Raw genomic sequence first — 111,213 nt, 5'->3', positions numbered from 1 at the left:
GGGGCGACCAAGTGACATCCGTTCCCCTGCCCCGGCACTCGCCTGCTGTTTGCTGAATGGGGATAAATCCCGGCGTAGACCTTCGCACTCGGCTTACATCCGGCGCCCTAGACTGAGCCGCATTTTCGATTCCGCCCCGTTGGAGATCGTGTGGGTTCCGGTAGTGACAGACAGCGACTGCGTGGCGTGACGCCGACGCAGCCAGGACAAGTGCGGGCGCCGGGAAAGCGCGCCGGGAACCTTGGTGCATGCAGCCCGGCCGGGATGGCCGGCCGTGCCGACTGCGCGGAGTAGGCGGCAATGGAGGTGCAGACCATCCATGCGGAAGCAGATACGTCCCGGCTTGATGCCGGCTGGACGCTGCTGCCGGCCGAATCGCCGTTGCAGATGCCCGAGCAGACCCTGCGCGAAGGCCAACTGAAGGTTCGCCGCCACCGCACCTCGCCGCGGCTGATCGGCCTGCGCCGGTTCTATATCTTCGGCGGCACGCTGGCGATGACCGCCATCGCTACCCGGATGATGTGGCGGGTGCTGTCGGCCAATGGCATCAGCGTGCTCGAGGCCTGCCTGCTGGTGCTGTTTGTCGGCCTGTTCGCCTGGATCGCGCTGTCTTTCGCCAGCGCCGTGGCCGGCTTCCTGACTGCCGTGTTCGACCGGGGGTATCGCCTCGGCATCGACCCGGACAAGCCACTGCCGACCGTGCACAGTCGCACCGCGCTGCTGATGCCGACCTACAACGAAGATCCGCGCCGGCTGCTGGCCGGCCTGCAGGCGATCTACGAGTCGGTGGCCGCCACCGGCCAGCTCGACCGGTTCGACTTCTTCGTGCTCAGTGATACCCGGCGCGAAGACATCGCGCGGGCCGAGGAGCAGGTGTTCGCCGAACTGCGCGAGCGCGTGCCCGATGGCCAGGCGCGGCTGTTCTACCGCCGCCGTGGCGACAACAGCGGGCGCAAGGCCGGCAACATCGCCGACTGGGTCCGCCGCTTCGGCGGTGCCTACCCGCAGATGCTGATCCTGGACGCCGACAGCCTGATGACCGGCGACAGTATCGTGCGCCTGGTCGCGGGCATGGAGCACAACGCCGACGTCGGCCTGATCCAGACCCTGCCGTCGGTGATCGGCGGGCGCACCCTGTTCGCGCGCATGCAGCAGTTCGGCGGCCGTGTGTACGGTCCGGTGATCGCCCGTGGCGTGGCCTGGTGGCACGGTGCCGAGAGCAATTACTGGGGCCACAACGCCATCATCCGCACCCGCGCCTTCGCCGATCAGGCCGGGCTGCCGGCGCTGCCGGGGCGCAAGCCGTTCGGTGGCCACGTGCTCAGCCATGACTTCGTCGAAGCGGCGCTGATGCGTCGTGGCGGCTGGGCCGCGCACATGGTGCCGTACCTGGGCGGCAGCTATGAAGAAGGTCCGCCGACCCTGACCGACCTGCTGGTGCGCGACCGCCGCTGGTGCCAGGGCAACCTGCAGCACGGCAAGGTGGTCGGCAGCCGTGGCCTGCACTGGATCAGCCGCATGCACATGCTGATCGGCATCGGTCATTACTTCACCGCGCCGATGTGGGCGATGCTGATGCTGATCGGCATCGCCATCCCGCTGTTCCAGGAAGGCATCGATTTCAACGCGCTGCTGCACCTGTCGCCCAGCGTGTACTGGCGGGCCCAGGACGAGGAACAGGTGGTGCGCCTGTTCGCGGCGACCATGGCGGTGCTGCTGCTGCCCAAGGTGCTGGGTTACCTGGCGATGCTGCTGGACCCGGTCGACCGCCGCGGGTGTGGCGGTGCCCTGCGCGCGTTCGTCTCGATGCTGGTGGAAACCGTATTGGCCGCGCTGATGGCGCCGGTGGTGATGTACGTGCAGTCGCGCGGCGTGGCCGAAGTGCTGTCCGGCCGCGATTCGGGGTGGGACGCGCAGCAGCGTGACGATGGTGGCATTTCGTGGCTGGCGCTGATCCGTGGCTACGGTGGGCTGGGGGTGTTCGGCGCCTTCATGGGCATGCTGGCCTGGGCGGTGTCGCCATCGCTGGCCGCGTGGATGGCGCCGGTGGTGATCGGCATGGTGCTGGCGGTACCGGTGGTGGCACTGACGTCTTCGCGTGGCCCCGGCGCCTTCCTGCACCGTCTTGGCCTGCTTGATATCCCCGAGGAGAACATCCCGCCGCCGGTGCTGGTACGCGCCGCGCAGCTGCGCCGGGAAGCGGCCGAACAACCGCCGCTGTACTGATCGTCCCGCGGCAGCGGCATAATGCGGCTCGAACTTGAAGGAGCCGCATCATGCTGCAAACGGTGGAACAGGAGACCGGCGCCTCGCCGCAGTGGTCGGTGATCTGGCTGCACGGCCTCGGTGCCGATGGCCACGACTTCGCGCCGATCGTGCCGGAGCTGGTGCGTCCGCATTGGCCGGCGCTGCGCTTCGTGTTCCCGCATGCACCGGTGCGGCCGATCACGATCAACAACGGCGTGCCGATGCGCGGCTGGTACGACATCGTCGGCATGGATTTCCGTTCGCGCGCCGACATGGTGGGCGTGCAGGAATCGGTGGTACAGCTGGATGCGCTGATCGCGCGCGAGATCGAGCGTGGCATCGCGCCGGAGAAGATCTTCCTGGCCGGTTTCTCGCAGGGGGGCGCGATCATCCTGACCGCCGCGCTGTCACGCACTGCGCCGCTGGCCGGCCTGATCGCGCTGTCCACCTACCTGCCCGAAGCCGACGGCGCAAAGCGCGCTGAAGGCGCCGTGCAGGTGCCGGTGTTCATGGCCCATGGCAGCAGCGATCCGGTGATTCCGCAGGCGGTGGCCGCACACAGTGCGCAGGCACTGCAGGCGCTGGGCCTGGAGGTGGAATGGCACAGTTACCCGATGGCCCACCAGGTCTGCGCCGAAGAGATCCAGGCGCTGGGTGACTGGTTGCAGGAACGCCTGGGCGCTGCCTGACCCATGCCGCCGGCCAGCGCCCCGCCCTGGATGCCGGAACTGTGCCGCCTGCCGCGGCTGGCGGCGATGCTCGGCCTGGCCGAACTGGTGGTGGTGGTGCTGGCCCTGGCTCCGGATGGCAGCCGCCACTGGACTGTGGGCGAACTGCTGTCGGCCAGTGGTTTCGCGTTGTGGCTGGCGCTGGCTGTAACGGCCAGCCTGTGCCTGCTGCGGAACGCGTTGTCGAGGTTGCCACAGGTTCTGGGGGCGGTCTCGGCCATCGCACTGGCGACGCTGATCGCGGTGGTCTGCGCGGGCATCGTGCATGCCCTGTACGCGGTGCTTGGCGACAGCTTCGCCCGCGGCATCAGCTTCTGGCGCTTCACGCTGGGCAGCGCGGCGACGACGGCGCTGATCACTGCCTTGGCTCTGCGCTACTTCTATGTGAGTGATCGCTGGGCCGCGCAGGTACAGGCCAACGCACGCGCACAGGCCGATGCCCTGCAGGCGCGGATCCGCCCGCATTTCCTGTTCAACAGCATGAACCTGATCGCCAGCCTGCTGCATCGCGACCCGGTCGTGGCCGAGCGTGCGGTGCTGGACCTGTCCGATCTGTTCCGTGCCGCGCTGGGGGCGGGCGAGGGTGATTCCACCCTGCGTGACGAATGCGAGCTGGCCGAGCGCTACCTGTCGATCGAATCACTGCGCCTGGGCGAGCGCCTGCAGGTGCGCTGGCAGCGCGACGAACCGCTGCCCTGGGATCTTCCCCTGCCTCGCCTGGTACTGCAGCCGCTGGTGGAGAACGCCGTGCTGCATGGCATCTCGCGGCTGCCCGAGGGTGGCACCATCGAGCTGCAGCTGATGCGCGAGGGTAATGAACTGCAGATCTGCGTGCGCAATCCGGCGCCCGACCCGCAGGCCCCCGGGCTGGCCCTGGCGCGCGGTGCCGGCCATGCCCAGCACAGCATCGGCCATCGGCTGGCCTGGCGCTTCGGCAGCGCCGCGCGGATGACGGCTGGCTGGAGCGAGGGCTACTATGCCTGCCAGGTGACAGTGCCGATCCAGTGAGGGAGCGATCGTGAGGGTAGTCATCGCCGATGACGAACCGCTGGCGCGTGAGCGCCTGCGCAGCCTGTTGGCCGCGCAGGACGGCGTGGATGTGGTGGCCGAGGCCGGCAACGGCGAGCAGGCCCTGCACGCGTGCGCGGAGCTGCAGCCGGACCTGGTCCTGCTGGATATCGCCATGCCCGGGCTGGATGGCCTGGAAGCCGCCCGCCACCTGGCCAGCTTCGAGCCACGGCCGGCGGTGGTGTTCTGCACCGCTTACGATGCGCATGCGCTGTCGGCGTTCGAGGCGGCCGCGATTGATTACCTGATGAAGCCGGTACGCGCCGAGCGTCTGGCCGCGGCCATCGCGCGCGCGCGCACGTTCCTGGCCGGCCGCGATGGCCAGCCACAGGACCACCGCGGGCAGCAGGCGCGCAGCATGCTGTGCGCGCGCCTGCGCGGCAGCCTGCGCTTGATTCCGCTGGACGACATCCATTACCTGCAGGCCGAAGAGAAGTACGTGGTGGTGCACCACGCGCGCGGCGAGGACCTGATCGAGGAATCGTTGAAGTCGCTGGAAGAAGAGTTCGCCAGCCGCTTCATCCGCATCCATCGCAACTGCCTGGTGGCGCGCCATGAACTGGTCGAGCTGCGCCGTGGCACGGGTGGGCAGGTGCAGGCGATGTTGCGCCATGGCAAGCAACCGCTGGAAGTCAGCCGCCGCTGCGTGGCGACGCTGAAGCAGGAGTTGCGGCACCTGTGAGGTGTCCGCGCGGCCTGCGGCCGCGACTGCTTACGAGCAACGTCTGAAGCAACAGCAACAGCAACAGCAACAGCGGGTCATGGCTCGGTGTTTCTACGTGCTGGGTGAGGCGGGATGGGCGGGCGGGACACGCCGTGAACCCATCCATGGGGTCTCGATGGCGCCATCCATGGCGCCAACGGTCCCGCCCGCCCTTCCCGCCTCACCCTCGCGAATTTCCCGGTGACGGACGGCAAAGGCATTGTTGTTATCGGGTGGGGGAAGAAGGGTCAGATCCCTTTTCCTGCGGAAAAGGGATCTGACCCTGGAAGCAATCGGCTGTTGCCTTTGCTTCTGCTTTTTCCTTTTTTTGATCTTCCGTGGCTGGCGCGCACGGAAACTTTCAGAGGTCGGGCGGGGTGGGCTGCGCAGGGGCGTGAGCCGCATGGATGCGGCGACCGAGCTTACATGGACGTACTTGCAGCGTCCCCTGCGTGGCCCACCCCGCCCGGCCACGCGCGGCTGTTGCTTTCATGACCCCTCCACCAGCCACGAGGGGCTCCGCCGTTGGCCGTATCCGCGCCGAAGGCGCGATAATGACCGGATGGAAACCGTCCGCATCGCCACCCGCAAGAGCCCGCTCGCCCTCTGGCAGAGCGAACACGTCGCCGATCGCCTGCGCCAGGCCCACCCCGGCCTGCATGTGGAACTGGTGCCGATGAGCACCCGCGGTGACGAGGTGCTGGACCGCTCGCTGGCCGCCATCGGTGGCAAGGGCCTGTTCCTGAAGGAACTGGAGCTGGCCATGCTGCGTGGCGAGGCCGACTGCGCCGTGCATTCGCTGAAGGATGTGCCGATGGAACTGGATGAACCCTTCGCGCTGCCGGCGATGCTGACCCGCCACGATCCGGCCGATGGTTTCGTCTCCAACCTGTACGCCTCGCTGGATGCGCTGCCGATCGGTGCGCGGGTTGGCACCTCGTCGCTGCGCCGCCAAGCCCAGCTGCGCGCGCTGCGCCCGGACCTGGAACTGCTGGACCTGCGCGGCAACGTCAACACCCGCCTGGCCAAGCTCGACAACGGTGGCTACGACGCCATCGTGCTGGCCGTGGCCGGCCTGGAGCGTCTGGGCCTGGGCGCGCGCATCGTCGCGCGCCTGCAACCGCCGCAATGGCTGCCGGCCCCGGCGCAGGGCGCGGTGGCGGTGGAGTGCGACGGTGGCAATGCGCGCCTGATGGCGCTGTTCGCGGGCCTGGATGACGCGGAAACCCGTGCCTGCGTGGAAGCCGAGCGAGCGATGAACCGTGCGTTGCATGGCAGCTGCCACGTGCCGGTGGCGGCGATCGCGCAGTGGCAGGGCACCGACCTGCACCTGCAGGGCCTGGTCGGCAGTGCCAGTGATGGCCAGGCGGTGCGTGCCGAAGCGATCGGCCCGGCCAGTGACCCGGAAGTACTGGGCCAGCGCGTGGCGAAGATGCTGCTGGATGCCGGTGCCGGCGAACTGCTGAACGTCTGAGCCATCGCAGCTAGTGCCGGCCGCTGGCCGGCAACCTCGTGCTCCGATTGAATGCAGTTGCCGGCCAGCGGCCGGCACTGCCGAAAGAAGAACGGGCGCCTTTGGCGCCCGTTTCTTATTTGAATTTGTAGACCACGTTCATCGTGGTCAGCGTATCGGTCTTGCGCTTGTCCTCGGCCACGTCACTGTTGTAACGCGCCTGCCAGCCGGCCTTCAGCGCCAGATGTTCGTTCATGCTCACCGAAACACCGAAGTCGTTCTGGCCGAAGGTGTTGTAGGAACCCGACTCGACCAGCAGGGTGTTGACCAGGTCGGTGTTGTCGGTCAGCGAGTACTTCATGTCGAACAGGCCGCGGCCGATCATGCCGGTGCGGGTGCGGTCGTCCTCGGTGCTGTGGGTGCGGCGCACACCGGGGCCGATCTGCGCGTCGAACGAGAAACGCTCGGTGTTCCACAGGCGGGTGCCGTAACCCAGACCGAACGAGCTCTGGCGGTCGTAGGTGGCGAAGTCATCGCGCTCGGTACGCACCGTGGCCGTCAGCTGGCGGTGCTCGCCCAGCTGCAGCGCGCTGCCGGCACTGCCGGTGTAACGGTTGGCGGTGGTGTTGTTGCGGCGGCTGGTGGAGCCGTCGTCGCGGGTCTCGATCACCTTGGAGCTGGAACGCAGGCCAGCCAGATCCATGCTGTGCACCCAGTCACCATCGGTGTAGCGCAGGCGCAGGCGGCCGTTGAAGCTCTCGGTGCTGCTGTTGCCGCGTGCCGAAGCGAAACCGAGCTCGCCGCCACTGCCGCTCCACGGCGAGGACATCGCCGCCAGTTCGGAGGCATCCTGCGCATACGCGAGCGGTGCGCACAGCAGCAGGGGGATCAGCAGGGACACGCGCAGGGACATCGGGGCTTCTCCGAAGCGGTTGACAGCCGGTGATGATACTGGAAGCGTGATGGCGGTCCGAATCGATCCAAACGGTTTCTTCAGCAGACGTTGCCGCGATCGCCTATTCAGGGCAGATCGACGCGCAATGCCGGGTCGTTGAAGCGCGAATAGCGCAGGCGCAGCTGGAAGCTGCGGCCATTGCTGCTGCCGCTGCGTACGATCTGCCGCGGCAGGCCCTGCGCGTCCACCCAGTACTCCAGGCGTTCGCCGGGCTGCGCACCGCGCAGGCGGTAGTGACGCGTCTCGACCCCGTCCAGCGACTGGCTGCCCAGGTCTTCGGCCTGCAGATCGGCGGGCAGGGCATCGGCCGGCAGCGGGTTGCGCCATTGCTCGAGCAGGCCCGGCGGGGTCGGCACCTGCCGGATCGCGTCGTCGGCCTGCAGGAACATGGTGTCGCCGATGATCGTCTGCGGACCGGCCGGGGTCTGCACCCGGAAGCGGTCGGGGGCGACGAAGTCCATGGCGCTGCGCACCGGCTGGGGCGCGCCCAGCACCTCCAGTTCGGCGTGGAAGCTGCGCAGGGCCGAGAAGCGCTGGCTGGCGCCCAGCACCGCCTGCGCCGGATCCGCCGCAGGCACGGGCGCTTCGGTGCTGGCCGGCGCGGGCGCGCGATCACAGGCGGCCAGCAGCAGGCAGGCCAGCAGGGACAGGGCAGGCAACCGGCGCATCGGGTGTTCCAGAGGGGGGGGGGCGACCACGATAGCCCAAACGTCCCACACAAGACCCGCGACTCGGACATAATCGGGGGTATGGACCGATACGAACGCATCACCGCCCTGCATCGTCTGCTCAAGTCCGCACGCTATCCGGTGACGGTGGCGACCCTGCAGGACAAGCTCGGTTGCTCCCGTGCCACCGTCTACCGCGATCTGGCCTTCCTGCGCGATGCGCTGATGGCACCGATCGAGGGCGACGGCGAAGCCGGCTTCCGTTACCAGGCCGACGAGAGCGACCGCTTCGAGCTGCCCGGCCTGTGGCTGAGCTCGGAGGAGCTGCATGCCCTGCTGGCCTCGCAGCACCTGCTGGCGCGGACCGGCGGCGGCGTGCTGTCCTCGGTGCTGGCACCGCTGCAGCAGCGCATCGAGAGCCTGCTGGCGGCCCAGGCTGGCGTTTCCAGCTGGCCGGTGGACCGGGTGCGGGTGATTCCGCACCGTGGCCGCAAGTTCGATGAAGGCAGCTTCCGCAGCGTGGCTTCGGCGGTGCTGGAGCGCCGCCAGCTGGCGTTCGAGTACCGCGCCCGTTCCACCGACGAGCCGACCAAGCGCACCGTTTCGCCGCAGCGCCTGACCCACTATCGCGACAACTGGTACCTGGATGCCTGGGACCATGACCGCGAGGCGCTGCGCAGCTTTGCCGTGGATCGCATCCACAAGGCGCGGGTGATCGACAGCACCGCCCGCGACGTGGCCGACAGCGAGCTGGACGAGCAGCTCGGGGCCAGCTACGGCATCTTCTCCGGTGCGCCGAAGGGCTGGGCGACCATCCTGTTCAGCGCCAAGGCCGCGCGCTGGGTGGCCGACGAGCACTGGCATTCCAAGCAGCAGGGCCGCTTCCTGGCCGATGGCCGCTATGAACTGAAGGTGCCGTACAGCGTCTCGCGCGAGCTGCTGATGGACGTGCTGCACTACGGCTCGGATGCCGAGATCGTCGAACCGGTGATGCTGCGCGAGCAGGCCAAGGCGCTGCTTGAGCTCGCCCTGAGCAACTACGACAACTCCTGACACTCCCCCCCGAGAACCCTTCCGCCCATGAAGAAGACCCTGTTGCTGCCCCTGCTCGCCGCTGCGCTGGCCCTGACCGCCTGCGGCAAGTCCGGCGAGCCCTCGCAGAAGCTGGTGGTGGCCGCCACGGCCGTGCCGCATGCCGAGATCCTTGAAGTGGTCAAGCCCATCCTCAAGCAGGAAGGCGTGGACCTGGACGTGCGCGTGTTCAACGACTACGTGCAGCCCAACGACCAGCTGGTGCAGAAGCAGGTGGACGCCAACTACTTCCAGACCGAGCCGTATCTGGATGCCTACAACCGCGATCGCAAGACCGATCTGGTGAAGGTGATCGGCGTGCACATCGAGCCGTTCGGTGCGTACTCGCGCAAGATCAAGTCGCTGGCCGAGCTGCGCGAAGGTGCCGACGTGGTGATCCCGAACGACCCGAGCAACAACAGCCGCGCGCTGATCCTGCTGCACAAGGCCGGTGTGATCGAGCTGAAGGATCCGACCAACGCGCTGTCGACCCAGCGCGACATCACTGCAAACCCGAAGAACCTGAAGTTCCGCGAGCTGGACTCGGCGATGCTGCCGCGCGTGCTGGACCAGGTCGACCTGGCCCTGATCAACACCAACTACGCACTGGACGCTGGCCTCAACCCGACCAAGGATGCACTGGCGATCGAGAGCAAGGACTCGCCGTACGTGAACTTCCTGGTCGCACGCCCGGACAACAAGGACGACGCCCGCGTGCAGAAGCTGGCCAAGGCCCTGACCAGCCCGCAGGTGAAGGCCTTCATCGAGACCAAGTACAAGGGCGCGGTGCTGCCGGCGTTCTGACGGCCGCTGGCCATGTGGTAGTGCCGGCCGCTGGCCGGCAATCTGCAGACGCCGCCAAGGATCATGGGGTTGCCGGCCAGCGGCCGGCACTACCGTCAGTCGACGTGGAAGGCGAGGGTGGCCGCCACGGCCTGCTGCCATCCCGCATACAGTTTCTCGCGCCGCGCCACCTCCATCTGTGGCTCGAAGCGCCGGTCCAGGCCCCATTGCGCGGCGATCTGTTCGCGGCTGGACCAGAACCCCACCGCCAGCCCGGCCAGGTAGGCCGCGCCCAGTGCGGTGGTTTCGGTCAGCCGCGGCCGCAGCAGTGGCACGCCAAGGATGTCGGCCTGGAATCCGGCCAGGAAGTCGTTGCTGATCGCACCGCCATCGGCGCGCAGCTCGGTCAGCGCGATACCGGCATCGGACTGCATCGCATCGAGCACGTCGCGGGTCTGGTAGGCCATCGCCTCCAGCGCGGCACGCACGAAGTGCGCTTTGCGGGTGCCACGGGTCAGGCCGAACATCGCGCCGCGCACATCACTTCGCCAATAGGGCGCACCGAGGCCGACAAATGCTGGTACCAGGTAAGCACCGCCACTGTCGGGCACCTGGGCGGCCAGCGCCTGGCTGTCGCTGGCGCGTTCGATCATGCGCAGCCCATCGCGCAGCCACTGCACCACCGAGCCGGCGATGAAGATCGAGCCTTCCAGCGCATATTCCACGCGCCCGTCCAGGCCCCAGGCGATGGTGGTCAGCAGTCCATTGCGCGAACGCACCGCCTGCGTTCCGGTGTGCATCAGCATGAAACAGCCGGTGCCATAGGTGTTCTTGACCATGCCCGGCTGGAAGCAGGCCTGGCCGAACAGCGCCGCCTGCTGGTCACCGGCGATGCCGGCGATCGGGATCGGGTGATCGAAGAAGAACTGCGGCCGGGTATGCGCGTACACCGCGCTGGAATCGCGCACCTGCGGCAGCATCGCGCGCGGGATGTCCAGCAGCGCCAGCAGGTCGTCATCCCAGTCCAGCGTGTGGATGTTGAACAGCAGCGTGCGCGCCGCGTTGCTGTAGTCGGTCACATGTGCCTGGCCACCACTGAGGTTCCAGACCAGCCAGCTGTCGATGGTGCCGAACAGCAGCTCGCCGCGCTCGGCACGCTGCTGCGCGCCCTCCACGTGGTCGAGGATCCAGCGCACCTTGGTGGCGGAGAAATAGGCATCGATCAGCAGGCCGGTGCGCTCGCGGATCAGCGCCTCATGCCCTTCGGACTTCAGCCGCTCGCAGATGGCGTGGCTCTGCCGCGACTGCCAGACGATGGCGTTGTGGATCGGCTGTCCGGTGGCACGGTCCCAGACCACGGTGGTTTCGCGCTGGTTGGTGATGCCCAGTGCGGCGATGTGGCGCGGGTCGATCTGCCCGCGGCTGAGCAGTTCGGTCAGCGTGGCATAGACGCTGGTGAGAATCTCGCGCGGGTCATGCTCGACCCAACCCGGCTGCGGGAAGATCTGCGCGAATTCGCGCTGCGCGCTGCCGACGATGTCGCCGGTGCGGTCGAACAGGATCGCGCGCGAACTGGTGGTGCCCTGGTCGATGGCCAGCACGTAGCGGGGCGTCATGCAGCGTCTCCGGTAGCGATGGTGTTGGTAGAGTCGAGCCTGCTCGACTGCTTTTCATGTCAGTCGAGCAAGCTCGACTCTACCGTCTATCGATCCACGCCTGCAGCCGCGCCACCTGCGCAGCATCCAGCCGCAACCCCAGCTTGCTCCGCCGCCACAGCACGTCCTCGGCGTCCCAGGCCCATTCGTGGTCGCGCAGGAAAGCCACTTCCCGCGCATGCAGGCCGCCGCCGAAGTCCTCTCCAAGATCGTCCATGCCCCGTGCACCCTGCAGAAGGGCGGCGCTGCGGCTGCCGTAGGCTTCGGCCCAACGCCGTGCGATCTCCACGGGCAACCACGGTGCCAGCGCCTGCAGACGGGAGCGCGCCTGCGCGGCGTCGCCCCAGTCGCTGCCCGGCAGCGGGTCTCCGCCTGCGGTCCAGGCCGGCCCCATCTGTGGCAGGGCAGGGCGCAGCAGGTCCAGCGCTTCCTCGGCCAGCACGCGGTAGGTGGTCAGCTTGCCGCCCAGCACATGCAGCGCCGGCGCCGGGTTGGACTGCAGCTGAAGGCGGTAGTCGCGGCTCAGCGTTGCCGCACGCGGGTCCGGGTCGGCCAGCAGGGGACGTACACCGGCGAACTGCCAGACCACGTCTTCCGGAGTGATCGGCTCACGCAGATAGCGGCTGGCGGCCGCGCACAGGTAGCTCACCTCGGAAGGCAGCACGCTGCAGCGCGCCGGGTCACCGCGATAGTCGGTGTCGGTGGTGCCAATCAGCAGATGATCGTGGGCGAACGGCAGCAGGAACACCACGCGGCCATCGGGCTGCTGCAGCAGGCAGGCACTGTCATCGGGCCAGGGGCGGCGCATCACGATGTGGCTGCCCTGTACCAGCCGCAGCGCGGGGCCGCCGCTGCGGGCCTCCATCTGCTCAAGCAGGCCACCGGCCCATGGGCCAGCCGCATTGGCGACGGCGCGCGCGGTCACATGCTGCTGGCCATCGGCGGATTCCAGCACGGCCAGCCAACGGCCCTGCACAGGGCGCAGCTCGATGCAGCGGCTGCGCACATGTACCTGTGCGCCACGCCAGGCAGCATCCAGGGCATTGAGCAGTACCAGACGCGCGTCATCGACCTGCGCGTCGGCGTAGCTGAAGGCCTGCCGCAGATCCGGGGAGAGCCAGGGGCCGAGCGGATCATGCTGAAGGTCCAGGGCGCGCGAGGCGGGAAATGCCGGGCTGCGTGGGCCCAGGTGGTCGTACAGCCACAGTCCCACGCGCAGCATCCAGCGTGGGCGCAGGTGCGGTTCCCACGGCAGCACGAAACGCAGCGGGCGGACCAGATAGGGTGCCTGCCGGCGTACCACCTCGCGTTCGCCCAAGGCCTTGCGTACCAGACCGAACTCGCGCTGTTCCAGGTAGCGCAGGCCACCGTGGATCAGCTTGCTGCTGGCGCTGGATGTATGCGCAGCGAGGTCGTGCTGCTCGCACAACAGCACGCGCAGGCCGCGGCCGCTGGCATCACGGGCGATGCCGGCACCGTTGATACCGCCACCGATCACCAGCAGGTCGACGTCGTGCATCGCGCCTCCGCATCCTGTGTGTGTAGAGTCGACTGTCAGTCGACTGCTCTTGCAAAAGTCGAGCAAGCTCGACTCTACGAAAGGCAGTCGAGCAAGCTCGACTCTACAGAACGCGGGTGACGGAAACGACGACGGGCCCCGAAGGGCCCGTCGCGTTACATCAGTGAAGCAGGTGCAGCCTGGATCAGAAGCGGGCGCCGATGCCGAAGCCGACGGTCCACGGATCCATCTTGGCTTCGCCGATCTTCTCGCCGCCAACCTTCACGTCCGGGCGGGCGCGCATGTAGCGGGCGTCAGCACGGGCGAACCAGGTGGAGTTGATGTTCATGTCCACGCCGACGGTGCCGATCACGCCCTTGGCATCCTTGAAGCGGATGTCGGTGTCAGCGCCGTTGCCCAGCTTCTCGTTGCTGAAGCTCGACTGGTAGTAGCCCACGCCCACGAACGGACGGAACACGTTGTCAGCCTGGCCGAAGTGGTACTGGCCGCTCAGCGCGATCGGCTGCTGCTCGACCGAGCCCAGGCGGGCGTTGTTCGGGCCCTTGAACTTGTTGTCGAACTTGTCGGCAGCGCCCCACAGTTCAACGGCCCAGTTGTCGTTGATGTAGTAGCTGAAGCTGACGGTCGGCGCCGGGCCACCATCGGTCTTCTTGACGCCGGTGATCGGATCGTTCTTCGGTTCCAGCAGCGAGATGCCGCCAACAACGGCAAAATGCTTGCCCGAAGCGGTGTCGGTGCTGCTGTCCTGGGCGAAAGCGGCCGGCGCGAAGGCGGCGGAGGTCAGCAGGGCGAGACTCAGGATACGGATGGAGCGCATGGGGGTATCTCCTAATGTTTCTTGTTTTGGGCCCCCGGTTGCGGGGCGAGCACACCGTAGTCGCCCCAACATGAATCGAATCCGACGCACGTTAAAAAATAGTTTCCCTTGTTCAGCGACTGGAGCGAAAAGCCTGTTTTCATGGGCTTTTCGGCCTTCGGCGACATTCATGCAGTTGGAGACGATGTGAGCGAAGCAACGGTGTGCATCGGCCTGCAAGCGCAGGTGAAGGCGGATTGCAGGGTGCTGCTGCTGGGTTCGATGCCCGGCGTTGCGTCATTGCAGGAGCAGCGCTACTACGCGCATCCGCGCAATCGCTTCTGGCCTGTGCTGGCCGATATCTGTGGCTTCGATGTGGCCCTGGCGTACCCGCAACGGCTGCGCGCACTGCAGGCAGCCGGTGTGGGTCTGTGGGATGTGATCGGTCAGTGCGAGCGGCGTGGCAGCCTGGATGCCGACATCGTGCGTGGCACGGAAGTACCCAATGCGCTGCCGGCATTGATCGCTTCGCTTCCTGAGCTGGAGCTGATCGGCTGCAACGGTGCGGCATCGCTGAAGGCATTCCAGCGTTGGGTGCTGCCCGGCCTGGAGGCGCCGCCAAGGCTGCTGGCGCTGCCGTCCACCAGCCCGGCCAACGCGGCCTGGTCACTGCCGCGGCTGCGCCAGGCCTGGCAGCCGGTAGCCGACGCACTGGCGACATGAAGCGGACATCGTCCGGACAATACGCTACCGACTGGTCGCGGCCGCAACCCATGAGCAACAGCGTGTCCCGGCTGCGTGAGTACTGAAAACACCTGTAACGGTTGGCGCTGGCCCCCGCTGGCCGCACAATAGACGTTTCCCTACACCAGATTGCCGGAGTTATCCCCATGGCCGAAATCAAGGAAGCACTTGTCCCCGATATCGGTGACTACAGCGATATCCCGGTAATCGAGGTGCTTGTCGCCGTCGGCGACACGGTCAAGAAGGACCAGGGCCTGGTGACGCTGGAAAGCGACAAGGCGACCATGGAAGTGCCGTCGGCCGTCGCCGGCGTGGTCAAGGAGATCAAGGTCAAGGTCGGTGACACCCTGTCCGAGGGCAAGGTCGTGGCGCTGATCGAAGTGGCTGAAGGCGAGGCGGCCAAACCGGCCGCTGCCGCCCCGGCACCGGCCAAGGCCGCAGCGCCGGCCGCTGCCACCCAGAGCACGCCGGCCCCGGCCGCAGCTGCGCCGGCCGCTCCGGCTGCCAGCGGTGGTGCGGTTGAAGCGCTGGTGCCGGATATCGGCGACTATTCCGGCATTCCGGTCATCGAAGTGCTGGTCGCCGTCGGCGACACGGTCAAGAAGGACCAGGGCCTGGTCACGCTGGAAAGCGACAAGGCCACCATGGAAGTGCCGTCGTCGGTGGCTGGCGTGGTCAAGGAACTGAAGGTCAAGGTCGGCGACACTCTGTCGCAGGGCAATGTGGTCGCCATCATCGAGGCCGAGGGCGCTGCCGCGCCGGCGCCGACCAAGGCAGCCGCTGCTGCCGCTCCGGCTGCCGCCGAGACCGCCACCAAGGTCGAGCCGGTCGCTGTGCCGGCGCAGCCGGACAAGCTGGCGGCCCGCGAGGTCGCCTCGGCCGGTACCCCGTCCAGCCCGCCGGTGCAGTTCAACGCCGATGGCGTGCTGCCGGCCAAGGTGCCGTATGCCACCCCGGCGGTGCGTGTGTTCGCCCGCGAACTGGGCGTGGACCTGCTGCAGATCAACGGCACCGAGAAGGGTGGCCGCATCACCAAGGGTGACGTGCAGAAGTTCGTCAAGGCCGCACTCAGCGGTGGCGTGCCGGCTGCCGGCGGTGCTGCTGTTGCTGCCGGTGGTGGCCTGAACCTGCTGCCGTGGCCGAAGGTCGACTTCAGCAAGTTCGGCGAGACCGAAGTCCAGCCGCTGTCGCGCATCAAGAAGATCTCCGGTGCGAACCTGGCCCGCAACTGGGCCATGATCCCGCACGTCACCCAGTTCGAACAGGCCGACATTACCGACCTGGAAGGCCTGCGCGTGGCGCTGAACAAGGAAAACGAGAAGGCCGGCATCAAGCTGACCATGCTCGCCTTCCTGATCAAGGCCAGCGCCGCGGCGCTGAAGAAGTTCCCGGAGTTCAACGCCTCGCTCGATGCCAGCGGTGAAAACCTGACCCTGAAGAAGTACTTCCACATCGGCTTTGCAGCCGACACGCCGAACGGCCTGGTCGTGCCGGTCATCCGCGACGTGGACAAGAAGGGCGTGGTGCAGATCGCGCAGGAAACCGGCGAACTGGCCAAGAAGGCGCGCGACGGTAAGCTGGGCCCGGCCGACATGAGTGGTGGTTGCTTCTCGATCAGCTCGCTGGGCGGCATCGGCGGCACCGCGTTCACCCCGATCGTCAATGCACCGGAAGTGGCCATCCTCGGCGTCTCCAAGTCGTCCATCCAGCCGGTCTGGAACGGCAAGGAGTTCGCACCGAAGCTGATGCTGCCGCTGTCGCTGAGCTACGACCACCGCGTCATCGATGGCGCGCTGGCCGCGCGCTTCACCACGTACCTGTCGCAGGTACTGGCCGACATGCGCCGCGTGCTGCTGTAAGGCACCGCTTCGCCCCCACCGTGCGGCCGCCGCCCCTGGCGCGGCCGCGTGAACAGATGCAGTGACAGCCCGCCGGCACCGCCGGGCGGGCACGAGGAAAACCCACCATGGCCACGATTGAAGTCAAGGTTCCCGACATCGGCGATTACAGCGATGTGCCGGTGATCGAAGTGTTGGTCGCCGTCGGCGACACGGTGAAGAAGGATCAGGGTCTGGTGACCCTGGAATCGGACAAGGCCACCCTGGAAGTGCCGTCCTCGGCTGCCGGCGTGGTCAAGGAAATCAAGGTCAAGCTGGGCGACACCCTGTCCGAAGGCGCCGTGGTCGTGGTGCTGGACGCCGAAGGTGCCGCCGAAGTCCCGGCCAAGGCCGCCGCGCCGGCCCCGGCAGCGGCCGCTCCGGCCAGCAAGCCGCCGGTGACCCCGTCGCACCGCGCCCCGGCTGAACCGGCTGCGCCGAAGCCGGCGCTGTCCAGCGGCAAGCCAGCCGACATCGAATGCGAAATGGTCGTGCTGGGCTCCGGCCCGGGCGGCTACACCGCCGCTTTCCGCGCTGCCGACGTCGGCCTGGATACGGTGCTGGTCGAGCGCTACGCCAGCCTAGGCGGCGTCTGCCTCAACGTGGGCTGCATTCCGTCCAAGGCGCTGCTGCACGCTGCAGCGGTCATCGACGAAGTGGCCCACGCCGGTGATTTCGGCGTCGAGTTCGGCAAGCCGACCATTACCCTGGACAAGCTGCGCGAGTACAAGGAAAAGGTCGTCAACCAGCTGACCAAGGGCCTGGCCGGCATGGCCAAGCAGCGCAAGGTCCGCAGCGTGCAGGGCGTCGGCAAATTCGTTTCGGCCAACGAGCTGGAAATCACCGCCGCTGATGGCAGCACCCAGCTGCTGCGCTTCCAGAAGTGCATCATCGCCGCCGGTTCGCAGGCGGTGAAGCTGCCGAACTTCCCGTGGGACGACAAGCGCGTGATGGACTCCACCGACGCGCTGGAGCTGGCCGAAGTGCCGGGCTCGCTGCTGGTCGTCGGCGGCGGCATCATCGGCCTGGAAATGGCCACCGTGTACAGCGCGCTGGGCAGCAAGGTCACCGTGGTCGAGTTCATGGACCAGCTGATGCCGGGCGCCGACAAGGACCTGGTCAAGCCGCTGGCCGACCGCCTGAAGAAGCAGGGCATCGACGTGCACCTGAAGACCAAGGCCTCCGGCGTCACCGCCGATGCCAAGGGCATCACCGTGACCTTCGACGCCGCCGAGGAAGGCCAGGCGCCTGCGCTGGCGCAGGGCACCTTCGATCGCGTGCTGGTGGCCGTGGGTCGCTCGCCGAACGGCAAGAAGATCGATGCCGAAAAGGCCGGCGTGCAGGTCACCGACCGTGGCTTCATCCCGGTCGATCGCCAGATGCGCACCAACGTGCCGCACATCTTTGCCATCGGCGACATCGTCGGCAACCCGATGCTGGCCCACAAGGCCACGCACGAGGGCAAGCTGGCTGCCGAAGTGGCCGCCGGCCACAAGAAGGAATGGGTGGCCCGCGTGATCCCGTCGGTGGCCTATACCAACCCGGAAATCGCCTGGGTCGGCGTGACCGAGACCGAAGCCAAGGCCAAGGGCCTGAAGGTCGGCGTGGCCAAGTTCCCGTGGGCCGCCAGTGGCCGCGCGATCGGCATCGGTCGCACCGAGGGCTTCACCAAGCTGATCTTCGACGAAGAGACCCATCGCATCATCGGTGGTGCCATCGTCGGCGTGCACGCCGGTGACCTGCTGGCCGAGATCGGCCTGGCCATCGAGATGGGTGCGGAAGCCGAGGACATCGGCCACACCATCCACGCTCACCCGACGCTGAGCGAATCGGTGGCGATGGCCTCGGAAATCTACGACGGCACGATCACCGATCTGTACATGCCGAAGAAGAAGTAAGGCGCCCGCGCCTTCGCGAACGAGAAGCCCCGGCATCTGCTGGGGTTTTTTGTTTCTCCGCTCCGGATTTTTGCGAGCGGTGGGGCCGCTGCGCGGGTGGCAGGCGTTTGGACAAATGTCCCCCGTCGTCCGCCTGCGGCGGTCGCCTCCTCCTTTGCTTTGTCCAAACGCCTGCCACCCGCGCAGCGGCTCGGCTTGCGGATAGTCGAGAGCCACAGCTTGGCCCGCCTGGATGCCTGACACGCGGGGGAAGAGGGACTTGCGTGCGAAGTAAAGGAGGAGGTGACGGCCGCAGGCCGGTGCCGGGGGACATTCGCACGCAAGCCCCTCTTCCCCCAGCGCTCGACCAACCTGCTTCTCTGCTCGACGATGCAAAGAAAAAGCGCGGCCCCGATGTTCCGGAGGCCGCGCCAGGAGAGAGAGTGTCGTGGAAGGGGCGTGGGATCAGAACACGAAGCTGACGCCGGCCACCGGGCCCTTGAATTCCTGCTTCAGGCCGATGGTGCCGTCGCTGCCCTTCTTGTCCGCGTCGAGCTTGAACCAGTCGTAGCCAGCGAACACACCGAAGTTCTTCGTGAAGCGGTAATCCACGATGGCGTTGGCGCGGCTCAGGTCGCCCTTGTAGTCATCGAAGCTGCCCCAGCGCGTGTTGAGATACTGGCCCTGCAGCGTGATCATCCACTTTTCCGACGGGGTGAAGCTCAGGCGCGCACCGACCACCGGCGCCACGCCGTCGGTCTTCTCATTGAGGAACTGGCCTTCGTAGACAGTGCCCAGATCGGCGTAGGCCTTGGTGCTGACCTTGGCGTACTCGGCACCCAGCTGCAGGCCGAGGTCGAAGGTATCGGTGTCCACCACCGAGTAGTCATAGACCAGGCTGGCGACCTGGTACTTCAGTTCACCCTTGACGAAGCTGCCGGACGGCACGTTGACGTCACCGAAGGAGATGTCCTGGCCAAGGGTCTCGCGGCGGTCCTTGTCGTACTTGAAGTAGTTGAACAGCAGGCGCTGGCGGTTGCTGATGCGGAACATGCCGTCAATGCGCGGTTCCCACTCCTTGCCACCCAGCTTGAAGTCCTCGGAGAAGCCGATGTCCTGGCCGGCGACGTTGGTCTTGCCGCGAAGGGTGTTGTCCGAGTCGATGTTCATCGCACCCAAGCGCAGGGCGAAGCGGTCGTCGCCTTCAGCGGCGTGGGCGGCAGTGGCGAACGAAGCGCCAGCGGCGAGCAGGGAGAGGGCGAGCAGGGTGGGTACGGGGCGCATCGAAGAGTCCTTGCAGTGGTTCATCAGAATGAAGACCACTGTGCCGGACAGGCCCGTCCACCATCCGTGAACGTATGGTCCACGAAGTGTGCACGGTTCAGCGCTGTCGCGACGATGCAAAAAGATGGCCCCGGAGCCGGGCTTCGGGGCCATCGTGGGACCTGCGGGGCGGAGCGTCGACGAGGTTGCTGCAGGCAGGTCGAAAGATCGGACCGGCGCATTCGGTGAAAGTTCCGCGGCCTGCGACCAAAGTTCAATACTGCGCTGCAACATCATACGGACGTCATTGTCCCCTGGGTGGCACGCAAAAATGTAACCGTTACCGCAACTTGCGGCCTCCCGGGATGAACAGGGAGCGGTTGTCTCGCAAATTGTCCCATTGCTATAATTTGGCGGCTCGATGAGGCCCCCCTGCTGTAGTCGCCTCAGCCCTCCACTTGCAACCACGCGGGACGTCCTGTGCTGAACTCCGTTGATGCGGGTCGGCGACTGATGCTGCGCGCCGCGGTCTACCCGCTGGCCGCAGTGGCTGTCCTGGCCCTGGCCTTCCTGCTGGTAGGTCCGAAATATGCCCTCGGCGCGCTGGCGTCCGGTGTGGCCATTTCGGCCGGTGGCTGGGTGGCGGCACGGATGGCCCTGGGCGGTGGGGCACTGGCCGCAGGTTCGGCGATGGCTCGCCTGATCATTGCGATCGTGGCCAAGTGGGTGGTGGTTTTCGGCGTCCTGCTGGTGGGGTTTCTGGTCTTCAAGCTGCCTGCATTGGCGCTGTTGGCCGGTATCGCCGTCGGCTTGATGTTCCAGGTCCTGGCGATGGCCAGGCGTTGACAGAATTCAATTAACTGAAGGTTCCGGACACATGGCGGGCGAGGCTCTAACCCCTACCAGCTACATCCAGCATCACCTGCACAACCTGACCGCGCCGGTCGGCAAGGGTGAGGGTATGTTCTGGCATATCCACGTCGATACCTTCCTCACCGCTGTCCTGATGGGCCTGGTGATCGTTGTCGCGTTCTGGCTGGGCACCCGCAAGGCCACCGCCGGCGTGCCGGGCAAGTGGCAGGCCTTCGTCGAGATCTGCCTGGAGTTCGTCGACCGCCAGGCCAAGGACACCTACCACGGCAAGAGCAAGCTGGTCACGCCGATCGCCATCACGATCTTCTTCTGGATCCTGTTGATGAATCTGCTGAAGATGATCCCGGCCGATTTCATCGCCAAGCCGCTGGAATGGGTGGGCGTGCACTACTGGAAGCCGGTCCCGACCGCTGACGTCAATGCCACCCTGGGCATGGCCATCAGCGTGTTCTTCCTGATGCTGTTCTTCGCGCTCAAGTCCAAGGGCCTGGGCGGCTTCATCAAGGAATTCCTGACGGCGCCGTTCGGCAAGTGGATGATGCCGTTCAACCTGATCCTCAACATCGTCGAGTGGCTGAGCAAGCCGATCTCGCTGGCGATGCGACTGTTCGGCAACATGTTCGGCGGCGAAATCGTGTTCCTGCTGATCTGGGTGCTGGGTGGTGCCGGTTTCTTCGGTGCCATTGCCGGTGGTGTGTTCGGCCTCGGCTGGATGCTGTTCCACCTGCTGGTGATCCCGCTGCAGGCCTTCATCTTCATGATGCTGTCGATCGTGTACCTGAGCCTGTCGGAAGACGCTCACTGAGTTTCAAGCTTCAACGCGTTTCAACCTTCATCCGTTTCATCACCCTTAGCAACTTAAGTTCCTGGAGATAACCATGTACTTCGCCGTCCTGACCAACTTCGCGCAGATTCAGAGCTCCACCGCCCTTGCCGTCGGCATCATGATCGGCCTGGCCGCGCTGGGCGCCGGTCTGGGTCTGGCCATCATGGCTGGTAAGTTCCTGGAGTCGGCCGCCCGCCAGCCGGAACTGATCCCGGTCCTGCAGGTCCGCATGTTCATCACCGCCGGCCTGATCGACGCCGCGTTCATCATCTCGGTCGCCGTTGGCCTGCTGCTGGCCTTCGCCAACCCGCTGTCGGCTGCCTTCGCTGGCGCCGTCACCAAGGCTCTGGCCGGCTGATACAGCGGTTTGAGACGACCGGGTGCTGATGCACCCGGTTTCGGATGAAGGCCGGATGTGCCGCTACGGCGGCGCGTCCACCCCGAAACCAGCGATCGAGCTAACCATGAATATCAATTTCACCCTTCTTGCGCAGGCGCTGGCCTTCGCTGGTCTGATCTGGATCATCGCGACCAAGATCTGGCCGCCGCTGATGAACGCGATCGAAGAGCGCCAGCAGAAGATTGCTGAAGGCCTCGCTGCTGCCGACCGCAGCCAGAAAGATCTGGCCCAGGCGCAGGAGAAGGTCAACGAAGCGCTGAAGGAAGCACGCACCAAGGCCAACGAGATCATCGATCAGGCTCACGCGCGTGCCAACCAGATCGTTGATGCTGCCCGTAACGAAGCGATCACCGAAGCCACCCGTCAGAAGGAACTGGCCCAGGCTGAAATCGACGCCGCCGCCAACCGTGCCCGTGAAGATCTGCGCAAGCAGGTGTCCGCGCTGGCCGTGACCGGTGCCGAAAAGCTGCTCAAGCGCGAAATCGACGCCAACGCCCACAAGGCGCTGCTCGACGAGCTGGCCTCGGAGATCTAAGGATGAGCCAGGCCCTCACGCTTGCCCGCCCGTACGCCCGCGCCGCGTTCGCGACCGCGCGCGACGAAGGCGCGTTCGCGCCGTGGTCGGACGCCCTGGCGTTCTCCGCCCACGTCGCCGCCGACCCGCGCGTGGCGGCCCTGCTCGCCAACCCGGAGCTGGGTCGTGACGACGCCGTCGCCCTGCTGGCGCCGGTGTCCCACGGCGAGACCTACTCGCGCTTCCTGGCCATCCTGGCCGAATCGCATCGTCTGCCGCTGCTGCCGGAGATTTCCGGCATGTTCGACGCCCTGCGCGCCGAAGCCGAGCACGTGGTCAAGGCCACCGTCACCTCGGCCGCCGAACTGTCGGCCGGTGAGCTGGACGCGATCAAGGTCGCGCTGCGCAAGCGCTTCAACCGCGAGGTCGACGTGACCACCGCGGTCGATGCCTCGCTGATCGGCGGCGCCGTGATCGACGCCGGCGACGTGGTCATCGATGGTTCGCTGAAGGGCAAGCTGGCCCGTCTGCAGACCGCGCTCGCTAACTGAATTCATTTAACGTCCGGCCCCGCTGCCGGCACTAGGACTTGACGATGGCAACCACGCTCAACCCCTCCGAAATCAGCGAACTGATCAAGAACCGCATCGAGAAGGTCAAGCTGGCCGCGGAATCGCGCAACGAAGGCACCGTGACCAGCGTGTCCGACGGCATCGTGCGCATCTTCGGTCTGGCCGACGTGATGCAGGGCGAAATGATCGAACTGCCGAACAACACCTTCGCCCTCGCCCTGAACCTGGAGCGCGACTCGGTCGGCGCCGTGGTGCTGGGTGACTACGAGCACCTGCGCGAAGGCGACGTCGCCAAGACCACCGGCCGCATCCTGGAAGTGCCGGTCGGTCCGGAACTGCTGGGCCGCGTCGTGAACGCGCTGGGCGAGCCGATCGACGGCAAGGGCCCGCTGGGCACCGACCTGACCGCTCCGGTGGAGCGCGTTGCGCCGGGCGTGATCTGGCGCAAGTCGGTCGACCAGCCGGTGCAGACCGGCTACAAGTCGGTCGACTCGATGATCCCGATCGGCCGTGGCCAGCGCGAGCTGATCATCGGTGACCGCCAGACCGGCAAGACCGCGATGGCGATCGATGCGGTGATCAACCAGAAGGGCACCGGCATCAAGTGCGTGTACGTTGCGATCGGCCAGAAGGCTTCGACCATCGCCAACATCGTGCGCAAGCTGGAAGAGAACGGCGCGCTGGCCCACACCATCGTGGTGGCCGCGACTGCTTCCGAATCGGCTGCCATGCAGTACATCAGCGCCTACTCGGGCTGCACCATGGGTGAGTACTTCATGGACCGCGGCGAAGACGCGCTGATCGTGTACGACGATCTGTCCAAGCAGGCCGTCGCCTACCGCCAGATCTCGCTGCTGCTGAAGCGCCCGCCGGGCCGTGAAGCCTACCCGGGTGACGTGTTCTACCTGCACTCCCGTCTGCTCGAGCGCGCTGCCCGCGTGTCCGAGGAATACGTCGAAAAGTTCACCGAAGGCAAGGTCACCGGCAAGACCGGTTCGCTGACCGCGCTGCCGATCATCGAAACCCAGGCCGGCGACGTGTCCGCCTTCGTTCCGACCAACGTGATCTCGATCACCGACGGCCAGATCTTCCTGGAAACCGACCTGTTCAACGCCGGCATCCGCCCGGCCGTGAACGCCGGTATCTCGGTGTCGCGCGTCGGTGGCTCGGCCCAGACCAAGATCATCAAGAAGCTGTCGGGCGGCATCCGTATCTCGCTGGCCCAGTACCGCGAGCTGGCTGCGTTCGCGCAGTTCGCCTCGGACCTGGACGAAGCCACCCGCAAGCAGCTGGAGCGTGGCCAGCGCGTCACCGAGCTGATGAAGCAGAAGCAGTACGCGCCGATGTCGATCGCCAACCAGGCGCTGTCGATCTACGCCGTCAACGAGGGTTACCTCGACGACGTGCCGGTCAACAAGCTGCTGGCGTTCGAAGAAGGCCTGCACGCCCACTTCGCCAACACCCAGGGCGAGCTGGTCAGCAAGGTCAACGCCACCGGCGGTTGGGACAACGACATCGAAGGTGCCTTCAAGAAGGGCATCGCCGAGTTCAAGACCACCGGCAGCTGGTAATCGCGGTCCTGTAGAGCGGAGCCGCTGGCTCCGCTGGACCAGATGACAAACGGTTGAACAACGCGGGGCAGCAGCCCCGCGCCACGGGAAACAAGAGATGGCAAGCGGACGCGAAATCAAAACCAAGATCAAGAGCGTGCAGAACACCCGCAAGGTGACGCGCGCCCTGGAAATGGTCTCGGCCTCCAAGATCCGCAAGGCGCAGGATCGGATGAAGACCTCGCGTCCGTACGCGCAGGCGATGAAGCAGGTGATCGGTCACCTGGCCCAGGCCAGCACCGACTACCAGCATCCGTTCCTGGTCGAGCGTGAGCAGGTCAAGCGGGTCGGCTTCATCGTGATCTCCTCCGATCGCGGCCTGGCCGGCGGCCTGAACAACAACCTGTTCCGCAAGATGCTGGGCGAAGCCAAGGCATGGCAGGACAAGGGTGCGGAAGTGGACTTGGTGACCATCGGCCAGAAGGCTTCGACCTTCTTCCGCCGCGTGAAGGTCAACATGGTCGGCAGCGTGACCCACATCGGCGACGTGCCGAAGCTGGAATCGCTGATCGGTGTGATCAAGGTCATGCTCGACGCCTTCACCGAAGGCAAGATCGACCGCGTGTACCTGGTCTACAACCGCTTCGTGAACACCATGGTGCAGAAGGCCAGCTTCGATCAGCTGCTGCCGCTGCCGCCGGCTGAGAAGCAGGTCGCTCACCACGACTGGGATTACCTGTACGAACCCGATGCCGCGACCGTGCTCGAGCACGTGATGACGCGTTACATCGAGTCGCTGGTGTACCAGGCACTGCTGGAAAACGTCGCCTCCGAGCATGCGGCACGCATGGTTGCGATGAAGGCGGCGAGCGACAACGCCAACAAGCTGATCGGCACCCTGCAGCTCGTCTACAACAAGGCGCGCCAGGCAGCGATCACCCAGGAAATCTCCGAAATCGTCGGCGGCGCGGCAGCAGTCTGACCGCGTTCGTTCAAAGCACACATTAGAGGATGCAGCAATGAGTCAGGGCAAGATCGTTCAGATCATCGGCGCGGTCGTCGACGTCGAATTCCCGCGTGAATCGGTGCCGAAGGTGTACGACGCACTGAAGGTGGAAAACACCGAGATCACCCTCGAAGTCCAGCAGCAGCTGGGCGACGGCGTGGTGCGTACCATCGCCCTCGGTTCCACCGACGGCCTGAAGCGCAACCTGGTTGCCGTCAACACCGGCCGTGGCATCTCGGTGCCGGTCGGCGCTGGCACCCTGGGCCGCATCATGGACGTGCTCGGCCGTCCGATCGACGAAGCCGGCCCGGTGGCCGCCAGCGACAGCTGGGAAATCCACCGTGCGGCCCCGTCGTACGAAGACCAGTCCCCGGCCACCGAACTGCTGGAAACCGGCATCAAGGTCATCGACCTGATGTGCCCGTTCGCCAAGGGCGGCAAGGTCGGCCTGTTCGGCGGCGCCGGCGTCGGCAAGACCGTCAACATGATGGAGCTGATCAACAACATCGCCAAGGCGCACAGCGGACTGTCCGTGTTCGCCGGCGTGGGTGAGCGTACCCGTGAGGGCAACGACTTCTACCACGAAATGAAGGACTCCAACGTCCTCGACAAGGTGGCGATGGTGTACGGCCAGATGAACGAGCCGCCGGGCAACCGTCTGCGCGTCGCCCTGACCGGCCTGACCATGGCCGAGTACTTCCGCGACGAGAAGGACGAAAACGGCAAGGGCAAGGACGTCCTGCTGTTCGTCGACAACATCTACCGTTACACCCTGGCCGGTACCGAAGTGTCGGCACTGCTGGGCCGTATGCCGTCCGCCGTGGGTTACCAGCCGACCCTGGCCGAGGAAATGGGCGTCCTGCAGGAGCGCATCACCTCGACCAAGAACGGTTCGATCACCTCGATCCAGGCCGTCTACGTTCCCGCGGACGACCTGACCGACCCGTCGCCGGCGACCACCTTCGCCCACCTGGACTCGACCGTCACCCTGTCGCGTTCGATCGCCTCGCTGGGTATCTACCCGGCCGTCGATCCGCTGGATTCCACCAGCCGCCAGATGGACCCGCTGGTCATCGGCCACGAGCACTACGACACCGCCCAGCGCGTCCAGCAGACCCTGCAGAAGTACAAGGAACTGAAGGACATCATCGCGATCCTGGGCATGGACGAGCTGTCCGAAGAGGACAAGCAGGCCGTGTCGCGCGCCCGTAAGATTGAGCGCTTCTTCAGCCAGCCGTTCCACGTGGCCGAAGTGTTCACCGGTTCGCCGGGCAAGTACGTGCCGCTGAAGGACACCATCCGTGGCTTCAAGGCCATCGTCGATGGCGAGTACGACCACCTGCCGGAGCAGGCGTTCTACATGGTCGGCGGCATCGAAGAAGCGGTCGAGAAGGCCAAGAAGATGGCCGAGAAGGCCTGATCCGGGACGGGCGGGAGCGATCCTGCCCGACCTGACGCCGGCGCCGGGCAACCGCCCGCGCCGGTGGACTCCCACGGTGGCATTGCGCCGCCGCGAACAGCGAAGAGATTTGCATGAGCACGATCCGTTGCGACATCGTCAGCGCCGAGCAGGAAATCTTCCGTGGCGAAGCGACCCTGGTCGTGGCCACCGGTGAGCTGGGCGAACTGGGCATCGCGCCCAAGCACGCGCCGCTGATCACCCGCCTGAAGCCGGGCAAGGTGGTGGTGACCACGCCGAACGGCGAGCAGCTGGATTTCGCCATTTCCGGCGGCATCCTGGAAGTGCAGCCGCAGGTGGTGACCGTGCTGGCCGACACCGCGATCCGCGCGCAGGACATCGACGAAGCCTCTGTCCGCAAGGCCAAGGAAGAAGCCGAGCGCATCCTGGCCAACCGCGGCGAGGCGATGGAAGTGGCTGAAGCCCAGCAGAAGCTGGCCGAAGCCGTCGTCCAGCTGCAGGCGCTGGAGCGCCTGCGCAAGAACCTCAAGCACTGAGGTTTCTCGCGCTGCATCCACGAGAACGCCGGCCCTGTGCCGGCGTTTTTGTTTGTGCGGGGTAGAGTGTCGGCTGGGTAGAGTCGACTATCGCGCGCAGCGCGGGATTTCCGCATTCTGATGGAAGAGCAGTCGACCAACAGTCGACTCTACCGATCCCGATCCCGATCCCGATCCCAGCGCCGTATCAGCGGTAGACCACGCAGCGCATCAGCAGGAAGGAAACGCACGCCAGCCCGCCTTCCACCAGCGGCTTGGCCAGCCAGGTGTACTGCAGGCCCAGCGCGTGGTCGACCAGGCTCACCAGCAACGTGCTTGTCGCGGTCAGCAGCAGCCACAGCCCGAAGAAGCGTGAAAATCGACGCCAGCCAAGGCGCGCATCACCTGCATTGGCAAAGGTGTAACGGCCGTTGAGCCAGAAGCCCAGCAGCATCCCGGCCAGGCGACCGGCAATGTTGGCAGGCACCACCGGCAGGCCCAGCGCGGTCGCGGTGACGAACACCAGCCAGTCGAGCAGCAGCTGCACGAGCCCGATGATGAGATAGGTGCTTCCCTGGCGGACGAGGCCCATCAGTGCGGTGAAGGAGGTGGGATGCACATGTTAACGGCCCACGCTCTAGAATCATCGGCAACGAACCACGGACTGCCGTTTCCATGACCCAACCCCTGCACGTCATCATCCTCGCCGCTGGCGCGGGCAAGCGCATGAAGTCGGTGCTGCCGAAGGTGCTGCAGCCGATCGCCGGCCAGCCGATGCTGGCACACGTGATCGCGGCCGCCCGCGAACTGGAACCGGCGGCGATCCACGTGGTCTACGGCCATGGTGGTGAAGCGGTGCGCCAGTACTTCGCCGACCAGCCCGACCTGCAATGGGCTGAACAGGCACGGCAGCTGGGCACCGGCCATGCGGTGGCCCAGGCGATGCCGCAGGTGCCTGACGCCGCGCAGGTGCTGGTGCTGTACGGCGACGTGCCGCTGATCCGCGCGCAGACCCTGCGCGACCTGCTGGCGCAGCCGGGTCGCCTGGCGGTGCTGGTCGCCGATGTCGATGACCCGACCGGTTACGGCCGCGTGCTGCGCGATGCCGAAGGCAAGGTGGGCTCCATTGTCGAGCAGAAGGACGCTACCGATGACCAGCTGCGTGTGCGCACGATCAACACCGGCATCATTGCCGCCGAGTCGACCGCGCTGCGGCGCTGGCTGTCGCAGTTGTCCAACAGCAACGCGCAGGGCGAGTACTACCTGACCGACGTGTTCGCCTTTGCCGCGCACGAGTACACCCCGGCCGAAATGGCACTGGTGGCCGACGCGCAGGAAGCCGAAGGGGCAAACGATCCCTGGCAGCTTTCGCAGCTGGAGCGTGCCTGGCAGCGCCGCGCGGTACGGGCCCTGTGCGCGCAGGGCGCGCGCGTACGCGATCCGGCACGTCTCGATATCCGTGGCACTGTCACCGTGGGCAGTGACGTGCTGATCGATGTCGATGTCGTTCTCGAAGGCAATATCGTGCTGGGCGATGGCGTGACCATCGGTCCATTCAACCGCCTGAAGGACGTTGCTCTCGGTCCGGGCACCGAAGTACGTGCGCACTGTGATCTGGAAGGCGTGGTCACCGAAGGCGCAGCACTGGTCGGTCCGTTCGCGCGCCTGCGCCCGGGTACCGTGCTGGCCGATGGCGTGCACGTCGGCAACTTCGTCGAGACCAAGAAGGTCACCCTCGGTGTTGGCAGCAAGGCCAACCATCTGACCTACCTGGGCGATGCGGTGATCGGCAGCAGGGTAAACATCGGTGCCGGCACCATCACCTGCAACTACGACGGCGTGAACAAGTCGACCACCACCATCGGCGACAACGCCTTCATTGGTTCCAACAGTTCGCTGGTAGCACCGGTGACCATTGGCGACAGTGCGACGATTGCCGCCGGTTCGGTCATCACCCGCGACGCCCCGGATGGCAAGCTGACACTGGCACGTGCACGACAGGAAACCATCGATGGCTGGAAGCGCCCGCTCAAGAAGTCCTGAGCCACGCATCCCGCATGCCGACGAACTCGGCATGCTGCCGGCAATTGAACAACGTGCCGGTGAACTGCTGAAGGGTCACCAGGCCTACCCGGTGTTTGCCGGGCATGGTCTGGACCTGCCGACGCTGCAGGATGGCCTTCAACGTGGCCAGTTGTGGGTGGTGGATGCGGCTGACGGTGGTATCGCGGGTTACCTGCTGGCCGGTGAACTCTGCGGTGAATTCCATGTGCTGCAGATGGACGTGGATCCCGCACACGCGCGGCGTGGCCACGGCCGCGCTTTGCTGCGCCATTCCTTGGCGCAGGCGAGGGCGGGAGGCTACGCGGCCGCGGTGCTGACCACGCTGTCCGATGTGCCGTGGAATGCGGCCTTCTATGCCAGCGAAGGATTCAACGTAGTGCCCGAGGCGCAGTGGAACGATGGCCTGCGCGCGGTGATGGCCGAAGAGGCTGCGCTCGGGTTCCCGATGCACCTGCGGGTGGCGATGCGGCAGGTTTGGTAGGTGCCGACCTTGGTCGACACATCCGCGCATGGCGTGGACCTACCCGCTCAACCCACCGGCAACAGGATCGACACGCACAACCCGCCATCGCCGCGATTCTGCAGTGATACCCGGCCGCCATGCGCTTCCACGATCTCGCGGGTCAAGGCCAAGCCCAGCCCGGTGCCATTGCGCTTGGTCGAATAGAACGGCATCAGCGCATTCTGCAGCACCTGCTCGTTCATGCCCTTGCCGCGATCCAGTACGTCCAGGCGCAGCCACTGCGGCAGCCGCGTGAGTTGCACCTGTACGTCGTCGTTGGGCGGTTCTGCTTCGGCGCAGGCTTCGTGCGCGTTCTTCAACAGGTTCAGCAGTGCCTGCCCGAACTGGGCGATGTCGATGCGGCTGCTCAGTTCCTCGTCCGGCTCACGTTCCATGCCGAATGGGATCTGCTGGCGCAGGCTGGACAGGAAGGGGGCCCAGTGCACGGTCTGCAACTGCGGTTGCGGCAGCTTGGCAAAGCGCGCATAGCCACGGATGAAGCCTTCCAGGTGGCGTGCGCGATCCTCGATGGTGGTGAAGATCTCCGGCAGCCGGTCAAAGCGCTCACGCTGCACCAGCACACCGCCGGAATGGGCGAGCGATGCGATCGGCGCCAGCGAGTTGTTGAGCTCGTGGCTGATCACCCGGATCACCTTCTTCCAGGTCTGCACTTCCTGGCGCCGCAGCTCGGCGGTCAGCAGACGCACCAGCAGCAGGTCATGCGGTCGGCCGTTGAGCTGGAAGGCGCGCCGCGACAGGTGGTAGACCTGCTCGTCGTCCTCGTCGCCATCCTCTCCCTCGGCATGCACCGCGAACAGGCTGTCGCCACCGCGGGCGATGGCATCGCGCAGCTCCACCGGCACCTGTTCCAGCACGTCCTCCAGGCGCTGGCCTTCCAGCTTCCAGCCGCCATGCAGCAGCTTGCGCGCAGCCAGATTGGAGAACACCACGCGGGCGATGCCATCACCGCCCGAGGCGATCAGCAGCATCGCCACCGGCGTGTTCTGCACCATCGTGTCCAGCAGAAGTTCGCGTTGCACCAGGCCCTGCCGCTGTGCACGCAGCACATCGCCCAGTTCGCGGTGTGCCTGCACCAGGTCGCCGAGCTCGTCATTGCCGGGCCAGTGCACGCCGAAGTTGTATTCGCCGTCGCGATAGCTGCTGGTGGTGCCCGCCAGGGCCCGCATCAGTGACCGCACCGGGGCGGTAGCGCGACGCAGGGTCCACCACATCAGCGACAGCAGGATCAACGCCGACACCGTGGTCACCACCCAGCCATGGTCCATCCAGTAGGCCAGCAGCCACGGCAACGCGGCGGCCAGCGCCAGCACCGGCAGCAGGCGCAGGAACAGGCGGAAAGTGAACGAGCGCCGTTTCATTCGCGCGGGATACCGTGGCGGTCCATGCGCCGGTACAGCGCCTGGCGGCTCAGGCCGAGTTCGGCGGCGGCCTGGGCGATGACGCCATGGTTGCGCGCCAGTACCTCCTCGATGCGCGCGCGGTCGGGGTCATTGCCCGCACTGGGGGCCGGGCGCGGAGCGGCGGCTGCGCGCGGCAGGTTGAGATCGGCCACTTCGATGCGGTTGCCGGTGGCCAGCAGTTCGGCGCGCTGGATCACGTTGCGCAGTTCGCGCACGTTGCCTGGCCACGGGTGCCGCTGCAGGGCGGCGGTGGCGGCGCTGGACAGGGGCTTGCCAGCTGTCAGGAAGCGCTCGGCCAGCGGCACGATGTCGCCCGGGCGATCGGCCAGCGGTGGCAGCACCAGTTCCACCGTGTTGAGGCGGTAATAGAGGTCTTCGCGGAAGGTGCCGTCGCGGATCATCGCCGGCAGGTCGGCATTGGTCGCGCTGACCACGCGGACCTTGACCTGGCGTTCGCGGTTGGAGCCCAGGCGCTCGAAGCGGCCGGTTTCCAGCACACGCAGCAGCTTCATCTGCCCGCCCAGCGACAGGTTGCCGATCTCATCCAGGAACAGGGTGCCACCATCGGCGGCCTCGAACTTGCCTTCGCGCGCCTTGTTGGCGCCGGTATACGCACCGGCCTCGGCACCGAACAGTTCGGCCTCGATCAGTTCCGAAGGCAGCGCGCCACAGTTGACCGCCACGAATGGACCCTTGGCCACCAGGGAATTGGCCTGGATGATCTGCGCGATCTTCTCCTTGCCGGCACCGTTCGCGCCGGTGATCAGTACCGGCAGTTCCGAGCGTGCGACCTGGCAGGCGAGAGCGATGACGCGCTCGCTGGCGGGGTCGGCGAAGACCGCGCCGCACAGGTCGTACTTCTCTTCCAGCGCATTGCGCTGGCGCAGTTCACGGCTGCGGCGCCGGTCCAGTTCGCGGCGCGCCTCGGACAGTTCCAGCAGGTTGTTGACCGTGGTCATCAGCTTGCGGTCGTCCCAGGGCTTGGCCAGGTAGTCGGCCGCACCGGCCTTGACCAGATCCACCGCGCTGCTGAGGTGGGTCCAGGCCGTCAGCAGGATCACCGGCAGATCGGGATGGCGCGCGCGGATCTGCGCGAACAGGGCCTCGCCTTCTTCGCCGGAGGTGGTGTCCTCGCTGAAGTTCATGTCCTGGATCACCAGGTCGACCGGCTGCGACTCCAGCAGGGCCAGCCCTTCGGACGGGCTCTGCGCCTGCAGGGTGTCGATGTCGTGCAGGGAGAACAGCACGTCCAGCGCGGTACCCACGCTGGCGTTGTCGTCGATGATCAGGATCGCAGGCATCAAGCGGTTCTGCAGAAAGGGATGGGCGGCGCCGTTGGAGCCGTTCGTGTCCACGCACCGGGAGAGCCCGGCGCCACCCATCAAGCATAGCCAAACCCGTGGCTGTGCAGGAGCGGCCCTCGCTCAGCGCCGGGGAGGCACCGGGGGCCGTGGCGGCGCGGGTGGCGGCGGCACCTCCAGCGCCTGGCGCCAGGCTGCGGCGTCGACCGCCACCGTCAGTTCGCGCTTGTCGCGGCGCAGCAACAGATAGGCGGTGGCTGCGTTGGAATGACGCAGGGCCTCGGCAAGGTGTTCGACCCGGCGCACCGCCGTGTCGTCCACGCGCAGGATGCGATCGCCACTGCGCACGCCGAAGCGCATTTCCGGGCTGGCGGCCTCCACGCGCACCTGGCCCTCCGTTGAGCGCAAGGACAACCGCGCGGCATCCTGGCGCCACTCCAGTGTCTGCGCACTGCCACCGCCGGCCAGCGCCGGCAATGGCAGGAGCAGCATCAGGCACATCGCGCGGGCACGCATCTCACGCGCCCCGCGTGGCGACCGCAGGCGGCACCGCTGCCGCACGTCGCGCCGGCCCGAACACGGCGATCTGGCCCAGCACCCACAGCAGCAGTGCACCCAGCGGCAGGTAGTACAGCGGCATGCGCGGCAGCTCGTACAGGTTCATCAGCGCCAGGTTGATGGCGTAGGCCGCCAGCATGCCCAGCACGATGCCCAGCGTGGCCAGCAGGAAGTTCTCGGTCTGGAAGTAGCGCAGGATCTGCCCGCGGGTCGCGCCCAGCGCACGGCGGATGCCGATCTGCTTGCTGCGCTGCTGCACCCAGAAGCTGGCCAGGCCGATGATGCCCAGCGCGGTGACCACCAGCAGCGAGATGCTGACGGTGATCAGCAGGCCGACCATCGCGCGGTCGTTCTTGAAGAAGTCCTTGCGCTGGTCTTCATAGGTCAGCTTGTCGCGCATCAGCCGGTTGGGGTCGTTGCGTTCCAGCGCGGCGGCACCGGCATCGAGTACTTCCTTGCGGCGTTCCGGCGAAGTGCGCAGCACATACGTGCCACCTTCGTCGAAGGTGCGCCGCATGGGCAGCAGCATCGAGTTGGTCCAGTTGTCATTCCAGCCGTTGGGCGTGCTGAGCGTGTCGACGATGCCGACCACATGCAGCGGCTGCTTGCCCATGTAGTAGGTCTTGCCCAGCGCACTGCCATTGGGTTCCATCTTGGCGGCGGTGGCCTGGGTGAGGATGACCGGGATCGCGTTCTCCTTTGCGCCGCCCTTGCTGGCGTCTTCGAAGTTCTGGTACTCGTCGGGCAGGAAATCGCGGCCTGCGATCAGGTTGATGCCCATCGTGGCCAGCCCGTTCTCGGACAGGGTGTACATCGAGGCGTTGGTGGTCGGCCGTTCCTGGTCGATCACACGCGAAATGCTGCTGCTGGAGGAGCCGTTGCGGAAGGGGACCTGGTTGATGATGGTGACGTTGCTGACGCCGGGAATCGCGCGCAGCGATGCCAGGTCCTCGCGGGTGCGGGCCATGGCGTCGGTCTGCTTGCCGATGCCGCTGACGCGCAGCATGACCAGTTCGCTCTCGGCGATGCCGCTGGGCATGCTGATCTTCTCCACGCGCTGGCTGACCAGGAACAGCGCGTTGCAGACGATGGCGCAGGTCAGTGCGACTTCCAGCACGATCAGGGCAGCGGCGGTCTTGTGCCGGCGCAGCGTGCTGAGGATGGGGCGGATGTCCATGGGAGTCCTCGTTCGGGTGCTTACTGCGACTTGAGCTGGATGGCCGGGGTGACCTGCATGGCGCGCCAGGCGGGCAGGAACCCGGCGGCAAGACTGGCGAGCAGGGTCAGGCCCAGCGCGAGCAGCAGCATGTTGCCGTCCAGGTGGGCCAGCTTTGCGTATTCCACCGGTTGCTGGCGCACCGCGAACAGGCCAAGCAGGGCCAGGCCGATACCCAGCACGCCACCGACCACGCCGACCGCACCGGCTTCCACCAGGCACTGCAGGAAGATCTGGCGACGGCTGGCACCGAGGGCGCGGCGCACGCCGATCTCACCACTGCGGCGCAGGAACTTGGCCAGCAGCAGGCCCACCGTGTTGACCAGGCAGACACCCAGGAAGCCCAGCGCCAGCCACAGCTGCAGGCGCACATCGCTGGGGACTGCGCCATTGAAGTCCAGCCATTCCATCACGGTGCGCAGGCGCACGTTCGGCGGATGTTTGAAGCGGCCGGCCTCGCGCTGCTGGGTCGAATAGTTCTCCAGGTAGCGGCGGTAGTCGGCGGCCTTGGCCGGGTCCATCTCCACCCAGTACTGCAGCCACGCGCACGGTGCGTTGAGCGAGTAGCTGTTGCCATCGGGATTCTCGCCGAAGCAGTTCATGTTGCCGTTGTTGCCCAGCTTCAGGTCGAAGGAGGTGGAGATCGGCAGCAGCAGGTCCTCGTTTTTGCCGTAGCTGCCCGTGGTCAGGTCGTAGAAGTGCGGCTCCGGACTCCATTCCTTCATCACGCCGACGATGCGGTAGCTCTGCCCTTCCATGCGCAGGTCGCGGCCCACGCTGTTGGCGCCCTGGTACAGCTTGTCATTGAGCGCCTTGGAGATGACCACCACGCGTGCACGGCCTTCATCGTCCTCGCGCGTCCAGGGGCGGCCGTACTGCATGGGCACCTCGAACATCGGGAAGAAGTCGGCCGAGGTCCAGCGGGTGTCGATGCTGAAGGGCTTGAGAGTGCTGTTGTCCGGTTCGATGGTACCGCCGCCGCCGCTCATCAGTGCCTGGCGCTCGCCTTTGGCCTCGCGCAGCAGGGCTTCACCGTCGAAGCGGGTCAGCTGGGTTTCCGGTTCCTCGCCAGCGACATAGGCGCCGGTCGCGGCATCAAGCTGCACATAGAACAGGCGGTCACTCTTGCCGGGGATCGGGTCACCGGACAGCACATGGAACACCGTCAGCGTGGTCATCGAGGCGCCGATGCCTAGCGCGATAGCAATCACCATCAACGCGGTCAGTACCTTGTTGCGGCGGAAGCTGCGCACCGCCAATCGGGCGTAGTAGGCGAACATGGTCGGGCCCTCACTCGTTGACGGCGACGATGTGGCGCGGCGGGGTGGCCAGCACCGGCTCGCGCACCAGGTCGGTCACCTGGCCATCGACGATGTGCACGTTGCGCTGCGCGCGCGCGGCCAGTTCCGGATCGTGGGTGACCATCACGATGGTGGTGCCGGCAGCGTTGATCTCCTCCAGCAGTTCCATCACGCCGCGGGCCATCTGTGTGTCCAGGTTGCCGGTCGGTTCGTCGGCCAGCAGCAGGCGCGGGCTGCCGGCCAGCGCACGCGCGATGGCCGCGCGCTGCTGCTGGCCACCCGACAGTTCATTCGGATAATGCTTCATGCGCGAGCCGAGGCCGACCTGGCTCAGCGCCTTCTCGATACGTTCGCGGCGCTCGTTGGCGCTCATCTTCCGATAGCGCAGCGGCACGTCGACGTTGTCGAACAGGTTCAGGTCGGGGATCAGGTTGAAGCCCTGGAAGATGAAACCGATCTTCTGGTTGCGCAGGCGGCTGCGGGCATCATCGCCCAGCGTGCTCACGTCCTGGCCGTCAAGCATGTAGGTGCCGCTGGTGAAGGTTTCCAGCAGGCCGGCGATATTGAGGAAGGTGGTCTTGCCGGAGCCTGACGGGCCGGTGACGGCGACGAACTCACCTTCCTTGACCTGCAGTTCCAGCGAGCGCAGTGCGTGGGTTTCCACCTGTTCGGTGCGGAAGACCTTGGCGACCGAACGCATTTCGAGCATGTACATGGGGTGTCCTCTCTCCAGGATTCAGGTATCAGGTATCAGTTGACGGAGACGCGTTCGGCGTCCTTGAACAGGTCGCTGCCAGAGACCACGATGCGGTCGCCCGGCTGCACACCCGACTTGATTTCCACTTCGCCCAGGCTGCTGACGCCCAGTTCCACCGGACGCCGCACTGCGGTGCGGCCATCCATCACGTAGGCGATGCCGTTGCCCTGTTCGACGAACGGGCCGCGCTCGACCTTCAGCACGTCCTTGCGGGTGTCGAGCAGCACGCGCACCGACATCCGCTGGCTCTGGCGCAGGCCTTCCGGCTGCGCGCTGGCGAAGCGCACGCGGGCGTTGACCTCGCCGTTGACCACTTCCGGCGACACCGCACTGATCTCGCCCGGGAACGGCTTGCCGTTGCCGCCGGTCAGCTGCGCCGGCATGCCGATCGCCAGGTCGCGAGCGAAGCTCTCCGGCACCTTGATCTCGACCTCGAACTTGGACAGGTCGACCACGCCCAGCACGGGCGCATTGGCGGCCAGGTTGGTGGACTGGACGGCCTGCACCTGGCCGACCTGGCCGTCGAACGGTGCGCGCAGGGTCAGCGCGTCCACCTGGCGCTGCACCTCGGCCACCACCGCCTTCTGGCGGTCGGCCAGCAGGCGCTTGTTGCGGGCGTCCAGGTCCGCGCCCTGGCTCTGCAGGCGGGCATCGGTGGTGGCGTTGGCCAGGGTGATATCGGCCTTCTTCAGCGAGTCCTTGGCCTTGGCCAGATCGATCTGCGGTACTGCACCGCCGTCGTAACCGCGCTGGTAGCGCTGCAGGTCGCGGTCGGCGGCCTGGCGCTCGATGGTGGCCTGGTCGGTTTCCTTGCGCGACTTGGCGCGGGCCAGGGTGGCGTCCAGCGCGGCGCGGCTGGCCTCGGCTTCCAGGCCGGCCAGGGTGGCCTGCTCCTGGGCCAGCTTGCTGCGCAGTTCCGGGCTGTCGATGACCGCCAGCTCCTGGTCCTTCTTGACCACGTCACCGGCAACGACTTTCAGGTCCACGGTACCGGCCGAGATGGCGTACAGGATCGGGCTGTTGGCGGCGATCACGCGGCCGTCGGCGGCGATGTCGCGGACCAGGTCACCGCGCTTCACTTCGGCGATGCGCACGCGGCTGCTGTCGTAGGAGCGGCTGGCGTTGGACCAGGCGTACACGGCCCAGCCGATGCCGGCCAGCAGCGCGATGGCGCCCAGTGCCGGCCAGCGGTAACGCTGCCAGTTGGCTCGGGTGGTGCCGGCCGGGGCGGAGGAAACGATCTGGTCCTGTGCGGAGGTGTCGCGGATCATCGGGTGCGTGCCTGACGGTGGTAGTGGGTACCAAGCACGTAGCGTGCCAACTTTATTTCCTTGTGGGTCAATGGGTTGGGAGGCACCCTGAAGTGTCCGGGTGTCCGCGGACACCTTTCCGGACACTTTCATTAAGCGGACAGGAGGGGGAGCGCGGGCCCGCAGGCTAGAATGCGGCGATCGTCTTCAAGGAAACGCGTGACATGTGTGGAATCGTGGGTGCGATCGCTGATCGCGACGTAGTGCCGGTGCTGATCGAAGGCCTGAAGCGCCTTGAGTACCGTGGTTACGATTCCTCGGGCATCGCGGTGATCGACCATGCCGAACGGCCGGATGTGCGCCGCGTGCGTCGTACCGGCCGTGTGTCGGAAATGGCCACTGCGGCCGAGGCCGAGGGCTTCAATGCAGTGCTGGGCATCGGCCACACCCGCTGGGCCACCCACGGTGGTGTCACCGAGGCCAACGCGCATCCGCACATCAGCCACGGCGTGGCACTGGTGCACAACGGCATCATTGAAAATCACGAGGAGCAGCGCGAGAAGCTGCGTGCCCTGGGTTACACCTTCGAGTCGCAGACCGACACCGAAGTCATCGCGCACCTGATCCATCACCACCTGAAGGACGGCGACGACCTGCTGGTGGCGCTGCAGCACACGGTGAAGGAGCTGACCGGCGCCTACGCGCTGGCCGTGGTCAGCCGCGCCGAGCCGGAACGCTTCGTGTGCGCGCGCATGGGCTGCCCGCTGCTGATCGGCCTGGGTGAGGGCGAGAACTTCGTGGCGTCCGACGTTTCGGCGGTGATCTCGGCCACCCGCAAGGTGATCTTCCTGGAAGAGGGCGACACCGCCGAAATCCGCCGCGACGGCGTGCGCATCTTCGATGAGCATGACCAGCCGATCGAGCGCGAGGTGCACCTGTCCGACGTATCGCTGGCATCGCTGGAGCTGGGCCCGTACCGCCACTTCATGCAGAAGGAAATCCACGAGCAGCCGCGCGCGCTGGGCGACACCATCGAGGCAGCGATCGACGCCGGTGGTTTCCCGGCCGAACTGTTCGGCAAGAATGCCGAGGCCGTGCTGTCAGGCATCGAAGGCGTGCAGATCATCGCCTGCGGCACCAGCTATTACGCCGGCCTGACCGCGCGCTACTGGATCGAAGCCATTGCCGGCCTGCCGTGCAGCGTGGAGATTGCCAGCGAGTACCGCTACCGCGCCGCCTATGCCAACCCGAAGCACCTGATCGTCACCATCTCCCAGTCCGGCGAAACGCTGGATACGATGGAAGCGCTGAAGTACGCCAAGTCGCTGGGCCACAAGCACACGCTGTCGATCTGCAACGTGCCGGAAAGCGCGATTCCGCGCGCCAGCGAGCTTGTCTGCTACACCCGTGCCGGCGCCGAGATCGGCGTGGCGTCGACCAAGGCCTTCACCACCCAGCTGGCCGCACTGTTCCAGCTGACCGTGGTGCTGGGCAAGCTGCATGGCCGCATCGACGCGGCGCAGGAAGCGGACTACCTGGAGCAGCTGCGCTTCCTGCCGGGCAGCGTGCAGCACGCGCTGAACATGGAGCCGCAGATCGCCGCCTGGGCCGAGCGTTTCGCGCGCAAGAGCAGTGCGCTGTTCCTGGGTCGTGGCCTGCATTACCCGATCGCGCTGGAAGGCGCGCTCAAGCTCAAGGAAATCTCCTACATCCACGCCGAGGCCTATCCGGCGGGCGAGCTGAAGCATGGCCCGCTGGCGCTGGTGGACGAGGACATGCCGGTAGTGGTGATCGCGCCCAACGACAGCCTGCTGGAGAAGGTGAAGTCGAATATGCAGGAAGTGCGCGCGCGCGGCGGCGAGCTGTTCGTGTTCGCCGACCATGACAGCAACTTCAACGAGTCCGAAGGCGTGCATGTGATCCGCACGCCGCGCCATGCCGGCGTGCTCAGCCCGATCGTGCACACCATCCCGGTGCAGCTGCTGGCGTACCACACCGCACTGGCACGTGGCACCGACGTGGACAAGCCACGCAACCTGGCCAAGAGCGTGACGGTGGAGTAACTCCGCCGGAACCGCTGGAAGCTGCATGCGAAAGGGGCCCCACGTGGGCCCCTTTCGTTTGCGCCGGTGGTCGTGCCAAGTGGGACAGCCGCCGGGTGTTCTGTCCGCTGTCGGCAGCAGGCAATCAATCTTTAATGCGCGACATCGCCTGTATTCAGCGGCGGTTTCAGCCGCGGTGCCATCCTCTGGATCGTCAGTTGGTTCCTACGACGAACTGTCCTATCGATGCCGGTAGTGACCGATGGTCGCAGTCGTAGAATCGATTTGACCGAGGGCCGGGTTGAGCGGTTGAACCCACCTCGTTCGCGTTGCAGCACGTCGTCTGCCGATCCATTTCCACCGGCAGCCGGGTGCGCCAGACGTGCGCTGAAAGGTCTGTTCCCGGGGAGGGGGCGTATCGGAAGAGCACACTTTTTGACTTAGTGACCTGCACCAGGAAACAAGAATGAACGTCCGCGAACTCCTGCAATCCAAGAAAGAAGCTGTCATCACCATCGACGCCGAAGACACCATCGGTGCCGCCGCCCACAAGATGAGCGCGAACAAGATCGCTGCGCTGGTGGTGATGAAGGACGATGCCCCGGTCGGCATCATTTCCGAGAAGGACATCGTGCGCACCCTGGCCGACGACGGCCCGCAGGCCGGCCGCCGGGTGATTTCCAGCCTGCCGTCCACCGGCCTGGAAGGCATTGCGCCGGAAGCGACCCTGAAGCAGGCCATGTCGCTGATGACATACTCGCGGCGCCGTCATCTGATGGTCACCGAAGGCACCCTGCTGGTGGGCATCCTCAGCCTGGGCGACATCGTGAAGAACCTGCTGGGCGAGCTGGAGCTGGAAAAGGCCGTGCTGCAGGACATCTACATGGCCGCCCACTGAGGGCTGGACCCTTGGATGCAGAGAAGCCGGGCATTGCCCGGCTTCTTCGTTCACGGCTTCGGTGATATCAGAAAGTGACCTTCACCGAATCGGCGCTGTAGTTCGCCGGACCGTGATAGACCACTTCGATGTTGTTGCCATCCGGATCGAGCACAAAGGCGCCGTAGTAGCCGGGATGGTAGGGGCGCTCGCCGGGTGCGCCGTTGTCCTTGCCTCCGGCGGCGATGGCCGCAGTGTGGAAGGCATCGACGGTGGCGCTGTCGCGTGCCTGGAACGCCAGATGGTGGCGCCCGGTGAGCTGGCCGGCGGCGGCCTCGCTGGTGGCGCTGGAAATGAACAGCTCATCGGCCCAGAAGTAATCCTCGCCTTCGCCGGCGATCGGGATGCCGATCGTGTCGAACACCGCCTGGTAGAAGCGGCGGCTGGCGGTGAGGTCGCGTACGACCAGCTGGATGTGGTCGATCAGTCGTCCGCGGTGCAGTTCCATCGTTTCCATACGAACCTCGCAAAAAAGGGGACGGAGGGGATTAAGTCACTTCCAGCCAATAGTGCCAGAAACGACTTAATCCCCTCCGTCCCCTTTTGTCAGTTGGCGATGATCTCGACCCAGTAGCCGTCCGGGTCCTTGATGAAGGCCAGGTTCTTCATGCGGCCGTCGGTCAGGCGCTTCTGGAAGGTCACGCCCAGGTCCTCGAAGCGCTGGCAGGCGGCTTCGATGTCCGGCACGGACACGCAGATGTGGCCGAAGCCGCGCGGGTCGCTGTTGCCGTCGTGGTAGACCGCGCCGTCCTGGGCCTCGGTGCCATGGTTGTGGGTCAGTTCCAGCACGCCCGGCAGGCCGGCCATCCACACGCGGCGCTGGCTGTCGTCTTCCGGCACCACCGCGCCGGCCGGTACGTAGGCCAGGAAGTACAGGCTGAACTGGGCTTCGGCGAAGTCGCGCTTGTCGATCAGCTGGTAGCCCAGCACGCGGGTGTAGAAGTCCAGCGAGGCGGTGATGTCCTTCACCCGCAGCATGGTGTGGTTGAACACGAAGCCGGTGGTCTCGGCCGGAGCCTGGGCGGCGACGCCGGGGACATCGCGCAGGGCGGGGATGGTCATGGGGGAGGTCCTTCAGACAGGGCCGTTGCCGGCCGGATGTGGCCATTCTACCGGCTCTGAATTTGGCTATTTGCGACATACAATGGCCAGATAGCACCGTTCCGTCCTGATGACCATTGCCCGCCATGTCGCAGCGTGAATGGGTGGCCGCCGCCATCCGCAAGATCGAAGCCGATTTCAACCGTTCCGCCGATACCCACCTGATCCCGTTGGCGCTGGCCGGGTTCGCGGGCATCGATGTGTACCTGAAGGATGAATCGAGCCATCCCACCGGCAGCCTCAAGCACCGGCTGGCGCGCTCGCTGTTCCTGTATGCGTTGACCAACGGCTGGCTGCGCGAAGGGCGGCCGGTGATCGAGGCTTCCAGCGGGTCGACGGCAGTGTCCGAGGCCTATTTCGCGCGCCTGCTGGGGGTGCCGTTCATCGCGGTGATTCCGGCCACGACCTCGCCGGAGAAGATTGCCGCCATCGAATTCCACGGGGGCCGCTGCCACCTGGTCGAGCGCGCCTGCGAACTCAACGGTGAATCGGAGAAGCTGGCCCGCGAAACCGGTGGCCACTTCATGGACCAGTTCACCTATGCCGAGCGGGCGACCGACTGGCGCGCCAACAACAACATTGCCGAGTCCATCTTCAAGCAGATGGCCGAGGAGCCCAGCCCGGTTCCGGAATGGATCGTGTGCAGCCCCGGTACCGGCGGTACCGCAGCGACGCTGGGCCGCTATGTCAGCTACCGCCGGCATGACACCCGCATCCTTTGCGCGGACCCGGAAGTGTCGGTGTTCTTCGATGGCTATCAGGCTGCCGTGGCCGGCCAGCAGGACTGGCGCGGCCTGACCTGCAGCGGCGGTTCGCGCGTGGAAGGCATCGGCCGGCCGCGGGTGGAGCCGAGCTTCATCCCGACCAGCGTCGATGCGATGGTGAAGGTGCCCGACGCGCTGAGCCTGGCCGCGATGCGCCATGTCAGCCGCCAGCTCGGTCGACGCGTGGGTGGCTCCACCGGCACCAACTTCATCGGTGTGCTGCGGGCGGCGCAGTGGATGCGTGAGGCAGGCCACCAGGGCAGCATTGTCAGCATCCTGTGCGACAGTGGCGAGCGCTACGCGCAGAGCTACTACGACCCGGCGTGGTACGCGCGGCAGGGCATCGATGTCGACGGCGCCGATGCACAGCTGGCAGCGGCAGTGGCCGGGCAGGGGCTGCCGGAACTGCCGTGGTGCAGCCTGGAAGCGTTGTAGCCGGCCGGCATTTCCGCCGGGCGATGCCCGACGAGCGCAGCGGTGTGTCGTACCCCGATCAATACCCCGCCGCGGTGAACGCGTCCAGCACTGCATCTCGCAGCGCATCGGGCAAGGCCTCGATGTCCATCGCGCGATCATCCAGATGCAGGCTCGGGTCCAGGATGCTGGCACGGCCCTGGGCCAGCGCCTGCAGCCACAGCAGCACGCAGATCACGAACTCGCGCTCATGGCCCAGCCGCAGCTGGCTGGCGCCACGTTCGATCACCTCGAACGGGTACCACTCCTGGGCATCGTTGAACGTGCCGCCCTGCTGCAGCACTGCCTGCAGTTGATGCAGGTGACGCGGGGCGTCGTCGCCGGCATCGCACAATGCGGCGATCCAGGTCAGTTCGGCCGGGCTGGCGGACAATGCCAGTGACCGGGCCGGTGAGGCGGATGCAACTGCAGCCAGACCTTCCATGTAGGGCCTCGTTCGGTGCGTACCGCTGCGGACTCCCCCGCAGCCAGAGCTTCAGCGCGGGACCGTAAGGCCGACGTGAATGCCGGGCCGTGCCCCCTTGTCAGCCCCGCCTGCCAGCGCCATATCCTGCATGCTGCCCGCCCGCCGGGCCCGTACCCTGGAGATCTGCCGTGACCGTTGCCAACCCCCTGCTCGATTTTTCCGGCCTGCCGCGCTTCGAGGCCATCCGCCCCGAGCACGTGGCGCCGGCGCTGGACGTGCTGCTGGCCGAGGCCGAAGCCGCCGTCAGCACGGCCGAGCAGGTGCAGCCGGTGCGCTGGGAGACCTTCGTTGCCCCGCTGGACGATGCCACCGAGCGGCTGTGGCGCGCCTGGGGCCTGGTCGGCCACCTGCAGGGCGTGGTCAACACCCCGGAACTGCGTGAGGCCTACAACAGCAACCTGCCGCGGGTGACCCGCTTCGCCAGTGCGCTCAGCCAGAACCTGGCGTTGTACCGGCAGTACCAGACACTGGCCGCCAGCACCGAGGCGGCGCGCTTCGACGAGGCCCAGCGCAAGGTGCTGGACAACACGCTGCGTGACTTCCGCCTCGGCGGCGCCGAGCTGGCGCCGGAGGCGCAGCAGCGCTTCGCGGCGATCAAGGAAGAACTGTCGGCGCTGTCGGCGAAGTTCTCGCAGAACGTTCTTGACGCTACCGATGCCTGGTCGCTGATCGTCGAGGACGAAGCGCGATTGAAGGGCCTGCCGGAAGACGTGAAGGCCGCCGCGCATGCCGCAGCACAGAAGGACGGCAAGTCTGGCTGGAAACTGACCCTGCAGATGCCGTGCTACCTGCCGGTGCAGACCTGGGGTGAGGACCGCGACCTGCGCGAGATCCTGTACCGTGCCAGCGCACAGCGTGCGTCCGAATTCGGCGATGACACGCTGGACAACAGCGGCAACATCGACCGCATCCTCGCCCTGCGCGCGGAACTCGCCGCACTGCTCGGCTTCGGTTCGTATGGTGATTATTCGGTGGCGACCAAGATGGCGCAGGACCCGGCCGAGGTGCTCGGTTTCCTGCGTGACCTGGCCTCGCGCGCCAAGCCGTTCGCGGCCAAGGACCGCGCCGAACTGGAGCAGTTCGCACGCGAGCAACTCGGCATCGACAGCCTGCAGGCCTGGGACCTGGCATTCGCCGCCGACCGCCTGAAGCAGGCGCGTTACAGCTATTCCGAACAGGAAGTGAAGCAGTACTTCACCGAACCGAAGGTGCTGGGCGGCCTGTTCTCGGTAATCGAGCAGCTGTACGGCCTGCGCGTGCAGGAGGACAGCGCGCCGGTGTGGCACGAGGATGTGCGCTTCTTCCGCCTGGTCGATGCGCAGGGCGGGCTGGTGGGCCAGTTCTACCTGGACCTGTACGCGCGCGAAGGCAAGCGCGGTGGCGCGTGGATGGATGATTGCCGTAACCGCCGCGAGCGTGCCGACGGCAGCGTGCAGACGCCGCTGGTCTACCTGGTGTGCAACTTCGGCCGAGGTGCCAATGGCAAGCCGGCCACCTTCAGCCACAATGAAGTGACCACCCTGTTCCATGAAATGGGCCACGGCCTGCATCAGCTGCTGACCCGCATCGGCGAACTGGGCGTGGCCGGCATCAACGGCGTGGAATGGGACGCGGTGGAGCTGCCCAGCCAGTTCATGGAGAACTTCTGCTGGGAATGGGAGCACCTGCAGGCGATGACCGCACATGTGGACAGTGGCGAGCCGCTGCCGCGCGCGCTGTACGAGCGCATGCTGGCTGCACGCAACTTCCACAGCGGCATGGCCACGGTGCGCCAGCTGGAGTTCGGCCTGTTCGACATGCTGCTGCACAGCCAGTTCGAACCGGCGCAGGACAGCGTGCTGGCACTGCTCGACCGCGTGCGTGCGGAAGTGGCGGTGAACCACCCGCCGGTCTGGAACCGCTTCCCGCATCAGTTCAGCCACATCTTCGCCGGCGGCTACGCAGCCGGTTACTACAGCTACAAGTGGGCCGAGGTGCTGAGCGCCGATGCCTATGCGGCGTTCGAGGAGGCGCCGCAGGCGCTGGCTGAAACCGGCGCGCGCTTCCGCGAAGAGATCCTGTCGCGCGGTGGCAGCCGCCCGGCGGCGGAGAACTTCAAGGCCTTCCGCGGCCGCGCGCCTCAGATCGACGCGCTGCTGCGCCACTCGGGCATGGCGTAAGGTGTTTGGTAGGTGCCAACCTTGGTTGGCACGTTACCGCTATCCACGCATGGCGTGGATCTACCGGAATGTTCGGACATGGCGTAACGCCTTGGTAGGCGCCAACCTTGGTTGGCGAAAAGCCCAGGCCAACCAAGGTTGGCCTCTACCGGGCGTCGCGCCTTGGGGTCATTCGGCGTAGATCATCTTCCGGGTCATGCCGCCGTCCACGATGAAGTCCTGGCCGGTGGTGAAACCGGACAGCGACGACAGCAGGTACACCGCCAGTGCACCGATGTCTTCGGGGCGGCCGACCCGGCCGACCGGGTGTTGCGCATGGTCGATGGCTGAGTATTCCGGCGCGTGGCGCCGTGAGGGGGCCTGCCACGCAGTGGTGCCGATCCAGCCGGGGCTGATGCTGTTCACACGCACCGCCGGACCGGCGCTGATCGCAAGTGCATGGGTGAAGGCCACCAGCCCACCCTTGGCTGCCGCATAGGCTTCGCTGTGTGCTTCGGATTGCCAGGCCCGGGTGGAGGCGATGTTGATGATCGCACCGGCGGCGCTGGCGGTCAGTGCTGGCAACGTGTGCTTGCTGCACAGGAATGCACCGTGCAGTGACGACAGCCGGCGCTGCCACTCGTCCCAGTCCATATCCTGCAACCCTGTGCCGTGTGGACCGGCGATGCCCGCGTTGTTCACCAGTCCGTCGATACGGCCGAAACGCTGCAGGGCCACGGCGATGAAGTCGCGCACGCTGGCTTCGTCGGTGATGTCCAGGCGCTGGAACGCGGCATCCTCGCCGCGCTGCCATTCCGCCAGACACGCTTCTCCGGCCTCCACGTCCAGGTCGCCGATCAGCACGCGTCCACCGGCACCAAGTACGGCCTGGGCAATACCACGGCCGATGCCGTTGGCACCGCCGGTGACCAGCACAACCTTGCCCGACAGTGGCGCGGCCGGCCATGCGGCGATCGGCGGCACCGTGCTCACGTCAGGTCTTCGCCGCGCAGGCGGCGATGCCAGCCGTCCACACCGATGCGGTCCAGGGTCTGGATGTTGCGCTCGACGATCACGTCCGGGTCCGGATAGACATCCACCGCGCGTGCCACGCTGTCTTCGCGCAGCAGGTGCAGGGTGGGGAAGGGTGCGCGGTTGGTGTAGTTGCTGGCGTCGTCCGCGGCCACGCCATCGAACTGGTAGTCCGGGTGGAAGCTGGCCACCTGCAGGATGCCCTGCAGGTCCAGTGCCTCGATCGCCGCATCGGCGTTGTCGAGGAAATCGTTGTAGTCGAGGAAATCGGTCAGCACCTGCGGATGCACGATCAGCGTCGTGTCGATCTGCTCGGCCGGCGTATCGCGCAGCAGCACCAGCTCCTCGGCCAGCTGTTCAACCAGCGCTTCCGGCGTGGTCGCATCGCTGAGCACGATGCGGACCTGGTCCTTCACGTACACCGCCTTGGCGAACGGGCACAGGTTCAGGCCGATGACGATGCGCTCCAGCCACAGGCGGGTGGCGGCGATCGGGTCATCGGTGGGCAGGTGTGAATCGGTCATGGCGGGCACGTGGGCTGGCGGGGCCGCCATTGTAGGCAGTGTGCCGGTGCTGCGCTGTCCACTGTGCAGGAACTGGACAGTGGCGAAGCTGGAAATTCCTGAAGATTCAAACCGTTGCGCGCTACCGATGGATGGCCGATTGCCAGTCCGGGGCGACGGGCGTGGAATGGATGCACGAAACAGGAGGACACCCATGACTGCATCTTCCCCGTGGCTGCCGGACGCCCTCTGGGCCGGCGCCTTCTTTGATGGCCACTGGCAGGCTGCCCCGCAACGGCACCCGGTGATTGAACCGGCCACTGGCCGGGAGCTGGGCGAGATCGGCCTGGCCGATCCGGCGCAGATCGCGCGTTCGGCGGCTGCCGCGGCACAGGCGCAACAGGCTTGGGCGGCGGCGCCCTACGAACAGCGTGCCGACGTGCTGCGCAAGGCCGCGCGTCTGGCCGAAGAGAACATCGACACCCTGGTCGAGTGGCTGGTGCGCGAAAGCGGCTCGACCCGCCTGAAGGCCGGCTTCGAGGCCAAGGTGACGATCAAGGCGCTGCACGAGGCCGCCGCACTGCCGTCGCGCAGCACGGGTGAGATCCTGCCCTCCGAGCCGGGCAAGCTGAATCTGGCGCGGCGCCGCCCGCTGGGTGTGGTCGGGGTCATTTCGCCGTTCAACTTCCCGCTCTACCTGGCGATGCGTGCGGTGGCCCCGGCGATCGCGCTGGGCAACGCTGTGGTTCTCAAGCCGGACCCGCGTACGGCAGTGTGTGGTGGCGCGGTGATCGCGCGCCTGTTCGAGCAGGCGGGCCTGCCGGCAGGCGTGCTGCACATGCTGCCCGGCGATGGCGCGGCCGGGGCCGCGCTGACCAGTGACCCGCACGTGGCGATGATCCAGTTCACCGGTTCCACCGCCGCCGGGCGCAAGGTCGGCGAAGCGGCGGGCAAGCACCTGAAAAAGGTTTCGCTGGAGTTGGGTGGCAAGAATTCGTTGATCATCCTGGACGATGCGGACCTGGACCTGGCGGTGGCCAACACCGCGTGGGGCGTCTACCTGCACCAGGGCCAGATCTGCATGGCGACCGGCCGCGTGCTGGTGCACCGGAAGATCCATGACACGTTCCTGCAGAAACTGGTGGCCAAGGCCAACGCGCTGAAGGTAGGCGACCCGGCACGTGAGGACGTGGCGATCGGCCCGCTGATCAATGCCGGCCAGCGCGACCATGCTGCACGCGTGGTCGAGCAGGCGGTGCAGGCCGGTGCCACGCTGGAAGCGGGTGGCACGCACCGGGAGCTGTTCTTCGCACCCACCGTGCTCGGCAACGTTGCGGCCGACAATCCGGCCTTCAGCGAGGAAATCTTCGCGCCGGTAGCGGTGGTGGTGCCGTTCGACGATGACGACGAAGCCGTGCGCCTGGCCAACGACAGCGAGTACGGGCTGTCGATGGCGATCGTGTCCAGCAACGTCGGCCGCGCGCTGAAGATCGGCGAGCGCCTGCGTACCGGTCTGCTGCACATCAACGACCAGACCGTGAATGACGAGGTGATCAACCCCTTCGGCGGCGTCGGCGCGTCCGGCAACGGCACCAGCATCGGTGGCCCGGCCAACGGCGAGGAGTTCACCCAGTGGCAGTGGTTGACCGTCAAGGGCGAAGCGCCCGCATACCCGATCTGATCGAAGGAGCCATCACGATGAACGACAACAACGCAACGCGTGAGATCACCGCCGCCGTGGTACGCGGCAAGGAGCAGCCCTTCGTCATCGAGCAGGCGACGCTGCGCGGTCCGCAGGACGACGAGGTGCTGGTGAAGGTGGTGGCCACCGGCCTGTGCCATACCGACCTGATCGTGCGCGATCAGTACTATCCGGTGCCGCTGCCGGCGGTGCTGGGCCATGAGGGGGCGGGCATCGTCGAAGCGGTTGGCCCGAACGTGCGCGACCTCAAGGCGGGGGATCACGTGGTGCTGACCTACGGCGCCTGTGGTCACTGCAATCCCTGCCGGGGTGGACACGGTGCTTACTGCAGGGATTTCTTCGCCCTGAACTTCGGTGGCGATGATGGCCACGGCCATACCGCGATCACCGATGCGCAGGGCCAGCCGCTGCACGATCATTTCTTCGCCCAGTCCTCGTTTGCCACCTACGCGCTGGCCCGCGAGATCAATGCGATCAAGGTGCCTGATGACGCACCACTGGAACTGCTGGGCCCGTTGGGGTGCGGCATCCAGACCGGTGCCGGTGCGGTGCTCAACTCGCTGCAGGTGCGGTCGGGCAGCAGCTTTGCAAGCTATGGTGCCGGTGCGGTGGGCCTGAGCGCGGTGATGGCGGCCAGGGTGGCCGGGGCCACCACCATCATTGCCATCGACGTGGTGCCTTCGCGCCTGGAGCTTGCTCTGGAGCTGGGGGCCACCCACGTGGTCAACAGCCGGGAGACCGATGTGGTCGAGGCGGTGCGTGCGATCACGGGTGGGGGTGCTGACTTCGCGCTGGAATCGACCGGTCGTCCGGACGTGCTGTCCGCTGGCGTCGAGGCGCTGGGTGGGCTGGGCATGATGGGCGTGGTCGGTGCGCCGAAGCTGGGCACCACCGCCAGTTTCGATGTGAACAACCTGCTGCTCGGCGGTCGCAGCATCCGCGGCATCGTCGAGGGCGACAGTGTGCCGCAGGTGTTCATTCCGCAGCTGGTGACCCTGTTCCAGCAGGGACGCTTTCCGTTCGACAAACTGGTGAAGTTCTATCCGCTGGACCAGATCAACCAGGCCGCCGAAGACAGTACCCGTGGCATTACCCTGAAGCCGGTGCTGCGCATCGCGGCGTAGTTTCCCTTGTTGGTAGTGCCGGCCGCCGGCCGGCCCGGGGGGCAGATCCGTTTTCCAGAAGATAACGGCTCTGCCCCTTTGTTTGAACGCGTCTTGAAACGGAAACGCTCCGTTGCCGAGACGTAACATGGCGTTGCCACTGGCGGGTGTACGCTGCGTCCATGATGGCCACGACAGTCGGGCAGCAACAACTGGTGGCGGCACGCGCCGCTTTCGCCGACGGCGATGCGCGCTCATTGGGCGTGTTGCCGCTGCCGCTGCAGCAGTCATGGCTGCGTTCGCGCGCGGCGGGCCTGCAGCCGGGGCAGGAGCCGGACTATCGGCCGCTGCTGGGCGATGGCCGCCATCTGTCCCATCCCGATGACCGGCGCCTGGCGCGTTGCGTGCAGCCGGAGCTGGAACAGCTCTGGGCGGCCTTCGGTGGGCGTGGCTGGACGATGTTCTGCGCCAACCGCGACGGCATGGTGATCGCGCAGCAGGCCCACGGGCTGGAAGATGCTCCCTTGCTGCGGCCGATCCAGGTCGGGCGACAGCTGGGCGAGACCGAGATCGGCACCACCGCGCCAGCGGTCAGCCTGGCCGACGATGTGCCGGCACTGGTGCGCGGCAACGAACACTACCTGCAGCGGTTCGCGCCGGTGTTCTGCCTGAGCGAGCCACTGCACGATCTCGACGGTCGGGTCTGCGGAGTGATCGACATCACCGGTCTTGGCGAGCGCGATCCCGCGCTGCTGCAGGGCTATTTCCGGCAGGCTGCGCTGGCCAGCGAAAATCGCTTGTTCCACAGCCTCACTGACGTGCACCTGCTGGCCGTGCAACATGATCCGCGCTGGCTGGCGTCACCGCTGCAGGGGCTGCTGGCGGTGCAGGAGGATGGCCAGCTGCGTGCAGCCAACCGCGTTGCACGGCGCCTGCTGGGCCTGCCACGGCGCGGGCCGTTGCCGCTGCTGGGTCTGGAAGCGCTGTTTGCCGGTGCCAGTGCGGCGCAACGGCGTCGGCTGCTGCAACCGGGCGCAGCGCATCGGGTCCGGCTGGGCGAGGGCAGTGCGGTCTACCTGCAGCGTCTGCAGGGGCCGCGGGGCGCGACGCACCGGTCTACTGTGCGAAGCACCCCGGCAGATCCAGGCGCGCCGCTGCTGCGTGACCAGCAGCGTGAGGCCGCGCGTCGCGCGGCCCTGGCCGCTGACGGCAACCTCAGCCTGGCCGCACGCCAGTTGGGAATCTCGCGTACCACGCTGTACAAGCTGCTGCGCGATTGACCGCGTAGTCCACCGGGCAGGGCCCGGCGGGGGCATCAGTCGCGGAAGTTGTTGAACTGCAGCGGCAGCTCGAACTTGCCGGCCTTGAGTACGGCGATGGCATCCTGCAGATCGTCGCGCTTCTTGCCCTGCACGCGCAGCTTGTCGCCGTTGATCTGGCTTTCCACCTTCAGCTTGGCGTCCTTCAGTGCCGCCGCGATCTTCTTGGCGATCTTCTGCTCGATGCCCTGCTTGACGGTGATCTTCTGCCGGGCCTGGGCCAGGTTGGTTTCGATGTCGCCGAACTCCAGGCTGAGCACGTCGATGCCGCGCGCGGCCAGGCGTGCGCGCAGGATGTCGTTCATCTGCTTGAGCTGGAACTCGGTCGGCGCAGTCTGGTTGATGACATCGCCATCGCGTTCGAACTTGGCGTCCACGCCCTTGAAGTCGAAGCGGGTGGCCAGTTCGCGGTTGGCCTGGTCGATGGCGTTGGTCAGCTCGTGGGTGTCGACTTCGGACACGACGTCGAAGGAGGGCATGGGCGATGCTCCGCAGGATTCAGTGGTGGCCATTCTATCGCGCCGGCCCGCATGCCCGCTTTCTGTAGAGTCGAGCCATGCTCGACTGCTCTTCACAAAGCAGTCGAGCATGGCTCGACTCTACAGAAGGGCGGCAGTCGAGCAAGCTCGACTCTACAGAAGGGCGGCAGTCGAGCAAGCTCGACTCTACAAACCGGTGCTGTCGGCGATAATGGGCCATGAATGTGCAACGCTCCCCTTCGCGTGCGGTGGCCTGGATGGTCGCTGCGGTCGCCTGTTTCTCGCTGATGGATGCTGGCATGAAGCAGCTGTCGGCCAGCTATCCGACCCTGGAAGTGACCTTCCTGCGTGGTGCGGCTTCGTTGCCGTTCGTGCTGGTCTGGGTGCTGGTCAGCGCCGGCCCGCGCTCGCTGATCCCGCGCCGCTGGGGCCTGCACCTGCTGCGTGGTGGGCTGGGCATGGCGATGATCGGCTGCTTCGTGTTCGCCCTGCGTGACCTGCCGCTGTCCACCGCCTACACCATCTATTTCGTTGCCCCACTGCTGATCGCCGCGCTGTCGGTGCCGTTGCTGGGTGAGCGGGTTGGCCCGCGGCGCTGGGTGGCCATCGGCATCGGCCTGGTCGGCGTGCTGGTGGTGCTGCGGCCGGGCGTGGACGGCTTCATTTCGGTGCCGGGGCTGATGGTGCTGGCCGCGGCCACTGCGTATGCCGTGGCGGCGATCACGGTCAGCCTGCTCACCCGCACCGATACCTCGCAGTCGATGGTGGTCTGGTTCCTGGTGATCATGGCCATCGGTGCCGGCCTGCTGGCCCTTCCCGGCTGGGTGCCACTGCAGCTGGCGCATGCGCCGCTGATCGCCGGCATGGGTCTGGCTGGGGCGCTGGGCCAGATTGCCCTGACCAAGGCGTTCCAGCTGGGCGAGGCCTCGATGATCGCGCCGCTGGAGTACAGCGGCCTGGTCTGGGTGATCGGCTGGGATCTGGCCTTCTGGGGCCAGCTGCCGGACAGCTATACCTGGGTGGGCGCGGCGATCATCGTCGCCTCGGGGCTGTACCTGCTGCACCGTGAGCGGGTGAACCGGCAGGAACCGCCGAAGCCGCTGGATCATCCCTGAGCCGGGGTAGTGCCGGCCGCTGGCCGGCAACTCCTTGCCCCGGAGGAACCGCTGCAGGTGCCGGCCAGCGGCCGACACTACCGGGCGCGGGCGACTTAGAACCAAAAGGAATAACATTCTGGCCCATGGCGCGGGCGCGCGACCGCCTGCGCTGGTAGGCTGCACGCCCCCTTCCGTCACCCAGCCGGTGAGCCACGCCCGTGATCGAGTTCCAGCGCCTGCACAAATCCTATGCCGTTGCCGGCCGCGCAGTCAGCGCGCTGCAGCCGCTGGACCTGACCATCGAGGCCGGTGAGGTATTCGGCATCATCGGCCATTCCGGCGCCGGCAAGTCGACCCTGATCCGCATGATCAACCGCCTGGAAGAGCCCAGCGGTGGTCGCCTGCTGATCGGTGGCGAGGATGTCACCGGACTGGATGCGGACGGCCTGCGCGCGCTGCGCCGGCGCATCGGCATGATCTTCCAGCACTTCAACCTGTTGTCTTCGCGCACGGTGGCCGGCAACGTTGCCTTCCCGCTGGAGCTGGCGGGCACGCCGAAGGCGGAGATCGATGCACGCGTGGCCGAGCTGCTGCAGACCGTGGGCCTGGAGGCGCACGCGCAGAAGTACCCCGCACAGCTGTCCGGTGGGCAGAAGCAGCGCGTCGGCATCGCCCGTGCGCTGGCGACACGCCCGCAGATCCTGCTGTGCGACGAGGCCACCAGTGCGCTGGACCCGCAGACCACCGCCTCGGTGTTGTCGCTGCTGTCGAAGATCAATCGCGAGCTGGGCCTGACCATCGTGCTGATCACCCACGAGATGGATGTGATCCGCCGTGTCTGCGACCGTGTCGCCGTGCTCGACGCCGGCCAGATGGTCGAGACCGGGCCGGTCACCCGGGTGTTCCTGCATCCGCAGCACCCGACCACGCGCCGTTTCGTCAGCGAATCGGAGCACGTGGATGAAGGCGCGCTGCATCGTGATTTCGATGCCGTCGGTGGCCGCATCGTGCGGCTGACCTTCCTCGGCGGAGACACCTACGAACCCCTGCTCGGCAGTGTCGCGCGGGAGACCGGGGTCGACTACAACATCCTGTCCGGCCGTATCGACCGGATCAAGGACACCCCGTATGGCCAGCTGGTGGTCGCCCTGGTGGGCGGTGACCAGTCCGCCGCGCAGGCCGCGTTCGTGGCTGCCGGCGTGCACGTTGAGGAGCTGCGTCGATGATCATCGCCACTGCCGGCGGATTCTTCCGCCACCTGGATGCGGGCAAGTGGGCCGACATCGGCCAGGCCACCATCGACACCCTGCTGATGCTGCTCGGTTCGCTGCCGCTGACCCTGGCCATCGGCCTGCCGCTGGGCGTGCTGCTGTACCTGTTCGGCGCGCCGCAGATGAAGCGCCGTCCGTTCGCCTACGGCGTGCTGGCGCTGGTGGTGAACCTGCTGCGCTCGGTGCCTTTCATCATCCTGATGATCGTGCTGATCCCGGTCACCCTGTTCCTGATGGGGACGTCGCTGGGGGTACGCGGTGCGATCGTGCCGCTGGTGATCGGTGCCGCGCCGTTCTACGCGCGCCTGGTCGAAACCGCACTGCGCGAAGTGGACCGTGGCGTGATCGAAGCGACCCAGTCGATGGGTGCCACCACCTGGCAGCTGGTCACCCGCGTGCTGCTGCCCGAGGCGCGCCCCGGCCTGATCGCCGGTGCGACGGTCACCACCGTGGCGCTGATCGGTTTCACCGCGATGGGCGGCGCGATTGGTTCCGGCGGCCTTGGTGACCTGGCGTTCCGCGATGGCTACCAGCGTTCGCACACCGACGTGGCCCTGGTTACCGTGGTCTTGCTGTTGGTTCTGGTGCAGCTGCTGCAGATGCTCGGCGACCGCCTGGTCGCGCATTACAGCCGCAAATGACGAGGCGCCGGGGCGCTGCCCCCGGCGTCGCCCGGTGCATCGCGGCAGCCGGCCAGCGGCCGGCTCTACCTCATTGCCTGGAAATGGCAGTGCCGGCCGCTGGCCGGCAGAACCTGCAGAACTTCGACAGTGTGCCTGTCATAGCGCCAGGCTCTGGAAGCCGCCACACCCATCAGGAATCGATATCGCCAGACTGGGACTGGCAGCACACCCCGTTCCTTGGTATGTTCCGTTCAACGTAATACGTTTTACGGAATGATCCGTTCATTCCGCTGCAAGCAGACCCGTGCCCTGTTTGAAGGAACCTGTCCACGTGCCTGGCTTTCGATCCGGCGGGCTGCCGAGCGCAAGCTGCAGCTGCTCGACTCGGCACAGACGTTGGCATTCCTGCGCAGCCCGCCCGGGAACCGACTCGAGGCGCTGTCAGGTGATCGGAGAGGGCAGTACAGCTTGCGTATCAATGACCAGTGGCGGCTGTGCTTTACCTGGACTGACAACGGTGCCGATGCCGTGGAAATTGTTGACTATCACTGAGGTGCCCGCCATGAAGCGTCCCCACAACGGCATGCGCGCCATCCATCCTGGCGAGATCCTGCGCGAAGAGTTCCTGATGCCTCTGGCGTTGAGCGTGAACGCGCTGGCAAGGGCCTTGGATGTTCCCGCAACACGGCTGCACGCCATCGTGCACGGGGAGCGCAGTATTTCGGCCGATACCGCGGCACGGCTGGCGCGACATTTTGGTGGGGATGCCGCGTCCTGGCTTGCGATGCAGGCGGCCTACGACCTCAAGACATTGCCAACGCGCAGCGAGATCGAGCGACGGGTACAGCCGCGGGCAGCGTGAATTCGGGGCGCACGGACCGAGGTCCGCGGCCACAATCCAGTCAACGCACGTTCGGTACTTCGTAGCCCAGCTTGCCGACCTGCTCCGGGTGCTGCGGCACGCGCTTGAGCTTGTCGGTGTTCACGCCGTACTCGTCACGCAGGCGCTCGGCCAGCTCCTTGTACAGGGCTTTGTCCATGTCCGGCGTACGCGAGAAGATCCAGGCCATTTCGCGGCCCGGGTAGCCGATCAGTGCCCACGAGTAATCCGGCGCTACTTCCAGCACCCTCGAATGGGTGGGCACGACACGGTAGAACCAGGTGCGCCAGCCGTGGTTGCCACTGTCCGGGTCGACGCTGGCGCGGGCACGCACTTCCTGCAGCGGTTCGCCGAAGCCATCACGGTAGCGGTAGGTGATGCCGACCTTGTGCGCGTCGCGCAACTCGTACTCGTTGACGCTGGCGACATGGCCACGTTCGATGAAGTTCGGCACGCGGCCGATCACATACCAGGTGCCCATGAAGCGCTTCAGGTCGATCGGTGCGTCCAGGGCAGCCGCACCAGAGGCGCTGGTACGGGGCGACGGCGGCTCACTGGCGGCCACGGCGGGGCCGGCCAGGGAAAGGGCCAGCAGCGCGGCGCAGAGCGGGCGGATCGAAGTCATGCGGGAGCGGGCTCCAGTGGGCTTGCACGCGCATGGTCGACTGTGTGCACGCGATCCGTCAATGGTGTCGCAACCTGTGAGAAGGGGGTTGCCCATGCTGTGTTGCATTGTCCACCGGAGAAGCCCCATGAACGCACGTTCCGTCCGCCGCTCTGCAACTGAACGCGTCATTCTCGAGCGTGCCGACCCGCGCCTGCTGCGCAGCGTGCAGCAGCTGGCCCTGGCCGGTATGGCGCTGGTACTGGTCTGGCCGGCCGCGCGCGGCAGCAGTGCCTGGCTGGGCTGGCTACCCATGTGGCTGGTGGGCATGCCGCTGGTGGCCTGGTGGGCGTTGCTGCGCTTTCCGTTGCCGCGCCTGTCGTGGCTGCGGCTGGCGCGTCGTACCGGTGGACAGGCACGTCGCCGTAGCGGCGGGGCGGCGCGAGGCCGTCGCGGCTCCACCGCCGCGGCCTGACCTTCGACACGGGGGCGGCCGCGGCGATCCATGCTAGCGTTCCACGGCTTATGACTGCCTGGAGCTGCAATGTCTCGACTCGCTTCCGCCTGCCTGCTGGCCGGCATGATGACCGCTGCCTCGGTGGGGACCGCCGTGGCCGCTGAAGACACCGATCGCTACGCCTGGCTCGAAGACGTCACCGGCGACAAGCCGCTGACCTGGGTCAAGGAACAGAACGCCAAGTCCGAGGCGCGCCTGGCGCAGACCCCGGCCTTCAAGCAGATGGAGACCAGCATCCGCGAGGTGCTCGACTCCGATGCCAAGATCCCCGGCGTGCAGAAGATCGGCGACTACTACTACAACTTCTGGAAGGACCAGCAGCACGAGCGCGGCCTGTGGCGGCGCACCACCCTGGCCGAGTACCGCAAGGCCTCGCCGCAGTGGGAAACCGTGCTCGACCTGGATGCGCTGAACAAGGCCGAGGGTGAGAACTGGGTCTGGCACGGCGCCGATTGCCTGCGCCCGGATTACAGCCGCTGCCTGATCGCGCTGTCGCGCGGTGGCGCCGACGCCGACGTCACCCGTGAGTTCGACCTGGCCAACAAGACCTGGATCAAGGACGGCTTCTTCCGTCCAGAGTCCAAGGGCGGCCTCAACTGGGTCGACCGCGACACCGTGTTCGTCTACACCGACTTCGGTGCGGGCTCGATGACCACCTCCGGCTACCCGCGCGTGGCCAAGCTGTGGAAGCGCGGCACGCCGATGACCTCGGCCACCGTGGTGTACGAAGGCAAGCCGGAGGACATGTACATCGCGGCGATGCACGATGACACCCCGGGCTTCGAGCGCAACCTGGTCAGCCGCACGCTGGCGTTCTACAACAACGAGCTCTACCTGCGTGGCGACGATGGCACGCTGACCAAGATCGACGCGCCGAATTCGGCCGAGAAGGGCCTGCACAAGCAGTGGCTGACCCTGGAACTGCGCGATCCGTGGACCGTGGGCGGCAAGACCTACGCGTCCGGTTCGCTGCTGGCGACGAAGCTGGACGACTTCCTGGCCGGCAAGCGCGACTTCGAGGTGCTGTTCACCCCGACCGCGACCACCTCGCTGGCCGGCGCCACCTGGACCAAGAGCCACCTGGTGCTGAACGTGCTGGATGACGTCAAGAACCGCCTGTCGGTGCTGACCCCGGGCGCCGATGGCTGGCAGACCAGCCGCTTCGTCGGCGCGCCGGCCTTTGGCACGCTGGCCGTGGGCGCAGTGGACAGCAACGACAGCGATGCGGTGTGGCTGACCGCCACCGACTACCTGACCCCGACCACGCTGGCTCTGGCCGAGATCGGCCAGGCGCCGGAAACGTTGAAGACCATGCCGGCCTTCTTCGATGCCAAGGGCAAGGTGATCGAGCAGCACTTCGCCACCAGCAAGGACGGCACCCGCGTGCCGTACTTCGTGGTGCACGACAAGGCGATGAAGCTGGACGGCTCCAACCCGACCCTGCTGTACGGCTATGGTGGCTTCGAGATCTCGCTGACCCCGAATTACTCAGGTGGCATGGGCCGCGCCTGGCTGGAGAAGGGCGGTGTGTACGTGGTCGCCAACATCCGTGGTGGTGGCGAGTACGGCCCGCGCTGGCACCAGGCAGCGCTGAAGCAGAACCGTCACAAGGCCTATGAAGACATGGCTGCGGTGGCGCGCGATCTGGTCAAGCGCAAGATCACCAGCGCCAAGCACCTGGGCGTGCAGGGTGGCAGCAACGGTGGCCTGCTGACCGGCAACATGCTGACCCAGTACCCGGAGCTGTTCGGTGCAGTGGTGGTGCAGGTGCCGCTGCTGGACATGAAGCGCTACAGCCACCTGTTGGCCGGTGCCTCGTGGATGGCCGAGTACGGTAACCCGGATACCAGCGACTGGGAGTTCATCAAGACCTTCTCGCCGTACCATCTGTTCAACGAGAAGAAGAACTACCCGCCGGTGCTGTTCACCACCTCCACCCGCGATGACCGCGTGCACCCGGGCCATGCCCGCAAGATGGCGGCGAAGATGATCGACGCCGGCAAGGACGTGACCTACTACGAGAACATCGAAGGTGGCCACGGCGGCGCAGCCAACAACGCGCAGGCCGCACACATGTCGGCGCTGGCCTACAGCTTCCTGTGGGAGCGGTTGGGCGGTAAATAAGCAGAACGGAAAACGCCGCCCCAGGGCGGCGTTTTTCGTTGGGTTCACGTATCCACGCATGGCGTGGATCTCCCTACGTATCGTGCGCTGGGTCAATAGATCCACGCCATGCGTGGATGCCGTTCGCGCAGATCGATCAGGCGCCCAAGCTCTTCAACCCGCGTGCAATCCGCGCCACCGCCTCCTGCAGCCGCGGCACTTCCTGGGTATAGGCCAGGCGCACATGCTGGTTGGCGCGATGGAAACCGAAATCCAGCCCCGGGGTGAACGCCACGTGCTCGGTTTCCAGGAAGTGCGCGCAGAACGCCTGCGCGTCGTCAGTGAACGCGCTGACGTCGGCGTACAGGTAGAACGCACCCTGCGGTTCCACTTCGATGCGGAAACCAAGCTCGCGCAGCGCCGGCAGCAGATAGTCGCGACGCTGGCGGAACGCCTCGCGGCGCAGTTCGAAGATCGCCATCGATTCCTCGCTGAAGCAGGCAAGTGCGGCATGCTGGGCGATGCTCGACGCGCTGATGTACAGGTTCTGTGCCAGCTTCTCCAGGTCCGGCACCGCCGCTGGCGGCGCCACCAGCCAACCCAGCCGCCAGCCGGTCATGCCGAAATACTTGGAGAAGCTGTTCAGCACGAACGCGCTGTCGTCCACCTGCAGCACGCTGGGTGCATCCAGGCCGTAGGTCAGGCCGTGGTAGATCTCGTCCACCACCAGATGGCCGCCACGCGCGTGCAGGGCCTGCGACAGTGCCGCCAGTTCGTCGGCGGACAGCACGGTGCCGGTCGGATTGGCGGGGGAGGCCACCAGTGCGCCGACGCTGTCGGCATTCCAGTGCTGTTCCACCAGCGACGGTGTGAGCTGGTAGGCGGTGTCCGGGCCGACCGGCACCAGCTGTGCACCGCCTTCCACCAGGCGCAGGAAATGACGGTTGCAGGGGTAGCCGGGGTCGGCCAGCAGCCAGTGGCGGCCGGGGTCGACCAGCAGGCTGCTGGCCAGCAGCAGCGCACCGGAGCCGCCGGGAGTGACCAGGATGCGTTCGGGATCGATATCCAGCCCGTAGTGGCTGCGATAGAAGCCACTGATCGCCTGGCGCAGGGCCGGCAGGCCACGTGCGGCGGTGTAGCGGGTATGGCCGGCGGCCAATGCGGCCTGGCCGGCACGCACGACCGGTTCGGCCGTGGTGAAGTCCGGTTCGCCGATTTCCAGATGGATCACATCGTGGCCCGCCTGTTCCAGCGCCTGCGCGCGGGCCAGCAGGGACATCACGTGGAACGGAGCGATTTCATGGCTGCGCCGGCTGTAGCCCGGCGTGTGGGGCAGGGTACTCATGTGCCCATGGTACGCCGCGCGTCCTGGTAGTGCCGGTCGCTGGCCGGCAACCACCCGCCTCTGTTTATCCCGAGGTTGCCGGCCAGCGGCCAGCACGACCCATGACCATCCGCAGGGTTGCCCGCAACCCTCCTGCAACCCAGACTCGAGCACAAGGACGCCATTGCATTGCGGCTCAAGGAGCCTTATCTCATGAAATCCACCCTCTGCCTGTTGCTTGCGAGCCTGATGACCACCACTGCCACCGCCGCCACGCCGCCCGTTCCGCCGGATGCCGCCAAGCATCCGCATGTGGTCAAGGCGCCGTTCGGCGCGACCCGCAACGACGACTATTACTGGCTGCGCGACGACAAGCGCGAGAACAAGGACATGCTGGCCTACCTGCAGGCCGAGAATGCCTATGCCGACCAGTTGCTGGCGCCGTTGAAGCCGCTGGAAGACACCCTGTACAAGGAGATCGTCGGCCGCATCAAGCAGGACGATTCCAGCGTGCCGGCGCGCGAGCGTGGCTACTGGTACTACAGCCGCTTCGAGACCGGCCAGGACTACCCGATCCACGCACGCCGCAAGGGCGGCATGGATGCCGCCGAGGAAATCCTGCTGGACGTCAACACGATGGCCGCCGGCAAGGGCTACTTCAGCGTCGGCTCGATGGAAGTCAGCCAGGACAACCAGCTGCTGGCCTGGGCCGATGATGACGTCGGTCGCCGCCAGTACACCATCCGCTTCAAGGACCTGGCCACCGGCAAGGTGCTGCCTGATGTGATCACCGGCAGCTCCGGCGACCTGGTCTGGGCCGACGACAACCGCACCGTGCTGTATGTCGAGAACGATCCGGAAACTCTGCTGACCGTGCGCGTGAAGAAGCACGTGCTGGGCACCCCGGCCAGCGCCGACACCGTCGTCTACGAAGAGAAGGACGACAGCTTCTACATGGGCATCGGCCGCACCCGCGACGATCGCTTCATCACCATCGGCGTGCACAGCACCGTGTCCTCGGAAGAGCGCTACGCGCCGGCCAGCGACCCGACCACGTTCACCGTACTGGCGCCGCGCCAGCGCGATGTGGAGTACGACGCTGACCACTACGACGGCCGCTGGGTGATCCGCACCAACGACGGTGCGAAGAATTTCAAGCTGGTCACCGCACCGACCGATGCGACCTCGCGCGCACAGTGGAAGGACTGGATCGCGCATGACGATGCGGTGTTCATCGAAGGCTTCGAGCTGTTCGATGCGTACACCGCCATCGCCGAACGTTCCGAGGGCCTGGAACGCATCCGCCTGCTGTTCAAGGATGGCCGCAGCGACTACGTGAAGGCCGATGAGCCGGCGTATTCGATGGGCCTGGGCGACAACACCGAGGCCGATACGCCGTGGCTGCGCTACGTCTACACCTCGATGACCACCCCGACCACCGTGTTCGAGCTGAACACCGCCACCGGTGAGCGCCGCCAGCTGAAGGTGCAGCCGGTGATCGGCTATGACGCGTCGAAGTACGAAACCGATCGTGTCTGGATCACCGCACGCGATGGCGTGAAGGTGCCGGTGTCGCTGGTCTACCGCAAGGGCTACCAGAAGGACGGCAAGGGCGCGCTGTTCCAGTACGCCTATGGCAGCTACGGCATGTCGATGGATCCGTACTTCAACCAGACCGCGGTGAGCCTGCTCGATCGTGGCGTGGTGTATGCCATCGCCCATATCCGTGGCGGCCAGGAGATGGGCCGCGACTGGTACGAGAACGGCAAACTGCTGCACAAGCAGAACACCTTCAACGACTTCATCGACGTCACCCGCGGCCTGGTCGCACAGGGCTGGGCGGCGAAGGATCGCGTCGCCGCGTCCGGCGGCAGCGCCGGTGGCCTGCTGATGGGCGCCGTGGCCAACCAGGCGCCGCAGGACTACCGGGTGATGGTGGCGCAGGTACCGTTTGTCGACGTGGTCACCACCATGCTCGACCCGACCATTCCGCTGACCACCAACGAATACGACGAGTGGGGCAACCCCGAGCAGAAGCAGTATTACGACTACATGCTGTCCTACTCGCCCTACGACAACGTGAAGCAGCAGGCGTACCCGGCGCTGTTCGTGGGCACCGGCCTGTGGGATTCGCAGGTGCAGTACTGGGAGCCGGCCAAGTGGGTGGCCAAGCTGCGTGACGACAACACCGGCCATTACCCGATCCTGTTCCGCACCAACATGGAAGCCGGCCACGGCGGCAAGTCGGGGCGCTTCCAGCGCTACCGTGAACTGTCCGAGTCGTACGCGTTCGTGCTGCAGCAGCTGGGCATCGCCCAGCCGTAATGGTGCAGGGGTGCCGGGCGTTGCCTGGCATCCCGAACCGGTATCCTTGCGGCCATGAGCCAGCCCGACCCCTCCGCATCCCGCGATGCTGCCACGCCACCGCGCGTGGTGCGTTTCCGCTGGGCGTGGTGGCTGCTGGCCTACGTCAGCCTGGGCACCGGTATCGTCGGCATCTTCGTGCCGGGCCTTCCCACCACCGTATTCATCCTGATCTCGGCCTGGGCTGCCTCGCGTGGTTCCGAGCGCCTGCACAACTGGCTGCTGCAGCACCCGCGCTTCGGCCCGGCCATTGCCAACTGGCAGGCACACGGGGCGGTCAGCCGCTACGGCAAGTGGATGGCCACGATCACCATGGCAGTGTGCGCCGGCATCATGCTGTGGTGCGTGCCGATCGCCTGGGTGAAGTGGTTTTCGATCGGCAGCATGACCGTGGTGGCGATCTGGCTGTGGACCCGGCCGCTGCCGCCACCGGAGCGGTAGTGCCGGCCGCTGGCCGGCACCCCGGTTCCCTGCACCAACCGCTCAGCCGCCAATGGCTATACTCGGGGCATGAAGATCCCCCATCGAAACGCCATCCTGATTCCGCTGGCAGCGGCCTCGCTGCTGCTCCTCGCCGCCTGCGGCAACAAGGGCCCGCTGGTACTGCCGCAGAAGCCGGTGCCGGTGGAAGAAACCGTCGAACCGGTTGCCGAGCCCGCTACCGAAGCGACCCCGGCGCAGACCGAAGGCAGCGCCACCCCGGCCACGACCGTGGACCCGGCTGCACCGACCACGCAACCGGCGCCTGCACCTGCGAAGAAGGTGGGCGGCGGGAATGAGTAAGGCCGGTTCCAAGGCGCTGCGCTTCAGCAAGATGCATGGCGCGGGCAATGATTTCGTAGTGATCGACCTGCGTGACGGCACTGCGCCGCCCACGCCTGAACTGGCCGCGCGCCTGGCCGACCGCCACACCGGCGTCGGCTGCGATCAGATCCTGACTATCGAAGCGCCGCGCGCGGAAGGCTCGGTGGCGTCGTACCGCATCTGGAATGCCGACGGTTCCAATTCCGAGCAGTGCGGCAATGGCGCGCGCTGCATCGCGGCCTGGCTGGTGCGCGAGGGCAGCGCGCAGGGCGATGCATTCGTCATCGACAGCCCGCTGGCCAGCCACGAAGTGAAGGTACTGGGCGAGGGGCAGTTTGCGGTGACGATGGGCGTGCCTGCGTTCGAGCCGGTCAACGTGCCGCTGGTGGGCTTCGCCCACGCACGCGAGGAGTACCTGCTGCCGCTGCAGGGCGAGAGCGTACGCTTCGCCGCGGTGTCGATGGGCAATCCGCATGCGGTGATCGAAGTGGGCCTGATCGATGCAGCACCCGTCGAGCGCGTCGGTTCGCTGCTGCAGCAGCATGCCTCGTTCCCGCGCTCGGTGAATGTGGGTTTTGCCCAGGTGATGAGCCCGGCGCATGCACGCCTGCGCGTGTTCGAGCGCGGCGTCGGTGAAACCCTGGCCTGTGGCAGTGGTGCCTGTGCCGCGGCGGTGACCCTGATGCAGCGTGGCCGCCTGCAGCGCGACGCGCGCATCAGCCTGCCCGGGGGTGACCTGCGCATCCAGTGGCCGGGCGATGGCCAGCCGGTGGTGATGGCCGGCCCGACCGCATTCGTCTTCGAAGGGGAGTGGATCGCATGACCGAAACCGTCGACAAGCTCGGGGCCCATGAAGTCGCTGCGTGGTTGCGGCGACATCCCGGCTTCCTCAAGCAGTTCCCGGACCTGGCCCTGACCCTGGTGGTGCCACGCGACGACGGCCCGACCGCGTCGCTGGCCAGCTACCAGCTGGAAGTGCTGCGCGAGAAGAACCGCGAGCTGGCACGACGGTTGGCCGATCTGGGTGCCACCGCCCAGGTCAATGAACGCCTGGCAGTGCGCACGCATCAGCTGACCCTGGCGCTGATGAAGCAGGACAACGCCGCCGACACCCTGCGTGCGATGGCAGCCTCGCTGCAGGAAGATTTCGCCGGCGACCTGGTGCGATTGGTGGTGCACGCGCCGGTGGCCGGGCTGGAGCAGGCCGACTGGCTGCAGGTGATTGCTGCCGATGATGCGCAGCTGGGCCCGTTCCGCGATTGTCTGAACGACGGCGAGCCGATCTGCGGCCGCCTGCAGCCGGAAAAGAACGCCGTGCTGTATGGCGTGCGCAGCGAAGAAGTGCAGACCACCGCGCTGTTGCCGTTGCCGGGCGTGGGCCTGATTGCTGTGGGCAGCCACGACCCGAACCGCTTCTACCCGGGCATGGGCACGCTGTTCCTGCGCATGATGGGCGATGCGTTGGCCACCGGCCTGAAGCGCTTCCCGGGCTGAGCAGGATACGACGATGAGCGCGGTACAGGCCTTCCTGCAGCATCTGCAGGTAGAGCGGCGGATGTCGGCGCATACGCTCGATGCCTACCGCCGTGACCTGGACGCGTTGTCGGTCTGGGCCGAGCCGCGCGGTGTTGCGGTGGACGCACTCGATGCCGAGGCGCTGCGCCAGTTCGTTGCCGATGAGCACCGCAGAGGCCTGTCACCCAAAAGCCTGCAGCGCCGCTTGTCGGCCTGCCGCAGCTTCTACGCCTGGCTGTTGAAGCATGGACGCATCGAGGTCAGCCCGGCGGCGACGCTGAAGGCGCCACGCGCACCGCGCCGGTTGCCGCAGGTGCTTGACGCCGACGAAGCCGTGCAGCTGGTCGAGCTGGAACCGGAAGGTGAGCTCGGCCGCCGTGACCGCGCGCTGCTGGAACTGTTCTATTCCTCTGGCCTGCGCCTGAGCGAAGTCTGCGCGCTGACCTGGCGCGACCTGGATTTCGACAGCGGCCTGGTCAACGTGATGGGCAAGGGCAATCGCCAGCGCCGCGTGCCGTTCGGCCGGCCTGCACGCGAAGCGCTGCAGGCGTGGCGTGCGGAAAGCGGGGGCGGCCCGGCCTCGCCGGTGTTTCCCGGCCGCAACGGGCCGATCAGCCAACGCGCGGTGCAGATCCGCATCCGCCAGCTGGCGCAGCGCCAGGGCCTGTTCAAGCACGTGCACCCGCACATGCTGCGGCACAGTTTCGCCAGCCACATCCTGGAATCGTCCGGTGACCTGCGTGGCGTGCAGGAACTGCTTGGCCATGCCGACATCGCCACCACGCAGATCTACACCCACCTTGATTTCCAGCACCTGGCCAAGGTCTACGACGCCGCGCATCCACGTGCGAAGCGCCGCAGCAAGGACGACAAGGCTGAATAAACCGTCCTTGATCTGGATCAGGGCAGGGCGGGCGCTACCGGCGCATCGTGGCCGCAGGCCACGAGGACACCGCCACCATGGCGAAGCCCATACCGTTGCATCCCAAACACCCCGAGCGCATCTGCTGGGGCTGCGACCGCTACTGCGCGGCTGACGCCCTGGCCTGCGGCAATGGCTCCGGCCGCACCCAGCATCCGATCGAGACGCAGGGTGAAGACTGGTACCTCGCCTGGGGCATCGAGCCCAATCCGGACCGGCCATCGCAGGCCAAGCGCTGAACGGCAGGCGTTCCACGTTCGGGCGGCGGGGTCCGCGCGCATTGCGATGCGCTCGTTAAAAGGGCGCCCTCTTCCCATGGGGCGCCACCAAGCGCTGAACGGCAGCCATCCGCGCAGGCTTGATCGCACCCGGCGCTGTCCCCATGTCCCGTGAACAGCTATCGGAGGCCGCATGGACCCCAGTCAGAATCCCAACGTTTTCCACGCCACCACCATCGTCTGCGTCCGTCGCGGCGAGCACGTGGCCATTGCCGGCGACGGCCAGGTCACGCTGGGCCACACCGTGATGAAGGGCAATGCACGCAAGGTGCGCCGTCTCGGACGTGATGGCCAGGTGCTGGCCGGCTTCGCCGGTGCCGCCGCCGATGCCTTCACCCTGTTCGAGCTGTTCGAGGCCAAGCTGGAAAAGCACGGCCAGCTGCAGCGCGCTGCGGTCGAACTGGCCAAGGATTGGCGCACCGAGCGCCGCCTCGGCAAGCTCGAGGCCCTGCTGGCAGTGGCCGACAAGGAAACCTCGCTGATCATCAGCGGCACCGGTGATGTGATCGAGCCGGAGGACGGCATCATCGCAATCGGTTCCGGTGGTTCCTATGCACTGTCGGCCGCGCGCGCACTGATGGCGCACACCGAACTGGATGCGCGCACCATTGCCAGCGAAGCGATCGGCATTGCCGGCGACATCTGCATCTACACCAACCGCAACGTGGTGGTCGAGGAGCTGTGAGGGGCGTGCCGGCCGCTGGCCGGCAACCTCATGATCCCCCGCACGCGTGCCTGGTTGCCGGCCAGTGGCCGGCACTACCGACAATGAATCCGTGAGCACATCCATGTCGAAGATCGAAGTTTCCTCCGCCACCATGACCCCGCGCGAGATCGTGCAGGAACTGGACCGGCATATCGTGGGCCAGCACGACGCCAAGCGCGCCGTGGCCATTGCCCTGCGCAACCGCTGGCGCCGCATGCAGCTGGTGCCCGAGCTGCGCAATGAAGTGATGCCGAAGAACATCCTGATGATCGGCCCGACCGGCGTCGGCAAGACCGAGATCGCGCGTCGACTGGCCACCCTGGCCAACGCGCCGTTCGTCAAGGTTGAAGCCACCCGCTTCACCGAAGTCGGCTACGTCGGCAAGGACGTCGAGCAGATCATCCGCGACCTGGCCGATACCGCGGTCAAGCTGTACCGCGAACAGGCCAAGGTGCGCGTGCGTACCCAGGCCGAAGAACGCGCCGAAGACCGCATCCTCGATGCGCTGCTGCCGCGCCGCAGCGGTGGCATCGGTTTCGATCCGGAAGTCGCCCGCAACGAGCCGTCGGCGCAGGACAACGAGACCCGCATCAAGTTCCGCAAGATGCTGCGCAACGGTGAGCTGGACGAACGCGAGATCGAGCTCGACCTGGCTGCCAACGTCAGCATGGACATCATGACCCCGCCGGGCATGGAGGAAATGGGCCAGCAGCTGAAGTCGATGTTCGCCAACCTCGGCGGCGGCGCCAAGGCGCACAAGCGCACGCTGACCATCAAGGCCGCGCGTCCGCTGCTGATCGAGGAAGAAGCCGGCAAGCTGGTCAACGAGGACGACATCCGCACTGCCGCGATCGAGGCCTGCGAGCAGCACGGCATCGTCTTCATCGACGAGATCGACAAGGTTGCCAAGCGTGGTGACAACGTGGGTGGTGGCGACGTCTCGCGCGAAGGCGTGCAGCGCGACCTGCTGCCGCTGGTGGAAGGCTCCAACGTGTCCACCAAGTACGGCACGATCAAGACCGATCACATCCTGTTCATTGCTTCGGGTGCGTTCCACCTGGCCAAGCCCAGCGATCTGATTCCGGAGCTGCAGGGCCGCTTCCCGATCCGCGTGGAGCTGGGTGCGCTGAGCAAGGGTGATTTCGTGCGTATCCTGACCGAGCCGAAGGCCGCGCTGACCAAGCAGTACGAAGCGCTGCTGGCCACCGAAGGCGTCAAGGTCAGCTTCACTGCCGACGCCATCGATCGTCTGGCCGAGATCGCCTTCCAGGTGAACGAGCGCCAGGAGAACATCGGTGCCCGTCGCCTGCACACCGTACTGGAGCGCCTGTTGGATTCGCTCAGCTACGAGGCACCGGACCGCGACGGCGAAACCCTGGCCATCGACAGCGCTTACGTCGATGCGCACCTGGGTGAGCTGGTGCAGGACCCGGACCTGAGCCGCTACATCCTGTAACGCCCGACGCTGCAAAGCATGAGGCCGCCGAAAGGCGGCCTTTTGCGTTGGCAGTCAGCGCGAGTGCCGTGTGCGGTAGGCCTGCAGCACCTGGTCGATCACCGCACTGGTGCGGGCGGCGCTGATGCCGTTGGATGGTGAGTGGCCGCTGCCGCGCAGCTCATCCACCAGAGTGGCGATCAACGGCTGCTGGATCGACGGCGGGTTCGGGATGTCGAACGCCTGCACGCCCGCTTCCGTCTCCAGAACCACTGGAACGTCCTCGAAGGTGGCAAAGCGCAGTTGTCCGCGATCGCCGGTGATTTCGATTTCATCCTGGCGGCGGAACGCGCAGAAACTCCATTGCGCGATGCCGTGCGCCCCCGTCCCGGTGCGGAAGCACATCGAAACGCTGTCCTCGGCGGCGTAGGCGCCGGTCAACGAGCTGGCCAGGCCACGCACATCGCTCAGCGGCCCCAGCAGTTGATCCAGCAGGTCCAGGGTGTGCGAGCCCAGATCGACGAACAGCCCGCCGCCGGCGATCGCCGGGTTGGTCCGCCAGAAGTCCGGCGATGCAGCGTTCGCCGAATGCGGCCGGTGCAGGGTGGTGCGCACGCTGCGCGGCGTGCCGATCGTGCCGCTGTCCAGCAGCCGCTTCACCTGCGCGAAGCGGGGCAGGGCGCGGCGGTAGTAGGCCACGAACACCGGCACGCCACTGCGCGCGCTGGCTTCAATGATGCGCTGGCACTCGCCGTGATCCATGGCCATCGGCTTTTCGATGTAGACCGGCTTGCCCGCGGCAATCGCCTGCAATGCGTAGTGCATGTGCGTGGAGGGCGGCGTCGCAACGTAGATCGCGTTCACTTCCGGGTCGGCGATGAGTGCATCGGCGTCCGCGTACCAGCGGGGAATCGCATGGCGCCGCGCATAATCCTCGGCCAATGCCGCATTGCGGCGCATGACCGCGGCCACCCGTGAGCCCGGCGTGTTGGCCAGGGCCGGCCCGCTCTTCTTCTCGGTGACGCTGCCACAGCCGATGAAGCCCCACACCACGTTGTCCAGGATCATCACGATGCGTCCAGAAAAGGGAAGGTCCGCCGGGTTCAACCCAACAGTGAGCGTAATCGATCACCGGCGGAGGCGGAGACATCGGCACCGGTGGGCAGGAAGCAACGAAGCTGCCACTGCCGGGTCCGGATCGCGTCCTTTGCGGTCGGCGTGCTCCACGGCGGATAGACACGGAGGGCGCGCTTTCCGCCCTCGCCATCGCGCGACATCACGCCGCGCTCGATCAGCAGGTCACGACTGAAGATGAACTGTCCGCGCTGTGTTCCGTCGAAGACCGCGATCACCACGAAGTGCACAGCATCGGCTGCATCCAATGGAGCGATATCAGAACCGGGGGCGGGGCGCTTCCACAGGGTTACGAACTGGCCGGTCTTGGTGGGGGTGATCTTCGCGACGCGGAACACGATGCTGTGACCCTCAAGGGCAAAGCGGCAGGCACCGTACTCTGCGCTTTCCGCTTCCGCCACGATCGGTCCGGTCAACTGCAGCCCTGCGGGCAGGTAGAGATCGTGCAGTGCCGCAGTGGCGGCAGCAATGCCGCTCATGCTTCCGGCAGCGGCTCGGGCACCGTTCCGGGCACGAACACGCCTTCTTTCACGTAGGCGGCCAGGGTCATGTCCAGCGCAAGCATGCCGTCGCGCTTGAGGTCCATCAGTTCCGGTTCGACCATCGCGCCATGCAGTACGCCCAGCACAGTGGCGTGCAGCATGCGCGCGGCGATCTTCGGGTCCGCGCCTTCGCGCAGCTGGCCCAGGTCCTGGGCCCGGCGCAGGGCGCGCTCCATCCGGTCCAGCGCGTCGCGGAAGCCGGCCTGCTGCATTTCGGTCAGCACCTTGGTATCGGCCGAGGCGTCGCTGCGCAGCATGATCTCCATGGTCTTGCGCAGGCGTTCGTCCTCGGACAGCTCGATGAACGAGTGGATCATCACTGCGCGCAGGTCGTGCACCGGTGTGTCGCGCTGGTCGGTGGAGGTGCGCTCCAGTTCCTGCATGAAGGGCAGGTGCACCCGTTCGACGATCGCGGCCAGCACCTCGCTCTTGTTCTTGAAGTGCCAGTACACCGCGCCACGGGTATAGCCGGCGCGGGCACCGATCATCTCCAGCGTGGTACGGGCCACGCCGTGTTCATGGAAGCAGGCTTCGGCGGCGTCAAGGATGCCTTCCCGGGTTGCCTGGGTGTCCTCTTTGGTCTTGCGGGCCATGGGTGTGGGTACGAGTGCGGGTGAAACGTGGCTGAATTGTACCGGTTTACAAACAAACAAGCATGTATGTATATTTCGCACCCATCATTCCCGTCGTGTGCGTGGCAGGCCCGTCCGGCTCCCACTCCACCCGGGTGGGCGCTGTTCGCACGGTCTTCACCTTCGCTGGTGGAGGGTCCGCCGTATCAGCGCTGGCTGAGACCCTTTCCTTCAAGAGCCTTTCCGTCATGTTGCTGAGCCGAATCCGACCCTTTGCACTGTCGCTGGCAATCGCCGCGACCGTGGCTGCCTGCGGCGGCCAACCCCAGGCCCCCGAACAGGGCCCGGGTGACGTCACAGTGGTCACGCTGAAGTCCGAGACCGTGGGCCTGACCCGCGAGCTGCCGGGCCGTACCAACGCCTTCCTGGTCGCCGAAGTGCGTCCGCAGGTCAACGGCATCGTCGCCAAGCGCCTGTTCACCGAGGGCGGCATGGTCAAGGCCGGCGAGCCGCTATACCAGATCGAGGACGCCAGCTACCGCGCACAGGCCAACAGTGCCCGTGCGCAGCTGGCGCGTGCCGAGGCCACCGCCAACGCCGCGCGCCTGAGCGCCAAGCGCATCACCGAGCTGGCCAAGGTTGATGCGGTCAGCCAGCAGGACCTGGAAAACGCGGTGGCCGCGCAGAAGCAGGCCGAGGCTGACGTGGGCGCCGCCAAGGCCTCGCTGGATGCGGCCAACGTCACTCTGGGCTACGCCCGCATCACCGCCCCGATCAGCGGCCGCATCGGCAAGTCCAGCGTCACCCAGGGTGCGCTGGTCAGCGCCGGCCAGGCCAATGCACTGGCCACCGTGCAGCAGCTGGACCCGATCTATGTCGACCTGACCCAGTCCTCGGCCGAGCTGCTGCAGCTGCGTCGTGAGCTGGCCGCGGGCCGCCTGCAGGACAACCAGACGCTGCCGGTCAGCATCCTGATGGAAGACGGCAGCACCTTCGAGCACAAGGGTACGCTGGAATTCTCCGAAGTCAGCGTCGACCCGGCCACTGGCAGCTTCGGCCTGCGCGTGAAGGTGGACAATCCGGATGGCCTGCTGATGCCGGGCACGTACGTGCGCGCGGTGATCGGCGGCGGTGTGCGCAGCGATGCAGTGCTGGTGCCGATGGCCGGCATCGCCCGCGATCCGAAGGGTGACACCTCCGCGATGGTGGTCGACAAGGACAACAAGGTCGAAGTGCGCCCGGTCAAGGTCAGCCGCACGGTCGGCGACAAGTGGCTGGTCGAGGACGGTCTGAAGGCCGGCGACAAGGTCATTGTCGAAGGCCTGCAGAAGATCGGCCCCGGCATGCCGGTCAAGGCCACCGAGAAGGGCGCTGCTCCGGCCAAGCCGGCAGCGGCCGCCCAGCCTGCCGCTCCGGCCGGCGACGCGAAGTAAGCGGAGAACCCCATGGCACGCTTTTTCATCGATCGACCCATCTTTGCATGGGTGATCGCCATCATCATCATGCTCGCCGGCGGCCTGGCCCTGTTCAAGCTGCCGGTCTCGATGTACCCCAACGTCGCACCGCCGGCGGTGGAAATCAGCGCCACCTACCCGGGTGCATCGGCCAAGGTGGTCGAGGACTCGGTGACGCAGATCATCGAGCAGAACATGAAGGGCCTTGATGGCCTGATCTATTTCTCCTCCAACAGCTCGTCCAACGGCCAGGCCACCATCACCCTGACCTTCGAGAGCGGCACCAACCCGGACATCGCCCAGGTGCAGGTGCAGAACAAGCTGCAGCTGGCCATGCCGCTGCTGCCGCAGGAAGTGCAGCGGCAGGGCATCAACGTGGCCAAGTCCAGCTCGGGCTTCCTGAACGTCATTGCGTTCGTGTCCGAGAACGGCAGCATGGACGCCAACGACATCGCCGACTACGTCGGTTCCAATGTCGTCGACCGTCTGAGCCGCGTGCCGGGCGTGGGCAACATCCAGGTGTTCGGTGGCAAGTACGCCATGCGCATCTGGCTGGACCCGAACAAGCTGCATACCTATGGCCTGTCGGTTGCGGAAGTGACCGCAGCAGTCAAGGCACAGAACGCCCAGGTGGCCATCGGCCAGCTCGGCGGCGCGCCGTCGATCAAGGGCCAGCAGCTCAACGCCACCATCAATGCGCAGTCGCGCCTGCAGACCCCGGAACAGTTCCGCAACATCATCGTGCGCGGTGCGCAGGACGGTGCCGAACTGCGCCTGGGCGATGTCGCCCGCGTCGAACTGGGTGCAGAGTCCTACGACTTCGTCACCCGCTACAACGGCCAGCCGGCCAGCGGCCTGGCGGTTACCCTGGCCACCGGCGCCAACGCGCTGGATACCGCGGCCGGCGTGGATGCCGCGCTGCAGGACATGAAGAGCTTCTTCCCGGCCGGCCTGAAGGCCGAGATCCCGTACGACACCACCCCGTTCGTGCGCGTGTCGATCAAGGGCGTGGTGCAGACCCTGATCGAAGCGATCGTGCTGGTGTTCGTGGTGATGTACCTGTTCCTGCAGAACTTCCGCGCCACCCTGATCCCGACCATCGCCGTGCCGGTGGTGCTGCTGGGTACCTTCGGCGTGCTGGCGATGCTGGGCTTCTCGGTGAACATGCTGACCATGTTCGCGATGGTGCTGGCGATCGGCCTGCTGGTGGACGATGCCATCGTGGTGGTGGAGAACGTCGAGCGCATCATGTCCGAGGAAGGACTGTCGCCGCTTGAGGCCACCCGCAAGTCGATGGGCCAGATCACCGGCGCGCTGGTGGGTATCGGCCTGGTGCTGTCGGCGGTGTTCGTGCCGATGGCCTTCATGAGCGGCTCCACCGGCGTGATCTACCGCCAGTTCTCGGCCACGATCGTTTCGGCGATGGCGCTGTCGGTGCTGGTCGCGATCGTGCTGACCCCGGCGCTGTGCGCGACCATGCTCAAGCCGCTGAAGAAGGGTGAGCACCACGTCGCACACAAGGGCTGGTCCGGTCGTTTCTTCAATGGTTTCAACCGCGGCTTCGACCGCACCAGCGAAAGCTACCAGCGCGGTGTGCGCGGCATCATCCACCGTCCGTGGCGCTTCATGGGCATCGTGGCGGCACTGTTCGTGCTGATGGGCGTGCTGTTCGTGCGCCTGCCCAGCTCGTTCCTGCCCAACGAAGACCAGGGCGTGCTGATGGCGCTGGTGCAGGCGCCGGTCGGTGCCACCCAGGAACGTACGCTGGAATCGATCGCGGCACTGGAAAACCACTTCCTGCAGAACGAGAAGGATGCGGTGGACTCGGTGTTCTCGGTGCAGGGCTTCAGCTTCGCCGGTATGGGCCAGAACGCGGGCATGGCATTCGTCAAGCTGAAGGACTGGAGCGAGCGTGACGCCGACAATGGCGTGATGCCGATCACCGGTCGCGCGATGGCGGCACTGGGCCAGATCAAGGATGCCTTCATCTTCGCCTTCCCGCCGCCGGCCATTCCGGAACTGGGTACCGCTTCGGGCTACACCTTCTTCCTGAAGGACAACAGCGGCCAGGGCCACGAGGCACTGGTGGCCGCGCGCAACCAGCTGCTGGGCCTCGCCGCCGGCAGCAAGAAGCTGGCCAACGTGCGCCCGAACGGCCAGGAAGACACGCCGCAGTTCCGCATCGACATCGATGCAGCCAAGGCGACCTCGCTGGGGCTGTCGATCGACCAGATCAACGGTACCTTGGCCGCCGCATGGGGCAGCTCGTACATCGACGACTTCGTCGATCGTGGCCGCGTCAAGCGTGTGTTCGTGCAGGCCGACCAGCCGTTCCGCATGGTGCCGGAGGACTTCGATCTCTGGTCCGTGAAGAACGACAAGGGTGAGATGGTGCCGTTCAGTGCCTTCGCCACCAAGCACTGGGATTACGGTTCGCCGCGCCTGGAACGCTACAACGGTGTGTCGGCGATGGAAATCCAGGGCGAACCGGCCCCGGGTGTCGCGTCCGGTGATGCCATGGCCGAGATCGAACAGCTGGCCAAGCAGCTGCCGGCGGGCTTCGGCATCGAGTGGACGGCGATGTCCTACCAGGAACGCCAGGCCGGCTCGCAGACGCCGCTGCTGTACACGCTGTCGCTGATGATCGTGTTCCTGTGCCTGGCCGCGATGTATGAAAGCTGGAGCGTGCCGACCGCGGTGCTGCTGGCGGCCCCGCTGGGTATCCTCGGCGCGGTGCTGGCCAATACCTTCAAGGGCCTGGAACGCGACATCTACTTCCAGGTGGCGATGCTGACCACGGTGGGCCTGACCAGCAAGAACGCGATCCTGATCGTCGAGTTCGCCAAGGAAAACCTGGAGAAGGGGGCCAGCCTGATCGAGTCGATCATGCACGCCGTGCGCGACCGCTTGCGCCCGATCGTGATGACCTCGCTGGCCTTCGGCATGGGCGTGGTGCCGCTGGCAATCTCCACCGGTGCCGGCTCCGGTGCCAAGCAGGCGATCGGCACCGGTGTGCTTGGCGGCATGATCGTCGGCACCGTGCTCGGCGTGTTCTTCGTGCCGCTGTTCTTCGTGGTGGTGCAGCGCGTGTTCAAGCGCAAATCCTCCACGTAAGCGAAACGGTAGTGCCGGCCGCTGGCCGGCACCTACTGCCCGCGTGATGTGAATCCAACGAGGTTGCCGGCCAGCGGCCGGCACTACCTCCTGCCATCCGGCAGTACCGATGGAAGTCATTCCCATGAAAAGTGCATCCCTGTTCCTTTCCATTGCCGCCGCGCTCGCGCTCGCCGGCTGCTCCACCCTGGTGCCGAAGAACACCGCCGTTGCTCCGGCCATTCCGGCGCAGTGGCCGGCCGAGGCCGCGCAGGGCGAGGTGGCCGATGTCGCCGCCGTCGGCTGGCGCGACTTCTTCACCGATGCGCGCCTGCAGCAGGTGATCGACCAGTCGCTGCAGAACAACCGCGACCTGCGCGTGGCCGTACTCAACGTTGAACGCGCGCGCGGCCAGTACCGCGTACAGCGCGCCGACCGTGTGCCCGGCGTGGCAGTCACCGGCCAGATGGACCGCCGTGGTACCGACGCCGGTGTCACCGAGCAGTTCACCGCCGGTGTTGGCGTAGCCGAGTTCGAGCTGGATCTGTTCGGCCGCGTGCGCAATCTCAGTGAAGCGGCGCTGCAGCAGTACTTCGCCGTGGCCGCCAACCGCCGCAACGCGCAGCTGAGCCTGGTGGCCGAGACCGCCACGGCGTGGCTGACCTACGGGGCTGATGCGCAGCGGCTGAAGATCGCCGATGCCACGCTGAAGACCTACGAGGATTCGCTGCGCCTGGCCGAGGCCCGCCACGAGCGTGGTGGCAGTTCGGCGCTGGAGCTGACCCAGACCCGTACCCTGGTCGAGACCGCACGTACGGATGCTGCACGCCTGCGTGGCCAGCTGGCCCAGGACCGCAATGCGCTGGCGCTGCTGGCCGGTGGCCAGTTGGATCCGGCACTGCTGCCGGACAGCATCGAACCGCAGCTGCTGGCACTGGCACCGCCGCCGGCCGGCCTGCCCAGCGACGTGTTGCTGCAGCGCCCGGACATCATGGCCGCCGAACACCAGCTGCTGGCGGCCAACGCCAACATCGGTGCGGCACGCGCGGCGTTCTTCCCGAGCATCTCGCTGACCGGCAGCATCGGTAGTGGTTCGAGCGAATTGTCCAACCTGTTCGACAGTGGGACCCGCGTGTGGAGCTTCCTGCCGAAGATCACGCTGCCGATCTTCCAGGGCGGCAAGCTGCGCGCCAATCTGGCCATCGCCAATGCGGACCGTGACATTGCGCTGGCGCAGTACGAGAAGTCGATCCAGGTGGGCTTCCGCGAAACCGCCGATGCGCTGGCGTTGAACGTCAGTCTGGATGAGCAGGTGAGTTCACAGCAGCGCCTGGTGGAAGCGGCCGAACAGGCCAACCGCCTGTCGCAGGCACGCTACGACGCTGGCCTGGACAGCTTCGTGACCCTGCTTGATGCGCGCCGTACCGCCTACAACGCGCAGCAGACCCAGCTGCAGGCGCAACTGGCCCAGCAGGCCAACCGCATCACCCTGTACAAGGTGCTGGGCGGCGGCTGGCACGAGCGCGGGTAAGCAGTGCTTCTGGTAGGTGCCAACCTTGGTTGGCACGGATGCGTCAGCGCAGGCGGCTGGCCCTGTGCCAACCAAGGTTGGCACCTACCTGGAGATCGAGGGTAATGCCGGCCGCGGGCCGGCATTGTCATTTCAGGAACTGCTACACCGCTTCATCGTCGCGCCGCGCTGCATGGCAGGCGCGTACCCGCGCCAGCGCGTCGCCGGCTTCGCGCGCCATCTGCTCGTACTCGCGGCGGATCTCCTCCAGCCGCTCCTCGTCCAGTTCTTCCAGATCCAACAGTTCGTTGTTGGCTTCGGCCGTCGCGCGGATCAGCTCGTCCAGCTTGATCTGCATCGCGGCGGTATCTGCGTTCTGCGTGTGCTGGATCAGGAACACCATCAGGAAGGTGATGATGGTGGTACCGGTGTTGATCACCAGCTGCCAGGTGTCGTTGAAACCGAATACCGGGCCACTGATGCCCCAGATCACCACGATCGCTACCGCGGCCAGGAAGGTCCACGGCGAGCCGGTGGCGGCCGCGGCCTTCTTGGCGATCGTATTGAACAGGTTGCGTGCTTTCATCGTCGTCGTCCCACTCAGGTGACGAGGATGATCGGCAGCGGCTCGTGCAGGGGCTGTGCAGCTCAGGCGCGCAGGCGCGGGGCGTCCTGCAGGCGCACCGGGCTGGTCTGGTAGACGTGCTGCCAGCAACGGTCGACGAATTCGCGGGCCTGGGCTTCGCTCAGGCGCGGCATGATCTGCAGGGCGTACTGGGTCTGGAACATCTCGTCGCGCTGCGCATTGCTGGCGCGCGGCTGGGTGATCAGCGAATCGCAAGCGAACTTGATCCACGGTACGTACGAGCCGAACGAGTTGTGCGCCAATGCACCGTCGGCATGCTGGCGGCGCCAGTGGTCAAGCTCAGCGTCAACATTGATGACCGGGGGAATGGTGGGGACTTCGGCGTGCATGTCGATCCAATCGGTTGAAGTGGATGGGAGTGGGGGTTCATCGCAGTGTGGCCCGGACCCCGGTGGATACCGCGTCAGGGAGATGTGCAGCCGGCGTTGCGATTGCCTATCAGTTGCGCATGCTCGACCGCGCCCATCTCTTCGGCCATGTCGGCCATGGCATTGCAGAGGCGTTCGTGTTCGAGCGGATGGCCGCGCACCAGTTCCAGCTGCAGGCCCTGGTAAGCGGTCCAGAACCGGGCGCCACGCTGATGCAGCGCGAACTGCTGCTGCAGGCGCTTGCGGATGGCGTCAAGGATCGGGTCGGGCGTGGGGCGTACGGCGTGCGCGCACATGGCTGGCTCCGCCGGGGAAGGAAGGTCCCGGTAGCCCCACCCTAGGCGCGACGCTGGGGCGGGGTGTTACCGCAGCGTGTGCACGGGGCACGGCTGACTGTGCGCGGGTTCACGGCTGGCGCCGCAAACGCTGCCGGCACTAGGGCGTGCCGGCACTGAAGCGTTCATTAAGCGGGTTCAACAGCACACTGCGTGGTGCTCATTCACCGATGTCTTCGTTCCAGATCTCGGGATGCTGCGCAATGAAGCCGCCGAGCAGATCGACGCATTCCTGGTTGTCGAGGTCGATCACGTTGACGCCGTTTTCGCGCAACCAGTCGATGCCGCCCTGGAATGTGCGCGATTCGCCCACCACCACGGTGCCGATGTTGAACTGGCGCACCAGGCCCGAGCAGTACCAGCAAGGCGCCAGCGTGGTGACCATGATGGTGTCCTGGTAGCGGCGCTGGCGGCCGGCCTTGCGGAACGCATCGGTTTCGCCGTGCACCGACGGGTCGCCTTCCTGCACGCGGCGGTTGTGGCCGCAGCCGAGCAGGCGGCCGTCGTTGTGGTACAGCGCCGCGCCGATCGGCACGCCGCCCTCGGCCAGGCCCTGGCGGGCTTCGGCGATGGCGGTCTGCAGCAGGGCCTGGTAGTCGGGCGTGGTGATCATGCGGGGCTCCGGTAAGTCGTGGCCCGCCATGATACGGGCAGGGGGTGCCGCTGGCCCCCGGCGGTGCGATAATCGGGGCCATGAGCGAATCCCCCTACAAAGCCGGTACCACCCATTTCGGGTTCCGCGACGTCGCCGCCAAGGACAAGCAGAAGCTGGTCGGCCAGGTGTTCACCTCGGTCGCGCGCAACTACGACCTGATGAACGACCTGATGAGCCTGGGCGTGCACCGGGCGTGGAAGCGCTACTACGTGGCGACCGCGCAGGTGAAGCCGGGCGACCGTGTGCTCGACCTGGCCGGCGGCACCGGCGATATCGCCGCCCTGCTGAAGGAGCGCGTTGGCGCCGAGGGCTCGGTGGTGCTGGGCGACATCAACGCCGGCATGTTGTCGGTCGGCCGTGACCGCCTGACCAACCGCGGCCTGGTGCTCGGCCTGGACTACGTGCAGTGCAACGCCGAAGCCCTGCCGTTCCCGGACAACAGCTTCGACCTGGTCACCATCGCCTTCGGCCTGCGCAACGTGACCGACAAGGACGCTGGCCTGCGCGAGATGTACCGCGTGCTGAAGGTGGGCGGCCAGGCCCGCGTGCTGGAGTTCTCCGAAGTCACCGCCGACTGGTTCAAGCCGATCTACGACTTCCACTCGTTCAAGATCCTGCCCAAGCTGGGCAAGCTGTTCGCCAACGATTCGGACAGCTACCAGTACCTGGCCGAGAGCATCCGCAAGCACCCGCCGCAGGACGAACTGAAGGCGATGATGGGGCAGGCCGGCTTCGAGCGCTGCCACTACAAGAACCTGACCGGCGGCATTGTTTCGATCCACTCCGGCTACAAGCTGTAGTTCCTGCTCTGGTAGGTGCCAACCTTGGTTGGCACACGCCGGCCGCGAGCGATGAAAGATCCGTGCCAACCAAGGTTGGCACCTACCGGTAGAAGCCAGCCTTGGTTGGCATGCGCCCGAGGCGCAGCGCAGCCCCGGCGGCCCGTACCGCGTCCGCCGCCATTCCGGTAGAGGCCAACCTTGGTTGGCATGCGCCGGAGGCGCAGGATCGGCCCCGGCCGCCATTACCCCGCACCGCGCAACGCCTGCGGAGCCGGAGGGAGTTACCATTGGGGGTCTGATCCCCGTAACGGTCCCGATTCATGCGTAATCCGCTGATGCTCCTTCCGCTGGCCGTGGCCCTGGCCGCCGGCTGCTCCCAGGAGGCGGCTGCACCCGCCGCCGCCCCGACTGCCGCCAAGGCCCCCGCCGCCCCCGTGAACGCCGAGAACCGCAGCCACGACGAAAGCTCGTACGCCGAGCCGGACAAGGTCGTCATCAAGGACATCGCGCTGGATCTGAAGCTGGACTTCGACCAGAAGCAGATCGGCGGCACCGCCACCTACACCCTGGAATGGAAGCAGAAGGACGCCAAGCAGCTGGTGCTCGACACCCGCGAGCTGACCGTGTCCAAGGTCGAGGCCGTCGCTGCCGATGGCGCGCGCAGCCCGTTGAAGTTCGAGCTGGCCGCCGCTGACAAGGTGTTCGGCAGCAAGCTGACCATCGAAGCCCCGGAACAGCCGGCCAAGGTGGAAGTGACCTACCACACCGCGCCGACCGCCTCGGGCCTGCAGTGGCTGGCACCGTCGATGACCGAGGGCAAGAAGCTGCCCTTCATGTTCAGCCAGTCGCAGGCCATCCACGCCCGTTCCTGGGTGCCGCTGCAGGACACCCCGAGCGTGCGCTTCACCTACAGCGCGCACGTGGTCTCGCGCCCGGACGTGATGGTGCTGATGAGCGCCGACAACGATCCGAAGGCCGCGCGTGACGGTGACTACACCTTCAAGATGCCGCAGCCGATTCCGTCCTACCTGCTGGCCATCGCGGCCGGCGACCTGGTGTTCGAGCCGATCTCCGGCCGCTCCGGCGTCTGGGCCGAGCCGACCATGGTCAACAAGGCCGCCAAGGAATTCGAAGACACCGAGAAGATGATCGGTGCCGCCGAGAAGCTGTACGGCGAATACCGCTGGGGCCGTTACGACATGCTGGTGCTGCCGCCGTCGTTCCCGTTCGGCGGCATGGAGAACCCGCGCCTGACCTTCGCCACCCCGACCGTGATCGTCGGTGACAAGTCTCTGGTCTCGCTGGTCGCCCACGAACTGGCGCACAGCTGGTCGGGCAACCTGGTGACCAACGCCAGCTGGAAGGACATCTGGCTCAACGAAGGCTTCACCACCTACGTCCAGGGCCGCATCACCGAAGCTCTGTACGGCAAGGAAATGGCCGAGATGGAGAAGCAGATCGACCAGACCGATCTGCTGGCCGAAGTGAAGGACATGAGCCCGGCCGACCAGGCGCTGGCGCTGCCGCCGCTGAACGAGCGTGACCCCGACGAAGCCCTGAGCCAGGTCGCCTACGTCAAGGGTTCGTGGTTCCTGGAGTTCCTGGAACAGCGCTTCGGCCGCGAAACCTTCGATCCGTTCCTGCGTGGCTGGTTCGATGACCACGCCTTCCAGAGCGCGAACACCGACCAGTTCGTCGAGTACCTGAAAAAGAACCTGCTGCCGAAGAATCCGTCGGCAGTGACCGAGGCCGAACTGAAGGCGTGGCTGGACGAGCCGGGCATCCCGGCGTTCGCGGCCAAGGCGCAGTCGCGCAACTTCAGCAGCGTCGATACCGCGCGCATCGCCTTTGCCAGCGCCGGCACCGTGCCGAGCAGCCAGGTCATCGCCGACTGGAGCACGCAGGAATGGGTGCGCTTCATCGACGGCCTGGGCGCGACCCAGCCGCTGGACAAGCTGGCCACGCTGGACAAGGCCTTCCACTTCACCGGCACCCCGAATGGCGAAATCGCCATGCGCTGGTACCCGCTGGCGATCCGCAGCGGCTACGAGCAGGCCAATGAAGGCGCGGCCGCCTTCATCGAGCGCGTCGGCCGTCGCAAGCTGATCCTGCCGATCTACGCCGAACTGGTGAAAACTCCGAAGGGGCTGGAGCTGGCCAAGCAGGCCTTCGAAAAGGCCAAGCCGGGCTACCACCCGATCACCACCGCCTCGGTCCAGGACATGCTGGCCAAGGCCGAAGCCAAGTAAGAAAACGCGCCGGGCATCCCCCGGCGCTTTTTTTGTAGAGTCGAGCTTGCTCGACTGGCTCTTCAACAGCAGTCGAGCAAGCTCGACTCTACAGATATGCGAAAACACGAAGGACCTCCGCCATGAAACGACTGATCCTGCTCACCGCCTGTACCCTGGCCCTGGCTGCCTGCAGCAACCCCGAGGAAGAGCGCAAGGCGCAGGAAGCCGCCGCAGCCGCCGTGCAGGCGCAGAAGGAAGCCAAGGCCGAAGACGTGGCCAAGCAGTACGACATGGCCGTGGCCGCACAGGACTGGGAGCGTGCGCGCCTGCATGGCGCCTCGCTGCTGGATCAATACAAGGACACCGCCGCCGCCGAGCGCATCGCCGCCGGCTTCGACGAGGTCAAGGCCAAGGGCGATGCTGCGCGCGACCTGCGCCGCATGCAGGCGCTGTGGCAGTACAACCAGATCCCGGTGGGCAACAAGGGCAACCAGGTTTCGGCGCAGATCTACAGCAAGGAACGGGTGGATGTGGATGGCAGCGGTGCCAAGCCGGTGCAGCTGGTGTTCCGCGATCACCCGGAGTGGAAGCGGCATGCCTACCTGGTGCTGCAGGCCGGCGATTTCCGCTGCCCGCAGTGCACGGTGAAGGTGACCGTGGACGACGGCAAGCCAATTTCCATGGCGGCGTGGCGGCCGAAGACCGATGAAGCCATCGCGCTGTTCATCACCGACCAGAAGGCGCTGTGGAAGCTGGCGCGCAAGGGCAAGTCGATCAGCATCGAGTTCCCGGTCAAGGCCGGCGGCACGCGTACCGCCGTGTTCGAAACCGGTGGTGTCGACGCCAGCCGCATGCCGCAGTGGTGGCAGTGATGGTTGCGGCGGGCAGCGCAGTGCACGCGTTGTCCGCGATCCGGCACTGGGTGTTTGACATGGACGGCACTCTGACGGTGGCCGTGCATGACTTCGCCGCGATCCGCCGCGCGCTGCAGATCGCCGCGGAGGAAGACATCCTCGACCACATCGCGGCGCTGCCGGACGCATCGGCGCAGGCCAAGCGTGAGTGGCTGCTGGAACACGAGCGCACGCTGGCCGAGGACGCGCTGCCGGCACCGGGCGCGGTGAAGCTGCTGCGCGCGCTGGCGGCGGCGGGCTGCCGGCTGGGCATCCTGACCCGCAACGACCATGCGCTGGCGAAGCTGACCCTGGACGCGATCGGGGTCGGGGAGCTGTTCGACGATGCCGACATCATTGGCCGCGATGAAGCGGTGCCCAAGCCGTCGCCGGATGGCCTGCAGCAGCATCTTCGACGCTGGGGAATCGGGGCTGCGGAGGCGGTGATGGTCGGAGACCACGCCTATGACCTGGAGTGCGGCCGCGCCGCGGGCACCCACACCGTGCTGGTCAATCTGCCGGAGAACCCGTGGCCGGGCAGTGCCGACTGGCATTTCGCCGATTGCCGCGACCTGTTGGCCGCCTGGCAGCAGAAGGGGTAGTGCCGGCCGCTGGCCGGCAGTGTCGACCAAGGTCGACACCTACCAAGGCACAGCGTGTCGACCAAGGTCGACACCTACCGAGCGGGTGCGCGGGCAGTTCGGCTTACGCGCCCAGCGCGTAACCGAACTGCTGCTTGAACTGCTCGTTGAACTCATCGAAGGTGAAGCGCTGGTTCTGCGTGCCCGGGTGCTCGACCTTCAGTGCGCCCATCAGGTTGCCCATGCGGCCGATGGTCAGCCAGTCGTAGCCCTTCTGGATGCCGTAGATCAGGCCCGCACGGAAGGCGTCGCCACAGCCGGTCGGGTCGACCACGCGGCGCTCGTGCGCCGGCGGGATGTCGTAGCTCTTTTCCGGGGTGTGGATGACCGCGCCCTTCGGGCCGCGGGTGGTGATGTAGGCCTTGACCCGGCTGACGATCTCCTTCTCGTCCCAGCCGGTGCGTTCCTGCAGCAGGTTCGACTCGTAGTCGTTGACCACCACGTAGTCGGCCTGGTCGATGAAGGCGCGCAGCTCCGGGCCGTTGAACAGCGGCATGGCCTGGCCCGGGTCGAAGATGAACGGAATGCCGTCTTCGTGGAATTCCTGCGCGTTCTGGATCATGCCTTCGCGGCCGTCCGGGCCGACCAGGCCCAGGGTCACGCCCGGTACGCCACGCACGTGGTTTTCGTAGGAGCGCATCATCGCGCCCGGGTGGAAGGCGGTGATCTGGTTGTTGTCGTGGTCGGTGGTGATGAACGCCTGCGGGGTGAACAGCTCATCGATCACGCGCACGCGCGACAGGTCGATGCCCAGGCCGTCGAAGTATTCGCGGTACGGGCCGAAGTCCGAACCCACGGTGCCCATCGGGATCGGCTGGCCGCCCAGCAGGTGCAGGTTGTAGGCGATGTTGCCGGCGCAGCCGCCGAACTCGCGGCGCATGCGCGGCACCAGGAAGGACACGTTCAGGATGTGCACCTTGTCCGGCAGGATGTGATTCTTGAACTGGTCCGGGAACACCATGATGGTGTCGAAGGCAAGAGAACCACAGATCAGAGCGGACATCGATGTAAGCCTATGCGGTGAATTTTGGGGTGGGCCGGCCCGGTTCGGCGGGCAAGCAAACGGCGCCCTTGGGCGCCCGACGGCGCAAAGGTTACCCGCTGGTGCCGCTCAGGGCCAGAACCGGGTGAGACCCGATCAGGCCGAAAGCCTGTGAAGACGCGGGTTCAGCTAGTTTTTTCCTTGCTCGGCGGCAGGCGGGTTGCTAGGCTTGTCGGCCTCGATTTCTGCCCATTTTTTCGCCATCCCGCGGCGGGCACGACACCCCTCAGGACTCCTTCCTCAGATGTTCAAGAAACTCCGTGGCATGTTCTCCAACGACCTGTCCATCGACCTGGGCACGGCCAACACCCTCATCTACGTGCGCGGGCAGGGGATCGTGCTGAACGAGCCGTCGGTCGTGGCCGTGCGCCAGGACCGTGCCATTGGTGGTACCCGCTCGGTGGCAGCCGTAGGCGCCGAAGCCAAGCAGATGCTTGGCCGTACCCCGGGCCACATCACCACCATCCGCCCGATGAAGGACGGCGTCATCGCCGACTTCACCTACACCGAGGCGATGCTCAAGCACTTCATCAAGAAGGTGCACAAGTCGCGCGTGCTGCGCCCGAGCCCGCGCGTGCTGGTCTGCGTGCCGGCCGGCTCGACCCAGGTCGAGCGCCGCGCGATCAAGGAATCGGCCGAGGAAGCCGGTGCCCGTGATGTGTTCCTGATCGAAGAGCCGATGGCCGCCGCGATCGGCGCCGGCATGCCGGTCACCGAAGCCCGTGGCTCGATGGTCATCGACATCGGCGGCGGCACCACCGAAGTTGCGGTGATCTCGCTCAACGGCATCGTCTATTCGGCCTCGGTCCGCATCGGCGGCGACCGCTTCGACGAGTCGATCACCAACTACGTGCGCCGCAACCACGGCATGCTGATCGGCGAAGCCACCGCCGAGCGCATCAAGGTCGAGCTGGGCTGCGCCTACCCGCAGGCGGAAGTGATCGAGATGGAAATCTCCGGCCGCAACCTCGCCGAGGGCGTGCCGAAGATGATCAAGATCAGCTCCAACGAGGTGCTTGAAGCCCTGCACGAGCCGCTGTCGGGCATCGTCAGCGCGGTCAAGCTGGCGCTGGAACAGACCCCGCCGGAACTGTGCGCCGACGTCGCCGAGCGCGGCATCGTGCTGACCGGTGGTGGCGCCCTGCTGCGTGACCTGGACCGCCTGATTTCCGAGGAAACCGGCCTGCACGTGCAGGTGGCGGACGATCCGCTGACCTGCGTGGCCCGCGGCGGTGGCCGTGCGCTGGAGCTGGTCGACATGCACGGCAACGAGTTCTTTGCGCCGGAATAAGCCGTCCCGGCTGCCTGCGCCCGCAGCGCCCCTCCGGGGTGCGGCCCACCATGAGGGTAGGCCGGCACCGGCGGGGCGTCCGCGTGTTTCCCTTCCGCCTTCTGCCAGTTGAATCGTTGCCGTGCCGCCCTACGCCGGACCTCCCGTTGCTTCCCGATCCGGTGATGCCGCCAGCCCGCTGCGTCTGCTGGCTTATCTCGCACTGGCCATCACCCTGATCGTGCTTGACGACCAGGCCGGCTGGCTTGCGCAGCTGCGCGGGCAGGCCAACAGCCTGGTGCAGCCGGTATGGGCACTGGCGGGACTGCCGGGCAAGCTCGGCAACCAGGTCAAGGACTCGGCGGCCAGCCACGGCCAGCTGGTCAACGAGAACCGTGAACTGCGCAACCAGCTGCTGCTGGCCAACGCCCGCCTGACCCGCCTGCAGACCGCCGCGTTGGACAACGCCCAGCTGCGCGAACTGCTGAACGTGGCCGAGCGCAGTGGCCTGGACGTGCAGCTGGCGCCGATCCTGGATATCGACCTGGACCCGGTGAAGCAGCGCTTGGTGCTCGACGCCGGCAGCCGCGAAGGCGTGCACGTCGGGCAGGCGGTGATCGATGCCGGTGGCCTGATGGGGCAGGTGATCAGCGTCACCGGCGGTACCTCCACCGTGCTGCTGCTGACCGACCCCGACCACGCGGTGCCGGTCACCGTGGCCCGCAACGGCGTTCGCCTGATCGTCTACGGCCGCGGCGACAAGCTGGAGCTGCGCGACATCCCGCTCAGCGCCGGCGTGGAAGTGGGCGATGAGATCGTCACCTCCGGCCTCGGTGGCCGCTTCCCGGCCGGGTTCCCGGTCGGCACCATCACCGGCCTGCGCCCGGACGACACGCACGCCTTCCTGGTCGGCGAACTGAAGCCGGCGGCGCAGCTGGACCGCGGCCGCGACGTGCTGCTGCTGCGCCCGGGCGCAGCAATTCGCTTGCCTGCGGCCAGCGAATTGCCGCCGACTGCACCTTCGGTGCAACCGGCCCCCGCATCCTCCCTTACCCCCGCGCCTTCAGCGCGCCCCCCTCAACAAGAGGGGGGCTCTCCCCCAGCGGGGTCCATGGTAGTGCCGGCCGCTGGCCGGCAACCGACCGCGCCGGAGGCCCAGCGATGAGCCGCCTGCGCGACAACCCGTGGGTGCTGCCGGCCAGCCTGGTGGTGGCGCTGCTGCTGGGCCTGCTGCCGTTGCCGGCGCTGCTGCAGCCGCTGCGCCCGTATTGGCTGGCGCTGGTGCTGGCCTATTGGGTGATTGAAGCGCCTGAGCGTGTCGGCCTGGGCGTCGCTTTCGCCAGTGGCGTGATCGCCGATCTGCTGTACGGCGGTGTACTCGGCGAACAGGCGCTGCGGCTGGTGATGCTGGCCTTCATCCTGCAGCGCTTCCGCGCCCGCATCCGCTTCTTCCCGATGTCCCAGCAGATGCTGGCCATCGGCGGCCTGCTGTTCAACGACCGCATCGTCAGCGCGCTGGTTCACATCGTGGTGGATGAGCCGACCCTGCCGTGGTCGTACTGGTGGGCACCGCTGCTGGGCATGGGCCTGTGGCCGCTGGTATTCGTGCTGCTGGACGCGGTGCGCTTCGGCAAGCGCGGGCGCTGAGCCATGATTCCGCGCCGCCAGGTCAAGAATCCGCATGCCGAAGCCGAACAGTTCCGCCGCCGCGCGGCGCTGGGCTTCCTGGGTGTGCTGGTCTGCCTGCTGGGCCTGGGCGGCTGGTACTTCAAGCTGCAGGTGCTGGACCACGACGTCTACGCCACGCGCTCGGAAGCCAACCGCATCAAGCCGCGGCCGGTGGTGCCCGGGCGCGGCATGATCTACGACCGCAACGGCCGCCTGCTGGCCGAGAACGTGCCGGCCTTCCGCCTGGACGTGACCCCGGACAAGGTCAAGGACATGGACGCCACCCTGGAAGGGCTGGCGAAGATCATCAGCATCAGCCCGGAAGAACTGGAAGCGTTCAACAAGTCGCGCAAGGCGCGCCGCAAGTTCCTGCCGGTCACGCTGAAGCTGCGCATGAGCGACGAGGAGATGGCGCGCTTCGCCGTCGACCGCTGGCGTTTCCCCGGCGTCGAGCTGGAGCCCTACCTGACCCGGCGCTACCCGTACGGCGATCTGTTCGCGCACATCATCGGCTACGTCGGCCGTGTCGATGACAAGGATCTGGAAATCCTCGGCGAGGGCAATGCCGCGCTGACCCACATCGGCAAATCCGGCCTGGAGCGCTATTACGAGCAGCAGCTGCGCGGCAAGGTCGGCTACGAGCAGGTCGAGACCAACGTGCAGGGGCGTGCGATCCGCACTATCGGTCGCGTCGCCGCGCAGTCCGGTGCCGACCTGCGGCTGTCGATCGACGCCGACCTGCAGCGCGCCATGGTGGCCGCCTTTGGCGACCAGGAAGGCTCGGCAGTGGCGATGGACCCGCGTAGCGGCGAGGTGTTGGCGATGGTCAGCCTGCCGTCCTACGACCCCAACCTGTTCGTCAACGGCATTTCCCATGCCGACTTCAAGGCGCTGAACGACAACCCGTCGCGGCCGCAGTTCAATCGCCTGGTGCTGGGTGGCGTCGCGCCCGGTTCCACGCTGAAGCCGCTGATCGGCCTGGCTGGCCTCGATTCGGGCGTGCGCCGCCCGGAAGACAAGGTGCTGTCCACCGGCATGTTCTACCTGCCCGGCACCTCGCGTGGCTGGGGTGACTCGCACCGCGGCGGCCACGGCTGGACCGACCTGCGCAAGTCGATCGCGCAATCGGTCAACACGTATTACTACAAGCTGGCGCTGGATCTGGGCATCGAGCGCTTCGACCATTACATGGAGTACTACGGCTTCGGCCAGCCGACCGGCATCGACCTGACCGGCGAGATCGGCGGCATCCTGCCGTCGCCGGCCTACAAGCGGAAGAGCCGCAAGGAAGCCTGGTATCCGGGTGATACAGTCAACATCAGCATCGGCCAGGGTGACTGGAAGGTCACTCCGCTGCAGCTGGCGCGGGGCGTCAGTGGGCTGGCCAACGGGCAGCTGCGCACGCCCCATCTGGTGATCCAGCAGCGTGCGGGGTTCGACCATGACTGGATGGCGACCGACCCGGGCGAGAGCAAACCGGTCAGCCCGAACCCGAACAACCTGCAGGCGGTGCGCGAAGGCATGATGGCCACCATGCTGCCTGGCGGCAGCGCTGCGCGAATGGCGGCCGGCGCGCCGTACACGATGGCAGGCAAGACCGGTACCGCGCAGGTCGTCAGCCGCAAGGGCACCGCTGCAGTGAACCCGAAGAGCCTGCCGATGCACCTGCGCCACCGCGCGCTGTTCGTCGGTTTCGCGCCGGTTGACCAGCCGGTGATCGCGCTGGCGATCGCGGTGGAAGGTGGTGGTTACGGCGGTGCGGCGGCCGCACCAATCGCCCGCAAGGTGTTTGATGCCTATCTGCTGGGCAAGATGCCCGAAGGCATGCAGCCGCTGGACAGCGAGCGCGGCACCACCGCCATCGGTGCAACCGCATTCGACAACGAAGATGTGGGCGCGCGCCAGGCCGGTGACCTTGCTGCGGCACAACTGGGGGAACACCCCGTGCTGATTGGCGTGCCTGCGCCGGAACCGGCACCCGCACCCGCACCGCAGCCGGGGACGCCGGCCGCCGCGGCGCTGCCGGCCACGCCACGCCCGACCACCGCGGAGCCCGCACGATGAGAGTGTTCCTGCGTTGGGCCGGCGACATGCTGCGCCGCTTCTTCAGCACGCTGGACTGGGTACTGTGCCTGGCCCTGGGCGCGCTGATGGTGATCGGCCTGGCCACCTTGAAGAGTGCCGGTGGCGACGGCCTGGTGATGGCCCAGGGCGCGCGCTTCGCAGTGGGCATGGCTGCGCTGTGGGGCATCTCACGGGTACCGATCCTGCGCATCCGCTCGGCTACGCCGATGATCTACGCGATCTCGATGATCCCGTTGCTGGCGGTGTTCGTGCTGGGCACCGGCAAATACGGCCGGCAGTGGCTCGACCTGAAATTCTTCTACCTGCAGCCGGCCGAGCTGCTCAAGGTCAGCCTGCCGATGATGGTGGCCTGGTACCTGCACAAGATGCCGTTGCCACCGCGCTTCAATACCGTGCTCGTGTCCCTGGTCATCATCGGCGTACCGACCGGCCTGGTGATGCTGCAGCCGGACTTCGGTACCGGTGTGCTGATCGCCGCCAGCGGCGTGTTCGTGCTGCTGTTGGCAGGCCTGCCGTGGTGGTGGGTCGGGCTGGGCGTGGGTGGCGTGGCTGCGGTCGCGCCGGTGGCCTGGTTCTGGCTGCTGCGGCCGTACCAGAAGGACCGCATCATGATGTTCCTGGACCCGGAGATGGATGCGCTGGGTGCTGGCTGGAACATCATCCAGTCGAAGATCGCGATCGGTTCCGGCGGCTTCGATGGCAAGGGCTGGGGCGAGGGCTCGCAGTCGCACCTGAACTTCATTCCCGAGCAGACCACCGACTTCGCGTTCTCGGTGCTGAGCGAGGAGTTCGGCTGGATCGGCGTGGCCACCGTGCTGGCGCTGTACCTGGTGGTGATCGGGCGCTGCCTGTGGATCGCCAGCCAGTCGCGCGATTCCTATTCGCGCCTGCTGGCCGGCGCCACCGGCCTGGCGTTCTTCGTCTACGTGCTGGTGAACGGCGGGATGATCTCCGGCCTGCTGCCGGTGGTGGGCGTGCCGATGCCGCTGATCAGCTATGGCGGTACCTCGGCGGTCTCGCTGCTGGCCGGCTTCGGGTTGGTGATGGCCGTGCGTAGCCACAATCCAGTGCACGGCGGCTACGGGTAACAACGGCCGCGCCTTTCACCGCGCTTCCATATGCTCGATTGCTTCTCGCTGTTCTGTAGAGTCGAGCCGTGCTCGACTGCTTCTGCTGCATGAAAGGCAGTCGAGCACGGCTCGACTCTACAGACGCAGAAGCACCCTGACAGCTTCACGCAAGCGCGCGTTGTTACCGTGGCCAGCGTGGACTGGAAACGAATGCTTGGCGGCTGCCGTGAGGCGGTGCGCACGATCGACCTGCCGTTGCTGGTCGCGTTGTTGATCCTGATGGGCGCGGGGCTGGCGGTGCTGCACAGCGTGTCCGGTCCGGTGGCCGGGCAGGCGGCGCGCTTCGCCGGTGGCCTGCTGGCGATGTGGCTGCTGTCGCGTGTTTCGCTGCTGCGCCTGCGCGCGTGGACACCGGCGCTGTACGCGCTGTCGATGCTGCCGCTGATGGCGGTGTATGTGATCGGCACCGGCAAGTACGGGCAGCGCTGGCTCAACCTCGGCGTCTTCTACCTGCAGCCCTCCGAGCTGCTCAAGCTCAGCCTGCCGTTGATGATGGCCTGGTACCTGCACCGGCAACCGCTGCCACCGTCACCACGCACGGTACTGACGGCCGCAGTGCTGATCGGCGTTCCCGCCGTGCTGATCCTGATGCAGCCCAACCTCGGTACCGCCACGCTGGTCACCGCCAGCGGTGTGTTCGCGTTGTTGCTGGCGGGCCTGCACTGGGGCTGGGTGGCCACCGGCGCGGTGGGGCTGGCGGTGGCCGCGCCACTGGCCTGGCTCGGCGTGTTGCGGCAGTACCAGAAGGATCGCGTACTGACCTTCCTCGACCCGGCAGCAGACCCGCTCGGCACCGGCTGGAACATCCTGCAGTCGCGCATCGCGATCGGTTCCGGTGGCTGGCAGGGACGTGGCTGGGGGCAGGGCACCCAGGCCACACTGGATTTCCTGCCCGAGTACACCACCGACTTCGCGTTTTCGGTGCTGGCCGAGGAGTTCGGCTGGATCGGTGTGGCGACGCTGTTCGCGCTGTACCTGTTCGTGGTCGGGCGTTGCCTGTGGATCGCAGTGCACGCGCGCGACACCCATGCGCGGTTGCTGGCCGGCAGCCTGGGGCTGGCGTTCTTCGTCTACGTATTGGTGAACGGTGGAATGATTTCCGGCCTGCTGCCGGTGGTGGGCATTCCGATGCCGTTGATCAGTTATGGCGGGACATCAGCGGTCTCGTTGCTGGCCGGTATCGGGTTGGTGATGGCGGTGCGTGGGCACCGGCCCGTGCACGGGGGATAGGGTTTCCAGCCAACGGCGCAGCCCCTCGTGGGTGGTCGCGCAAAGCAGTTCATGGGTGGGGCCGGGTAGATGGGCTGCGCAGGGGACGCTGCAAGTACGTCCATGTAAGCTCGGTCGCCGCATCCATGCGGCTCACGCCCCTGCGCAGCCCATCTACCCGGCCACGGACAGGTTCCGTGCGCGTCCACCCACGGAGAAGAAAAAGAAGATCAAAAGCAAAAGCGGCCTGGCGGGTCGCTTCCTTGCTTTGTGTAGAGCCGAAGGCAGCGGCAGGAGCCGCTGCCAACGTCGCCCACGGCGACGGCCCGAAGGGTGCCGGTCAGGACGACCGGCATAGCCATGCTCGGCTCTCGAGCAAGCGCAGCGCGCGACCCGCTTGTGATCTTCTCTTTCTTCTCCGTGGGTGGCAGACCACCGAAATCTGTCAGAGGGCGGTCGGGTTGGGTATGCGGGGGTGTCAGCCGCATGGGCCCGAGGCATGCCTCGGGCGGGTTGGGCAGGACGCCCAACCCTGGCCTTGCCGCGCGTGCAGGACTGCGCGCAAGAGCAAGCGGCTGCCAAGCCTCCAGGGACGGATTCACGGCGTCCCCCGCGTACCCAACCCGACCGGCCCAGCGGCGGCTTCTGCTTTCCGCAACACACCCCACCCACGAGGGGCTGCGCCGTTGGCTGGAAACTTCCTGACTCTGCGCAACGCCCGTTGTGGAAGCGTTCTCACAACGATGCACGTCAGCACGTCCACTGACCAAAGTCCGGAAAAAGCGTTAGCTGGTTCACACTTTTACAGCGCGTTGATCCTGATCAATGGACTTGTCGTAATCGGCCTGCACAATGGCGGCCCGTTCGGCACGGCGCGCCGTCAATCGTTGCAGCGCGAGGGGGCGTCGGGCGGGAAGCAGTACTGATCCAACGGGTACAGGGAGCGCGGAGCACTGCCACTGGGGAGCGGCAGCCGCGCGGGTACCGACCGGATCCGGTCGCCGGTTGCGTCTGCGGGGATGGGGACGCAACCGGCAACCTCTATCTGAATGGGGAAGTGTGATCACGACGTCTTCACATTTCCCGCTGCTCGCAGGCAAATCGTTGTGATTCATGGTGTTAGGGGTTTTAATTCATCCATGACCTGCTAACCTGCGACGATGATTCGACGCACTCTGGCCTGCATGCTCACCCTCGGCCTGGTCGCCTGCGCGACCCAGCCGAAGTCCCCACCGTCTTCGCCCCAGGCCAGCAGTACGCCGCGCCAGCCCGCCGCCAAGGCCCATGGCCCGGCCGAGGCCGCGCCCGAAGCCGCTGCCGCCACCGCGCCGCCGGTCGATCTCACCCCGGTGCCGTTCGAGGTCGCACGGACCCGCTTCATTGCCGATACCGCCAAGCGCTATGGCCTGAAGCCGGAGCAGATCAGCAGCGTGCTCGACCAGGCGCAGGTGCGCCAGCCGATCATCGCCGCGATGTCGCGCCCGGCCGAGCGGGTCAAGCCGTGGAACGAATACCGGCCGATGTTCATCAGCAAGGCGCGCATCGATGGCGGCCGCGCGTTCCTGGCCCAGCATCGCGCCGAACTGGATCGCGTGCAGCAGCGCACCGGTGTGCCGGCCGAAGTGATCGTGGCGATCATCGGCGTGGAAACCAGCTACGGCAAGAATGCCGGCAGCCATCGCGTGCTCGATGCGCTGTACACGCTGGCGTTCTACTACCCGCGCAGCGGCGACCCGGCCAAGCTGGAGCGCGAAGTGCGCCGCGAGCTGTTCTTCCGCGATGAGCTGGCCAAGTTGTTCGAGCTGGGCCGCGAAGAGAACCTGGACATCACCACGCTCAAGGGCAGCTATGCCGGCGCGATGGGCATGGGCCAGTTCATGCCGTCCAGCTACCTCGATTACGCGGTGGACGGTAATGGCGACGGCCGTCGCGACCTGTTCACCAGCTACGACGACGTGTTCTCGTCCATCGCCAACTACTTCGTGAAGAAGGGGGGCTGGGTGCGTGGTGGCCAGGTTGCGGTACCGGCCACGCTGGCCCCGGGCCGCGAGGAGTTCAACCCGACCGAATGGATGCCCACCTGGTCGCTGGCTGACCTCGCACAGCGCGGCTACCAGCCGAGCACGCCGGTGCAGCCGGGCGCCACCGCCACCCCGATCACCCTGGAAGGCAGCACCGGCAAGCAGTACTGGCTGGGCTTCCAGAACTACTACGCGATCACCCGCTACAACCTCTCGAAGATGTACGCGATGGCCGTGTTCCAGCTGTCCCAGGCCATCGCCGGACAGGAGCTGCCCCCGGCATGAACATCAGATGGCTGGTCCCGAGCTTGATCGTCTTCGCGCTGGCGGCCTGCAGCAGCGCGCCGAAGAAGCCGGCCACGGCCGGCCATGGTGGCAAGTCCAGCGGCACGCTGGTGCAGGGCCGTGGTTCGCGACCGGCGCACTGCCCGGAAGGTTCGCCGTATGCAGCGGCCAAGGAAGACCTCAGCACCCGCGGCAATTACACCGCTGGTGGCCTGTACAAGCCGGGCGTGCGTGACAGCACGCCCGACTACATTCCCAACGTGGCCTGCATCCCCGAGCCGGAAGTGACCGCCGAGGAACGTTCGGCCATCGGCAACAAGTCGCCGTACGTGGTGCTGGGCAAGTCGTACAAGGTGCTCGACGACACCCATGACTACGTCGAGCGCGGAACCGCGTCGTACTACGGTGCCAAGTTCCATGGCCGCCTGACCTCCAACCGTGAGGTCTACGACATGTACCAGTTCACCGCTGCGCACAAGACGCTGCCGCTGCCCAGCTTCGCCCGCGTGACCAACCTCGACAACGGTGAGTCGGTGATCGTGCGCGTCAACGATCGCGGTCCGTTCCATGATGGCCGCGTGGTCGATCTCAGTTATGCCGCTGCCGTGCGCCTGGGCATCACCCAGCGCGGCACCGGCAACGTGGAAGTGCGCGCGCTGCAGCCGGGTGAGGGCAACCTGCTGGCGCAGAAGCCGTCGCGCCGCGAGCGTCGTGCTGCGGAAGCGGCCGCCGCCAGCGCTGTAGCCAGTGCGCGCCCGGCACCGACCGCGCGTGCCGCCGCCGATAGCGACATCGATCGCCTGGTCAAGGGGCTGCCGGCCGATGGCATGCCGGCGCGTGGCCAGCCGGCCACCACCCAGGGCGTGGCCAGCACCGTGCCGGATGTGGCGGTCAGCAGCCTGCCGCCGAGTGCTCCGCCGGTGCGCAGCACCACATACGCGCCAGCTCCGGCGGTCGTTGCCAGCACCACGCCGCGCGCCGCTGCGCAGGCACCGGTCCGCACCGCCGCCGCTACCCCCAGCCTGTCGCAGCAGGTGGTGGGCGCAGTCATGGTGCAGGTTGCCAGCTTCTCCAACCGTGACAACGCCAACCGCGCGATGGGCCAGCTCAACGCCGCGGGCATCGTCGGTGCCACCATCAGTGACATCGCCGCCGGTGGCCGTACGCTGTTCCGCCTGCGCGTTCCCGCCAGCGACCATGCCAGTGCCGCGGAACTTGTCGGCCGCATCGCCGGTCTGGGGCTGGGTTCGCCGCAGATCGTCAAGGATTGATCCACCCGGGCCGGTGCTGCCGGCCCATGCTGCCCCGGCCTTACAATGGCCGCTACGTTCCACCCTCCATTCCCGGCCGTCCCCTGGAGCCTGCTGTCCAATGAATTTCCGTTCCGCCGCCACCGCCCTGGCCGCCACCCTGGTGGTGGGCCTGGCTTCCGCCCAGACGCCGCTGCCGACTCCGGCCACGCCGGCGCCTGCCGCCGCCGCTGCCGCCCCGGCCACCGTCGCCACTCCGCCGGCGCCGGCGCCGAGCGTGTCCAAGGCCTGGGTGCTGATGGATTACGCCACCGGCCAGGTGCTGGCTGGTGAAAACATCAACGAACAGCTGGCTCCGGCCAGCATCACCAAGGTGATGACGTCCTACGTGATCGCCGCCGAGGTCAAGAACGGCAAGGTCCGTGCGGATGACCAGGTGATGATGAGCGAACGCGCCTGGCGCGAAGGTGGCGCGGGTACCGATGGCAGCTACAGCGGCTTCCCGGTCAACCAGACCGCGCGCCTGGAAGACATGGAAAAGGGCATGGCGATCCAGTCCGGCAACGACGCCGCGATCGCCCTGGCCGAGCACGTGGCAGGCAGCGAAGAAGCTTTTGCGTCGCTGATGAACAGCTATGCCGCCAAGATCGGCATGAAGAATTCGCACTTCGTCAACGCCCATGGCCTGACTGCGCAGGGCCACCACAGCACCGCCTACGACCTGGCGCTGCTGGGCCGTGCGATGGTGCGCGATTACCCGGAAACCTACGCGTACAACAAGATCAAGGAATTCCAGGTCGGCAACATCAAGCAGCCGAACCGCAACCTGCTGTTGTGGCGCGATGGCAGCGTGGACGGCATCAAGACCGGCCACACCTCGGAAGCCGGTTACTGCCTGATGAGCTCGGCCCAGCGCGGCGACCAGCGCCTGATCGCCGTGGTGCTGGGCGGCCAGTCGGAAAAGCAGCGTGCCGATGACAGTCTGGCCCTGCTGAACTGGGGTTTCCGCTTCTTCGAGACCCACCGCCTGTACGAGCCGGGCAAGGCCGTGGCCGAGCACAAGGTCTGGAAGGGCACCACCGACAAGGTGCAGCTGGGCGTGGCCCAGCCGATGCTGGTGAGCGTGCCGCGTGGCCGTTACAACGACCTGAAGCCGAGCATCGACGTGCCCAAGACCCTGGAAGCACCGTTCACCGCCGGCCAGCAGATCGGCACCGTGAAGGTGATGCTGGATGGCAAGCTGGTGGCCGAAGCGCCGCTGGTGGCGGTGGCTGCCGTCGAACAGGCCGGCTTCTTCAAGCGCCTGTGGGACAGCTTCTGGATGTGGTGGGAATCGGAATGATCCACGCCCCGGCGTGGTGAAGGAAAAGGCCGGCAAATGCCGGCCTTTTCTGTTTCGGGATGCCGCTTGCGCATGAATCCTGCCGGATGTGGGTAGTGCTGGCCGCTGGCCGGCTCCCCATGAATCCATCCGGATATGCCGGCCCCGGTGTGCCGACCAACGGTCGGCACCTACCTACAGCGACCGGCTGATGGTGAAGCTGCCGAACACCGGCGCTTCGCGCTGGCCGTTGAACTCGCGCGTGCTGTGGTAACGCGCCGCAGCGAACTTCCAGCGTCCGTACATCACCGCCACGCCATAGCCGCCGTAGGCCACCACATGGCGCTTGTCCACACTGTGGCTGTTGCGGAACGTGTTGCCATCCAGCGTGATGTCACGGATCACCCAGGCGGCGTCCGAGGTCGCGAACAGGTGCCAGGACCAGCCATTGGGACGGCCGCCGCGGGTCGGCGCAGTGTTCTCACCGGCCGGGCGCAACGGCGTGCTGCCGAAGTCGTCCGGCAGCTTCCAGCCGAAGCGTACTTCACCGCCAAGGTTGGCCTTGGTTTCCAGGTTGCCGATCGATCCGCCGTAGTGGCTGATCGCGTCCCAACCCCAGCCGTCGGCATTGACGCTGGCATCGCCCGGCCAGCGGCGCATGCGCTCATGGGTCAGCATGAACAGCGGCTCGTTGTGCAGCTGGTTGTCCCAGCCCTTGAATTTCTCGTCGCCCAGCACTTCGTGCACGGCATTCTGCACCTGCTTGCCCTGTGCCCACGGGCCAACCACGCCCAGCGTCAGCTGGGTGGTCTGCAGGCGGTCGCCGCTGCGCGCATTGAAACCGAAGTTTGCGATCAGTACGCCGGCGTAAGGGCGGTCGTCCTCAATCAGGTCCCTGCGGCTGAAATCGGTCGGGGTGAAGATGCCCTGGCCGATGCTGAAGATCATGTTCTGCTGTTCGAACTTGCCCGGATGCAGCCCTTCCAGGTACTGGTTCACCCAGCGGGCCATGCGTGGCAGGCAGGGGTCGTCGGTGTAATCGACCAGATTGGGCGAGACCAGGGTCAACAGTGCACCATTGGTATAGCCCTGGTCCTGGTGGCGGCCGCCGAACAGGTCGTTGTCAACGCGGAAATTGACCTGCGGAGGGTGGTCGCGCATCGCGTCCGGGCCACATTGTTCGGCCGCCTGGGCGGCGAGGGGGAGGGCAGCAGCCAGCAGGCCGGACAGCCCGAGGGCTGCAAGGCGACGTTGGGAAGGGGGGCTCATGTGGAGGTTTTTTCTGTCTGTCGTTATATGCCGCGACACGGTACTCGTGCGGGCGTGATGGAACGAGCGCGTTCGAATCACTTGTCTGTTCCGAAAACGACATTGTCTCGTGAAGACAATCCTGCACTGTCCTGCGGCGCCCCAAGGGGCAACGGCCAATGCTGAACGGCTGTTCAGCTGCAACGCAGCGACTCACCGGTGCACTGTTTGACGTTGATGAATACTCTTGGGTTTGTTGGCCTGCGGCCCGATAATGGGGGCATGGAAATCAAGTCCGACAACCCCGACCACGGCTTCCAGTTCCCCGGCCAGTTCGAGCTCAGTGCCATGGGCCCGGCCAACCGCGGCCTGGAACATGAGCTTCCCCGCCTGCTGCTGGCTGCCGGCATCGATGTGGTGAATGAACGCATCAGCTGGAAGCATTCCTCCAACGGCAAGTACGTGTCCGTGCGCATCGTGTTCAAGGCCGAGAGCCGCGAACAGTACGACCTGGCGCACCAGGCACTGCGCGACCACCCGGAAGTGAAGTGGACGCTGTAGCCGACAGCTGCCCGGCCGAAGCCGCCCCGGAAGACCGTGCGCCGCGCCCGGCGCTGGTCCGCGACCTCGGCCGCCAGGCCTATGAACCGGTGTGGCGCGCCATGCAGCGCTTCACCGACCAGCGCAGCGAGGCCGACGCCGATGAGCTGTGGGTGGTCGAGCACGACCCGGTATTCACCCTGGGCCAGGCCGGCAAGGACGAGCATGTGCTGGCGCCGGGCGAGATCCCGGTGCTGCACGTGGACCGCGGCGGCCAGGTGACCTATCACGGCCCCGGCCAGCTGGTGGTCTATCCGCTGCTGCGCCTGCCACGGCTGGGCATCGGTGTGCGCGACTACGTGTGCCGCATCGAGCAGGCCATCATCGACACGCTGGCCGAGTGGAACATCGGCGCCGAACGCCGCGAGGGTGCCCCGGGCGTCTACGTCGGTGGCGCCAAGATCGCCGCACTCGGCATCCGCGTGCGCCGCGGCTGCACCTTCCACGGACTGGCCTTCAACGTGTCCATGGACCTGGAACCTTTCCACCGTATCAACCCCTGTGGCTATCAGGGGTTGCAGGTGACCTCGGTGGTAGACTTGGGCGGGCCCTCCGGGATGGAGGCCGTCAAGCCGGTGCTGCTGGACCACCTGGCCCGCCAGTTCGGCCTGCTGCTGCAGCCCACGCCCGAACTGCCTGATCTTTCTGCGGCCGCCTGACCGCCCCCGGAACTGCCATGACTGAAACCACCGCCCGTTCCATTCCCCTGCAGATCGTGCAGGGCGACTCTCCGTCCGCCGCGCCGTTGCAGGCCGGGGTCAAGCAGCTGGGCGGTGACAAGATCAACCGCTCGCCGGTGCAGTTCGCCGACGCGCCGGTGCTGCGCAAGCCGTCCTGGATCCGCGTGCGCATTCCTTCGGGCAATGCCGTGCAGAACCTGAAGGCCAAGCTGCGCGAGAACCGCCTGGTGACGGTGTGCGAGGAAGCCAGCTGCCCGAACATCCACGAGTGCTTCGGCCACGGCACGGCAACGTTCATGATCCTCGGCGAGGTCTGCACCCGCCGCTGCTCGTTCTGCGACGTCGCCCACGGCCGCCCGAAGCCGCCGGATGCCAACGAACCGGCCAGCCTCGGCCAGACCGTGGCCGACATGGGGCTGAAGTACGTGGTGGTGACCAGCGTCGACCGCGATGACCTGCGCGACGGCGGTGCCCAGCACTTCGTCGACTGCATCAGTGCCATCCGCGCGAAGTCGCCGGGCACCCGCATCGAAGTGCTGACCCCGGACTTCCGCGGCAAGGGCCGCATGGAGCGCGCGCTGGAGATCCTGGCGCAGAACCCGCCGGACGTGTTCAACCACAACATCGAAACCGTGCCGGACCTGTACCGCAACGTGCGCCCGGGTGCGGACTACCAGTGGTCGCTGAACCTGCTGAAGAACTTCAAGGCGCAGCATCCGGACGTGCCGACCAAGAGCGGCATCATGCTGGGCCTGGGCGAAGAGTTCGAGCAGATCAAGGCCACCATGCGCGACCTGCGCGCGCACGACGTGGACATGATCACCATCGGCCAGTACCTGCAGCCGACTGCGCATCACCACCCGGTGCTGAAGTACTGGACCCCCGAGGACTACAAGGCGCTGGAAGACTACGGCTACGAGCTGGGCTTCAGCCACGTGGCCTCCGGCCCGATGGTGCGCTCGTCGTACCACGCCGACGTGCAGGCCAAGGGCGCCGGCGTCCGGTAAGCGGTTGCGCGATGCGCGCTACCACTTCCCACGCTGCGCTGCGCACACCGTGGGCCCCGGCTTACCACCACCCACACCCCCGCCGCTTCGCGGCCGCCCCCTGACTCAGGGGGCTTGCAACCCCATGCCCTCTGCAACCGGACAGACGGCGCCGCTGGGTGCGCCGCTCTTCAGCCATTCACAATTTGCTACACCGGCCCGGCTAGGCTGGTTTTCCACCTAGCGCGGCCGGGTGACAAACCCGGCAACTTTCGGCACTGTCGTGGTGTCTTAACACCCCGCAGTCTCCCCCTTGGCAAGGCGCCTTCGAGCACGTCAATGAAATTCAAAGCCCCCGCATTCCTGATGGCCCTGGCGCTGGTCGCGCCGCTGGCGCTGGCGGCCAAGGCCGATTCGCCGGCATTGCCCGCTGCGGCAACCGCCGATCAGGTGACCACCTCCAAGCTGGTGTACGGCCTGCTGTCCGACAGCCGCTACGCGTACCGCCCGCGTGCGCTGGACGAGGCCACCTCCAAGGACGTGTTCAAGCGCTACCTGGAGACGCTGGACGGCGGCAAGCAGTACTTCACCCAGGCCGACGTGGCGCGCTTCGCGCCGTTCGAAGCCAACATTTCCTCGGCCATCCGTGGCGGCGAGCTGGAGCCGGCGTTCCAGGTGTTCGCGGTCTACAAGCAGCGCGTCGGCGAACGTGTGGCCTACGCGCGCAAGCTGCTCAAGCAGGAGCCGGACTTCACCACCGACGAGCGCTTCGAATACGACCGCAAGAAGGTGCCGTGGGCGGCCAGCAGTGCAGAGCTGGATGAGCTGTGGCGCAAGTCGGTCAAGAACGACTGGCTGCGCCTGAAGCTGGCCGGCAAGAAGCCGGACGACATCCGCAAGACGCTGGACAAGCGCTACGCGACGCTGGAGAAGTCGGTCAATGAACTGAAGGGCGAAGACGTCTTCCAATTCTTCATGAACTCGTACACCAGCGCCGTTGACCCGCACACGGATTACTTCACCCCGCGCACCGCCGAGAACTTCAACCAGGCGATGTCGCTGTCGCTGGAAGGCATTGGTGCGCAGCTGCAGCGCCAGGACGACGTAGTGGTGATCCGCGAGATCATCGCCGGTGGCCCGGCCGCAGTGGATGGCACGCTGAAGCCGGGTGACCGTATCGTCGGCGTCGGCCAGGGCAAGTCCGGCCTGGTCGAGGACGTGATCGGCTGGCGCATCGACGACGTCGTGGCCAAGATCCGCGGCGCCAAGGATACCCAGGTCAAGCTGGAGTTCATCCCGGCTGCTGAGGGCGCCGACGGCAAGCACCACACTCTGGTGCTGACCCGCCAGAAGGTGCGCCTGGCCGAACAGGCCGCCAAGGGCGAGACCATGACCATTCCGGCCGCCAATGGCGAGCCGGCGCGCAAGGTCGGCGTGATCAAGCTGCCGACCTTCTACCAGGACTTCGAAGGCCGTCGCCGCAACGCGGCCGACTACGCCTCGGCCACCCGCGACGTGGCCAAGCTGCTGGCCGGCTTCAAGAACGACAAGCTGGACGGCGTGGTGCTGGACCTGCGCAACAACGGTGGTGGTTCGCTGGATGAAGCCATTGAACTGACCGGTCTGTTCATCGAGCAGGGCCCGGTGGTGCAGGTGCGCGAGTCCGGTGGCCGCGTCACCGTCAACAGCGACCGCAACCAGGGCGTGGCATGGGATGGCCCGCTGGCAGTGCTGATCAACCGCGGTTCGGCCTCGGCTTCGGAAATCTTTGCCGGTGCCATCCAGGATTACGGCCGTGGCCTGGTGATCGGTGAGACCAGCTTCGGCAAGGGCACCGTGCAGAACATCGTCGACCTGGACCGTTGGCCGAGTGGCGAGACCCAGCGCTTCGGCCAGGTGAAGCTGACCATCGCCCAGTTCTTCCGCATCAGCGGCAGCAGCACCCAGCACAAGGGTGTGGTGCCGGACCTGGCCTTCCCGGCCAGTGTCGATGCCACCGAGTTCGGCGAGAGCACCTACGACAACGCGCTGCCGTGGACCCGCATCGCTGCCGTGCCGCACACCCAGTACGGCAACTTCGCGCCGCTGCTGCCGAAGCTGGAAACCCGCCATGACGCGCGCATCGCCGCCGACAAGGAATTCCAGTGGTGGAACGAGGACGTGCAGCAGTTCCGCACCGAGGCCGCGAAGAAGTACGTCTCGCTCAACGAGGCCACCCGCCGCGCCGAGCGTGAGCGCCAGGACACCCAGCGCAAGGAGCGCCAGGCGATGCGCAAGGAACTGGGCCTGGCCCTGGACCCGCTGGCCGATGACAGCAACGACGACGGCCTGACTGGCAACGAGCGCGACATCGTCAAGGATGCAGCGCGCGAGAAGGCCGCCGAGAAGCGTCCGGACCCGCTGCTGCGCGAGTCGGCCTCGATCCTGGCCGATGCGGTGAACCTGCTGGCCAATGATCGCCCGCTGTCGGCGCAGGTGCTGCCGCAGTCGACCGGCGCTGGTCGCTGGGCCGACTGAGCCGGCGACGGCATGTGATACCCGAGGGGCCGGCATTGCCGGCCCTTTCTGTCTGGGGACCTCGTTCACGGTAGCGCCGGGCCATGCCCGGCGAGCGAAGTGCCACAAACGACTTAATCCCCTCCGTCCCCTTTTCTGTGCATGAACCGGCAGCAACGGGGTGGCTCGGTCACGCCGGTTTCAACCTGCCGCACACGGCCGCAGGGCTACCCTTGGCGGTACCGTCCTCGCAGGAGTACCCATGCGGGCCTCCCGTCTTTCCAGTGCTGCCGTGGCGCTCGCCAGCGCCCTGATCCTGTCGGCCTGTGGTGGCCGCGCCGCCGACAGTACGTTGCTGCGCGAATCCTTTGATTCCGGCGACACCTTCTCGCGTACCGTCGATGGCCGCCCCGGTGACGCCTGCGAGGCCGCGCGGCGCACCCTGCTCAGCCAGGGCTACGCCATCGCCCGCTCCGACGAAGCGCAGGTGGAAGGCAACAAGAACTTCCAGCCACGCGAGGACGACCACGAGCAGCTGGTGCTGCGCATCTCCTGCGCGCAGCGTGGCAGCCAGACGCTGGTGTTCGTCAGCGCGGTGCAGGACCGCTATGCGTTGAAGAAGAGCCCGACGTCGGCCAGCGTGGGCGTGGGTGCATTGGGCTCGGTGTCGCTGCCGTTCGGCAGCAATGACGATTCCCTGGTGAAAGTGGCCAGCAGCACCGTCACCGATGCCGGGTTCTATCAGCGCTTCTTCCAGCGCCTGCAACAGTACCTGCCGGCGGATGCTGGCAAACCCGCACCGCCTGCGCTCGCGCCGCCCGAGCCCGCACCGGCCCGCAGCACGGATCAAGGGTGATCGTGCGCGGCACGTTGATGGGAGTGGCACTCCTGCTGATGCCCGCGCTGGGCATTGCGTCCGCAACGCCGGACTGCACGCAGGGCCTGCTGCAGCGGCTGGGATGGCGCTTTGACGAGGTCACGGCCGGTGCACCACAGGTGCACGGCGGCCCGGTGTGTACACGTGCCTCGCTGGCTGCAGCACAGGCGGCAGGCGATCTGCGCGTGGGGTGGCCGGCCGGAATGTCCGCTGCAGCACGCCAGGCGTTGCTGCAACAGTTGCTGGACGATCCAGCCACGGTCTGCGCCTATGCCTTCGAACTGGGCGCGGCCACGCAACGTGCGGCTTCTGCACTGCAGGACAACCCCACCTTCCGCTTCTCCGGCCCGCAGCTGGGCTGGATCGGCTTCGGCCTGCAGGGCCCACGTGCGCAAGGCTGGCAGCGCACACGCAGTTTCGGTCGTGGCTTCGTGCCGAGCGCGGGTAACAGTCATGCACTGGAGGCGTTCTACAGCGGTGCCGTGCGTGCCGAATGCGGGGTCGGCCGCCAGGTCGCGCAGCTGGCCACGCAACGAGAGCTTTATGGTGATGCCGCGTTCGATACGGAGTTCGCAGCGGATGAACTGTCGATCGGCACTTTCCTCGCCCTGCACGAGACCGACAGCATCCTGCTCGGAGCCCACGCGGGTGATTTCTTCGCCGATGGCAAGGCGGTGCGCACCTCGGCGATGGGACGGCAGGCCTTCGTTGGTGTGCCCGGTTTCATCGAGCACGTGTACGACAAGGGCACGCTGGATGACCTGAGCAACCAGGCCGAGAACTTCGTCGTGGTCGAGGTGGGCGAGGGCGCCGCGCAGGCACTGGCTGAGCATGGCGGCCTGGCCTGGTACGACCAGCGCAATGTCGAACTCTGGAAACTCGCGCAGGGCATCCCGCGCATCGGCCAGCGCTACTTCGAGCGCCTGTTGTTCGAGCGTGATCCCAACCTTCGTGCACGGCTGGAACCGCGCTACCACGACACGCTGGCACGCATGGACCAGCTGCTGGACGATCCGTTCTACCAGCAGTTCGTGATCTATGTGCATCCACGCGGTATACGTCCCATCGGCTACCACATCGCCCGCCTGCTCGATCGCAACCCGCGAACGCCGTTTTCGATCGACCTGGCGGTGCACAATCTGCATACCACGCTCTACCGGCGTTGGCGCGAGGCGCAGCTGCGCCACTGCGCGGCTACCGGCAGGCCAGGCAGCCTGACCCTAGACCCCAACTGAAGGTGAAACAATGGACATTGCAATGATCGGCCTCGGCCGCATGGGCGCCAACATGGCCCAGCGCCTGCATCGCGGCGGCCACCGCGTGGTCGGCTACGACCCGGGCGAGGGTGCCCGCCAGCGCGCTGCCGAGGCGGGCCTGGAAGTGGTTGATTCGCTGGCCGCCGCGGTTGCCGCGCTGCCGGCACCGCGCGTGGTGTGGCTGATGGTGCCGGCCGGCGAAACCGTCGACCAGACCCTGGGCCAGTTGACCCCGCACCTGGCCGAGGGTGACATCGTCATCGATGGCGGCAACTCCAACTACCAGGACTCGATCCGTCGCGCCAAGGCACTGGCCGAAGACGATCTGGGCTACGTCGACTGCGGCACGAGTGGTGGCGTGTGGGGCCTGCAGGAGGGCTACAGCCTGATGGTCGGTGGCGAAGCGTCGGTGGTGGAGCAGATCGCACCGCTGCTGCGCACGCTGGCACCGGCCGAAGATCGTGGCTGGGGTCGTGTCGGCCCGTCCGGCGCTGGCCACTTCACCAAGATGGTCCACAACGGCATCGAGTACGGAATGATGCAGGCCTACGCCGAAGGCTTCGCACTGATGGAGCGCAAGCAGGAAATGGAGCTGGACCTGGCCCAGGTGGCCGAGGTGTGGCGCCACGGCAGCGTGGTGCGCTCGTGGCTGCTGGACCTGAGCACCGAAGCCCTCAAGCGCAATCCATCGTTGGATGGCATTGCACCGTACGTGGAAGACTCCGGCGAAGGCCGCTGGACGGTTGCCGAAGCGATCGCACTGGATGTACCGGCACCGGTGATCACCCTGTCGCTGCTGGAACGCCTGCGCTCGCGCGAATCGAATTCGTTCACCGACCGCCTGCTGTCGGCGATGCGCAACGAGTTCGGCGGCCACGCCATCAAGAAATCGTAAGCACCGCGGTGGGGTCGGACCCCTTCGGCGTTGCCGAAGGGGTCCGACCCCATGAAGCCAGTCGAGCATGGCTCGACCCTACAAAAGCCGTCTCCGATGATTTCCACGTCGATGTGTCGACCAAGGTCGACACCCACCGTCGGACCCCACCCCGCCATCCACGGAATGCCCGCTTTTGACGTTGACGTTGCCGTTGATTCGGCAGGTGCAGGGCGCAGCCCTGCCGATCACCCCAACGCGATTCGCCGCCCTTCGCGCGCGCTGTCCATGCCGGCCTGCAGCAACCGCATCAGCTGCAGTGCCTGCACCGGGCTGACCGTCGGCTCGCCATCGCCGTGCATCGCCGCCGCGAACTGCGAATACAGCCGCCGGTAGTCGCCCGGCAGGTTGTCCACGGTACTGCGCTGCACATTGTCCTCAGTATCGCAGCGCACCAGCTCGCCGTGCCGTGGGTCGATGCCCCAGCCTGGCGCTCCTGGCGCAACACCGCGCCGCAGCTGTGCCTCCTGCACGTCCAGCCCATGCTTGATCCAGCTGCCACGACTGCCATGCACACTGAAGTGCGGCGTGGGGGCCGCCACCAGCGAACCGGCATGCACGATCGCGCGATGCCTCGGGTAGTGCAGTACCGCGTGGAAGTAATCGATGCCGCTGCCACCTTCGCGTTGCACGGCCAGATCGGCATCGATGGCCTCGGGCCAGCCGAACAGCACCAGCATCTGGTCCAGCAGGTGCGGTCCGAGGTCGTACCACAGGCCGCTGCCCGGTCCGTCCTGCTCGCGCCAGCGGTCGCGCACCTGCGGCCGGTAGCGGTCGAAGTGCGCATGGCACTCGGCCACGTCACCGAGCGCGCCTTCGGCCAGCAGCGCCTGCAGGGTGAGGAAGTCGGCATCGAAGCGCCGGTTCTGGAACACGGTCGCGATGCGTCCGGCATCACGTGCCGCAGCCAGCACCGCTTCGGCTTCAGCGACATCCAGCGCGAACGGCTTGTCGACCAGCACATGCTTGCCCGCGGCCAACGCCGCGATCGCCAGCGGTGCGTGTTGTGCGTTCGGAGTGGCGATCACCACCGCGTCCACCGCCGGGTCGTCGAACACCTCCTGCGGCGTGGCGCGCACGTGCACGTCGCTGAACGCGCGCAGCAACGTGTCGCGCTGCGAACTGACGATGCTGTGCAGCACCAGCCCGGGCGTGTGCTGGATCAGCGGCGCATGGAAGACGCGGCCGGCGAGGCCGTAGCCGATCAGGGCCAGTTGCAGGTCGGGGCGCATGAGACGGCTCCGGCAATGGGGAAGGGCAGGGTAAACGACACCTGCGTACAGGCCAAAACTGAACCGTTGCCGTTGGAAACGCCTCGATTCACAGCGGCATGACCGCAACGCCACGCCTGCTCTACGGCGGCTTGTCCAGACTGGCAGCACATTCCGAAGGAGTACGACACGATGAGCAATACCACCCGCACGCTGATTGCTTCCGCCCTGACCCTGGGCTTGGCGCTGTCCTCCTCGGCTGCCTTCGCCAAGGACCCGGCCGCGAAGAGCCCGCCGACCAGCACCCATCCGGCAACCCATGCTGATCGCCATGACTCCAACGAGCCGGTGACCGATACCTGGATCACCACCAAGGTGAAGGCCGATCTGCTGGCCAGCAGCAACGTTCCGGGCACTGAAATCAAGGTGGAAACCGTGAACGGCGTGGTCAGCCTGAGTGGTGCCGTGGCCACCCAGGCCGAGAAGGACAAGGCGGTCACCACCGCCAAGGGCATCAAGGGCGTGACCCGCGTCGATGCCGCTGCATTGAAGGTCAGCGCTGCTGCCAAGCGCTGACCCCGGAGGGCGCCCCGCATGGGGCGCCCGCTGCCTGGGTAGAGTCGAGCTTGCTCGACTGCCCTTTGGGTTGCAGCCGAGCACGTCTCGGCTCTACCGTGGGTTTCCGCAACCCGTTCAGCCAACCAGGCGGGAAACTCCAGAGTTGTGACCGCCTGCGCTATATTGCCCGTTCCGCCGCAGCCGGGCCGGTATCGGCCTACGCTCCGCGGCTGTGCTGACGAGGAACTATGGCGCTGGTTTTCAGTGATGACATCTGGGACCGTTGGCGGTTGCCGGCCCTGGCGCTGGCCGCCGCCGCGATCATCGTGGTGCCGTGGTTGACCCTGCGCCAACTGCAGCAGGACAGCGAAGATGCGATGGCCTGGGTCAATCATACCCAGGCCGTGGGTGTGGCCCTGCAGCAGCTGCAGGCTGATGTACGCGATGTCGAATCGGCTGCGCTGACCCTGTCCAAGGGTGTGGATGCGCCTGGCCTGCGCGAGCGCATGGCCAAAGCCAATGACCTTCCCGGTCGCCTGGCTGAACTGGGCCGGATGACCCGCGACAATCCTGAGCAGCTGATCCGCATCGGCCGTATCGAGTCGATGCTGGAAGGGCGCATGGCGCTTGCCCGCGAACTGGCAAAGTCCGAACCCAACAGTGATCAGCGCGAGCTGGTGCAGGACCTGAGCACGCGCTATCCGATCCGTGGCCTGGTGGAGGAACTGCAGGCGAGCGAGCAGAAGCTGCTGACACAGCGCGCCGAGCAGGCCGCACGCCAGCGCAAGCAGACCGAGCTGGTGTCGTGGAGTTCGCTGGTGATCCAGCTGGCGCTGCTTGGCCTGGTGCTGTGGCTGCTGCAGCGGCAGATCGGTCGCCGCCTGCATGCCGAACGACAGTCGCTGCGTTCGGCCGCGCGTGCAGCCTCGGTGCTGCAGACCGTGCGTGAGCCGATCGTGCTGCTCGACCGCGACCTGCGTGTGCAGCTGCACAACCCTGCCTTCGCCGAGCTGTACGGGCTGCAGGATGAACGCGCCGATGGCCTGTTGCTGGACACTGTCGGCGACGGTGCATGGAAAGACCCCGTGATGCGCCAGCGACTGTCCGATGTGCTGTTGCGCGGCCGCGAACTGTGGGACTTCGAGCATGAACAGCGCGCCGCCGATGGCATGGTGCGCTACATGCTGCTCAACGCGCGGCGCATGCCGCTGCCGGACACCGACGACGAAGTGGTGTTGCTCACGGTCAGCGACGTCACCGTGCAGCGTGCCGTGCAGCTGCGGGTGGAGGAACTGAACCGCCAGCTGGAAGGCAAGGTTGCGCAGGTGTCCGAGGTCAACAGGGAACTGGAAGCCTTCAGCTACTCGGTGTCGCACGACCTGCGTGCACCACTGCGCCACGTGGCCGGTTTCTCCGACAAGCTGTCGCGCCATCTGGGCGACGCCGCCGATGACAAGAGCCGCCATTACCTGGAGGTGATCTCCAGTTCGGCGCGGCGCATGGCGGCACTGATCGACGACCTGCTGGTCTACTCGCGGCTGGGCCGCGCGGCAATGCGCCAGCAGGCGGTGGACATGCAGTCGCTGGTGGCCGATACCCGCGCCATGCTCGATTCCAACCTGCAGGCCGAGGCCGAGAACAGCGGCCATGCGCACCACGTGGAGTGGAGCATCGCGCCGCTGCCGATCGTGGTGGGCGATGAGAACATGATCCGCCAGGTCTGGCTGAACCTGCTCGGCAACGCGGTGAAGTACTCGGGCAACCGCGAACCAGCGAAGATCCGCGTGGACTACCAGCCACAGCCTGACGGCGGTCATCAGTTCACGGTCAGCGACAATGGTGCAGGCTTTGACATGGCCTACGCCGGCAAGCTGTTTGGTGTCTTCCAGCGCCTGCACAAGGCCAGCGACTACCCGGGTACCGGCATCGGCCTGGCCAGCGTGCGCCGCGTGCTCACCCGTCATGGCGGCCGTATCTGGGCCGAGGCTGAACCGGACGTCGGCGCCACCTTCCACTTCTACCTGCCTCCCGCGATCGATGCGGACAAACAAGGGCCTTCTGCATGACCACTCTGCGCACCATTCTTCTCGCCGAAGACAGCCCGGCTGATGCCGAAATGGCGATCGACGCCCTGGAAGAGGCGCGTCTGGCCAACCCCATCGTGCACGTCGAGGATGGCGTGGAAGTGATGGACTACCTGTTGCGCCGTGGTGCCTTCGCCAACCGCGAGGAAGGCCTGCCGGCGGTGCTGCTGCTGGACATCAAGATGCCGCGCATGGATGGCCTGGAGGTGCTGCGGCAGATCCGCGAGCACGAAGAGCTCAAGCGCCTGCCGGTGGTGATCCTGTCGTCCTCGCGCGAGGAAAGCGACCTGGCCCGCAGCTGGGACATGGGCGTGAACGCCTATGTGGTCAAGCCGGTGGACGTGGACCAGTTCTTCGGCGCGGTGCAGACCCTGGGCAAGTTCTGGGCGTTGATCAACCAGGCACCGGAACTCGAGTGAGCCCATGCCCCTGACCGGTCCCGCCCTGGGGGCGCTGCGCATCCTGCTGGTGGAAGACTCACCGGAAGATGCCGAGCTGATGTCCGAACAGATGCTCGACGCGGGCCTGGAGGCCCGTTTCGAGCGTGTCGAAAGCGAGGCCGAACTGCGCCAGGCACTGGTCGCGTTCCAGCCGGACATCGTGCTGTCCGACCTGAGCATGCCGGGGTTCTCCGGTGATGACGCGCTGCGCATCGTGCGCGAGACCTCACCGGAAGTGCCCTTCATCTTCGTCTCCGGCACCATGGGTGAGGAGAATGCGGTGGCGGCGCTGCAGAAGGGCGCCAACGATTACATCATCAAGCACCTGCCGGCGCGCCTGCCGTCGGCGGTGGCGCGTGCGATCCGCGATGCACGCAGCGCCATAGAGCGCGCGCGGGTGGAAACCGAACTGATGCGCGCGCAGCGCCTGGAAAGCCTGTCGCTGCTTGCCGCCGGCCTCAGCCACGACCTGCGCAACATCCTGCAGCCGCTGCTGATCATGCCGGACCTGCTGAAGGCGCGCACCGAGGATCCGCAGCTGCACCATCTGGCCGATGTCATCGCCGAGTGCGGCCGCCGTGGCCACGAGATGGCCGAGTCGATGCTGTCGTTCGTGCGCGGCTCGCGCAAGCCGAGCGAGCGCATCGAGATCGATGGCCTGTTCGATGCGGTGGCGCTGCTGTTGCGCAGCAACGTGCCCGATGCGGTGCGCCTGGAGTTGCAGGTGCAGGACGAAGGTCTGGTGGTCGACGCCAACTACACCGAACTGCAGCAGGTGATGCTGAACCTGGCGCTCAACGCGATCCAGGCGATGCCCAACGGCGGGCGCCTGAGCCTGACTGCCAGCCATGCCGGCGAGCGCGATGGCGTGGACTGGATGCAGATCTGCGTGGCCGATGAAGGCATCGGCATGGATGCGGACACGCTGTCGCACCTGTTCAATCCGTTCTTCACCACCAAGGCCGATGGCACCGGCCTGGGGCTGATTTCCTGCAAGCGCATCGTTGAAGGCGCCGGTGGCAGCATCCACGTCAACAGCCAGCCGGGGCAGGGCACCTGCTTCGAGCTGCGGCTGCCGATGCATGAGGCCATCGATGGCAGCGAGCCGATCGAGCAGCTGGTGGCGCTGGGCAGTGGCCAGTCGATCCTGGTGGTTGACGGCGAAGCCACGCGCCTGTCGCTGCTCGGTAATGCGCTGTCCAGCCAGGGCTATCAGCTGCAGCTGGCATCCGATGGTCCGGCGGCGCTGCGCTGGATGCAGCAGGAGGCGTTGCCGGCACTGGTGATCGCCGATGCCGGTTCCAAGCTGCTGCCGGCCAGCCAGCTGCTGGGCGAGATGGCCACGCTTGGCTACCGCGGTCCGGCGCTGGTGCTGGAGGACCCGGCGGTGCCAGTCGCGGCGGACGCGTTCCCGGCCGGTGTGGAGGTGCATGTGCTGCACAAGCCGCTGCAGATGCAGCAGGTCTTCCGCGCGGTGGCTGAAGCGCTGGGCTGATGCCGCGGTGGTGCCGGCCGCTGGCCGGCATCGCCGTGCGATGGGATCACTGCGGTTGCCGGCCAGCGGCCGGCACTACCAGTCCCCGGTTTCCCTGGAGATGCGTGGCTGGTATTGGCCGCTGCCGATGCAGCAGGTGTTCCGCGCGGTGGCCGAAGCGCTGGGCTGATGCCCGGTAGTGCCGGCCGCTGGCCGGCATCGCCGTGCGATGGGATCACTGCGGTTGCCGGCCAGCGGCCGGCACTACCAGTCCCC

General features: G+C 66.5%; 104 protein-coding genes. 72 read left to right on the top strand and 32 right to left on the bottom strand.

All coding sequences use genetic code 11. The features are described from left to right. Positions 1–300: 300 nt before the first annotated feature. The 5 genes from mdoH to hemC all read left to right on the top strand — a co-directional run bounded on the left by mdoH (position 301) and on the right by hemC (position 6,220). Entirely contained in the window at positions 301–2,226 is a 1,926-nt protein-coding gene (gene mdoH / locus ACX9OT_RS01700) for a glucans biosynthesis glucosyltransferase MdoH (protein WP_032128590.1), read from the top strand. A 50-nt stretch (positions 2,227–2,276) separates the two neighbouring features. After that, a complete protein-coding gene (locus ACX9OT_RS01695) occupies positions 2,277–2,936 on the top strand; it encodes an alpha/beta hydrolase (protein ID WP_080291776.1) in 660 nt (219 codons plus the stop codon). A 3-nt stretch (positions 2,937–2,939) separates the two neighbouring features. Continuing rightward, positions 2,940–3,983, top strand: coding sequence for a sensor histidine kinase (locus ACX9OT_RS01690; RefSeq protein WP_177179491.1), 1,044 nt, complete (start codon positions 2,940–2,942; stop codon positions 3,981–3,983). Between the two features lie 10 nt (positions 3,984–3,993). Further along, the gene (locus ACX9OT_RS01685; RefSeq protein WP_010481294.1) at positions 3,994–4,725 is read left to right on the top strand and encodes a LytR/AlgR family response regulator transcription factor; all 732 of its coding nucleotides are present in this window, start codon (positions 3,994–3,996) and stop codon (positions 4,723–4,725) included. A 583-nt stretch (positions 4,726–5,308) separates the two neighbouring features. Then, positions 5,309–6,220 (top strand): hydroxymethylbilane synthase, encoded by a 912-nt coding sequence (hemC, locus tag ACX9OT_RS01680; protein WP_049463313.1) that lies wholly within the window; start codon positions 5,309–5,311, stop codon positions 6,218–6,220. A gap of 115 nt (positions 6,221–6,335) precedes the next feature. Here hemC and ACX9OT_RS01675 read toward each other — a convergent pair whose 3' ends face one another. Both ACX9OT_RS01675 and ACX9OT_RS01670 read right to left on the bottom strand, forming a co-directional pair. Then, the gene (locus ACX9OT_RS01675; protein ID WP_010481298.1) at positions 6,336–7,112 is read right to left on the bottom strand and encodes a DUF481 domain-containing protein; all 777 of its coding nucleotides are present in this window, start codon (positions 7,110–7,112) and stop codon (positions 6,336–6,338) included. A 107-nt stretch (positions 7,113–7,219) separates the two neighbouring features. Then, positions 7,220–7,822: a LolA family protein gene (locus ACX9OT_RS01670; RefSeq protein ID WP_049399177.1), complete on the bottom strand. Its 603-nt coding sequence runs from the start codon at positions 7,820–7,822 to the stop codon at positions 7,220–7,222. 81 nt (positions 7,823–7,903) lie between these two features. Between ACX9OT_RS01670 and ACX9OT_RS01665 the strand changes: the two genes are divergently transcribed. Then, positions 7,904–8,875 (top strand): helix-turn-helix transcriptional regulator, encoded by a 972-nt coding sequence (locus tag ACX9OT_RS01665; protein ID WP_010481302.1) that lies wholly within the window; start codon positions 7,904–7,906, stop codon positions 8,873–8,875. A gap of 27 nt (positions 8,876–8,902) precedes the next feature. Continuing rightward, positions 8,903–9,697, top strand: a complete 795-nt coding sequence (locus ACX9OT_RS01660; RefSeq protein ID WP_032129055.1) for a MetQ/NlpA family ABC transporter substrate-binding protein — start codon at positions 8,903–8,905, stop codon at positions 9,695–9,697. Positions 9,698–9,792: 95 nt separating this feature from the next. Here the strand turns inward: ACX9OT_RS01660 and glpK are convergent, their stop codons facing one another. The 3 genes from glpK to ACX9OT_RS01645 form a co-directional block, all read right to left on the bottom strand. Beyond that, on the bottom strand, positions 9,793–11,292 hold the full coding sequence (gene glpK / locus ACX9OT_RS01655; protein ID WP_049460861.1) for a glycerol kinase GlpK: 1,500 nt from the start codon (positions 11,290–11,292) through the stop codon (positions 9,793–9,795). 79 nt (positions 11,293–11,371) lie between these two features. Continuing rightward, the gene (gene glpD / locus ACX9OT_RS01650) at positions 11,372–12,850 is read right to left on the bottom strand and encodes a glycerol-3-phosphate dehydrogenase (protein ID WP_049460863.1); all 1,479 of its coding nucleotides are present in this window, start codon (positions 12,848–12,850) and stop codon (positions 11,372–11,374) included. 184 nt (positions 12,851–13,034) lie between these two features. Beyond that, positions 13,035–13,667 (bottom strand): OmpW/AlkL family protein, encoded by a 633-nt coding sequence (locus ACX9OT_RS01645; protein ID WP_049460865.1) that lies wholly within the window; start codon positions 13,665–13,667, stop codon positions 13,035–13,037. A gap of 186 nt (positions 13,668–13,853) precedes the next feature. Between ACX9OT_RS01645 and ACX9OT_RS01640 the strand changes: the two genes are divergently transcribed. From ACX9OT_RS01640 to lpdA, 3 genes are all read left to right on the top strand, one after another. Continuing rightward, positions 13,854–14,369 carry a DNA-deoxyinosine glycosylase gene (locus ACX9OT_RS01640; RefSeq protein WP_049460894.1) on the top strand — a complete coding sequence of 172 codons (516 nt, stop codon included), beginning with the start codon at positions 13,854–13,856 and terminating at the stop codon, positions 14,367–14,369. Between the two features lie 167 nt (positions 14,370–14,536). Further along, positions 14,537–16,249 (top strand): dihydrolipoyllysine-residue acetyltransferase, encoded by a 1,713-nt coding sequence (gene aceF / locus ACX9OT_RS01635; protein ID WP_049399181.1) that lies wholly within the window; start codon positions 14,537–14,539, stop codon positions 16,247–16,249. Positions 16,250–16,356: 107 nt separating this feature from the next. After that, the gene (lpdA, locus tag ACX9OT_RS01630) at positions 16,357–18,165 is read left to right on the top strand and encodes a dihydrolipoyl dehydrogenase (protein ID WP_049460868.1); all 1,809 of its coding nucleotides are present in this window, start codon (positions 16,357–16,359) and stop codon (positions 18,163–18,165) included. A gap of 444 nt (positions 18,166–18,609) precedes the next feature. Here the strand turns inward: lpdA and ACX9OT_RS01625 are convergent, their stop codons facing one another. Beyond that, on the bottom strand, positions 18,610–19,428 hold the full coding sequence (locus ACX9OT_RS01625; protein ID WP_010481314.1) for a hypothetical protein: 819 nt from the start codon (positions 19,426–19,428) through the stop codon (positions 18,610–18,612). 459 nt (positions 19,429–19,887) lie between these two features. Here ACX9OT_RS01625 and ACX9OT_RS01620 point away from each other — a divergent pair, with 459 nt between their 5' ends. The 9 genes from ACX9OT_RS01620 (at position 19,888) to ACX9OT_RS01580 (ending at position 27,104) form a co-directional block, all read left to right on the top strand. Next, positions 19,888–20,253 (top strand): hypothetical protein, encoded by a 366-nt coding sequence (locus tag ACX9OT_RS01620; protein WP_006394654.1) that lies wholly within the window; start codon positions 19,888–19,890, stop codon positions 20,251–20,253. A gap of 31 nt (positions 20,254–20,284) precedes the next feature. Further along, a complete protein-coding gene (gene atpB / locus ACX9OT_RS01615; protein ID WP_010481316.1) occupies positions 20,285–21,085 on the top strand; it encodes a F0F1 ATP synthase subunit A in 801 nt (266 codons plus the stop codon). A gap of 73 nt (positions 21,086–21,158) precedes the next feature. Then, the gene (gene atpE, locus ACX9OT_RS01610) at positions 21,159–21,464 is read left to right on the top strand and encodes a F0F1 ATP synthase subunit C (protein WP_005411133.1); all 306 of its coding nucleotides are present in this window, start codon (positions 21,159–21,161) and stop codon (positions 21,462–21,464) included. A gap of 106 nt (positions 21,465–21,570) precedes the next feature. Continuing rightward, positions 21,571–22,041 carry a F0F1 ATP synthase subunit B gene (locus ACX9OT_RS01605; protein ID WP_005419512.1) on the top strand — a complete coding sequence of 157 codons (471 nt, stop codon included), beginning with the start codon at positions 21,571–21,573 and terminating at the stop codon, positions 22,039–22,041. Positions 22,042–22,043: 2 nt separating this feature from the next. After that, complete coding sequence (locus tag ACX9OT_RS01600; RefSeq protein WP_005411131.1) at positions 22,044–22,571, top strand: F0F1 ATP synthase subunit delta; 528 nt, start codon at positions 22,044–22,046, stop codon at positions 22,569–22,571. 44 nt (positions 22,572–22,615) lie between these two features. Beyond that, positions 22,616–24,163, top strand: a complete 1,548-nt coding sequence (gene atpA / locus ACX9OT_RS01595; RefSeq protein WP_005411130.1) for a F0F1 ATP synthase subunit alpha — start codon at positions 22,616–22,618, stop codon at positions 24,161–24,163. Between the two features lie 97 nt (positions 24,164–24,260). After that, positions 24,261–25,124: a F0F1 ATP synthase subunit gamma gene (gene atpG / locus ACX9OT_RS01590; protein ID WP_005411129.1), complete on the top strand. Its 864-nt coding sequence runs from the start codon at positions 24,261–24,263 to the stop codon at positions 25,122–25,124. A gap of 37 nt (positions 25,125–25,161) precedes the next feature. Then, positions 25,162–26,568, top strand: a complete 1,407-nt coding sequence (gene atpD, locus ACX9OT_RS01585; RefSeq protein WP_005411128.1) for a F0F1 ATP synthase subunit beta — start codon at positions 25,162–25,164, stop codon at positions 26,566–26,568. Positions 26,569–26,681: 113 nt separating this feature from the next. Next, a complete protein-coding gene (locus tag ACX9OT_RS01580; RefSeq protein ID WP_005419509.1) occupies positions 26,682–27,104 on the top strand; it encodes a F0F1 ATP synthase subunit epsilon in 423 nt (140 codons plus the stop codon). Positions 27,105–27,291: 187 nt separating this feature from the next. On the opposite strand, the gene ACX9OT_RS01575 is transcribed toward ACX9OT_RS01580, so the two are convergent. Further along, entirely contained in the window at positions 27,292–27,675 is a 384-nt protein-coding gene (locus tag ACX9OT_RS01575) for a GtrA family protein (protein WP_049460896.1), read from the bottom strand. 83 nt (positions 27,676–27,758) lie between these two features. Here ACX9OT_RS01575 and glmU point away from each other — a divergent pair, with 83 nt between their 5' ends. After that, positions 27,759–29,126 carry a bifunctional UDP-N-acetylglucosamine diphosphorylase/glucosamine-1-phosphate N-acetyltransferase GlmU gene (gene glmU / locus ACX9OT_RS01570; protein ID WP_049460871.1) on the top strand — a complete coding sequence of 456 codons (1,368 nt, stop codon included), beginning with the start codon at positions 27,759–27,761 and terminating at the stop codon, positions 29,124–29,126. Beyond that, on the top strand, positions 29,095–29,628 hold the full coding sequence (locus tag ACX9OT_RS01565) for a GNAT family N-acetyltransferase (RefSeq protein ID WP_049460873.1): 534 nt from the start codon (positions 29,095–29,097) through the stop codon (positions 29,626–29,628). The genes glmU and ACX9OT_RS01565 overlap by 32 nt, the downstream gene beginning before the upstream one ends. A gap of 47 nt (positions 29,629–29,675) precedes the next feature. Here ACX9OT_RS01565 and ACX9OT_RS01560 read toward each other — a convergent pair whose 3' ends face one another. The 7 genes from ACX9OT_RS01560 to ACX9OT_RS01530 form a co-directional block, all read right to left on the bottom strand. Next, a complete protein-coding gene (locus ACX9OT_RS01560; RefSeq protein WP_049399192.1) occupies positions 29,676–31,028 on the bottom strand; it encodes a sensor histidine kinase in 1,353 nt (450 codons plus the stop codon). After that, entirely contained in the window at positions 31,025–32,371 is a 1,347-nt protein-coding gene (locus ACX9OT_RS01555; RefSeq protein ID WP_032129058.1) for a sigma-54-dependent transcriptional regulator, read from the bottom strand. Before ACX9OT_RS01555 ends, ACX9OT_RS01560 begins: the two co-directional genes overlap by 4 nt. A gap of 123 nt (positions 32,372–32,494) precedes the next feature. Beyond that, the gene (locus ACX9OT_RS01550) at positions 32,495–32,872 is read right to left on the bottom strand and encodes a PDZ domain-containing protein (protein ID WP_177179520.1); all 378 of its coding nucleotides are present in this window, start codon (positions 32,870–32,872) and stop codon (positions 32,495–32,497) included. Between the two features lie 16 nt (positions 32,873–32,888). Next, positions 32,889–34,106 carry an ABC transporter permease gene (locus tag ACX9OT_RS01545; RefSeq protein WP_049399196.1) on the bottom strand — a complete coding sequence of 406 codons (1,218 nt, stop codon included), beginning with the start codon at positions 34,104–34,106 and terminating at the stop codon, positions 32,889–32,891. Between the two features lie 20 nt (positions 34,107–34,126). Further along, the gene (locus tag ACX9OT_RS01540; protein ID WP_049460876.1) at positions 34,127–35,425 is read right to left on the bottom strand and encodes an ABC transporter permease; all 1,299 of its coding nucleotides are present in this window, start codon (positions 35,423–35,425) and stop codon (positions 34,127–34,129) included. Positions 35,426–35,435: 10 nt separating this feature from the next. After that, positions 35,436–36,161, bottom strand: a complete 726-nt coding sequence (locus ACX9OT_RS01535) for an ABC transporter ATP-binding protein (RefSeq protein ID WP_032129038.1) — start codon at positions 36,159–36,161, stop codon at positions 35,436–35,438. Between the two features lie 35 nt (positions 36,162–36,196). After that, positions 36,197–37,474, bottom strand: coding sequence for an efflux RND transporter periplasmic adaptor subunit (locus ACX9OT_RS01530; protein ID WP_049399200.1), 1,278 nt, complete (start codon positions 37,472–37,474; stop codon positions 36,197–36,199). Between the two features lie 203 nt (positions 37,475–37,677). On the opposite strand from ACX9OT_RS01530, the gene glmS reads away from it, so the two are divergent. Both glmS and ACX9OT_RS01520 read left to right on the top strand, forming a co-directional pair. Next, positions 37,678–39,516 (top strand): glutamine--fructose-6-phosphate transaminase (isomerizing), encoded by a 1,839-nt coding sequence (gene glmS / locus ACX9OT_RS01525; RefSeq protein WP_049460878.1) that lies wholly within the window; start codon positions 37,678–37,680, stop codon positions 39,514–39,516. A 445-nt stretch (positions 39,517–39,961) separates the two neighbouring features. Beyond that, positions 39,962–40,393, top strand: a complete 432-nt coding sequence (locus ACX9OT_RS01520) for a CBS domain-containing protein (protein WP_006394252.1) — start codon at positions 39,962–39,964, stop codon at positions 40,391–40,393. A gap of 67 nt (positions 40,394–40,460) precedes the next feature. On the opposite strand, the gene ACX9OT_RS01515 is transcribed toward ACX9OT_RS01520, so the two are convergent. Continuing rightward, the gene (locus tag ACX9OT_RS01515) at positions 40,461–40,889 is read right to left on the bottom strand and encodes a VOC family protein (RefSeq protein ID WP_049460881.1); all 429 of its coding nucleotides are present in this window, start codon (positions 40,887–40,889) and stop codon (positions 40,461–40,463) included. A gap of 89 nt (positions 40,890–40,978) precedes the next feature. After that, on the bottom strand, positions 40,979–41,494 hold the full coding sequence (gene gloA / locus ACX9OT_RS01510) for a lactoylglutathione lyase (RefSeq protein ID WP_049460883.1): 516 nt from the start codon (positions 41,492–41,494) through the stop codon (positions 40,979–40,981). Between the two features lie 125 nt (positions 41,495–41,619). Between gloA and ACX9OT_RS01505 the strand changes: the two genes are divergently transcribed. Continuing rightward, positions 41,620–42,732 (top strand): PLP-dependent cysteine synthase family protein, encoded by a 1,113-nt coding sequence (locus ACX9OT_RS01505; protein ID WP_049460884.1) that lies wholly within the window; start codon positions 41,620–41,622, stop codon positions 42,730–42,732. 58 nt (positions 42,733–42,790) lie between these two features. Here the strand turns inward: ACX9OT_RS01505 and ACX9OT_RS01500 are convergent, their stop codons facing one another. Next, positions 42,791–43,195, bottom strand: coding sequence for a hypothetical protein (locus ACX9OT_RS01500; RefSeq protein ID WP_049460886.1), 405 nt, complete (start codon positions 43,193–43,195; stop codon positions 42,791–42,793). Between the two features lie 170 nt (positions 43,196–43,365). On the opposite strand from ACX9OT_RS01500, the gene ACX9OT_RS01495 reads away from it, so the two are divergent. Beyond that, entirely contained in the window at positions 43,366–45,396 is a 2,031-nt protein-coding gene (locus ACX9OT_RS01495) for a M3 family metallopeptidase (protein WP_049460888.1), read from the top strand. 168 nt (positions 45,397–45,564) lie between these two features. Here the strand turns inward: ACX9OT_RS01495 and ACX9OT_RS01490 are convergent, their stop codons facing one another. Further along, a complete protein-coding gene (locus ACX9OT_RS01490; RefSeq protein ID WP_049460889.1) occupies positions 45,565–46,368 on the bottom strand; it encodes an SDR family oxidoreductase in 804 nt (267 codons plus the stop codon). Continuing rightward, complete coding sequence (locus ACX9OT_RS01485) at positions 46,365–46,931, bottom strand: DUF1415 domain-containing protein (RefSeq protein WP_032129027.1); 567 nt, start codon at positions 46,929–46,931, stop codon at positions 46,365–46,367. The genes ACX9OT_RS01490 and ACX9OT_RS01485 overlap by 4 nt, the downstream gene beginning before the upstream one ends. 193 nt (positions 46,932–47,124) lie before the next feature. On the opposite strand from ACX9OT_RS01485, the gene ACX9OT_RS01480 reads away from it, so the two are divergent. From ACX9OT_RS01480 to ACX9OT_RS01470, 3 genes are all read left to right on the top strand, one after another. Next, positions 47,125–48,591, top strand: a complete 1,467-nt coding sequence (locus ACX9OT_RS01480; protein ID WP_032129026.1) for a benzaldehyde dehydrogenase — start codon at positions 47,125–47,127, stop codon at positions 48,589–48,591. Positions 48,592–48,608: 17 nt separating this feature from the next. Next, positions 48,609–49,736, top strand: a complete 1,128-nt coding sequence (locus tag ACX9OT_RS01475) for an NAD(P)-dependent alcohol dehydrogenase (protein ID WP_049460891.1) — start codon at positions 48,609–48,611, stop codon at positions 49,734–49,736. 161 nt (positions 49,737–49,897) lie between these two features. Continuing rightward, positions 49,898–50,995 (top strand): helix-turn-helix domain-containing protein, encoded by a 1,098-nt coding sequence (locus tag ACX9OT_RS01470; protein WP_032129024.1) that lies wholly within the window; start codon positions 49,898–49,900, stop codon positions 50,993–50,995. A gap of 35 nt (positions 50,996–51,030) precedes the next feature. Here the strand turns inward: ACX9OT_RS01470 and ACX9OT_RS01465 are convergent, their stop codons facing one another. Then, positions 51,031–51,513, bottom strand: a complete 483-nt coding sequence (locus ACX9OT_RS01465) for a YajQ family cyclic di-GMP-binding protein (RefSeq protein WP_006471121.1) — start codon at positions 51,511–51,513, stop codon at positions 51,031–51,033. A 218-nt stretch (positions 51,514–51,731) separates the two neighbouring features. Between ACX9OT_RS01465 and ACX9OT_RS01460 the strand changes: the two genes are divergently transcribed. The 5 genes from ACX9OT_RS01460 to ACX9OT_RS01440 all read left to right on the top strand — a co-directional run bounded on the left by ACX9OT_RS01460 (position 51,732) and on the right by ACX9OT_RS01440 (position 55,366). Continuing rightward, complete coding sequence (locus ACX9OT_RS01460; protein WP_049399222.1) at positions 51,732–52,628, top strand: DMT family transporter; 897 nt, start codon at positions 51,732–51,734, stop codon at positions 52,626–52,628. A 200-nt stretch (positions 52,629–52,828) separates the two neighbouring features. Beyond that, positions 52,829–53,836, top strand: coding sequence for a methionine ABC transporter ATP-binding protein (locus ACX9OT_RS01455; protein ID WP_049463219.1), 1,008 nt, complete (start codon positions 52,829–52,831; stop codon positions 53,834–53,836). Further along, positions 53,833–54,522 (top strand): methionine ABC transporter permease, encoded by a 690-nt coding sequence (locus ACX9OT_RS01450; RefSeq protein ID WP_032129021.1) that lies wholly within the window; start codon positions 53,833–53,835, stop codon positions 54,520–54,522. Before ACX9OT_RS01455 ends, ACX9OT_RS01450 begins: the two co-directional genes overlap by 4 nt. Before the next feature lie 255 nt (positions 54,523–54,777). Continuing rightward, entirely contained in the window at positions 54,778–55,056 is a 279-nt protein-coding gene (locus tag ACX9OT_RS01445; RefSeq protein ID WP_080356578.1) for a type II toxin-antitoxin system RelE/ParE family toxin, read from the top strand. A 10-nt stretch (positions 55,057–55,066) separates the two neighbouring features. After that, positions 55,067–55,366, top strand: a complete 300-nt coding sequence (locus tag ACX9OT_RS01440; RefSeq protein ID WP_049463234.1) for a HigA family addiction module antitoxin — start codon at positions 55,067–55,069, stop codon at positions 55,364–55,366. Positions 55,367–55,406: 40 nt separating this feature from the next. Here ACX9OT_RS01440 and ACX9OT_RS01435 read toward each other — a convergent pair whose 3' ends face one another. Further along, positions 55,407–56,009, bottom strand: coding sequence for a lipocalin family protein (locus ACX9OT_RS01435; RefSeq protein WP_010481371.1), 603 nt, complete (start codon positions 56,007–56,009; stop codon positions 55,407–55,409). Positions 56,010–56,136: 127 nt separating this feature from the next. On the opposite strand from ACX9OT_RS01435, the gene ACX9OT_RS01430 reads away from it, so the two are divergent. Next, on the top strand, positions 56,137–56,463 hold the full coding sequence (locus ACX9OT_RS01430) for a hypothetical protein (RefSeq protein WP_049399225.1): 327 nt from the start codon (positions 56,137–56,139) through the stop codon (positions 56,461–56,463). 69 nt (positions 56,464–56,532) lie between these two features. Then, positions 56,533–58,629: a prolyl oligopeptidase family serine peptidase gene (locus ACX9OT_RS01425; protein WP_049463220.1), complete on the top strand. Its 2,097-nt coding sequence runs from the start codon at positions 56,533–56,535 to the stop codon at positions 58,627–58,629. A 136-nt stretch (positions 58,630–58,765) separates the two neighbouring features. Here ACX9OT_RS01425 and ACX9OT_RS01420 read toward each other — a convergent pair whose 3' ends face one another. Continuing rightward, positions 58,766–59,953 carry a pyridoxal phosphate-dependent aminotransferase gene (locus ACX9OT_RS01420; protein ID WP_049463221.1) on the bottom strand — a complete coding sequence of 396 codons (1,188 nt, stop codon included), beginning with the start codon at positions 59,951–59,953 and terminating at the stop codon, positions 58,766–58,768. Positions 59,954–60,145: 192 nt separating this feature from the next. Here ACX9OT_RS01420 and ACX9OT_RS01415 point away from each other — a divergent pair, with 192 nt between their 5' ends. The 9 genes from ACX9OT_RS01415 (at position 60,146) to hslU (ending at position 67,977) form a co-directional block, all read left to right on the top strand. Next, positions 60,146–62,257 carry a S9 family peptidase gene (locus ACX9OT_RS01415; RefSeq protein WP_049399231.1) on the top strand — a complete coding sequence of 704 codons (2,112 nt, stop codon included), beginning with the start codon at positions 60,146–60,148 and terminating at the stop codon, positions 62,255–62,257. A 54-nt stretch (positions 62,258–62,311) separates the two neighbouring features. Beyond that, positions 62,312–62,737: a YbaN family protein gene (locus ACX9OT_RS01410; RefSeq protein ID WP_049463222.1), complete on the top strand. Its 426-nt coding sequence runs from the start codon at positions 62,312–62,314 to the stop codon at positions 62,735–62,737. 69 nt (positions 62,738–62,806) lie between these two features. Further along, a complete protein-coding gene (gene lptM, locus ACX9OT_RS01405; protein ID WP_049463223.1) occupies positions 62,807–63,079 on the top strand; it encodes an LPS translocon maturation chaperone LptM in 273 nt (90 codons plus the stop codon). Continuing rightward, complete coding sequence (gene dapF / locus ACX9OT_RS01400; RefSeq protein ID WP_049463224.1) at positions 63,072–63,923, top strand: diaminopimelate epimerase; 852 nt, start codon at positions 63,072–63,074, stop codon at positions 63,921–63,923. Before lptM ends, dapF begins: the two co-directional genes overlap by 8 nt. Then, the gene (locus ACX9OT_RS01395; RefSeq protein WP_049463225.1) at positions 63,920–64,594 is read left to right on the top strand and encodes a DUF484 family protein; all 675 of its coding nucleotides are present in this window, start codon (positions 63,920–63,922) and stop codon (positions 64,592–64,594) included. The genes dapF and ACX9OT_RS01395 overlap by 4 nt, the downstream gene beginning before the upstream one ends. Before the next feature lie 13 nt (positions 64,595–64,607). Next, the gene (gene xerC / locus ACX9OT_RS01390; RefSeq protein WP_049463226.1) at positions 64,608–65,498 is read left to right on the top strand and encodes a tyrosine recombinase XerC; all 891 of its coding nucleotides are present in this window, start codon (positions 64,608–64,610) and stop codon (positions 65,496–65,498) included. A gap of 77 nt (positions 65,499–65,575) precedes the next feature. Then, complete coding sequence (locus tag ACX9OT_RS01385) at positions 65,576–65,776, top strand: DUF3079 domain-containing protein (protein WP_032129030.1); 201 nt, start codon at positions 65,576–65,578, stop codon at positions 65,774–65,776. A 172-nt stretch (positions 65,777–65,948) separates the two neighbouring features. Next, on the top strand, positions 65,949–66,500 hold the full coding sequence (gene hslV / locus ACX9OT_RS01380; protein WP_005411093.1) for an ATP-dependent protease subunit HslV: 552 nt from the start codon (positions 65,949–65,951) through the stop codon (positions 66,498–66,500). 103 nt (positions 66,501–66,603) lie between these two features. Beyond that, on the top strand, positions 66,604–67,977 hold the full coding sequence (gene hslU, locus ACX9OT_RS01375; RefSeq protein WP_014038532.1) for an ATP-dependent protease ATPase subunit HslU: 1,374 nt from the start codon (positions 66,604–66,606) through the stop codon (positions 67,975–67,977). A 54-nt stretch (positions 67,978–68,031) separates the two neighbouring features. Here hslU and ACX9OT_RS01370 read toward each other — a convergent pair whose 3' ends face one another. From ACX9OT_RS01370 to smeT, 3 genes are read right to left on the bottom strand one after another with little or no spacing between them, the layout of a single operon-like run. Continuing rightward, positions 68,032–69,024 carry a Gfo/Idh/MocA family protein gene (locus tag ACX9OT_RS01370; protein ID WP_049463227.1) on the bottom strand — a complete coding sequence of 331 codons (993 nt, stop codon included), beginning with the start codon at positions 69,022–69,024 and terminating at the stop codon, positions 68,032–68,034. A 35-nt stretch (positions 69,025–69,059) separates the two neighbouring features. Beyond that, entirely contained in the window at positions 69,060–69,569 is a 510-nt protein-coding gene (locus ACX9OT_RS01365) for a MepB family protein (RefSeq protein ID WP_049399243.1), read from the bottom strand. Continuing rightward, on the bottom strand, positions 69,566–70,225 hold the full coding sequence (smeT, locus tag ACX9OT_RS01360) for an efflux transporter SmeDEF transcriptional repressor SmeT (protein ID WP_032129009.1): 660 nt from the start codon (positions 70,223–70,225) through the stop codon (positions 69,566–69,568). The genes ACX9OT_RS01365 and smeT overlap by 4 nt, the downstream gene beginning before the upstream one ends. 227 nt (positions 70,226–70,452) lie before the next feature. Here smeT and smeD point away from each other — a divergent pair, with 227 nt between their 5' ends. From smeD to smeF, 3 genes are all read left to right on the top strand, one after another. Continuing rightward, positions 70,453–71,637 (top strand): multidrug efflux RND transporter periplasmic adaptor subunit SmeD, encoded by a 1,185-nt coding sequence (smeD, locus tag ACX9OT_RS01355; RefSeq protein WP_032129008.1) that lies wholly within the window; start codon positions 70,453–70,455, stop codon positions 71,635–71,637. Between the two features lie 12 nt (positions 71,638–71,649). Further along, positions 71,650–74,772 (top strand): multidrug efflux RND transporter permease subunit SmeE, encoded by a 3,123-nt coding sequence (gene smeE, locus ACX9OT_RS01350; RefSeq protein ID WP_032129007.1) that lies wholly within the window; start codon positions 71,650–71,652, stop codon positions 74,770–74,772. 109 nt (positions 74,773–74,881) lie between these two features. Next, positions 74,882–76,282, top strand: coding sequence for a multidrug efflux RND transporter outer membrane subunit SmeF (smeF, locus tag ACX9OT_RS01345; RefSeq protein WP_125893439.1), 1,401 nt, complete (start codon positions 74,882–74,884; stop codon positions 76,280–76,282). A gap of 142 nt (positions 76,283–76,424) precedes the next feature. Here the strand turns inward: smeF and ACX9OT_RS01340 are convergent, their stop codons facing one another. The 4 genes from ACX9OT_RS01340 to ACX9OT_RS01325 form a co-directional block, all read right to left on the bottom strand. After that, entirely contained in the window at positions 76,425–76,847 is a 423-nt protein-coding gene (locus tag ACX9OT_RS01340; RefSeq protein ID WP_032129005.1) for a low affinity iron permease family protein, read from the bottom strand. A gap of 62 nt (positions 76,848–76,909) precedes the next feature. Beyond that, a complete protein-coding gene (locus ACX9OT_RS01335) occupies positions 76,910–77,236 on the bottom strand; it encodes a hypothetical protein (protein WP_049463228.1) in 327 nt (108 codons plus the stop codon). A gap of 74 nt (positions 77,237–77,310) precedes the next feature. Continuing rightward, positions 77,311–77,571: a hypothetical protein gene (locus tag ACX9OT_RS01330; protein WP_049399251.1), complete on the bottom strand. Its 261-nt coding sequence runs from the start codon at positions 77,569–77,571 to the stop codon at positions 77,311–77,313. A gap of 199 nt (positions 77,572–77,770) precedes the next feature. Beyond that, positions 77,771–78,223 carry a nucleoside deaminase gene (locus ACX9OT_RS01325; RefSeq protein ID WP_049399252.1) on the bottom strand — a complete coding sequence of 151 codons (453 nt, stop codon included), beginning with the start codon at positions 78,221–78,223 and terminating at the stop codon, positions 77,771–77,773. A gap of 80 nt (positions 78,224–78,303) precedes the next feature. Here ACX9OT_RS01325 and ubiE point away from each other — a divergent pair, with 80 nt between their 5' ends. The 4 genes from ubiE (at position 78,304) to ACX9OT_RS01305 (ending at position 82,773) form a co-directional block, all read left to right on the top strand. Next, a complete protein-coding gene (gene ubiE / locus ACX9OT_RS01320) occupies positions 78,304–79,065 on the top strand; it encodes a bifunctional demethylmenaquinone methyltransferase/2-methoxy-6-polyprenyl-1,4-benzoquinol methylase UbiE (RefSeq protein ID WP_005411082.1) in 762 nt (253 codons plus the stop codon). Between the two features lie 302 nt (positions 79,066–79,367). Beyond that, positions 79,368–81,296 carry a M1 family metallopeptidase gene (locus ACX9OT_RS01315; RefSeq protein WP_049463229.1) on the top strand — a complete coding sequence of 643 codons (1,929 nt, stop codon included), beginning with the start codon at positions 79,368–79,370 and terminating at the stop codon, positions 81,294–81,296. Between the two features lie 122 nt (positions 81,297–81,418). Then, positions 81,419–82,150 carry a hypothetical protein gene (locus ACX9OT_RS01310; protein WP_019337678.1) on the top strand — a complete coding sequence of 244 codons (732 nt, stop codon included), beginning with the start codon at positions 81,419–81,421 and terminating at the stop codon, positions 82,148–82,150. Continuing rightward, entirely contained in the window at positions 82,150–82,773 is a 624-nt protein-coding gene (locus ACX9OT_RS01305; protein WP_049463235.1) for an HAD family hydrolase, read from the top strand. The genes ACX9OT_RS01310 and ACX9OT_RS01305 overlap by 1 nt, the downstream gene beginning before the upstream one ends. Positions 82,774–82,876: 103 nt before the next feature. On the opposite strand, the gene ACX9OT_RS01300 is transcribed toward ACX9OT_RS01305, so the two are convergent. Then, complete coding sequence (locus ACX9OT_RS01300) at positions 82,877–83,815, bottom strand: carbohydrate kinase family protein (RefSeq protein WP_049463230.1); 939 nt, start codon at positions 83,813–83,815, stop codon at positions 82,877–82,879. Positions 83,816–84,098: 283 nt separating this feature from the next. On the opposite strand from ACX9OT_RS01300, the gene ACX9OT_RS01295 reads away from it, so the two are divergent. The 9 genes from ACX9OT_RS01295 (at position 84,099) to ACX9OT_RS01255 (ending at position 96,114) form a co-directional block, all read left to right on the top strand. Then, entirely contained in the window at positions 84,099–85,145 is a 1,047-nt protein-coding gene (locus ACX9OT_RS01295) for a rod shape-determining protein (protein WP_005419402.1), read from the top strand. A 121-nt stretch (positions 85,146–85,266) separates the two neighbouring features. Then, entirely contained in the window at positions 85,267–86,289 is a 1,023-nt protein-coding gene (mreC, locus tag ACX9OT_RS01290) for a rod shape-determining protein MreC (protein WP_049463231.1), read from the top strand. Continuing rightward, complete coding sequence (gene mreD / locus ACX9OT_RS01285; RefSeq protein ID WP_049463232.1) at positions 86,286–86,771, top strand: rod shape-determining protein MreD; 486 nt, start codon at positions 86,286–86,288, stop codon at positions 86,769–86,771. The genes mreC and mreD overlap by 4 nt, the downstream gene beginning before the upstream one ends. A 3-nt stretch (positions 86,772–86,774) precedes the next feature. Next, entirely contained in the window at positions 86,775–88,856 is a 2,082-nt protein-coding gene (gene mrdA, locus ACX9OT_RS01280; RefSeq protein WP_049463233.1) for a penicillin-binding protein 2, read from the top strand. Further along, positions 88,853–89,965 (top strand): rod shape-determining protein RodA, encoded by a 1,113-nt coding sequence (gene rodA, locus ACX9OT_RS01275; RefSeq protein WP_032130317.1) that lies wholly within the window; start codon positions 88,853–88,855, stop codon positions 89,963–89,965. The genes mrdA and rodA (ACX9OT_RS01275) overlap by 4 nt, the downstream gene beginning before the upstream one ends. A gap of 192 nt (positions 89,966–90,157) precedes the next feature. Next, positions 90,158–91,237, top strand: coding sequence for a rod shape-determining protein RodA (gene rodA / locus ACX9OT_RS01270; RefSeq protein WP_032130316.1), 1,080 nt, complete (start codon positions 90,158–90,160; stop codon positions 91,235–91,237). A 1,139-nt stretch (positions 91,238–92,376) separates the two neighbouring features. Continuing rightward, positions 92,377–93,522, top strand: coding sequence for a lytic murein transglycosylase B (gene mltB / locus ACX9OT_RS01265; protein WP_049463245.1), 1,146 nt, complete (start codon positions 92,377–92,379; stop codon positions 93,520–93,522). Further along, a complete protein-coding gene (locus ACX9OT_RS01260) occupies positions 93,519–94,793 on the top strand; it encodes a septal ring lytic transglycosylase RlpA family protein (RefSeq protein WP_049463246.1) in 1,275 nt (424 codons plus the stop codon). The genes mltB and ACX9OT_RS01260 overlap by 4 nt, the downstream gene beginning before the upstream one ends. 100 nt (positions 94,794–94,893) lie before the next feature. Beyond that, entirely contained in the window at positions 94,894–96,114 is a 1,221-nt protein-coding gene (locus ACX9OT_RS01255) for a D-alanyl-D-alanine carboxypeptidase family protein (protein WP_032130313.1), read from the top strand. A 174-nt stretch (positions 96,115–96,288) separates the two neighbouring features. Here ACX9OT_RS01255 and ACX9OT_RS01250 read toward each other — a convergent pair whose 3' ends face one another. Beyond that, entirely contained in the window at positions 96,289–97,362 is a 1,074-nt protein-coding gene (locus ACX9OT_RS01250) for a lipid A deacylase LpxR family protein (protein WP_032130312.1), read from the bottom strand. Between the two features lie 261 nt (positions 97,363–97,623). Between ACX9OT_RS01250 and ACX9OT_RS01245 the strand changes: the two genes are divergently transcribed. The 7 genes from ACX9OT_RS01245 to gnd all read left to right on the top strand — a co-directional run bounded on the left by ACX9OT_RS01245 (position 97,624) and on the right by gnd (position 105,131). After that, positions 97,624–97,902: a YbeD family protein gene (locus tag ACX9OT_RS01245; protein WP_005411067.1), complete on the top strand. Its 279-nt coding sequence runs from the start codon at positions 97,624–97,626 to the stop codon at positions 97,900–97,902. Next, positions 97,890–98,600, top strand: coding sequence for a lipoyl(octanoyl) transferase LipB (gene lipB, locus ACX9OT_RS01240; RefSeq protein ID WP_010480980.1), 711 nt, complete (start codon positions 97,890–97,892; stop codon positions 98,598–98,600). The genes ACX9OT_RS01245 and lipB overlap by 13 nt, the downstream gene beginning before the upstream one ends. A 17-nt stretch (positions 98,601–98,617) precedes the next feature. Beyond that, positions 98,618–99,628, top strand: coding sequence for a lipoyl synthase (gene lipA / locus ACX9OT_RS01235; RefSeq protein WP_032130310.1), 1,011 nt, complete (start codon positions 98,618–98,620; stop codon positions 99,626–99,628). 318 nt (positions 99,629–99,946) lie between these two features. Then, positions 99,947–102,124, top strand: coding sequence for a carboxy terminal-processing peptidase (locus tag ACX9OT_RS01230; RefSeq protein WP_049463247.1), 2,178 nt, complete (start codon positions 99,947–99,949; stop codon positions 102,122–102,124). 241 nt (positions 102,125–102,365) lie between these two features. After that, on the top strand, positions 102,366–102,959 hold the full coding sequence (locus ACX9OT_RS01225) for a DUF2242 domain-containing protein (RefSeq protein WP_049463248.1): 594 nt from the start codon (positions 102,366–102,368) through the stop codon (positions 102,957–102,959). 17 nt (positions 102,960–102,976) lie between these two features. Further along, the gene (locus ACX9OT_RS01220; RefSeq protein ID WP_049463252.1) at positions 102,977–104,215 is read left to right on the top strand and encodes a hypothetical protein; all 1,239 of its coding nucleotides are present in this window, start codon (positions 102,977–102,979) and stop codon (positions 104,213–104,215) included. A gap of 10 nt (positions 104,216–104,225) precedes the next feature. Beyond that, positions 104,226–105,131 carry a phosphogluconate dehydrogenase (NAD(+)-dependent, decarboxylating) gene (gnd, locus tag ACX9OT_RS01215; protein ID WP_049463249.1) on the top strand — a complete coding sequence of 302 codons (906 nt, stop codon included), beginning with the start codon at positions 104,226–104,228 and terminating at the stop codon, positions 105,129–105,131. 227 nt (positions 105,132–105,358) lie between these two features. Here gnd and ACX9OT_RS01210 read toward each other — a convergent pair whose 3' ends face one another. After that, positions 105,359–106,402: an oxidoreductase gene (locus ACX9OT_RS01210; RefSeq protein WP_049463250.1), complete on the bottom strand. Its 1,044-nt coding sequence runs from the start codon at positions 106,400–106,402 to the stop codon at positions 105,359–105,361. Positions 106,403–106,573: 171 nt separating this feature from the next. Here ACX9OT_RS01210 and ACX9OT_RS01205 point away from each other — a divergent pair, with 171 nt between their 5' ends. The 5 genes from ACX9OT_RS01205 to ACX9OT_RS01185 all read left to right on the top strand — a co-directional run bounded on the left by ACX9OT_RS01205 (position 106,574) and on the right by ACX9OT_RS01185 (position 111,127). Beyond that, a complete protein-coding gene (locus tag ACX9OT_RS01205) occupies positions 106,574–106,957 on the top strand; it encodes a BON domain-containing protein (RefSeq protein ID WP_006470382.1) in 384 nt (127 codons plus the stop codon). A gap of 230 nt (positions 106,958–107,187) precedes the next feature. Continuing rightward, positions 107,188–109,005 carry a sensor histidine kinase gene (locus ACX9OT_RS01200; protein ID WP_032130516.1) on the top strand — a complete coding sequence of 606 codons (1,818 nt, stop codon included), beginning with the start codon at positions 107,188–107,190 and terminating at the stop codon, positions 109,003–109,005. Further along, a complete protein-coding gene (locus ACX9OT_RS01195) occupies positions 109,002–109,442 on the top strand; it encodes a response regulator (protein WP_005411057.1) in 441 nt (146 codons plus the stop codon). Before ACX9OT_RS01200 ends, ACX9OT_RS01195 begins: the two co-directional genes overlap by 4 nt. Positions 109,443–109,446: 4 nt before the next feature. Further along, complete coding sequence (locus tag ACX9OT_RS01190) at positions 109,447–110,958, top strand: hybrid sensor histidine kinase/response regulator (RefSeq protein WP_100437669.1); 1,512 nt, start codon at positions 109,447–109,449, stop codon at positions 110,956–110,958. A gap of 40 nt (positions 110,959–110,998) precedes the next feature. Further along, positions 110,999–111,127: a hypothetical protein gene (locus tag ACX9OT_RS01185; RefSeq protein WP_262975181.1), complete on the top strand. Its 129-nt coding sequence runs from the start codon at positions 110,999–111,001 to the stop codon at positions 111,125–111,127. Positions 111,128–111,213 lie beyond the last annotated feature (86 nt).

The sequence above is a fragment of the Stenotrophomonas genospecies 3 genome, assembly GCF_054473855.1.
Note: the sequence above shows the minus strand (reverse complement) of the source record. Positions and strands in the feature narration are given on the sequence as shown.

Excerpts from the sequence above, each read along its gene's own strand:
- mdoH (WP_032128590.1), top strand. The coding sequence starts at position 301 with ATGGAGGTGCAGACCATCCATGCGGAAGCAGATACGTCCCGGCTTGAT.
- ACX9OT_RS01695 (WP_080291776.1), top strand. The coding sequence starts at position 2,277 with ATGCTGCAAACGGTGGAACAGGAGACCGGCGCCTCGCCGCAGTGGTCG.
- ACX9OT_RS01690 (WP_177179491.1), top strand. The coding sequence starts at position 2,940 with ATGCCGCCGGCCAGCGCCCCGCCCTGGATGCCGGAACTGTGCCGCCTG.
- hemC (WP_049463313.1), top strand. The coding sequence starts at position 5,309 with ATGGAAACCGTCCGCATCGCCACCCGCAAGAGCCCGCTCGCCCTCTGG.
- ACX9OT_RS01675 (WP_010481298.1), bottom strand. The coding sequence starts at position 7,112 with ATGTCCCTGCGCGTGTCCCTGCTGATCCCCCTGCTGCTGTGCGCACCG.
- ACX9OT_RS01670 (WP_049399177.1), bottom strand. The coding sequence starts at position 7,822 with ATGCGCCGGTTGCCTGCCCTGTCCCTGCTGGCCTGCCTGCTGCTGGCC.
- ACX9OT_RS01665 (WP_010481302.1), top strand. The coding sequence starts at position 7,904 with ATGGACCGATACGAACGCATCACCGCCCTGCATCGTCTGCTCAAGTCC.
- ACX9OT_RS01660 (WP_032129055.1), top strand. The coding sequence starts at position 8,903 with ATGAAGAAGACCCTGTTGCTGCCCCTGCTCGCCGCTGCGCTGGCCCTG.
- glpK (WP_049460861.1), bottom strand. The coding sequence starts at position 11,292 with ATGACGCCCCGCTACGTGCTGGCCATCGACCAGGGCACCACCAGTTCG.
- glpD (WP_049460863.1), bottom strand. The coding sequence starts at position 12,850 with ATGCACGACGTCGACCTGCTGGTGATCGGTGGCGGTATCAACGGTGCC.
- ACX9OT_RS01645 (WP_049460865.1), bottom strand. The coding sequence starts at position 13,667 with ATGCGCTCCATCCGTATCCTGAGTCTCGCCCTGCTGACCTCCGCCGCC.
- aceF (WP_049399181.1), top strand. The coding sequence starts at position 14,537 with ATGGCCGAAATCAAGGAAGCACTTGTCCCCGATATCGGTGACTACAGC.
- lpdA (WP_049460868.1), top strand. The coding sequence starts at position 16,357 with ATGGCCACGATTGAAGTCAAGGTTCCCGACATCGGCGATTACAGCGAT.
- ACX9OT_RS01625 (WP_010481314.1), bottom strand. The coding sequence starts at position 19,428 with ATGCGCCCCGTACCCACCCTGCTCGCCCTCTCCCTGCTCGCCGCTGGC.
- atpB (WP_010481316.1), top strand. The coding sequence starts at position 20,285 with ATGGCGGGCGAGGCTCTAACCCCTACCAGCTACATCCAGCATCACCTG.
- atpE (WP_005411133.1), top strand. The coding sequence starts at position 21,159 with ATGTACTTCGCCGTCCTGACCAACTTCGCGCAGATTCAGAGCTCCACC.
- ACX9OT_RS01605 (WP_005419512.1), top strand. The coding sequence starts at position 21,571 with ATGAATATCAATTTCACCCTTCTTGCGCAGGCGCTGGCCTTCGCTGGT.
- ACX9OT_RS01600 (WP_005411131.1), top strand. The coding sequence starts at position 22,044 with ATGAGCCAGGCCCTCACGCTTGCCCGCCCGTACGCCCGCGCCGCGTTC.
- atpA (WP_005411130.1), top strand. The coding sequence starts at position 22,616 with ATGGCAACCACGCTCAACCCCTCCGAAATCAGCGAACTGATCAAGAAC.
- atpG (WP_005411129.1), top strand. The coding sequence starts at position 24,261 with ATGGCAAGCGGACGCGAAATCAAAACCAAGATCAAGAGCGTGCAGAAC.
- atpD (WP_005411128.1), top strand. The coding sequence starts at position 25,162 with ATGAGTCAGGGCAAGATCGTTCAGATCATCGGCGCGGTCGTCGACGTC.
- ACX9OT_RS01580 (WP_005419509.1), top strand. The coding sequence starts at position 26,682 with ATGAGCACGATCCGTTGCGACATCGTCAGCGCCGAGCAGGAAATCTTC.
- ACX9OT_RS01575 (WP_049460896.1), bottom strand. The coding sequence starts at position 27,675 with ATGGGCCTCGTCCGCCAGGGAAGCACCTATCTCATCATCGGGCTCGTG.
- glmU (WP_049460871.1), top strand. The coding sequence starts at position 27,759 with ATGACCCAACCCCTGCACGTCATCATCCTCGCCGCTGGCGCGGGCAAG.
- ACX9OT_RS01565 (WP_049460873.1), top strand. The coding sequence starts at position 29,095 with ATGGCTGGAAGCGCCCGCTCAAGAAGTCCTGAGCCACGCATCCCGCAT.
- ACX9OT_RS01560 (WP_049399192.1), bottom strand. The coding sequence starts at position 31,028 with ATGAAACGGCGCTCGTTCACTTTCCGCCTGTTCCTGCGCCTGCTGCCG.
- ACX9OT_RS01555 (WP_032129058.1), bottom strand. The coding sequence starts at position 32,371 with ATGCCTGCGATCCTGATCATCGACGACAACGCCAGCGTGGGTACCGCG.
- ACX9OT_RS01550 (WP_177179520.1), bottom strand. The coding sequence starts at position 32,872 with ATGTGCCTGATGCTGCTCCTGCCATTGCCGGCGCTGGCCGGCGGTGGC.
- ACX9OT_RS01545 (WP_049399196.1), bottom strand. The coding sequence starts at position 34,106 with ATGGACATCCGCCCCATCCTCAGCACGCTGCGCCGGCACAAGACCGCC.
- ACX9OT_RS01540 (WP_049460876.1), bottom strand. The coding sequence starts at position 35,425 with ATGTTCGCCTACTACGCCCGATTGGCGGTGCGCAGCTTCCGCCGCAAC.
- ACX9OT_RS01535 (WP_032129038.1), bottom strand. The coding sequence starts at position 36,161 with ATGTACATGCTCGAAATGCGTTCGGTCGCCAAGGTCTTCCGCACCGAA.
- ACX9OT_RS01530 (WP_049399200.1), bottom strand. The coding sequence starts at position 37,474 with ATGATCCGCGACACCTCCGCACAGGACCAGATCGTTTCCTCCGCCCCG.
- glmS (WP_049460878.1), top strand. The coding sequence starts at position 37,678 with ATGTGTGGAATCGTGGGTGCGATCGCTGATCGCGACGTAGTGCCGGTG.
- ACX9OT_RS01520 (WP_006394252.1), top strand. The coding sequence starts at position 39,962 with ATGAACGTCCGCGAACTCCTGCAATCCAAGAAAGAAGCTGTCATCACC.
- ACX9OT_RS01515 (WP_049460881.1), bottom strand. The coding sequence starts at position 40,889 with ATGGAAACGATGGAACTGCACCGCGGACGACTGATCGACCACATCCAG.
- gloA (WP_049460883.1), bottom strand. The coding sequence starts at position 41,494 with ATGACCATCCCCGCCCTGCGCGATGTCCCCGGCGTCGCCGCCCAGGCT.
- ACX9OT_RS01505 (WP_049460884.1), top strand. The coding sequence starts at position 41,620 with ATGTCGCAGCGTGAATGGGTGGCCGCCGCCATCCGCAAGATCGAAGCC.
- ACX9OT_RS01500 (WP_049460886.1), bottom strand. The coding sequence starts at position 43,195 with ATGGAAGGTCTGGCTGCAGTTGCATCCGCCTCACCGGCCCGGTCACTG.
- ACX9OT_RS01485 (WP_032129027.1), bottom strand. The coding sequence starts at position 46,931 with ATGACCGATTCACACCTGCCCACCGATGACCCGATCGCCGCCACCCGC.
- ACX9OT_RS01480 (WP_032129026.1), top strand. The coding sequence starts at position 47,125 with ATGACTGCATCTTCCCCGTGGCTGCCGGACGCCCTCTGGGCCGGCGCC.
- ACX9OT_RS01475 (WP_049460891.1), top strand. The coding sequence starts at position 48,609 with ATGAACGACAACAACGCAACGCGTGAGATCACCGCCGCCGTGGTACGC.
- ACX9OT_RS01470 (WP_032129024.1), top strand. The coding sequence starts at position 49,898 with ATGATGGCCACGACAGTCGGGCAGCAACAACTGGTGGCGGCACGCGCC.
- ACX9OT_RS01465 (WP_006471121.1), bottom strand. The coding sequence starts at position 51,513 with ATGCCCTCCTTCGACGTCGTGTCCGAAGTCGACACCCACGAGCTGACC.
- ACX9OT_RS01460 (WP_049399222.1), top strand. The coding sequence starts at position 51,732 with ATGAATGTGCAACGCTCCCCTTCGCGTGCGGTGGCCTGGATGGTCGCT.
- ACX9OT_RS01450 (WP_032129021.1), top strand. The coding sequence starts at position 53,833 with ATGATCATCGCCACTGCCGGCGGATTCTTCCGCCACCTGGATGCGGGC.
- ACX9OT_RS01445 (WP_080356578.1), top strand. The coding sequence starts at position 54,778 with ATGATCCGTTCATTCCGCTGCAAGCAGACCCGTGCCCTGTTTGAAGGA.
- ACX9OT_RS01440 (WP_049463234.1), top strand. The coding sequence starts at position 55,067 with ATGAAGCGTCCCCACAACGGCATGCGCGCCATCCATCCTGGCGAGATC.
- ACX9OT_RS01435 (WP_010481371.1), bottom strand. The coding sequence starts at position 56,009 with ATGACTTCGATCCGCCCGCTCTGCGCCGCGCTGCTGGCCCTTTCCCTG.
- ACX9OT_RS01430 (WP_049399225.1), top strand. The coding sequence starts at position 56,137 with ATGAACGCACGTTCCGTCCGCCGCTCTGCAACTGAACGCGTCATTCTC.
- ACX9OT_RS01425 (WP_049463220.1), top strand. The coding sequence starts at position 56,533 with ATGTCTCGACTCGCTTCCGCCTGCCTGCTGGCCGGCATGATGACCGCT.
- ACX9OT_RS01420 (WP_049463221.1), bottom strand. The coding sequence starts at position 59,953 with ATGAGTACCCTGCCCCACACGCCGGGCTACAGCCGGCGCAGCCATGAA.
- ACX9OT_RS01415 (WP_049399231.1), top strand. The coding sequence starts at position 60,146 with ATGAAATCCACCCTCTGCCTGTTGCTTGCGAGCCTGATGACCACCACT.
- ACX9OT_RS01410 (WP_049463222.1), top strand. The coding sequence starts at position 62,312 with ATGAGCCAGCCCGACCCCTCCGCATCCCGCGATGCTGCCACGCCACCG.
- lptM (WP_049463223.1), top strand. The coding sequence starts at position 62,807 with ATGAAGATCCCCCATCGAAACGCCATCCTGATTCCGCTGGCAGCGGCC.
- dapF (WP_049463224.1), top strand. The coding sequence starts at position 63,072 with ATGAGTAAGGCCGGTTCCAAGGCGCTGCGCTTCAGCAAGATGCATGGC.
- ACX9OT_RS01395 (WP_049463225.1), top strand. The coding sequence starts at position 63,920 with ATGACCGAAACCGTCGACAAGCTCGGGGCCCATGAAGTCGCTGCGTGG.
- xerC (WP_049463226.1), top strand. The coding sequence starts at position 64,608 with ATGAGCGCGGTACAGGCCTTCCTGCAGCATCTGCAGGTAGAGCGGCGG.
- ACX9OT_RS01385 (WP_032129030.1), top strand. The coding sequence starts at position 65,576 with ATGGCGAAGCCCATACCGTTGCATCCCAAACACCCCGAGCGCATCTGC.
- hslV (WP_005411093.1), top strand. The coding sequence starts at position 65,949 with ATGGACCCCAGTCAGAATCCCAACGTTTTCCACGCCACCACCATCGTC.
- hslU (WP_014038532.1), top strand. The coding sequence starts at position 66,604 with ATGTCGAAGATCGAAGTTTCCTCCGCCACCATGACCCCGCGCGAGATC.
- ACX9OT_RS01370 (WP_049463227.1), bottom strand. The coding sequence starts at position 69,024 with ATGATCCTGGACAACGTGGTGTGGGGCTTCATCGGCTGTGGCAGCGTC.
- ACX9OT_RS01365 (WP_049399243.1), bottom strand. The coding sequence starts at position 69,569 with ATGAGCGGCATTGCTGCCGCCACTGCGGCACTGCACGATCTCTACCTG.
- smeT (WP_032129009.1), bottom strand. The coding sequence starts at position 70,225 with ATGGCCCGCAAGACCAAAGAGGACACCCAGGCAACCCGGGAAGGCATC.
- smeD (WP_032129008.1), top strand. The coding sequence starts at position 70,453 with ATGTTGCTGAGCCGAATCCGACCCTTTGCACTGTCGCTGGCAATCGCC.
- smeE (WP_032129007.1), top strand. The coding sequence starts at position 71,650 with ATGGCACGCTTTTTCATCGATCGACCCATCTTTGCATGGGTGATCGCC.
- smeF (WP_125893439.1), top strand. The coding sequence starts at position 74,882 with ATGGAAGTCATTCCCATGAAAAGTGCATCCCTGTTCCTTTCCATTGCC.
- ACX9OT_RS01340 (WP_032129005.1), bottom strand. The coding sequence starts at position 76,847 with ATGAAAGCACGCAACCTGTTCAATACGATCGCCAAGAAGGCCGCGGCC.
- ACX9OT_RS01335 (WP_049463228.1), bottom strand. The coding sequence starts at position 77,236 with ATGCACGCCGAAGTCCCCACCATTCCCCCGGTCATCAATGTTGACGCT.
- ACX9OT_RS01330 (WP_049399251.1), bottom strand. The coding sequence starts at position 77,571 with ATGTGCGCGCACGCCGTACGCCCCACGCCCGACCCGATCCTTGACGCC.
- ACX9OT_RS01325 (WP_049399252.1), bottom strand. The coding sequence starts at position 78,223 with ATGATCACCACGCCCGACTACCAGGCCCTGCTGCAGACCGCCATCGCC.
- ubiE (WP_005411082.1), top strand. The coding sequence starts at position 78,304 with ATGAGCGAATCCCCCTACAAAGCCGGTACCACCCATTTCGGGTTCCGC.
- ACX9OT_RS01315 (WP_049463229.1), top strand. The coding sequence starts at position 79,368 with ATGCGTAATCCGCTGATGCTCCTTCCGCTGGCCGTGGCCCTGGCCGCC.
- ACX9OT_RS01310 (WP_019337678.1), top strand. The coding sequence starts at position 81,419 with ATGAAACGACTGATCCTGCTCACCGCCTGTACCCTGGCCCTGGCTGCC.
- ACX9OT_RS01305 (WP_049463235.1), top strand. The coding sequence starts at position 82,150 with ATGGTTGCGGCGGGCAGCGCAGTGCACGCGTTGTCCGCGATCCGGCAC.
- ACX9OT_RS01300 (WP_049463230.1), bottom strand. The coding sequence starts at position 83,815 with ATGTCCGCTCTGATCTGTGGTTCTCTTGCCTTCGACACCATCATGGTG.
- ACX9OT_RS01295 (WP_005419402.1), top strand. The coding sequence starts at position 84,099 with ATGTTCAAGAAACTCCGTGGCATGTTCTCCAACGACCTGTCCATCGAC.
- mreD (WP_049463232.1), top strand. The coding sequence starts at position 86,286 with ATGAGCCGCCTGCGCGACAACCCGTGGGTGCTGCCGGCCAGCCTGGTG.
- mrdA (WP_049463233.1), top strand. The coding sequence starts at position 86,775 with ATGATTCCGCGCCGCCAGGTCAAGAATCCGCATGCCGAAGCCGAACAG.
- rodA (WP_032130317.1), top strand. The coding sequence starts at position 88,853 with ATGAGAGTGTTCCTGCGTTGGGCCGGCGACATGCTGCGCCGCTTCTTC.
- rodA (WP_032130316.1), top strand. The coding sequence starts at position 90,158 with ATGCTTGGCGGCTGCCGTGAGGCGGTGCGCACGATCGACCTGCCGTTG.
- mltB (WP_049463245.1), top strand. The coding sequence starts at position 92,377 with ATGATTCGACGCACTCTGGCCTGCATGCTCACCCTCGGCCTGGTCGCC.
- ACX9OT_RS01260 (WP_049463246.1), top strand. The coding sequence starts at position 93,519 with ATGAACATCAGATGGCTGGTCCCGAGCTTGATCGTCTTCGCGCTGGCG.
- ACX9OT_RS01255 (WP_032130313.1), top strand. The coding sequence starts at position 94,894 with ATGAATTTCCGTTCCGCCGCCACCGCCCTGGCCGCCACCCTGGTGGTG.
- ACX9OT_RS01250 (WP_032130312.1), bottom strand. The coding sequence starts at position 97,362 with ATGAGCCCCCCTTCCCAACGTCGCCTTGCAGCCCTCGGGCTGTCCGGC.
- ACX9OT_RS01245 (WP_005411067.1), top strand. The coding sequence starts at position 97,624 with ATGGAAATCAAGTCCGACAACCCCGACCACGGCTTCCAGTTCCCCGGC.
- lipA (WP_032130310.1), top strand. The coding sequence starts at position 98,618 with ATGACTGAAACCACCGCCCGTTCCATTCCCCTGCAGATCGTGCAGGGC.
- ACX9OT_RS01230 (WP_049463247.1), top strand. The coding sequence starts at position 99,947 with ATGAAATTCAAAGCCCCCGCATTCCTGATGGCCCTGGCGCTGGTCGCG.
- ACX9OT_RS01225 (WP_049463248.1), top strand. The coding sequence starts at position 102,366 with ATGCGGGCCTCCCGTCTTTCCAGTGCTGCCGTGGCGCTCGCCAGCGCC.
- ACX9OT_RS01220 (WP_049463252.1), top strand. The coding sequence starts at position 102,977 with ATGGGAGTGGCACTCCTGCTGATGCCCGCGCTGGGCATTGCGTCCGCA.
- gnd (WP_049463249.1), top strand. The coding sequence starts at position 104,226 with ATGGACATTGCAATGATCGGCCTCGGCCGCATGGGCGCCAACATGGCC.
- ACX9OT_RS01210 (WP_049463250.1), bottom strand. The coding sequence starts at position 106,402 with ATGCGCCCCGACCTGCAACTGGCCCTGATCGGCTACGGCCTCGCCGGC.
- ACX9OT_RS01205 (WP_006470382.1), top strand. The coding sequence starts at position 106,574 with ATGAGCAATACCACCCGCACGCTGATTGCTTCCGCCCTGACCCTGGGC.
- ACX9OT_RS01200 (WP_032130516.1), top strand. The coding sequence starts at position 107,188 with ATGGCGCTGGTTTTCAGTGATGACATCTGGGACCGTTGGCGGTTGCCG.
- ACX9OT_RS01195 (WP_005411057.1), top strand. The coding sequence starts at position 109,002 with ATGACCACTCTGCGCACCATTCTTCTCGCCGAAGACAGCCCGGCTGAT.
- ACX9OT_RS01190 (WP_100437669.1), top strand. The coding sequence starts at position 109,447 with ATGCCCCTGACCGGTCCCGCCCTGGGGGCGCTGCGCATCCTGCTGGTG.
- ACX9OT_RS01185 (WP_262975181.1), top strand. The coding sequence starts at position 110,999 with ATGGGATCACTGCGGTTGCCGGCCAGCGGCCGGCACTACCAGTCCCCG.